This window comes from Pseudomonas sp. GW823-FHT02E01, from assembly GCF_058797535.1.
Genome location: NZ_JBXAJS010000003.1, coordinates 519,045 through 634,387, shown reverse-complemented (window position 1 = coordinate 634,387; position 115,343 = coordinate 519,045). Strand labels below are relative to the sequence as shown.

At 59.6% G+C, this 115,343-nt stretch carries 89 protein-coding genes, 1 tRNA gene and 4 pseudogenes (2 of these 94 cut by a window edge); 51 read left to right on the top strand and 43 right to left on the bottom strand.

Going from position 1 to position 115,343, the window contains the following annotated elements:
- Positions 1 to 875 carry the 5' portion of a LysR substrate-binding domain-containing protein gene (locus AC1RDQ_RS10085; RefSeq protein ID WP_492587126.1) on the bottom strand. The gene continues 34 nt to the left of window position 1, outside the view, so the window shows 875 of its 909 coding nt (coding positions 1-875); it begins with the start codon at positions 873 to 875; the stop codon falls past the left edge of the window.
- Between the two features lie 131 nt (positions 876 to 1,006).
- On the opposite strand from AC1RDQ_RS10085, the gene AC1RDQ_RS10080 reads away from it, so the two are divergent.
- Together AC1RDQ_RS10080 and AC1RDQ_RS10075 are read left to right on the top strand one after the other, a co-directional pair.
- Positions 1,007 to 1,618: an FMN-dependent NADH-azoreductase gene (locus AC1RDQ_RS10080; protein ID WP_492587125.1), complete on the top strand. Its 612-nt coding sequence runs from the start codon at positions 1,007 to 1,009 to the stop codon at positions 1,616 to 1,618.
- A gap of 167 nt (positions 1,619 to 1,785) precedes the next feature.
- The gene (locus AC1RDQ_RS10075; protein ID WP_090455340.1) at positions 1,786 to 2,823 is read left to right on the top strand and encodes an alpha/beta hydrolase family protein; all 1,038 of its coding nucleotides are present in this window, start codon (positions 1,786 to 1,788) and stop codon (positions 2,821 to 2,823) included.
- A gap of 120 nt (positions 2,824 to 2,943) precedes the next feature.
- Here the strand turns inward: AC1RDQ_RS10075 and AC1RDQ_RS10070 are convergent, their stop codons facing one another.
- The gene (locus tag AC1RDQ_RS10070) at positions 2,944 to 4,131 is read right to left on the bottom strand and encodes an MFS transporter (protein ID WP_349734300.1); all 1,188 of its coding nucleotides are present in this window, start codon (positions 4,129 to 4,131) and stop codon (positions 2,944 to 2,946) included.
- Positions 4,132 to 4,413: 282 nt separating this feature from the next.
- Positions 4,414 to 6,000 (bottom strand): ABC-F family ATPase, encoded by a 1,587-nt coding sequence (locus tag AC1RDQ_RS10065; RefSeq protein WP_033052720.1) that lies wholly within the window; start codon positions 5,998 to 6,000, stop codon positions 4,414 to 4,416.
- A gap of 488 nt (positions 6,001 to 6,488) precedes the next feature.
- Between AC1RDQ_RS10065 and lpxO the strand changes: the two genes are divergently transcribed.
- The gene (lpxO, locus tag AC1RDQ_RS10060; protein WP_492587124.1) at positions 6,489 to 7,388 is read left to right on the top strand and encodes a lipid A hydroxylase LpxO; all 900 of its coding nucleotides are present in this window, start codon (positions 6,489 to 6,491) and stop codon (positions 7,386 to 7,388) included.
- A 54-nt stretch (positions 7,389 to 7,442) separates the two neighbouring features.
- Here the strand turns inward: lpxO and ku are convergent, their stop codons facing one another.
- Entirely contained in the window at positions 7,443 to 8,294 is an 852-nt protein-coding gene (gene ku, locus AC1RDQ_RS10055) for a non-homologous end joining protein Ku (RefSeq protein WP_492587123.1), read from the bottom strand.
- A gap of 193 nt (positions 8,295 to 8,487) precedes the next feature.
- On the opposite strand from ku, the gene AC1RDQ_RS10050 reads away from it, so the two are divergent.
- Positions 8,488 to 8,835 (top strand): hypothetical protein, encoded by a 348-nt coding sequence (locus AC1RDQ_RS10050; RefSeq protein ID WP_090455332.1) that lies wholly within the window; start codon positions 8,488 to 8,490, stop codon positions 8,833 to 8,835.
- Positions 8,836 to 8,902: 67 nt separating this feature from the next.
- A complete protein-coding gene (locus tag AC1RDQ_RS10045) occupies positions 8,903 to 10,054 on the top strand; it encodes a PQQ-dependent sugar dehydrogenase (protein WP_057714755.1) in 1,152 nt (383 codons plus the stop codon).
- A gap of 140 nt (positions 10,055 to 10,194) precedes the next feature.
- On the opposite strand, the gene AC1RDQ_RS10040 is transcribed toward AC1RDQ_RS10045, so the two are convergent.
- Positions 10,195 to 10,530, bottom strand: a complete 336-nt coding sequence (locus AC1RDQ_RS10040; RefSeq protein WP_090455328.1) for a DUF2834 domain-containing protein — start codon at positions 10,528 to 10,530, stop codon at positions 10,195 to 10,197.
- 247 nt (positions 10,531 to 10,777) lie between these two features.
- Here AC1RDQ_RS10040 and ilvA point away from each other — a divergent pair, with 247 nt between their 5' ends.
- The gene (gene ilvA / locus AC1RDQ_RS10035) at positions 10,778 to 11,791 is read left to right on the top strand and encodes a threonine ammonia-lyase, biosynthetic (protein ID WP_340311986.1); all 1,014 of its coding nucleotides are present in this window, start codon (positions 10,778 to 10,780) and stop codon (positions 11,789 to 11,791) included.
- A 51-nt stretch (positions 11,792 to 11,842) separates the two neighbouring features.
- Here the strand turns inward: ilvA and eco are convergent, their stop codons facing one another.
- Entirely contained in the window at positions 11,843 to 12,325 is a 483-nt protein-coding gene (eco, locus tag AC1RDQ_RS10030) for a serine protease inhibitor ecotin (RefSeq protein ID WP_492587121.1), read from the bottom strand.
- Positions 12,326 to 12,602: 277 nt separating this feature from the next.
- On the opposite strand from eco, the gene AC1RDQ_RS10025 reads away from it, so the two are divergent.
- On the top strand, positions 12,603 to 12,869 hold the full coding sequence (locus AC1RDQ_RS10025) for a DUF1652 domain-containing protein (protein ID WP_057714758.1): 267 nt from the start codon (positions 12,603 to 12,605) through the stop codon (positions 12,867 to 12,869).
- On the opposite strand, the gene AC1RDQ_RS10020 is transcribed toward AC1RDQ_RS10025, so the two are convergent.
- The 13 genes from AC1RDQ_RS10020 to AC1RDQ_RS09960 form a co-directional block, all read right to left on the bottom strand.
- Positions 12,866 to 13,261 carry a hypothetical protein gene (locus AC1RDQ_RS10020; RefSeq protein ID WP_340311983.1) on the bottom strand — a complete coding sequence of 132 codons (396 nt, stop codon included), beginning with the start codon at positions 13,259 to 13,261 and terminating at the stop codon, positions 12,866 to 12,868. The two genes, AC1RDQ_RS10025 and AC1RDQ_RS10020, sit on opposite strands and share 4 nt — an antisense overlap.
- Positions 13,262 to 13,352: 91 nt before the next feature.
- Positions 13,353 to 13,619 carry a DUF2790 domain-containing protein gene (locus AC1RDQ_RS10015; RefSeq protein WP_492587120.1) on the bottom strand — a complete coding sequence of 89 codons (267 nt, stop codon included), beginning with the start codon at positions 13,617 to 13,619 and terminating at the stop codon, positions 13,353 to 13,355.
- 307 nt (positions 13,620 to 13,926) lie between these two features.
- A complete protein-coding gene (locus AC1RDQ_RS10010; protein ID WP_429521008.1) occupies positions 13,927 to 14,871 on the bottom strand; it encodes a carbohydrate kinase family protein in 945 nt (314 codons plus the stop codon).
- Between the two features lie 13 nt (positions 14,872 to 14,884).
- On the bottom strand, positions 14,885 to 16,381 hold the full coding sequence (gene xylB / locus AC1RDQ_RS10005; protein ID WP_492587118.1) for a xylulokinase: 1,497 nt from the start codon (positions 16,379 to 16,381) through the stop codon (positions 14,885 to 14,887).
- A gap of 167 nt (positions 16,382 to 16,548) precedes the next feature.
- Positions 16,549 to 18,021 (bottom strand): mannitol dehydrogenase family protein, encoded by a 1,473-nt coding sequence (locus AC1RDQ_RS10000; protein ID WP_340311977.1) that lies wholly within the window; start codon positions 18,019 to 18,021, stop codon positions 16,549 to 16,551.
- A gap of 16 nt (positions 18,022 to 18,037) precedes the next feature.
- On the bottom strand, positions 18,038 to 19,141 hold the full coding sequence (locus tag AC1RDQ_RS09995; protein ID WP_492587117.1) for an ABC transporter ATP-binding protein: 1,104 nt from the start codon (positions 19,139 to 19,141) through the stop codon (positions 18,038 to 18,040).
- A 164-nt stretch (positions 19,142 to 19,305) separates the two neighbouring features.
- Positions 19,306 to 20,136: a carbohydrate ABC transporter permease gene (locus tag AC1RDQ_RS09990; RefSeq protein ID WP_492587116.1), complete on the bottom strand. Its 831-nt coding sequence runs from the start codon at positions 20,134 to 20,136 to the stop codon at positions 19,306 to 19,308.
- 8 nt (positions 20,137 to 20,144) lie between these two features.
- On the bottom strand, positions 20,145 to 21,071 hold the full coding sequence (locus AC1RDQ_RS09985; RefSeq protein WP_492587114.1) for a carbohydrate ABC transporter permease: 927 nt from the start codon (positions 21,069 to 21,071) through the stop codon (positions 20,145 to 20,147).
- Positions 21,072 to 21,224: 153 nt separating this feature from the next.
- On the bottom strand, positions 21,225 to 22,535 hold the full coding sequence (locus AC1RDQ_RS09980) for an ABC transporter substrate-binding protein (protein WP_492587112.1): 1,311 nt from the start codon (positions 22,533 to 22,535) through the stop codon (positions 21,225 to 21,227).
- Between the two features lie 360 nt (positions 22,536 to 22,895).
- The gene (locus AC1RDQ_RS09975; RefSeq protein ID WP_090455307.1) at positions 22,896 to 23,801 is read right to left on the bottom strand and encodes an AraC family transcriptional regulator; all 906 of its coding nucleotides are present in this window, start codon (positions 23,799 to 23,801) and stop codon (positions 22,896 to 22,898) included.
- A gap of 61 nt (positions 23,802 to 23,862) precedes the next feature.
- Positions 23,863 to 24,753 carry a phosphatidylinositol-specific phospholipase C domain-containing protein gene (locus tag AC1RDQ_RS09970; RefSeq protein ID WP_057714768.1) on the bottom strand — a complete coding sequence of 297 codons (891 nt, stop codon included), beginning with the start codon at positions 24,751 to 24,753 and terminating at the stop codon, positions 23,863 to 23,865.
- Between the two features lie 105 nt (positions 24,754 to 24,858).
- On the bottom strand, positions 24,859 to 26,157 hold the full coding sequence (locus AC1RDQ_RS09965; RefSeq protein ID WP_492587110.1) for a glycosyltransferase: 1,299 nt from the start codon (positions 26,155 to 26,157) through the stop codon (positions 24,859 to 24,861).
- Between the two features lie 74 nt (positions 26,158 to 26,231).
- Positions 26,232 to 26,594 carry a response regulator gene (locus AC1RDQ_RS09960; RefSeq protein ID WP_492587108.1) on the bottom strand — a complete coding sequence of 121 codons (363 nt, stop codon included), beginning with the start codon at positions 26,592 to 26,594 and terminating at the stop codon, positions 26,232 to 26,234.
- 247 nt (positions 26,595 to 26,841) lie between these two features.
- Between AC1RDQ_RS09960 and AC1RDQ_RS09955 the strand changes: the two genes are divergently transcribed.
- The 5 genes and pseudogenes from AC1RDQ_RS09955 to AC1RDQ_RS09935 all read left to right on the top strand — a co-directional run bounded on the left by AC1RDQ_RS09955 (position 26,842) and on the right by AC1RDQ_RS09935 (position 32,968).
- Positions 26,842 to 30,333, top strand: coding sequence for a response regulator (locus AC1RDQ_RS09955; RefSeq protein WP_492587106.1), 3,492 nt, complete (start codon positions 26,842 to 26,844; stop codon positions 30,331 to 30,333).
- Positions 30,333 to 31,166 (top strand): CheR family methyltransferase, encoded by an 834-nt coding sequence (locus AC1RDQ_RS09950; RefSeq protein ID WP_057714771.1) that lies wholly within the window; start codon positions 30,333 to 30,335, stop codon positions 31,164 to 31,166. Before AC1RDQ_RS09955 ends, AC1RDQ_RS09950 begins: the two co-directional genes overlap by 1 nt.
- A pseudogene (locus tag AC1RDQ_RS09945) lies at positions 31,163 to 31,291 on the top strand (chemotaxis protein CheB); the annotation flags it as partial. The gene AC1RDQ_RS09950 and the pseudogene AC1RDQ_RS09945, both read left to right, overlap by 4 nt.
- Before the next feature lie 41 nt (positions 31,292 to 31,332).
- Entirely contained in the window at positions 31,333 to 32,514 is a 1,182-nt protein-coding gene (locus AC1RDQ_RS09940; protein WP_492587104.1) for a hybrid sensor histidine kinase/response regulator, read from the top strand.
- A 76-nt stretch (positions 32,515 to 32,590) separates the two neighbouring features.
- A complete protein-coding gene (locus AC1RDQ_RS09935; protein WP_057714773.1) occupies positions 32,591 to 32,968 on the top strand; it encodes a response regulator in 378 nt (125 codons plus the stop codon).
- Between the two features lie 4 nt (positions 32,969 to 32,972).
- On the opposite strand, the gene AC1RDQ_RS09930 is transcribed toward AC1RDQ_RS09935, so the two are convergent.
- The 3 genes from AC1RDQ_RS09930 to AC1RDQ_RS09920 form a co-directional block, all read right to left on the bottom strand.
- On the bottom strand, positions 32,973 to 34,643 hold the full coding sequence (locus AC1RDQ_RS09930; protein WP_218495745.1) for a response regulator: 1,671 nt from the start codon (positions 34,641 to 34,643) through the stop codon (positions 32,973 to 32,975).
- Positions 34,640 to 36,142, bottom strand: coding sequence for an ATPase domain-containing protein (locus tag AC1RDQ_RS09925; protein WP_218495747.1), 1,503 nt, complete (start codon positions 36,140 to 36,142; stop codon positions 34,640 to 34,642). The genes AC1RDQ_RS09930 and AC1RDQ_RS09925 overlap by 4 nt, the downstream gene beginning before the upstream one ends.
- A gap of 116 nt (positions 36,143 to 36,258) precedes the next feature.
- On the bottom strand, positions 36,259 to 37,314 hold the full coding sequence (locus tag AC1RDQ_RS09920) for a tetratricopeptide repeat protein (protein ID WP_090455294.1): 1,056 nt from the start codon (positions 37,312 to 37,314) through the stop codon (positions 36,259 to 36,261).
- A 215-nt stretch (positions 37,315 to 37,529) separates the two neighbouring features.
- Here AC1RDQ_RS09920 and AC1RDQ_RS09915 point away from each other — a divergent pair, with 215 nt between their 5' ends.
- From AC1RDQ_RS09915 to AC1RDQ_RS09905, 3 genes are read left to right on the top strand one after another with little or no spacing between them, the layout of a single operon-like run.
- The gene (locus AC1RDQ_RS09915; RefSeq protein ID WP_492587103.1) at positions 37,530 to 39,665 is read left to right on the top strand and encodes an FUSC family protein; all 2,136 of its coding nucleotides are present in this window, start codon (positions 37,530 to 37,532) and stop codon (positions 39,663 to 39,665) included.
- Positions 39,655 to 39,855, top strand: coding sequence for a DUF1656 domain-containing protein (locus tag AC1RDQ_RS09910; RefSeq protein WP_032829912.1), 201 nt, complete (start codon positions 39,655 to 39,657; stop codon positions 39,853 to 39,855). The genes AC1RDQ_RS09915 and AC1RDQ_RS09910 overlap by 11 nt, the downstream gene beginning before the upstream one ends.
- A 4-nt stretch (positions 39,856 to 39,859) precedes the next feature.
- Complete coding sequence (locus tag AC1RDQ_RS09905) at positions 39,860 to 40,807, top strand: HlyD family secretion protein (RefSeq protein WP_223502544.1); 948 nt, start codon at positions 39,860 to 39,862, stop codon at positions 40,805 to 40,807.
- Between the two features lie 214 nt (positions 40,808 to 41,021).
- On the opposite strand, the gene AC1RDQ_RS09900 is transcribed toward AC1RDQ_RS09905, so the two are convergent.
- From AC1RDQ_RS09900 to AC1RDQ_RS09885, 4 genes are all read right to left on the bottom strand, one after another.
- Entirely contained in the window at positions 41,022 to 42,443 is a 1,422-nt protein-coding gene (locus AC1RDQ_RS09900; RefSeq protein WP_492587101.1) for an efflux transporter outer membrane subunit, read from the bottom strand.
- Positions 42,443 to 45,622, bottom strand: a complete 3,180-nt coding sequence (locus AC1RDQ_RS09895) for an efflux RND transporter permease subunit (RefSeq protein WP_492587100.1) — start codon at positions 45,620 to 45,622, stop codon at positions 42,443 to 42,445. The genes AC1RDQ_RS09900 and AC1RDQ_RS09895 overlap by 1 nt, the downstream gene beginning before the upstream one ends.
- Before the next feature lie 12 nt (positions 45,623 to 45,634).
- On the bottom strand, positions 45,635 to 46,888 hold the full coding sequence (gene mexE, locus AC1RDQ_RS09890) for a multidrug efflux RND transporter periplasmic adaptor subunit MexE (RefSeq protein ID WP_057714781.1): 1,254 nt from the start codon (positions 46,886 to 46,888) through the stop codon (positions 45,635 to 45,637).
- A gap of 316 nt (positions 46,889 to 47,204) precedes the next feature.
- Positions 47,205 to 48,122: a LysR family transcriptional regulator gene (locus tag AC1RDQ_RS09885; RefSeq protein ID WP_090455287.1), complete on the bottom strand. Its 918-nt coding sequence runs from the start codon at positions 48,120 to 48,122 to the stop codon at positions 47,205 to 47,207.
- A 270-nt stretch (positions 48,123 to 48,392) separates the two neighbouring features.
- Between AC1RDQ_RS09885 and AC1RDQ_RS09880 the strand changes: the two genes are divergently transcribed.
- The 4 genes from AC1RDQ_RS09880 to pgm all read left to right on the top strand — a co-directional run bounded on the left by AC1RDQ_RS09880 (position 48,393) and on the right by pgm (position 54,655).
- A complete protein-coding gene (locus tag AC1RDQ_RS09880) occupies positions 48,393 to 49,415 on the top strand; it encodes a zinc-dependent alcohol dehydrogenase family protein (protein ID WP_090455285.1) in 1,023 nt (340 codons plus the stop codon).
- A gap of 549 nt (positions 49,416 to 49,964) precedes the next feature.
- Positions 49,965 to 51,455 carry a hypothetical protein gene (locus AC1RDQ_RS09875; protein WP_407515495.1) on the top strand — a complete coding sequence of 497 codons (1,491 nt, stop codon included), beginning with the start codon at positions 49,965 to 49,967 and terminating at the stop codon, positions 51,453 to 51,455.
- Positions 51,456 to 51,495: 40 nt separating this feature from the next.
- Positions 51,496 to 52,896 carry an aminotransferase-like domain-containing protein gene (locus AC1RDQ_RS09870; RefSeq protein ID WP_492587158.1) on the top strand — a complete coding sequence of 467 codons (1,401 nt, stop codon included), beginning with the start codon at positions 51,496 to 51,498 and terminating at the stop codon, positions 52,894 to 52,896.
- A 112-nt stretch (positions 52,897 to 53,008) separates the two neighbouring features.
- Positions 53,009 to 54,655, top strand: a complete 1,647-nt coding sequence (gene pgm, locus AC1RDQ_RS09865) for a phosphoglucomutase (alpha-D-glucose-1,6-bisphosphate-dependent) (protein WP_492587098.1) — start codon at positions 53,009 to 53,011, stop codon at positions 54,653 to 54,655.
- A 213-nt stretch (positions 54,656 to 54,868) separates the two neighbouring features.
- Here pgm and AC1RDQ_RS09860 read toward each other — a convergent pair whose 3' ends face one another.
- Positions 54,869 to 55,564: a pirin family protein gene (locus AC1RDQ_RS09860; RefSeq protein ID WP_102670283.1), complete on the bottom strand. Its 696-nt coding sequence runs from the start codon at positions 55,562 to 55,564 to the stop codon at positions 54,869 to 54,871.
- A gap of 279 nt (positions 55,565 to 55,843) precedes the next feature.
- On the opposite strand from AC1RDQ_RS09860, the gene AC1RDQ_RS09855 reads away from it, so the two are divergent.
- Positions 55,844 to 58,318 carry a UvrD-helicase domain-containing protein gene (locus AC1RDQ_RS09855; protein WP_492587097.1) on the top strand — a complete coding sequence of 825 codons (2,475 nt, stop codon included), beginning with the start codon at positions 55,844 to 55,846 and terminating at the stop codon, positions 58,316 to 58,318.
- Between the two features lie 123 nt (positions 58,319 to 58,441).
- Here the strand turns inward: AC1RDQ_RS09855 and AC1RDQ_RS09850 are convergent, their stop codons facing one another.
- Complete coding sequence (locus tag AC1RDQ_RS09850; RefSeq protein WP_057716601.1) at positions 58,442 to 58,714, bottom strand: DUF1652 domain-containing protein; 273 nt, start codon at positions 58,712 to 58,714, stop codon at positions 58,442 to 58,444.
- Positions 58,715 to 58,980: 266 nt separating this feature from the next.
- Between AC1RDQ_RS09850 and AC1RDQ_RS09845 the strand changes: the two genes are divergently transcribed.
- From AC1RDQ_RS09845 to AC1RDQ_RS09830, 4 genes are all read left to right on the top strand, one after another.
- Complete coding sequence (locus AC1RDQ_RS09845; RefSeq protein ID WP_492587095.1) at positions 58,981 to 59,796, top strand: helix-turn-helix transcriptional regulator; 816 nt, start codon at positions 58,981 to 58,983, stop codon at positions 59,794 to 59,796.
- Positions 59,797 to 59,846: 50 nt separating this feature from the next.
- Positions 59,847 to 61,253 carry an NAD(P)/FAD-dependent oxidoreductase gene (locus AC1RDQ_RS09840; RefSeq protein ID WP_492587093.1) on the top strand — a complete coding sequence of 469 codons (1,407 nt, stop codon included), beginning with the start codon at positions 59,847 to 59,849 and terminating at the stop codon, positions 61,251 to 61,253.
- 29 nt (positions 61,254 to 61,282) lie between these two features.
- Entirely contained in the window at positions 61,283 to 61,624 is a 342-nt protein-coding gene (locus tag AC1RDQ_RS09835) for a cupin domain-containing protein (protein ID WP_090455273.1), read from the top strand.
- Between the two features lie 71 nt (positions 61,625 to 61,695).
- Positions 61,696 to 62,781: a polyamine ABC transporter substrate-binding protein gene (locus AC1RDQ_RS09830; RefSeq protein ID WP_492587092.1), complete on the top strand. Its 1,086-nt coding sequence runs from the start codon at positions 61,696 to 61,698 to the stop codon at positions 62,779 to 62,781.
- Between the two features lie 43 nt (positions 62,782 to 62,824).
- Here AC1RDQ_RS09830 and AC1RDQ_RS09825 read toward each other — a convergent pair whose 3' ends face one another.
- Positions 62,825 to 63,481, bottom strand: a complete 657-nt coding sequence (locus AC1RDQ_RS09825) for a lysozyme inhibitor LprI family protein (RefSeq protein WP_057714793.1) — start codon at positions 63,479 to 63,481, stop codon at positions 62,825 to 62,827.
- A 573-nt stretch (positions 63,482 to 64,054) separates the two neighbouring features.
- Here AC1RDQ_RS09825 and AC1RDQ_RS09820 point away from each other — a divergent pair.
- The 8 genes from AC1RDQ_RS09820 (at position 64,055) to AC1RDQ_RS09785 (ending at position 77,542) form a co-directional block, all read left to right on the top strand.
- Entirely contained in the window at positions 64,055 to 65,512 is a 1,458-nt protein-coding gene (locus AC1RDQ_RS09820) for a serralysin family metalloprotease (RefSeq protein WP_057714794.1), read from the top strand.
- Between the two features lie 81 nt (positions 65,513 to 65,593).
- Positions 65,594 to 66,007, top strand: a complete 414-nt coding sequence (locus AC1RDQ_RS09815; protein ID WP_218495769.1) for an AprI/Inh family metalloprotease inhibitor — start codon at positions 65,594 to 65,596, stop codon at positions 66,005 to 66,007.
- 161 nt (positions 66,008 to 66,168) lie between these two features.
- Positions 66,169 to 67,944: a type I secretion system permease/ATPase gene (locus AC1RDQ_RS09810; RefSeq protein ID WP_492587090.1), complete on the top strand. Its 1,776-nt coding sequence runs from the start codon at positions 66,169 to 66,171 to the stop codon at positions 67,942 to 67,944.
- A 35-nt stretch (positions 67,945 to 67,979) separates the two neighbouring features.
- Positions 67,980 to 69,290 (top strand): HlyD family type I secretion periplasmic adaptor subunit, encoded by a 1,311-nt coding sequence (locus AC1RDQ_RS09805; protein ID WP_373423033.1) that lies wholly within the window; start codon positions 67,980 to 67,982, stop codon positions 69,288 to 69,290.
- Between the two features lie 2 nt (positions 69,291 to 69,292).
- A complete protein-coding gene (locus AC1RDQ_RS09800) occupies positions 69,293 to 70,660 on the top strand; it encodes a TolC family outer membrane protein (RefSeq protein WP_090455261.1) in 1,368 nt (455 codons plus the stop codon).
- 154 nt (positions 70,661 to 70,814) lie between these two features.
- Positions 70,815 to 73,862 (top strand): autotransporter domain-containing protein, encoded by a 3,048-nt coding sequence (locus AC1RDQ_RS09795; protein ID WP_492587088.1) that lies wholly within the window; start codon positions 70,815 to 70,817, stop codon positions 73,860 to 73,862.
- Positions 73,863 to 73,885: 23 nt separating this feature from the next.
- Positions 73,886 to 75,586: a polyurethane esterase gene (locus tag AC1RDQ_RS09790; protein ID WP_492587086.1), complete on the top strand. Its 1,701-nt coding sequence runs from the start codon at positions 73,886 to 73,888 to the stop codon at positions 75,584 to 75,586.
- Between the two features lie 102 nt (positions 75,587 to 75,688).
- Entirely contained in the window at positions 75,689 to 77,542 is a 1,854-nt protein-coding gene (locus tag AC1RDQ_RS09785) for a polyurethane esterase (RefSeq protein WP_492587084.1), read from the top strand.
- 122 nt (positions 77,543 to 77,664) lie between these two features.
- Here the strand turns inward: AC1RDQ_RS09785 and AC1RDQ_RS09780 are convergent, their stop codons facing one another.
- Complete coding sequence (locus AC1RDQ_RS09780; protein ID WP_218495789.1) at positions 77,665 to 77,889, bottom strand: YgdI/YgdR family lipoprotein; 225 nt, start codon at positions 77,887 to 77,889, stop codon at positions 77,665 to 77,667.
- Positions 77,890 to 78,084: 195 nt separating this feature from the next.
- On the opposite strand from AC1RDQ_RS09780, the gene AC1RDQ_RS09775 reads away from it, so the two are divergent.
- From AC1RDQ_RS09775 to AC1RDQ_RS09760, 4 genes are all read left to right on the top strand, one after another.
- Complete coding sequence (locus AC1RDQ_RS09775; RefSeq protein WP_492587082.1) at positions 78,085 to 79,752, top strand: VRR-NUC domain-containing protein; 1,668 nt, start codon at positions 78,085 to 78,087, stop codon at positions 79,750 to 79,752.
- The gene (locus AC1RDQ_RS09770) at positions 79,749 to 82,028 is read left to right on the top strand and encodes an ATP-dependent DNA helicase (protein WP_492587080.1); all 2,280 of its coding nucleotides are present in this window, start codon (positions 79,749 to 79,751) and stop codon (positions 82,026 to 82,028) included. The genes AC1RDQ_RS09775 and AC1RDQ_RS09770 overlap by 4 nt, the downstream gene beginning before the upstream one ends.
- 125 nt (positions 82,029 to 82,153) lie before the next feature.
- Positions 82,154 to 83,056 (top strand): zeta toxin family protein, encoded by a 903-nt coding sequence (locus AC1RDQ_RS09765; RefSeq protein ID WP_057714805.1) that lies wholly within the window; start codon positions 82,154 to 82,156, stop codon positions 83,054 to 83,056.
- A 100-nt stretch (positions 83,057 to 83,156) separates the two neighbouring features.
- Complete coding sequence (locus AC1RDQ_RS09760; RefSeq protein ID WP_492587078.1) at positions 83,157 to 85,073, top strand: hybrid sensor histidine kinase/response regulator; 1,917 nt, start codon at positions 83,157 to 83,159, stop codon at positions 85,071 to 85,073.
- On the opposite strand, the gene AC1RDQ_RS09755 is transcribed toward AC1RDQ_RS09760, so the two are convergent.
- Both AC1RDQ_RS09755 and AC1RDQ_RS09750 read right to left on the bottom strand, forming a co-directional pair.
- Positions 85,051 to 86,412, bottom strand: a complete 1,362-nt coding sequence (locus AC1RDQ_RS09755) for a cation:proton antiporter (RefSeq protein WP_218495806.1) — start codon at positions 86,410 to 86,412, stop codon at positions 85,051 to 85,053. The two genes, AC1RDQ_RS09760 and AC1RDQ_RS09755, sit on opposite strands and share 23 nt — an antisense overlap.
- Before the next feature lie 198 nt (positions 86,413 to 86,610).
- Positions 86,611 to 87,765: a MalY/PatB family protein gene (locus AC1RDQ_RS09750; RefSeq protein WP_492587076.1), complete on the bottom strand. Its 1,155-nt coding sequence runs from the start codon at positions 87,763 to 87,765 to the stop codon at positions 86,611 to 86,613.
- Between the two features lie 289 nt (positions 87,766 to 88,054).
- On the opposite strand from AC1RDQ_RS09750, the gene fdnG reads away from it, so the two are divergent.
- The 7 genes from fdnG to AC1RDQ_RS09715 all read left to right on the top strand — a co-directional run bounded on the left by fdnG (position 88,055) and on the right by AC1RDQ_RS09715 (position 97,149).
- The gene (gene fdnG / locus AC1RDQ_RS09745) at positions 88,055 to 91,120 is read left to right on the top strand and encodes a formate dehydrogenase-N subunit alpha (protein WP_492587075.1); all 3,066 of its coding nucleotides are present in this window, start codon (positions 88,055 to 88,057) and stop codon (positions 91,118 to 91,120) included.
- Positions 91,121 to 92,056, top strand: a complete 936-nt coding sequence (gene fdxH / locus AC1RDQ_RS09740) for a formate dehydrogenase subunit beta (RefSeq protein WP_057714811.1) — start codon at positions 91,121 to 91,123, stop codon at positions 92,054 to 92,056.
- The gene (locus tag AC1RDQ_RS09735) at positions 92,053 to 92,718 is read left to right on the top strand and encodes a formate dehydrogenase subunit gamma (RefSeq protein ID WP_057714812.1); all 666 of its coding nucleotides are present in this window, start codon (positions 92,053 to 92,055) and stop codon (positions 92,716 to 92,718) included. Before fdxH ends, AC1RDQ_RS09735 begins: the two co-directional genes overlap by 4 nt.
- Positions 92,719 to 92,721: 3 nt before the next feature.
- Complete coding sequence (fdhE, locus tag AC1RDQ_RS09730; RefSeq protein ID WP_492587074.1) at positions 92,722 to 93,648, top strand: formate dehydrogenase accessory protein FdhE; 927 nt, start codon at positions 92,722 to 92,724, stop codon at positions 93,646 to 93,648.
- A 51-nt stretch (positions 93,649 to 93,699) separates the two neighbouring features.
- Positions 93,700 to 95,130 (top strand): L-seryl-tRNA(Sec) selenium transferase, encoded by a 1,431-nt coding sequence (gene selA / locus AC1RDQ_RS09725; RefSeq protein WP_492587072.1) that lies wholly within the window; start codon positions 93,700 to 93,702, stop codon positions 95,128 to 95,130.
- The gene (gene selB, locus AC1RDQ_RS09720) at positions 95,127 to 97,034 is read left to right on the top strand and encodes a selenocysteine-specific translation elongation factor (RefSeq protein WP_492587070.1); all 1,908 of its coding nucleotides are present in this window, start codon (positions 95,127 to 95,129) and stop codon (positions 97,032 to 97,034) included. Before selA ends, selB begins: the two co-directional genes overlap by 4 nt.
- A 19-nt stretch (positions 97,035 to 97,053) precedes the next feature.
- Positions 97,054 to 97,149 (top strand) — tRNA-Sec (locus tag AC1RDQ_RS09715).
- Between the two features lie 8 nt (positions 97,150 to 97,157).
- On the opposite strand, the pseudogene AC1RDQ_RS09710 reads toward AC1RDQ_RS09715, so the two are convergent.
- Positions 97,158 to 98,482: pseudogene (locus AC1RDQ_RS09710) on the bottom strand (OprD family porin).
- Between the two features lie 249 nt (positions 98,483 to 98,731).
- On the opposite strand from AC1RDQ_RS09710, the gene AC1RDQ_RS09705 reads away from it, so the two are divergent.
- Positions 98,732 to 99,463: a hypothetical protein gene (locus AC1RDQ_RS09705; RefSeq protein ID WP_492587069.1), complete on the top strand. Its 732-nt coding sequence runs from the start codon at positions 98,732 to 98,734 to the stop codon at positions 99,461 to 99,463.
- A 485-nt stretch (positions 99,464 to 99,948) separates the two neighbouring features.
- Here the strand turns inward: AC1RDQ_RS09705 and AC1RDQ_RS09700 are convergent, their stop codons facing one another.
- Both AC1RDQ_RS09700 and AC1RDQ_RS09695 read right to left on the bottom strand, forming a co-directional pair.
- A complete protein-coding gene (locus tag AC1RDQ_RS09700; RefSeq protein WP_492587067.1) occupies positions 99,949 to 101,439 on the bottom strand; it encodes a DUF1254 domain-containing protein in 1,491 nt (496 codons plus the stop codon).
- A 110-nt stretch (positions 101,440 to 101,549) separates the two neighbouring features.
- Complete coding sequence (locus tag AC1RDQ_RS09695) at positions 101,550 to 102,617, bottom strand: alpha/beta fold hydrolase (RefSeq protein WP_090455232.1); 1,068 nt, start codon at positions 102,615 to 102,617, stop codon at positions 101,550 to 101,552.
- Between the two features lie 289 nt (positions 102,618 to 102,906).
- Between AC1RDQ_RS09695 and AC1RDQ_RS09690 the strand changes: the two genes are divergently transcribed.
- Positions 102,907 to 103,416, top strand: a complete 510-nt coding sequence (locus AC1RDQ_RS09690) for a cupin domain-containing protein (RefSeq protein WP_492587066.1) — start codon at positions 102,907 to 102,909, stop codon at positions 103,414 to 103,416.
- Positions 103,417 to 103,628: 212 nt separating this feature from the next.
- Positions 103,629 to 103,787 (top strand): annotated as a pseudogene (locus AC1RDQ_RS09685) (site-specific integrase); the annotation flags it as partial.
- 250 nt (positions 103,788 to 104,037) lie between these two features.
- Here AC1RDQ_RS09685 and AC1RDQ_RS09680 read toward each other — a convergent pair.
- The 3 genes from AC1RDQ_RS09680 to AC1RDQ_RS09670 all read right to left on the bottom strand — a co-directional run bounded on the left by AC1RDQ_RS09680 (position 104,038) and on the right by AC1RDQ_RS09670 (position 106,946).
- Positions 104,038 to 104,844, bottom strand: a complete 807-nt coding sequence (locus tag AC1RDQ_RS09680) for a creatininase (RefSeq protein WP_090455228.1) — start codon at positions 104,842 to 104,844, stop codon at positions 104,038 to 104,040.
- A gap of 75 nt (positions 104,845 to 104,919) precedes the next feature.
- Positions 104,920 to 105,471 (bottom strand): VOC family protein, encoded by a 552-nt coding sequence (locus AC1RDQ_RS09675; RefSeq protein WP_057714836.1) that lies wholly within the window; start codon positions 105,469 to 105,471, stop codon positions 104,920 to 104,922.
- Between the two features lie 44 nt (positions 105,472 to 105,515).
- A complete protein-coding gene (locus tag AC1RDQ_RS09670; RefSeq protein WP_057714837.1) occupies positions 105,516 to 106,946 on the bottom strand; it encodes a purine-cytosine permease family protein in 1,431 nt (476 codons plus the stop codon).
- 322 nt (positions 106,947 to 107,268) lie between these two features.
- On the opposite strand from AC1RDQ_RS09670, the gene AC1RDQ_RS09665 reads away from it, so the two are divergent.
- Both AC1RDQ_RS09665 and AC1RDQ_RS09660 read left to right on the top strand, forming a co-directional pair.
- Entirely contained in the window at positions 107,269 to 107,937 is a 669-nt protein-coding gene (locus AC1RDQ_RS09665) for an FMN-dependent NADH-azoreductase (protein WP_057714838.1), read from the top strand.
- A 33-nt stretch (positions 107,938 to 107,970) separates the two neighbouring features.
- Positions 107,971 to 109,311 (top strand): amidase family protein, encoded by a 1,341-nt coding sequence (locus AC1RDQ_RS09660; protein ID WP_057716602.1) that lies wholly within the window; start codon positions 107,971 to 107,973, stop codon positions 109,309 to 109,311.
- Positions 109,312 to 109,339: 28 nt separating this feature from the next.
- Here AC1RDQ_RS09660 and AC1RDQ_RS09655 read toward each other — a convergent pair whose 3' ends face one another.
- From AC1RDQ_RS09655 to AC1RDQ_RS09645, 3 genes and pseudogenes are all read right to left on the bottom strand, one after another.
- Positions 109,340 to 109,888, bottom strand: coding sequence for a LysR substrate-binding domain-containing protein (locus tag AC1RDQ_RS09655; protein WP_492587064.1), 549 nt, complete (start codon positions 109,886 to 109,888; stop codon positions 109,340 to 109,342).
- 257 nt (positions 109,889 to 110,145) lie between these two features.
- Positions 110,146 to 110,280: pseudogene (locus AC1RDQ_RS09650) on the bottom strand (LysR family transcriptional regulator); the annotation flags it as partial.
- 86 nt (positions 110,281 to 110,366) lie between these two features.
- A complete protein-coding gene (locus AC1RDQ_RS09645; RefSeq protein ID WP_079246752.1) occupies positions 110,367 to 110,981 on the bottom strand; it encodes a DUF1989 domain-containing protein in 615 nt (204 codons plus the stop codon).
- A 130-nt stretch (positions 110,982 to 111,111) separates the two neighbouring features.
- Between AC1RDQ_RS09645 and AC1RDQ_RS09640 the strand changes: the two genes are divergently transcribed.
- Positions 111,112 to 111,981, top strand: a complete 870-nt coding sequence (locus AC1RDQ_RS09640) for a LysR substrate-binding domain-containing protein (RefSeq protein WP_492587062.1) — start codon at positions 111,112 to 111,114, stop codon at positions 111,979 to 111,981.
- Here the strand turns inward: AC1RDQ_RS09640 and AC1RDQ_RS09635 are convergent.
- Positions 111,965 to 112,561, bottom strand: a complete 597-nt coding sequence (locus AC1RDQ_RS09635) for a flavin reductase family protein (protein ID WP_492587061.1) — start codon at positions 112,559 to 112,561, stop codon at positions 111,965 to 111,967. The genes AC1RDQ_RS09640 and AC1RDQ_RS09635 overlap by 17 nt on opposite strands.
- Positions 112,562 to 112,778: 217 nt before the next feature.
- Here AC1RDQ_RS09635 and AC1RDQ_RS09630 point away from each other — a divergent pair, with 217 nt between their 5' ends.
- Positions 112,779 to 113,066 carry a hypothetical protein gene (locus AC1RDQ_RS09630; RefSeq protein WP_131726867.1) on the top strand — a complete coding sequence of 96 codons (288 nt, stop codon included), beginning with the start codon at positions 112,779 to 112,781 and terminating at the stop codon, positions 113,064 to 113,066.
- 4 nt (positions 113,067 to 113,070) lie between these two features.
- On the opposite strand, the gene AC1RDQ_RS09625 is transcribed toward AC1RDQ_RS09630, so the two are convergent.
- Complete coding sequence (locus AC1RDQ_RS09625; RefSeq protein WP_492587060.1) at positions 113,071 to 114,624, bottom strand: MltF family protein; 1,554 nt, start codon at positions 114,622 to 114,624, stop codon at positions 113,071 to 113,073.
- Between the two features lie 344 nt (positions 114,625 to 114,968).
- Here AC1RDQ_RS09625 and AC1RDQ_RS09620 point away from each other — a divergent pair, with 344 nt between their 5' ends.
- On the top strand, positions 114,969 to 115,343 hold the beginning of the coding sequence (locus AC1RDQ_RS09620; protein WP_224795386.1) for a patatin-like phospholipase family protein. It continues 849 nt past the right edge of the window; the window shows 375 of its 1,224 coding nt (coding positions 1-375); the start codon lies at positions 114,969 to 114,971; its stop codon lies off the right edge, out of view.

The window sequence follows — 115,343 nt, the reverse complement described above, 5'->3', positions numbered from 1 at the left end:
TCGACCAGATGGTCAATCCAGGCGCGTACCGCCGGCATGACCCCGCGTCGATGAGGATAGACCGCTTGCAGCCAGCCACCGGGCAACGACCAGTCGGGCAACAACTGCACCAGTGCGCCGTTTTCCAGTTCCTGCTCGCAATACATCATGGGCAGCATCGTAAAGCCCAGGCCAGAGAGGGTGCTGGCCTTGCGCACGATAAAGTCATCGATGCCCAGCCGGGCCTCGAGCGCCAGTTCACAACTTTTGCCTTTTTGATCCAGCATGCGGATGTGCACCATGCGGTCGGCTTCCAGCGCGCCGAGCACCGGCAGGCTTTTCAGATCGTCGGGATGGTTGATCTCACGGCCAACGAGGAAGCCGGGACTGGCGACCATCAGCATCTGCGCCTGACGCAGGCGGCGTGTCACCAGCAGCGGGTCTTCGTCGCCCAGCTCCCGCACACGCAGGGCCACGTCAATGCCTTCGTTCACCAGGTCGACCCGGCGGTTGAGCAGCATGACCTCCAGCTGGACTTGTGGAAACCTTTCCAGAAAGTCGCTGATCACCCCCGGCAATATTTCATGGGCCAGCCCAACCGGGCAGGACACCCGCAAACGCCCGCGGGGCTCGCTGGACATGCTGGCCACGGCCTCGTCGGCCATTTCCGCCTCCAACAGCATCGCCTGACAGTGCCTGAGGTAACGCTCACCGACGGCAGTCAGTTTCAGTTGTCGGGTGGTGCGTTGCAGCAGTCTTGCGCCGAGGCGCTCTTCCAGTTCGGCGATGCGCCGTGACAATCGGGACTTGGGGATGCCCAGCAAACGCCCGGCCGCGGCGAACCCCCCGGCTTCCACGACTTTGGCGAAGTAATACAGGTCGTTGAGGTCTTGCATGATGTGAATTCAATTGTCCTATCTATGGGACGAACTATCGCATTGTTACCGTCTAATCAGCTATTGGTTTCGTGTGTAGGATTAGTCCCATCAGATCGCCCTTGTGGGCGATCCTCACTTGGAGATCCCACATGAAACTGCTGCATATCGATTCGAGCATCCTGGGCGACAACTCGGCTTCCCGTCAGTTGAGCGGTGAAGTCGTCAAAGCCTGGCAAGCCGCCGAGCCAACCGCCGTGGTGACTTACCGCGACCTGGCCGCCGACGCCATCAGCCATTTCTCCGCCACCACCCTGGTCGCCGCCGGCACCACCGCTGAACTGCGCAACGCCGCACAACAGCACGAAGCGGAGCTGAGCGCCTCGACCCTGGCCGATTTCCTGGCTGCCGATGCCGTGGTGATTGCCGCACCGATGTACAACTTCACCATCCCGACTCAACTCAAAGCCTGGATCGACCGCATCGCGGTGGCCGGCCAGACCTTCCGCTACACCGAAGCCGGCCCTGAAGGCCTGTGCGGCGGCAAGAAAGTCGTGATCGTTTCGACCTCCGGCGGCATGCACGCCGGTCAGGCAACCGGTGTTGCCCACGAAGAGTATTTGAAGTTGCTGTTCGGTTTCATCGGTATCACCGACATCGAAATCGTCCGTGCCGAAGGCCTGGCTTACGGTGACGACGTGCGCAACAAGGCCATGAGCGCCGCCCACTCACAAATCAGCGAGCAGTTGTTCGCCGCTGCGTAAGGCTTGGGTAAAAGTAAGCAACCGTTCAGGTAAAGCCCAAAAAACTCTGTATTCTGGCTACGCAAGTACCAGTTACGGAGTTTTTTGTTTCTGGTCGTTTCAGAATGTGGCCCGACTCATGCAGTCCAAGGCGTACGTCTCAAGTCCGGTAACAAGGCGGGGCATCCATGATGCGTCTTTGTGCAACTTTACTGATTTGCCTGCTCAGCAGCTTGAATACAGTGCACGCCGCGCCTGCACCGCATCCTCACTGGAGCGTCGGCTTCCACGAGATGACTTTTCTCGACCCGCTGGACTTGCAGCCGATGCGCGCCATTGCCTTCTATCCTTCCAGTGATCGGGAGCACACCAGCAAGCTCGAGGGTTACACCGTCGAAGCCGGGGAGGACACCAAGGTCGCCATCGGCCGGTTCCCGATGCTGATGCTGTCCCACGGAAATACCGGTACCCCGCTGGCCCTGCACGACCTTGCCACGTCGCTGGCGCGCAAAGGCTTTGTCGTGGTGGCGGTGATTCACCCCGGTGACAACTCCAGGGACCACAGCCGACTCGGTACTTTGAGTAACCTGTACGGCCGGCCGATCCAGATTTCCGAAGCCATTACCGCGACCTTGGGCGACCGTATGCTGTCGCCGTTCGTCAATGCCGATCAGGTGGGGGTCATTGGCTATTCGGCCGGTGGCGAGACCGCATTGATTCTGTCTGGCGCGACCCCGGACCTGGATCGCCTGCGCCGTTACTGCCAGGAGCGCCCGGATGACCGCGATGCCTGTAACACCCAGGGCGAATTGATTGTCGACCGCGACGACCTGCAACCGGTGGCCGATCCTCGCGTCCACGCCTTGATGCTGATGGCACCGTTGAGCCTGAAGTTCGGCCGCCACACCCTGGCCGATGTGCATGTGCCGGTGCTGCTTTACAGCGGCGATGGCGACAAGCTGGTGGCTGTCGACAAGAACGCCGCGGCGCTGGCGCGCAAACTGCCGACCGCGCCTGACTTCAAGTTACTGGCCGGGGCAGGGCACTTCGTCTTCATGGCACCGTGCAATGACGAGCAGATCGTAATCATGCCTGCGCTGTGCACCGATGCCGATGGCGTCGATCGGCAGGACATTCATCGCAATCTGATCTCCGAAGCCGGACGCTTCTTCACGCGTACCCTGGGCAGGCCGACCCGGGCGGGGATGCAGACCGCCGATCAGTAATGTGCACAAAACCCTGTGGGAGCGAGCTTGCTCGCGATAGCGGCGTGTCAGACGACATCAATCCTGGATGTGAGGGACCCATCGCGAGCAAGCTCGCTCCCACAGGGTCAGCGCCAAGGCTTACGTCATCGAACGACTCTTGAGCAGCAGCGTCAGCCCCAAACCCGTCACCGACAACAACGCAGCACTGAAGAAAATCCACGCATATCCCAGGTTCAACGCCACTGCGCCCATCAACGGGCCGGCAATCGCCAGCGCCAGATCGAAAAACACCGCATAAGCACTCAAGCCCGCCCCCCGGCTGGAGTTGGGCACCTGTTTGATGGCCTCGACACCCAGCGCCGGATACACCAGGGACAGGCCAAATCCAGTCAGGCCGGCGCCAATGAGCGCATACCCGGTCGAAGGGGCCAGCCACAACAGCACCAGGCCAACCGTCTCAATGCACATGCAGGCAATGGCCGACGTGAACCCGCCAAACCGACCGATGGCGGATATGAACAGCAGCCGCGACAGAATGAAACACACGCCGAACACGGTCAGACAGTAGGCCGCGCCGGTCCAGCCACGATTGACGTAGTAAAGAGTGATAAAGGTCGTCAGGGTGCCGTAGCCAATGGACGCCAGGCTCAAGCTCGCGCCGAACGGCGCAATGCGCCCGAACACCGCCCAAAACGGCAGGCGCTCGCCGCGCACCACGGGCACCGAGGGCTTGTTGCGAATCAGCAACAGTGCGGCCAGGGCCAGCAGCGACAGGGCGATACCCAGGCTGGCGAAGCCCAGTTGTTGCACCATGACCACACCCAGCGGTGCGCCAATGGCAATCGCTCCATAGGACGCGATGCCGTTCCAGGAAATCGACCGCGCGGTATGCTCGGCGCCCACCTGGCCCATGCACCAACTGATGGTGCCGACACCGATCAACCCTTGGGCGATCCCCAGTAGCAGGCGCCCGGCGATCAGGATCAGCAGGCTGAGCAAGGGAAAGCCTTGCAACAGGGTCGACAGCAAGGTCAGCACGCCGCTGAGCACAATCCCCGCCAAGCCATAGATGATTGCGCGCTTGGTACCAACGCTGTCCGACATCCGCCCGGCCATGGGCCGGCTGAGCAGGGTGGCGAGGTATTGCGAGCCGATGGTCAGCCCGGCCACGATGGCGCTGAACCCGAGTTGTTCGTGGACATAACCCGGCAATACCGCAATCGGCAAACCGATGCAGAGGAAGGCAATGAAGGTATAGAAAACGATGGAGACGATCTGCAGGGTGATCGCCAATGAGCTTTGCGGAGCAACTTGCTGCACAGACATGAGGGCTCGTTCGCGGGCGGCGGTGGGAGACCTGCATCATGGCGCGGCGTTGGGATAAAAGAAAGCAGGCTAACTATTTTTGCCGTGACATTATCGTTGTTCCTCATGGCCTCATCGCGAGCAAGCTCGCTCCCACATTTTGAAATGCATCCCCCTGTGGGAGCGAGCTTGCTCGCGATGATTCATGTACCAACAAGAAACCTTGGCCCGGAATGCAAAAAGCCCCGTCACCAGGACAGGGCTTTTCACTTGAAGCTTGTAGCTAAAGGCTTGTAGCTACCTTTAGAACACCACACCCTGGCTACGCAGGTAATCGTCGTAGGTGCCGCTGAAGTCGGTCACGCCGTTAGGGCTCAGCTCGATGATGCGGGTGGCCAGGGACGATACGAACTCACGGTCGTGGCTGACGAAGATCAGCGTGCCCGGGTAGTTCTCCAGCGCCAGGTTCAGCGCTTCGATCGATTCCATGTCCAGGTGGTTGGTCGGTTCGTCCATCACCAGTACGTTCGGCTTTTGCAGGATCAGCTTGCCGAACAGCATGCGGCCTTGCTCACCACCAGAGATGACCTTGACCGACTTGAGGATCTCGTCGTTGGAGAACAGCATGCGGCCCAAAGTGCCGCGAATGATCTGCTCGCCCTGAGTCCACTGGCCCATCCAGTCGAACAGGCTGACGTCGTCTTCGAAGTCGTGGGCGTGGTCCTGGGCGTAGTAGCCCAGCTCCGCGCTTTCGGTCCACTTCACGGAGCCGGCGTCCGGGGTCAGTTCGCCCATCAGGGTGCGCAGCAGGGTGGTTTTGCCGATACCGTTCGGGCCGATGATCGCCACGCGCTCGCCGGCTTCTACGGTGAAGCTGAAGTTCTTGAACAGGGTCTTGCCGTCGAAGCCCTTGGACATCTGCTCGATGGTCACGGCCTGGCGGTGCAGCTTCTTGGTCTGTTCGAAGCGGATGAACGGGCTCACGCGGCTCGATGGCTTGACTTCGGCCAACTGGATCTTGTCGATCTGCTTGGCGCGGGAAGTGGCCTGCTTGGCTTTCGAGGCGTTGGCCGAGAAGCGGCTGACGAACGTTTGCAGTTCGGCGATCTGGGCTTTCTTCTTGGCGTTGTCCGACAGCAGTTGCTCGCGAGACTGGGTCGCCGCAGTCATGTACTCGTCGTAGTTGCCCGGGAACAGGCGCAGCTCACCGTAGTCCAGGTCGGCCATGTGGGTGCAGACGCTGTTGAGGAAGTGACGGTCGTGGGAAATGATGATCATGGTGCTGTTACGCACGGTGAGAATCGATTCCAGCCAGCGAATGGTGTTGATGTCCAGGTGGTTGGTCGGTTCGTCGAGCAACAACACTTCCGGATCGGAGAACAATGCCTGGGCCAGCAATACCCGCAGTTTCCAGCCTGGAGCCACTTCGGACATCGGGCCGAAATGCTGTTCCAGGGGAATACCCAGGCCCAGCAGCAGTTCGCCGGCACGGGATTCGGCGGTGTAGCCATCCATTTCGGCGAATTCGGTTTCCAGCTCGGCCACGGCCATGCCGTCTGCTTCGCTCATTTCCGGCAGCGAATAGATGCGATCGCGCTCGGCCTTGACCTTCCACAGCTCTTCGTGACCCATGATCACGGTGTCGATCACGGTGAATTCTTCGTAGGCGAACTGGTCCTGGCGCAATTTACCCAGGCGCACGTTCGGTTCCAGCATGACCTGGCCGCCGGACGGCTCGAGGTCACCGCCGAGAATCTTCATGAAGGTCGACTTGCCGCAACCGTTGGCGCCGATCAAACCGTAACGGTTGCCACCGTTGAACTTGACCGAAACGTTTTCGAAGAGCGGCTTGGCGCCGAACTGCATCGTGATGTTAGCTGTAGAAATCAAAGGTTTTTCCTGCGAAGCATTCAGAGTAGCTAGGGTTGCGGCAGTACCGGTTCAGTACCTGTTTCCACTGTTGGGCCCCGGGACATTCATCCCGATCGGCAGTGGAAGATCCATCTGGCATCAAGTGGACAGCAGCATGTGGTGCGCCTGGCCCGAGACAACGTGCGCTGAAAGGGGATTTTCCCGCTCTCAACCTGGGGGCGCGTAAAGTTTGGCGGCGATTGTACTGGTCTGGCTCTTTAAACGATAGGGCGATGGAGGCCTCTGCAACGCTTTGGCGGTTTTTGCGGACACATTTTCACAGTTGCGGGTTAACTATTGGTTACAAACTGTGGCTAAAATGCCATCCATCAGCTGAAGGCCGACCATCGGCGTGGTTCGATGGCATTACGGGGCCGCTGTTTCGCATTCAGTCGCTGCACAAGACCCGGGGACCGGCATGCCGGTAAAGGGCGCAGTTTGTTTATTTCCAACCTGTGACGATTTCCGTGAAACTGATCATTGCCGTTATCTACGTTGTCTCTATTGCGTACGTTCACCTGCGTGGTCGAGTGCGCCACAAGCTGGGGCGCCAGTTGAGTGATCACTCGACGTTCCTGGCGCCGATCAATTGCTTTCTTTATCTGTTTTCGAAAATCTCCAACAAACCGTATCTCGATCCGGCTGATTTTCCCGACCTGAGCCCGCTGCAGGCGCATTGGGAAGAAATTCGTGCCGAAGGCCAGAATTTGCTTCACGCCGGCGAGATCAAACGTTCGAACCAATACGATGACGTCGGTTTCAACTCGTTTTTCAAGACCGGCTGGAAGCGCTTCTATCTCAAGTGGTATGGCGATAGCCACCCGTCGGCCATGAAGCTCTGCCCGCGTACCACCGAACTGGTACAGGGCATTGGCTCGATCAAGGCGGCGATGTTCGCCGAGTTGCCACCGGGCTCCAGACTGGTGCGCCACCGCGACCCGTATGCCGGTTCGTACCGTTATCACCTCGGACTGGACACACCCAACGCTGAAGGTTGCTACATCAATGTCGATGGCCAGAACTACCATTGGCGCGATGGCGAAGCGGTGATGTTCGATGAGACCTTCATTCATTACGCAGAGAACACCACGCCACGCAACCGCATCATCCTGTTCTGCGACGTCGAGCGGCCAATGAAGTATCGGTGGGCAGCGGCATTCAATCGCTGGTTCAGCCGCACTGTCATGTCGGCGGCGGGTGCACCGAACGAGGACGGAGACCGCACCGGCGGAATCAACCGGCTGTTCAGCAAGGTCTACAAGGTTCGCCTGCGCGCCAAGGAACTGAAAAAGCGCAACCGCAAGCTTTACTACCTCCAAAAATGGTCGATCTTTGCCGGGTTGCTGGCGGTCTTCATTCTGATCTGATTTTTTCGGTGTAGCGTACCAAGGCTTCGCGAGCAGTCCGGGACATCCAACGGATCACTTACTGACTTTCTTCCTGGCAACCGGTTTGCTGCCCGCCTTCGGCCTGGACGCTGCTTTACCGCTGCCGAGGCTGCGCTTGAGCAGTTCGGTCAGGTCAATGACATCCGCCGTTTTGCGCTCCTCTTCACCAGAAGCGGTTTCGACGTCTTCGATCTTGCCTTCACGGGCCTTCTTGTCCACCAGGGCCATGATCTTGTCTTCGAAGCCGTCCCGATAGTCGTCCGGCGTCCACTCGGCACTCATGTCCTCCACCAGGCGTTTGGCCATGTCCCGTTCGCCCTTGGCCAGTTCGGGGCTGGTCACTTCGCTGCCCAGCGCCAGTTCATCGAGACTTCGCACCTCGGCCGGCCAGCGCAGCATCACCAGGACCAGTGCCGATTCCAGCGGCATCAATGCGGCCAGGTGCTGGCGGGTATGCAAGACCACGCGAGCGAGGGCGACCTTGCCGGTTTTGCTCAGGGTTTCGCGCAGCAGTGCATAGACCTTTCCGCCGCGTTTGTCGGGAGCCAGGTAGTAAGGCGTGTCGATGTTCTGCAAGGGAATCTGCTTGCCATCGACAAAGGAGAAAATGTCGATGGTCTGGGTCGAGAGCGGATGAGCGGAACGGATCTCCTCTTCACTGAGCACCACGTACCGACCCTTTTCGTACTGCACGCCCTTGACGATATGCTCCTTGGTGACTTCCTTGCCCGTCACCTTGTTGACACGCCTGTAGCCCACCGGGTCCATGCTGCGGCTGTCGAGCCAATCGAAATCGACGCCTCGGGAGGACGTTGCGGAGACCAGCGCCACGGGGATGTGCACCAGTCCGAAGCTGATTGCGCCTTTCCAGATTGCCCGTGCCATGGTCGTCTACTCGCGAGTGATGTTCAGGTGACCTGCGGTCCAGGGCAAAAGTTTCTGTGGTCTGCGCGCCGGTTCTCCCGCCGGATCAACCGGGTGCCAGACCGTGCCGGGGAGTTTTTGGTTAACAAATCCGAACCTCGGGCGTAGCGTGGTATCGAAGTCCTTACCCACGCGGACGCAGAGAGGCACCCCCATGAACCGATACGTGTTTGGCGCCATTGCACTGGCCTTGAGTGGCGTACTTGGCTCCTTGGTCCAGGCCGACGTCTCTGCTTCGTTGCAGTTGGCCCAGAACCTGCCGGGCAGCACCAACAACAACCCTTACAACAGTCCGATTCGCCGGGCCAATCCCAACAGCATGCAAGGCACCCAACCCGGCACCCCGGCCATACGAGGACCCAATACCGTGCCGGTCCCACGCCCGCCGACGCTGGACAACGGTGGCATTGGCAATCGCTACCCCGACCGGACAGCGCCCGCCAGCCCACCGAAATTCATTCCCAATCCACCGCCTCGAGACACCGGTAGCAGCAACCGTTGAGTGGCGGGCATGACGTCTACCCGCTACTTTTCACCAAGCCTCATTTCCGTCAGAAAAGGAATCCTGCATGTTGCGTAAAAGCCTGTTGGCAACCCTCTGTGCCGGCGTATTGATCAGCGCCGCTGTCCCTGTGCTTGCCGCACCGGCCCAGACGATGAAAAGCGAAGATGGCACCCTTGAGGTCACCCCCATCGTGACGGGGCTGGAGCACCCCTGGGCCCTGGCATTCCTGCCGGATAGCAAAGGCATGCTGGTGACCGAACGGCCCGGCAACCTGCGACTGGTGACCGCCGAAGGCAAGTTGTCCGCACCGCTCAATGGCGTACCCACGGTCTGGGCCAAGGGGCAGGGTGGATTGCTCGACGTGGCGCTGTCGCCCGACTTCAAGCAGGACCGGATGGTCTATCTGTCCTATGCCGAAGGTGGCGGTCAGGGCGGCAAGGCCGGCACGGCGGTGGGCCGCGGCCGGCTCTCCGACGATATGACAGCGCTCAAGGATTTCCAGGTGATCCTGCGTCAGGAACCCAAGCTCTCGGTGGGCAACCATTTTGGCTCGCGGCTGGTGTTTGATCGCGACGGCTATCTGTTCGTGACCCTGGGGGAAAACAACGACCGCCCGACCGCCCAGGACCTCGACAAGCTGCAAGGCAAAGTGGTGCGAATCTACCCGGATGGCACTGTGCCCAAGGACAACCCCTTTGTCGGCCAGGCCAACGTGCGCCCGGAGATCTGGTCCTACGGGCAGCGTAACCCGCAAGGCGCCGCGCTCAACCCGTGGAACGGCACGCTGTGGGAAAACGAACACGGCCCTCAGGGCGGCGATGAAATCAACATCATCGAGCGCGGCAAGAATTACGGCTGGCCGCTGGCGACCCATGGCATCAACTACTCCGGTCAACCGATTCCCGAAGCCAAGGGTGAAATCGCCGAAGGCACCCTTGTCCCGAATCATGTCTGGGAAAAGTCCCCAGGCCTTAGTGGCATGGCGTTCTACGATGCCGATCGTTTCAAGGTCTGGCAGCGCAACGTGTTTGTCGGCGCGCTGATCAGCCAGGAACTGATCCGCCTGGAGTTCGATGGCGACAAGGTGATCCACGAGGAGCGCTTGCTCGGGGAGCTGAAAAAACGCATTCGCGACGTACGGCAGGGGCCGGACGGATACTTGTATGTTTTGACCGATGAGGAGAACGGCGGGTTGTACAAGGTGGGTTTGAAGTAACCAGCCGTGGGCTTGTCCTGCAGCCGCCATAGTGAGCGGCTGCAGAACGGGTATTGAGTTTCAGGGCATCGGTTTTTCAAATCTTGTGTAGGAGCGAGCCTGCTCGCGATTGCAATTTAAACCTCATTACGGGAGGTCGGTCAGATCTGTCGAGTCGCGGCAACTGAACTCTTTCGATTCTGAAACCCACGTACCACCAGATACAACAATGGCCCAATCGACACGAACACAGCGGTAATCAGTAGATATGGCACCACCGAAACCGCCGACTGCCCGCGCTTTCGCGCATCCTGGTACATCCAGATCGCTGCCAGCGTCGCCAGCAGGTAAAGATCGATCACCACTTGCGCAGTATCCGGGCGTGACATCAGGCTGATGCCGAAATCGATCAGCGATTGTTCGGCCTGGAGCATCACTGAAACCGTATAGCCGGCAAAAGCGATCAAGGCGATAAGGGGCAGGGTAATGGCCTTCATGTTTTCCTTCCTTGGGCAATGAATAGAACCGGTAGCCTATAGCGACCACCGCAAACTTGCCATTGACTTGCCATCAACGTCCGGCTAATTTCGAGCCATGACTTCCACCGTATTGCGCTGCCAGCCAAGCATTATTACCGCCATTCCTCATTTGGCGGGCTAGCTCACGACTGCAGCACCCAACCCGCCCTCGAGGCGGGTTTTTACTTTCTGTCTCCCGGGCCCCGATCAATGTCAGGAGACGACGATGAGTTTCACAACCGATCAACAGGCCTTGCTTGAAGGCTACGTGAAAAAAATCCTTGCCGCGCCGGTCTATGAGCTGGCCGTGCGCACGCCTTTGCAACCGGCACCGGCCTTGTCCGAAGCCTTGGGCAACCAGATCCTGCTCAAGCGCGAAGACTTGCAGCCGACCTTTTCTTTCAAGATCCGCGGTGCCTACAACAAGCTGGTGCAACTGAGCGAGGTGCAAAAGGCCCGCGGCGTGGTCACGGCTTCTGCGGGCAATCATGCGCAGGGCGTGGCACTGGCGGCGCGGGAGTTGGGGATCAACGCGACCATCGTCATGCCCTGCACGACGCCACAGTTGAAGGTCATCGGCGTGCGCAGTCGGGGCGCCGATGCGGTGTTGCACGGCGAAAGCTTTCCGTTCGCACTGGCCTTTGCGCTGGATTTGGCCCGGGAAACCGGTCGCACCTTTGTTTCGCCCTTCGACGACCCGGAGGTGATCGCTGGGCAAGGCACGGTAGCGATGGAAATCCTGCGCCAGCATCAGGGGCCTCTGGACGCGATCTTCGTGCCGGTGGGTGGCGGGGGGCTGATCGCGGGTATCGCCGCCTACGTCAAATACTTGCGGCCGGAAGTTCGCGTCATTGGCGTCGAGTCGGAACATTCCGCGTGTCTGCAAGCGGCGATGCATGCCGGCGAACGGGTCGTGTTGCCGAGCGTCGGCACCTTCGCCGATGGGGTGGCGGTGGCGCAGATCGGCGCTTACGGTTTTGAGGTCTGCCGGTTTTGCGTCGATGACGTGGTGACGGTCAGTAACGATGAACTTTGCGCCGCAATCAAGAATATCTACGATGATACCCGCTCGATCACCGAACCTTCCGGTGCGCTGGCCGTGGCCGGGATCAAGAGGTACGTCGCGCAGACCGGTGCCTTGGGGCAGACCCTGGTGGCGATCGACTCGGGTGCCAACATCAATTTCGATAGTCTGGGGCACGTGGCCGAGCGCGCCGCGTTGAGTGGCGCCCCGGCATGATGCCTGGGCAGGTCGACAGCGGGCGCCGCGAGGGGCCGCCGGATGGCCGGGTTATTCCTGAATGGCTTTCTCGACCTTGGTCGACGCCGACCAGATCCGATAGCGCACTTCGATGTCCTTGGGTACGTACAGCACGAGCGGCAGCTTGCTGTTGTAACGCAGCAGGAAGCCGTCACCGACCACCGGTACAAAACCCTGTTTGCTCGTGCCGCCCGGGCAGGCCATCAACGTGCTCATCGGTCCGATGACTTTTTCCAGGCGATAGAACGGATAGCCCCAACCCTCGAGGTTCTTCTCCTCGAGAATACCGCCCAGGCGCGGGTTGTTGCAGTCGACGGTCATCGTCTTGCCGGCCAGGATCTCGACCTGGAAGTCGCTTTCCCGGGTCTGTGGCGCGAGGTGAATCACCTGGCGGGTGAACCCGCTTTCGGCCTTCGGATAGGGTGCGGTGTCTTCGAGTTTGGCGGCGTGAGCAACGCTGGCAAGCCCCAGTGCGAACAGCGCTGTGCAAGCGTTAACGGTCAAAGAATTCATGATGCCTCCTTGCTTGAAGTGAAGGGCGGCATTTTCACTGTCGTGTGCAGTGAATGCAAACCCGGGATCCCCCGCGTGCAAATTGCAGGGTCGCCAGGGGCGTTCATTGCAAACCGCATGGCAGGTTTAAGGTGATTCGTCTAAATCCTTGAAGTGCCGATGAACTGCACCACGAAAATCAAGGTATGTTTTATGCTGTAGGTGCCCTTGAAGCTTGCCGGGATTTCAAATGAGCAAGCATTGATCGTCGGGCCGTTTCACAAAGGAGGGAGTTGCCATGTTTCTTTCTGCCTTGGAAATTCGCAATATCATCGAAAGCAGTTTTCTGCCCAAGCGCTGCCAGTGCACGCTGTCACCGGACCTGTCGATGACCGTCAAGGTCTATGCAGACGGGCAAACCGATCAGCTCGATCTATTGGTCACCGGCATCGATGCTTCCGGGCTCAATGGTTGTCGGGAAATCAACGAGCTGATTGCCCAACTGCGTTCCAGGCAGCATCACGTAGAGGTCGAACCGCACTCTATGCTGGGCAAAGCACTCTAGTCTGCTGTTTCGGGTTCCAGGGGCACGCGCCGGGTCTGGAAGAACGCCAGGCCCAGCGCCAGTTCAAACCCGACCGCCAGTAAAATGCCCGGCCCGACATGGCCGTTGAGCCATTCGGCAAAACCCAGCACGGCCAATCCCCAGCAGCCGACGACGAAGCCGAGGCTCAGCGCATTGCGGGTTGCGCAAGGAGGGGCGTTGCGAACCAGAAAAGAGAACACGCTTAACGCCCCAAACAGCACGGCGGTGCGTCGCGCGACCAACCCCACCGCGAATGAAAACTCGATATCCCAGAACGACAATAACCATTGCGGTGTCAGACCCCAGACCAGACTGAGCAAAAGACATAGGGCGGCGCAAAACAACGACAGCGTGCGAAACGACAACTGCATGGCGAATCCTTGCGGGCAGAGAGGGAGGCGCTAGAGCATAGCGCCGCAACCCTCAAAGGAATACTGCCAAGTACCAAATCAGATTTTTCGGTCAGCCCTGGTTCTCGCAAGCGTCGGAAAGTTTACGGTAGGAAATTTCTGCGGTTTTTCCCGTGTCATCGATGTACTTCATCTCGGCCTTCACCACCTTGCACTCCAGGGTGTCCGGCTCGGTCAGTGAAATCACTTTGCTGACATGCAATGGCATGCCGTAGTGATAGGGCACGGCTTGAGAGGTCGTGGTTTCATTGGCCTGAGCCAGGCCGGCAAACGCGGTGCAGGTGAGAGCGGCGGTAACCAGCAGGGTGCGAGTGTTCATCAGCGATCTCCGGTGCGGACGGAATGTCAGTTCGATGTGTCGCTTGTCGAACTTGCCGCACTGGGCGTCAGAACAGTCTGAGGGCGTGCGGTCCAGTGAAGTGTTGGATCGCACGGTTAAGCGAGGGTTAACCCGGCTGAACACCGCCTGTCGCGGATGCGCGATCCTGTATATCAGTTAAGACCATCGGGCGCCTGATAGAAAGTCATCGCGAGCAAGCTCCCACAATGCCCGAGCGTCGACACAAATGTTGTGAACGACCCGCAACACTGTAGGAGCGAGCCTGCTCGCGAAGAGGCCCTCGAATTCAGCGCAAATCCAGTTGCTTGCGATAAGGCAAATCCGGCCCGGTCTTGCTGCACGTCAGCGCCGCCGCCCGCACCGCGAACTTCAGCATGCGGTCGATCTGCTCGCGGCCCAGTTGCTTCACGCCCTCCACCGAATCCAGTTGCTGTTCGGTCAGCCAGGTAATCAGCGCGGCCTGAAAGGTATCGCCCGCGCCCACGGTGTCGGCGATTTTTACCGAACAGGCGGGGGCCGACCACGAACCATGTGCCCGACTGAATACGGTCGCGCCTTCGCCGCCCCGGGTCAGGAATACCAGCTGACAGCGGTGCTGCAACCAGCCCTGGATCACCTGGGCCGGGTCCTGGCCGGGGTACAGCAGATGCAGGTCCTCGTCGCTGACCTTGATCAGGTCGGCCAGTTCCACCAGCGTTGCGATCCGTTCACGCCACAGTTCAATGTCCGGCTCCGGATTCAGGCGCACGTTCGGATCGAGGCTGATCAGGCGCTTGCCGCTTTCCCGGCGCACCAATGCCAATAGCGTGTCGGCAATCGGCTGCACCACCAGGGAAAACGAGCCGATATGCAGGCCGCGTACCTCAGGCCCGAGTGTCGGCAGGTGCTCCGGTTGCAATTGTCGATCCGCGCAACCTTCGCCACGGAAGCTGTACTGCGGCGAGCCATTGGCGCCCACGGCGACCATTGCCAGGGTGGTCGGCGCGGCAAACTCCAGCAGGTAGTCCAGGCACACGCCCTCATCTTGCAGCACTTGCAGCAGGCGCCGGCCCAAATAGTCGGTGGACAACCCGGCCAACAGCGCCGCGTCCACGCCCAAGCGGCGTAAACCCACCGCCACGTTGAACGGCGAGCCACCGGCTATGGCCTTGAAGTTCACTTTGGACGCCAGCCCACTGGCGTCGTTTTCACTGAAAAAATCGAACAGCGCTTCGCCACACACCAGGTACATAGTTGTTCACTCTTCAAAGGGTTGCGACATGCTGTTGATAGCGTTCATACGCCTGCTGACAGGCTTGCACATTGTCGGCGACCGGCAGGGTTTCACTGGCCGGGTCGAGTTTTACGCAGCGCTCGCACAATTGCGCCAGGCTGTCTTCGTGCCCGTTCACCCGGGATACGCACCAGGCAGCCTGAATCGCCGCACCCAAGGCTGCGGCCTCGCTTTGTTCGGTGCAGATCACCGGTGTATTCATGGTGTCGGCGACGATTTGCCGCCAGACCGCACTTTTTGACCCACCCCCAATCAGCCGAATGCTGCGGCTTTGTAAGCCATTGCGGCGTAGCAGGTCCAGTCCGTAACGCAAACCGAATGTCGTGCCTTCGACCACCGCGCGGCACAGGTTGGCCCGGGTCAGGTTGGTCATGGTCAGGCCCGACAGGCTGGCGCTGGCATGGGGCAGGGCGGGCACACGTTCGCCATTGAAGAACGGCAGCATGCACACACCGTCGGCACCGATTGGCGCCTGGGCAACGAGGTCGTTGAATTGATCGATGTCGAGGTCCAGCAGCTCGCGAATCAGGCTGGTGGCATTGGTCAGGTTCATGGTGCAGATCAAAGGCAGCCAGCCGCCACTGGAAGAACAGAACGTGGCAACCGCGGCATCCGTGGCGACGTTCGGCTGATCGGCGTAGGCGTACACCGTGCCTGACGAGCCGAGGCTCATGGTGATTGCACCAGGCTGGATGTTGCCGGTGCCGATGGCGCCCATCATGTTGTCGCCACCGCCACTGGACACCAGTGCCCGAGGGTTGATGCCCAGGTGTTCGGCGATGCCTGGCAGAATCGTGCCGACCGCCTGATGGGGGGCGATCAGCTCCGGCAGCGCGGCTTGCAGGCGTCCGCTGGGGTCGATGTCACGCAACAATTGCCCATCCCACTGGCGCGTACGCACATTGAAATACCCGGTGCCCGAGGCATCGCCGTATTCGCTGCAACTGCGGCCAGTGAGCCAATGATTGAGGTAGTCGTGGGGCAGCAAGATGCGGGCGATCCGGGAGAACACTTCGGGATGCTGCTCTTTGGTCCATAACAGCTTGGACAGGGTGTAGCCCGGCGCGATGACGACGCCCAGGCGTTTCAGCGAACCCTTTTCGCCACCCAGGTGGGCCAGCAGTCGGTCATTCTCCGGGGTGGTTTCGGTGTCGCACCAGAGTTTAGCCGCACGCAACACCTTGCCCTGATCGTCGAGCAGCACCAGGCCGTGTTGCTGGCCGGACACGCCAATGCCGAGGATCGACTGGCCATTGGCTTTGGCCGCGAGCAATGCGCGGCGAGTGGCGGTGGCGAAGGCTTCCAGCCACTGCTGGGTGTCCTGTTCGCGGCGGCCATCGGGGCCGCTGATCAGGTTGTGGCTGGCGGCTCCCTGACCGAGCACCTCACCATTGGCCGAGTCGAGGATGATGGCTTTGGTGCCTTGGGTTCCGCAGTCGATGCCGAGGAAGAGTTGTCGGGTTGTCATGCAGTATTCCTGGTCGTCAGCTAGATACAAGTCTGGATTCACCATTCCCGGTGCCTGTCAGGCCGCCTTCGCGAGCAAGCTCGCTCCCACAGGGTTTGGTGTTGCTCACAAAACTCCTTGTGGGAGCGGGTTTGCTCGCGAAGGCGGCAGCAGGTCCACCGCAGGACTTACGCCAGCACCCGTTCCAACGTCCGCGACACCCCAACCTCGCGCAAACTGTTGCAGCACCACTCAAACGCCGCGACAAACTCCGGTGAGCGCGCAATGGCCGTACCAAAAATCTCCTCGACCGCCAGCAAGCGCTGGGTAATCAGTACATCATCGGCCACCAGCGCCTGGCAGAACGCTGCCCGCGGATCCGCAATCGTGTAGGTCTCGCCCTGTTCATCCACGCCTTTGAGATACAGCGCCCAGGCCGCCACCACCAACGCCGCGCGCCGGGTATCGCAGCCATCGGCGATCAAACGGTTGATGGTCGGTACGGTGAATTTCGGAAACTTCGACGAACCGTCCGAACACACCCGTTCAAGCTGATCGGCAATCGCCTGATTGGAGAACCGCGCCACCAGGGTGTTCTTGTACTCGGTCAGGTCGATTCCCGGCACCGCCGGCAGCTGTGGCGTCACGTCCAGGTCCATGTAGGCGCGCATGTAGCGCACGAACAGCGGGTCGTTCATGGTTTCGTGGACGAAGCGGTAACCCTTCAGGAATCCCAGGTACGTCAGCGCCAGATGACTGCCGTTGAGCAGCTTGATCTTCATTTCTTCGTAGGGCGTGACGTCGTCGGTGAATTGCACGCCGACTTTTTCCCACGCCGGGCGACCGTTGACGAACCTGTCTTCCAGTACCCATTGCGCGAAGGGTTCGCAGACCACCGGCCAGGCATCGTCCACGCCATGCCGGTCCGCCAGTTGCAGGCGATGGAGGGTGCTGGTCATCGGTGTAATGCGGTCGACCATGGCGTTGGGGAAACTGACGTTGGCGTCGATCCAGTCGCGCAACTGGCTGTCGTGCAAGGCGGCAAAGGCCAGCAGGGCCTTGCGGGTGACGGCGCCGTTGTGCGGCAGGTTATCGCAGGACATCAGGGTGAAGGCCGCTGTGCCAGCGGCGCGGCGCTTGGCCAGTGCGGCACACAGGAAGCCGAACACGGTTTTCGGTGCGCCAGGGTGCGCCAGGTCATGCTGGATCTGCGGCAAGTGCGCCATGAACTCGCCGGTGCTGTCGTCGATGCAGTACCCGCCTTCGGTGATGGTCAGCGAGACGATGCGGATCTCGGGGCTGGCCAGTTTGTCGATCAATGCCTGGGCACTGTCCTCGGCCAGCAGCATGTCACGAAGGGCGCCGATCACCCGCACTTCTGTGTCGTCGCTATCGCCGAGTTCGAACAGGGTGAACAGATAATCCTGATCCTTGAGATCGTCACGGGCGCGACGGTCCTCAGCGCGCAGGCCGACACCGCAGATGGCCCAGTCCAGGCCTTCACCGGTATTCATCAAGGCGTCGGTGTAGTACGCCTGATGGGCACGGTGGAAACCGCCGACCCCGATGTGCGCGATACCTTGGCGGGTCTCGCCCAGAGCGTAGGCGGGCAGGACCACTTCAGGGGCGAGGCGGTTGAGGTTGAGTTGGTTCAATTTCATCGCAGGCTCTCTGAAATCAGGCAGCGACGCGCAACGGGCGGGTCAACGCCACGCCGTCGGCATCGAATAAATGGCAGTGTTGCGCATCCAGATGCAGGCTCAGGGTTTCACCGTAGCGGCTGGCCAGATCGCCGCGAACGCGCATGGTCAGGGCTTCGCCGGATGCCGTCCGGACGTGGCAGAAGGTGTCGCTGCCCAGGCGCTCGCTGACATCGGCGGTGACCTGCAAGGCGCAGTCGCCGGGTTTGGCCAGTTCCAGGTGCTCTGGGCGAATACCCAGCGTCACCGCACTCCCGACGCTCAGATGCCTGCCGCCCAAGGGCAGGCTGACGCGGGTTCCGGCGTCGAGTTGCACTTCACAGCCCTGGCTGTCGACGCGGGTGACCTTGCCCTTGAGGAACCCCATTTTCGGTGTGCCAAGGAAACCGGCGACGAACAGGTTGGCCGGCTGGTGATAGAGATCCAGCGGCGAGCCGACCTGCTCGATCTTGCCGCCATTGAGTACGACCACTTTGTCGGCCATGGTCATCGCTTCGACCTGATCGTGAGTCACGTAGATCATCGTGGCTTGCAGTTCTTTGTGCAGGCGCAACAGTTCCAGGCGCATCTGCACCCGCAGGGCGGCATCGAGGTTGGACAACGGTTCGTCGAACAGGAAGATTTTCGGGTTACGCACGATGGCCCGGCCAATCGCCACGCGCTGGCGCTGGCCGCCGGACAGTTGCTTGGGTTTGCGCTCCAGCATCGGCCCCAGTTCGAGGATGCGCGCCGCTTCGCTGACCTTCTTCTCTACTTCGGCATTCGCCACGCCGGCCAGGTCTAGGGCGAACGACATGTTCTTGCGTACGCTCATGTGCGGGTACAGGGCGTAGGTCTGGAACACCATCGCCAGGTCGCGCTTGGCCGGGCTCACTTCGGTGATGTCGCGGCCGTCGAGTTCGATGGTGCCGCCGCTGACTTCCTCCAGCCCGGCGATCAGCCGCAGCAGCGTGGATTTACCGCAGCCCGACGGGCCGACGAATACCACGAACTCCTTGTCGTTCACTTCAAGGTCGATGCCCTTGATGATGGAAAAGCCTTCGAAGCCTTTTTGCAGATTCTTGATTTTCAGGTTGGCCATGGTGATGGGCCTCCGTTTGTTTTTATTCAGTTGAACCAGGTGGGCTTTTTTGTGGGAGCGAGCTTGCTCGCGATGAGGGTGTATCCGTCGGCATTGATGCTGACTGACCCACCGCTATCGCGAGCAAGCTCGCTCCCACAGGAGTCGCATTCGGTTAGCGGTATTCATTTCACGGCGCCGAACGACAGGCCGCGCACCAGTTGTTTCTGGCTGATCCAGCCGAAGATCAGGATCGGCGCACAGGCCAGGGTCGAGACGGCCGACAATTTGGCCCAGAACAGCCCTTCGGGGCTTGAGTACGAGGCGATCAATGCGGTCAGTGGCGCGGCTTTCGACGAGGTCAGGTTCAGCGACCAGAACGCCTCGTTCCAACACAGGATCAACGACAGCAGCACCGTGGATGCCAGGCCGCCCTTGGCGATGGGCAGCAACACCCGGAGCATCTCCTGTGCCAGCGTTGCGCCGTCCAGCCGCGCGGCTTCGAGGATGTCCTTGGGGATGTCCTTGAAGTAGGTGTAAATCATCCAGACCACGATCGGCAGGTTGATCAGCGTGTATATGACGATCAGCGCGATCCGTGTATCGAGCAGGCCGAAACTCTTGGCCAGCAGATAGATCGGCATCAGCACGCCCACCGGCGGCAGCATCTTGGTGGAGAGCATCCACAGCAGCGTGCCTCTGGTGCGCCGGGTTTCGTAGAACGCCATGGAGTAGGCCGCCGGCACCGCGATCAGCAGGCTCAGCGCGGTGGCGCTGAAGGAGATCACCACCGAGTTCCAGGCGAAACTGAAATAGTCGCTGCGCTCGTTGATGTGCAGGTAGTTCTCCAGCGTCGGCATGAAGATGAACTGCGGCGGCGTGGCGAAGGCATCGATTTCGGTTTTGAAACTGGTCAGTACCATCCAGAAGATCGGAAAGAAGATCAGGATCGCGATGGCCCAGGCCAACGTACCGAGCAGCAGGCTTTGCAGGCGACGGGATTGTTGAAGAGTCATGGCAGGCCTCAGGCTTTGTCGGTCAGGTTTTTGCCGATCATCCGCACCAGGATGATCGCGGCGATGTTGGCGATGACCACGGCGATCAGGCCGCCCGCCGAGGCCATGCCGACATCGAACTGCACCAGCGCCTGGTTGTAGATCAGGTAGGCGAGGTTGGTCGAGGCGTAGCCGGGACCGCCGTTGGTGGTGGTGAAAATTTCGGCGAACACCGAGAGCAGGAAGATGGTTTCGATCATCACCACCACCGCAATCGGCCGCGCCAGGTGTGGCAAGGTCAGGTGCCAGAAAATCGCGATGGGCCCGGCACCGTCCAGGCGCGCGGCTTCTTTCTGTTCCTGGTCGAGGGACTGCATGGCGGTCATCAGGATCAGGATCGCGAAGGGCAGCCATTGCCACGAGACAATGATGATGATCGACAGCAGCGGGTAGTGCGCCAGCCAGTCCACTGGTTGCGCGCCGAACAGCTTCCAGACGTAGGCGAGAATCCCCGACACCGGATGGAAAATCAGGTTCTTCCAGATCAGTGCGCCCACCGTGGGCATGATGAAAAACGGCGAGATCAGCATCACCCGTACGATGCCGCGACCGAAAAACTCACTGGCCTCCAGCAATGCACTGATCAGCACGCCGAATACCACACTGATCAGCAGCACGCTGCCCACCAGCAACAGCGTGTTGGTGGCGCCGGGCAGAAAGCCGGAGTCGGTGAGGAAGTAGGTGAAGTTTTCCAGGCCGACGAACTCGTTCTCGCCGGGGTTGAGCAAGTTGTAGCGAATCGTCGAGAAGTAGACGGTCATACCCAGCGGTACGATCATCCACAACAGCAGCAATGCCACCGAAGGGCTGACCAGAAACCAGCCGGGATTGGCCACGCTGCTTTTGCGCTGCGGCTGGGCAATGTCCATGTGAGCTTTTGCAGTTGATGTATTCATGGTGTTAAACCGAATGGGTACAGGCAATGAAGATCAACTGTGGGAGCGAGCTTGCTCGCGATAGCAATCTGTCAGCCGACATCACTGTTGAATGTCATGGACTCATCGCGAGCAAGCTCGCTCCCACAGGGAACAGGGGCAGGCTACTGCCGGTTACTTGGGATAACCCGCGCGCTTCATCTCGCGCTCGGTGGTTTGCTGGGCAGCCGCCAACGCCTGGTCGACCGTGGTCTGGCCGATCAGCGCCGCCGAGAAGGATTTGCCGACCTGGGTGCCGATGCCCTGGAACTCGGGAATGGTCACCAACTGGATGCCGATGTACGGCACAGGTCTGGCGCCCGGCTTGCTCGGGTCCGCGGCCTTGAGCGATTCCAGCGTGACCCTGGCGAACGGCGCGGCACTCATGTACGCCTCGCTGTAGGTCGAGGCCCGGGTGCCCGGCGGCACGTTGGCGATGCCGTCTTTTTCCGCGACCAGTGCGCCGTATTCTTTGGACGTGGCCCAGGCGCTGAAGGTTTTCGCTGCGTCCTTGGCCTTGGAACTGGTCGGAATGGCCAGCGCCCAGGAGTACAACCAGGCCGAGCCCTTGTCAGTGACCTGATGCGGCGCATAGGTGAAGCCGACGTGATCGGTGACCTTGCTCTGGGACTTGTCGGTGACGAACGAGCCGGCGACGCTGGCATCGACCCAGATCGCGCATTTGCCACTATTGAACAGCGCCAGGTTTTCGTTGAAACCGTTGCTCGATGCGCCCGGCGGGCCGGATTTCTTCATGGTGTCGACATAGAAGTTCAGCGCGTTTTTCCATTCGGGACCGTTGAATTCCGGCTGCCACTTTTCATCGAACCAGCGCGCGCCATAGGCGTTGGCCACGGTGCTGATCAGCGCGATGTTCTCGCCCCAGCCGGCCTTGCCCCGCAGGCAGATGCCGTACTGTTCCTGTTCGGGTTTGTTCAGTTTGGCGGCGAATTCACCGATCTGCTCCCAGGTCGGGCGCTCGGGCATGGTCAGGCCGGCGTCCTTGAACAGGTCGGTGCGGTAATAGGTGATCGAGCTTTCGGCGTAGAACGGCAGGGCGTACAGCTGGCCTTTGACAGACAGGCCTTCACGCACCGACGCAAACACGTCTTCGAGGGCATAACCAGCCGGCAAATCCTTCATTGGCTCCAGCCAGCCCTTGGCACCCCAGAGTGCGGCTTCGTACATGCCGATGGTCAGCACGTCGAATTGCCCGCCCTGGGTGGCGATGTCTGTGGTCAGGCGCTGGCGCAGGACGTTTTCTTCGAGGACCACCCAATTGAGCTTGATGTCCGGATGCTCGGCCTCGAAGGTTTTCGAGAGCTTTTGCATGCGGATCATGTCGCTGTTGTTGACGGTGGCGATGGTCAGGGTCTGTGCGCCAAGGCTGACGCTGCTCAGGGTCATGCAGGTGAGGGCAAGCAGGGCTTTTACCGAAGGTTGCATCGTGCACTCCTTTTCTGCACCCGGCGGGCTACAGAAGGACAGTTATTGTTTTTGTGTCTTCCGAAGGCAGGAAGAATGTGCGCTGATTACATCCTTCAATCGAGGGCGAGACAAATCATCCATCGCACTTCAATTGATACTTTTTTGCACTGAAGTTTTGAGGGGTAGACGCAGGGAAGGGCTTTTCAGCGAAGGAGGGGTATTGAATCCGTACAGGTTTCAGGGGGTAACGCTGTACCTGTGGGAGCGAGCTTGGTCCGGGCGGCGATCCGACGATGGCGGTGTATCAGGTTAATAAATGTCGACTGACACGGCCTCATCGCGAGCAAGCTCGCTCCCACAGGAATTTGAGGCGTGTCTTCAACCCAGGTTTTGCTCGGTCAACCGCTGCACCACCAGCCGCCGGTAATGCGAAGGCGTCATGCCCTTGAGCTGCTGGAAGCGCCGGTTGAAGTTGGAAATATTGTTGAAGCCCGATTCGAAGCAGACGTCAGTCACCGGCTTGTCGCCATCGGCCAGCAACTCGCAGGACTTGCTGATGCGCAGGCGATTGACGAATTCGATGAAATTGCGCCCGGTGGCCTGCTTGAATACCCGGCTGAAATACGTCGGCTTCATACCCAGGTGCTCGGCGACCTCTTCCAGCGTCAAGTCCCGGGCGTAGTGGGCAAAAATGTAATCCACCGCGCGGTTGGTGCGATCGATATTGTGCTCGTCCGCCAGTTGCGGGGTTGTGGCACCGGAGAGCAATTGGTAGTCGTCGGTGGCCGCGAGCAACTCCAGCAGAATGAAAAAGTGCCCGAGCCGGGTCATACCGGTGGTATCGGCGATGCGCTGCATCAGGTCCATCGCCTTGTCGATGGTGTGCTTGCAGCGAAACTCGATGCCGTACTGCGCGCGCTCCAGCAGCGGTGCCAGGGCCTTGAGTTCGGCGAACACCTGATAGCCGCTGTCGAACAACTCGTCTGTGAAATTGACCAGCATGTCACGCTTGGGCACCACTTCGTCCTCGGCCACCTGGCTGATCCAGTTGTGGGGCAGGTTGGGGCCGGTGAGAAACAGTGTCCGGGGATAGAAGTTGCCGATGTAGTCGCCGATGAACACCTTGCCGGAACTGGCGACGATCAGGTGCAGTTCGTATTCCTTGTGGAAATGCCAGCGCACCAGAGGGCAGGGGAAACCGTGCTGGCGATAGATGATGGACAAGCCGTTGTGGTCGTCCATCAACTCATAGGAAGGATCGGTGACTCTGGCGGTACGGGTCATGTCAGGGCGCTTGTGTAGTTATCCCGCCCCGATCATGCCTCTTGCCGGATGGATAGCGCTACTACCGCCGGTGCGTCTGTTCGTGCAAGGCACGGCCGTAAACCGCTTTCATGCTGGTGGCGCTCCAGCAATAACGAACGATGTCGGACTCGTCGAAAAAATCGGTGCTGATGATGCTGCAACGCGTGACCCAGTTTCTCGTGGTGTCGAACCAGTCGTTGATCTGCCGCTTGATATTTCCGGGCCCGCCGAGCAGCGAGTAGGTGGTCGCGGACAGTGACCAGAGGAAGGTTTCGTAGGGCGCATCTTCCAGGGTTTGCGCGATGTAGCGTTGCAGCTCGGCGGGGGCGGAGAACGCGTTGTCGCGCCATTTGTGCGGGATGCGAGGCCAGAAGTACTCGCCATCGAGCGCCGACAGGGCGGGTGCCGCCATGATCACCCGGCGATGTGGGCTCGCACTTTTGAGTTCTCCAACCGTTTTGAATCTGTCGCCTGGAAGGACGGCCCGCAGCCCTAGACGTCGCACGAGCCAGTCACTGAACCTTTCATGATCGAAAGGTTTATTGCCATCAGCCAGTTGATGGAAGTCCAGCACGATAAATTCGTCCGGGTTTCGATCAAGGAACAGCAGTACCGCGTCGATCAGATCGTCCAGGGCGCGGTGCGAGCGAAAGCCGTTGTGGTGAAAGTAGAAGCCCGATCGAGCCGCACCGGCGGTGTAGCCCAGACGGATATCAAAGGCGCGGGCGCCGTTGGCCAGTTGCCAGGAAAAAGTGTCGTTCTGACAAATCGTCCAATGGCCGAGCACCGCATCGTGGTTGGGCGCTTTTTTGTCCATTCCGGCGTTATGCACGCCAGGCCAGACGATATCGGTGAGTTTGAGTTGATTGATTTCGAGGGTGCTGCTCATCCAGGTTTGCTTGTCGAGCAAACCACGCGTATTGCTGGTCATGGCCATTCCTTGTGCGAATCACCCCATCCATTGGGTGTGAAGCGGTCAGATTAACCGGTCGGGCACAGCAATGGCGGTAACTATGTATTGCACAAGAAAAGTGGGCTACTCCTGATTCAGTCGGTTCTTCGCCTCAATCCATTGCGCCATGTATTGAGTGCTCTTGTGCTGGTGATGACGCAGCATGCTGCCGGTAAAGTTATCTCGTCTTATGTTTGCCAGATTCTGCTGGCAATCGACCAGCCGCTGGATCAGGGCCGGGCCATGAACGGATTTTCGGTAGCGACTGGCAAGCAGGGTTTTCCCGTGCGCCTGGGCGTCCAGCCAGCGCGTCTTGTCGTTGTGCAGTTGCACGGCATGATCGGCGAACTCGCGTGCCGAACGGGTCACTGCACCGGGCCATGCCTCTTGATCATGCATCGCCTCGGCACCCACTGGCGTCGTCACATTCGGCGTGCCACAGAGCATCGCATCGACAATCTTGCCTTTGATTCCCGCGCCAAAACGCAACGGTGCCATACAGACCCGCGCCGACGACATGACTTGCAGGGCGTCTTCTGCCCAGTTCATCACATGAAAACCCTGGGCCGGGTTATGCAGGGCAGTCGCCTTGGGTGGTGTGTAGGCACCATAGATATGCAATTGAGCGCCGGGTATCTGCTCGCGAATCAACGGCCAGATAGCGCTTTTCAACCAGAGCACCGCATCCCAGTTGGGCGCATGGCGAAAGTTACCGATATGAAGAAAGTGCGCCCGGTCTTCGAACGGTACCGGTGCACGGGACGGAACATCGACCATCAACGGGCACCAGTGCAGCAGGTTGCGGGGAAACCTGAACTGCTCGACCAGCAATTCGACTTCCACTTCGGAAACCATCAGCGTCAAATCACAACGATAAAATGAGGCGATCTCGCGCTTCGCCAGATCGGTATCAGCCATGTGTTCGAACTCTTCGCGCGCCGCCGGGGCGAACAGTTCGTTGAAGTCATTGTTGTCGTCACTGGCCTTCAAACGCTCCTTGAGGCGTTGATGCCGACCCAGCCTCAGGCTTTGCAGGTCGCAACTTTCGAGCACGCGCAAGGCATCGGGGCAATGCTTCTCGACCCGCCAGCCGAACTGTTCCTCCATCATGAATTGATCGAACAACACGATATCCGGCGCCAGTTCGCTGATGAATGCGTCGAAACTGCTGTTGTTCAGCTCGATGGGTACTTCGTCAATACCCAACGCTGTCAGGTCCGCACGTTGCTCGCCGAAGCCTGCCGGGCTGCTGAACGTGATGTCCCAGCCCTGGTCCAGGAAAACGTCGAGAATCTGCATGACATGCCCGCTGGCCGCGGAAGAGCGGGGCTCGGGCCAGACGTAACCAATGACCAGGACTTTGGTTGCGCGGGGCTCAATCATGTACGGGATTTCCTTGAAGCGAAGACAGGGCAGGGATGAAAAAGGCGCGCATTAAACCACAGCGCAGCACTGCGTCACTCGAGAATGCTTTTGACCTTGTCGCGCAACTGATCAATGGAGAAGGGTTTGCCGATCAGGTGCATGTCGACGGGCACTTCGATGTTTTCGGCATAACCGCTGGCGAACAATATCGGAAGGGTTGGACGTAAAGCTCTTGCTTCATTGGCCAGTTCGAGGCCGTCCATGACCGGCAGGCCAACATCAGTCATCATCAGGTCAATGTGTTGGTTCAAGTCCTTGAGCATCACCAGTGCCTGTTCGCTGCCATCGGCTTCCAGAACCTTGAATTCCAGTTCTTCCAGGACGTCGACGATCAGCATGCGCACGATGGCATCGTCTTCGACGACAAGGATGGTGGAGGCGTTGGCGGATGACATGGTCGAGTTCCCGAAAAAGATTGGCATTGCCGGTCGCTGGAAATCACCGGCCTCTTGCATGAGTAAGTGGCGGATCCCGACAAGTTCCCTGCGCGATGGAAAAAGGATTGGCGGTACAAGCCAGGCAAGGATAACGCGGGAGCAGCGCAATGTAGGACCTTGCGCGCAAACATGTCAGATAATTGGATCAATTTGCCAGTTTTGGGGCAAACTCCTTGCATTCTGACAGTTCGACAAGGCCTGCCCCATGACCTCAGCGTCCTCGGTTGATGAGCAACGATTTCGTAAACTCCTGAGCCGTAACATCAGCCTGCCGTTGGGTCTGGGTCTTATCAGCGCTGTGTTTTTCGTGTCGCTGATCAGCTATTTACTGTCGACCATCCAGTGGGTGGAGCACACCGACCGGGTGATCAATAACGCCAATGAAGCGGTCAAGCTGACCGTGGATCTGGAAACCGGGATGCGCGGTTTCCTGCTCAGTGGCGACGAGCATTTCCTCGATCGGTACGAAACCGCCAAGCCGCGCATCGCCGTGGCGCTCGACACCTTGCTTGAACTGACCGCCGACAACCCGGTGCAGACTGATCGCTTGCTACGGTTGCGAGCCTTGCAGCTGGAGTGGACCAACTACGCGCAATCGATGATCGATTTGCAGCGCAGCAGCGGCGATTATCGCGCCATCGTCAAGGCCGGACGCGGTAAACGCCTGACCGATGAAATTCGCAAGCAGTTCGAGGCGGTGATCGACACCGAACAACAGTTGCGCGCATCACGCAATGACGAAGTGCGCGGCACCACCATCATGAGCATCAGTCTCTACCTGTTGTTCATAGCCGGGGTCAGCGGGTTGCTGGCGTACGTCGGGCGCCGCGATTTGTTGACCCTGTCGCAGAACTACAGCGTCAACCTTGCCGCCCAACAGGCCAGCGCCCATCACCTGGAGCAACAGGCCTGGCTGCGTAACGGCCAGACCGAGCTGGCCGAGCAGGTGCTGGGACAATTGAGCTTGAGCATGCTGGGTCGCAATATCCTGCAATTCTGCGCGCAGTACCTGGGCACCGCCGTGGCGGCTATTTATGTGCGCGAAGACCATGGCGGCCTCAAGCGCATCGCCACTTATGGTTTTTCCCGTGAACAGGAAGGGCGTGAACAGCAGATCTACAGCGAAGAAGGCATTGTCGGCCAAGTGGCGCAACAGGCACGGCTGATTCGCCTGGACGAGGTGCCGGGAGATTACTTCAAGGTCAGCTCCGGCCTCGGTGACGGTTTGCCGTGCAGTGTGCTGGTGGTGCCAACCAGCGACGACGAGCGGGTCAATGGCGTGATCGAGTTGGGCTTTCTGCGTCCACTGACCGACCGTGACGTTGAATTGCTTGAGCTGATTGCCGGCAACATCGGCACCTCGATCGAGGCGGCACGTTATCGCCAGCGTTTGCAGGAGGTGTTGGCCGAAACCCAGCAACTCAACGAAGAACTGCAGGTTCAGCAGGAAGAACTCAAGACCGCCAACGAAGAGCTCGAAGAGCAGTCGCGGATTCTCAAGGAGTCCCAGGCGCACCTGGAAACCCAGCAGGTGGAGCTGGAGCAGACCAACGAACAACTCGCCGAGCAGGCAGAAGTACTGGCCGAGCAGCGCGACGCCATGGACCTGAAGAATACCGAACTCAATCAGGCCCAGATCCAGCTCGAAGAACGCGCGGTAGAATTGCAGCGCTCGAGCAAGTACAAGTCCGAATTCCTCGCCAACATGTCCCATGAGCTGCGCACGCCGCTGAACAGCTCGTTGATCCTGGCCAAGCTGCTGGCGGAAAACCCGGAAGAGAACCTCACTGCCGAGCAAGTCCAATTCGCCGAGTCGATCTACTCCGCCGGCAACGACTTGCTCAACCTGATCAACGACATTCTGGATATTTCCAAAGTCGAGGCCGGCAAGCTGGAAATCCGTCCGGAGAACACCAGCGTGGCGCGCCTGGTGGATGGCCTGCGCGGCCTGTTCCAGCCATTGGCAACGGACAAGCAACTGGATTTCCGGGTGGATATGCAGGACGGTGCACCGTTGATGCTGTTCACCGATCGCCAGCGTCTGGAGCAAGTGCTCAAGAACCTGCTGTCCAACGCGGTGAAATTCACGCAAAACGGCAGCGTCAGCCTGTCCGTCGCCACGGCGCCGAATGACGGCATCGCGTTCAGCATCCGCGATTCCGGAATCGGCATCGAGGTGGATCAGCACGAAAGCATCTTCGAAGCGTTCCGTCAGGCCGACGGCACCACCAATCGGCGTTACGGCGGCACCGGGCTGGGGTTGTCGATCTCCCGTGACCTGGCGGCCTTGCTCGGCGGCTCCATCAGCGTAACCAGCACGCCGGGGCAGGGCAGTGTGTTTACCCTGGTCTTGCCACAGCAGTACGTGGAACCGGGCGAAGTGCCTGTCGAACCGATGCGAGCCGTTCCTGTGGCGGCTGTGTCGAGTGTATTGCCGCCCACGTTGTCGCCATTGGTGGCCGAAGTCGACATTCCGCGCTTCGACGACGACCGCAACAAAGGGCCGTTCACCAAACGCTGCATTCTGGTGGTGGAGGATGAGCCGAACTTTGCGCACATCCTCTACGACCTGGCCCATGAACTGGGTTATCAGTGCCTGGTGGCTCACGGCGCCGACGAAGGCTACGACCTGGCCAAGGCGTTCATCCCCGATGCGATCCTGCTGGACATGCGCCTGCCGGATCATTCCGGCCTGAGCGTGCTGCAACGTTTGAAGGAACACGCCGAAACCCGGCACATCCCGGTACATGTGATTTCGGTCGAAGACCGGGTCGAGGCGGCGATGCACATGGGCGCCATCGGCTACGTGGTCAAGCCGACCACCCGCGAGGAACTCAAGGACGTGTTTGCACGCCTTGAGGCCAAGCTGACCCAGAAGGTCAAGCGCGTGCTGCTGGTCGAGGACGACGACGTGCAGCGCGACAGCATTGCCCGCCTGATCGGCGACGATGACATCGAGATCACCGCCGTTGGCCTGGCACAGGAGGCGCTGGACCTGCTGCGCTCATCCGTCTTCGATTGCATGATCATCGACCTCAAGCTGCCCGACATGCTCGGCAATGACCTGCTCAAGCGCATGTCCACCGAAGACATCTGTTCCTTTCCGCCCGTCATCGTCTATACCGGGCGCAACCTGACCCGGGATGAAGAGGCCGAACTGCGCAAGTATTCGCGTTCGATCATCATCAAGGGCGCACGCTCGCCGGAGCGGTTGCTGGATGAGGTGACGCTTTTTCTGCACAAAGTCGAATCACGGTTGTCCCATGAGCGGCAGAAGATGCTCAAGGTCGCCCGCAGCCGCGACAAGGTCTTCGAAGGCCGCAAGGTGCTGCTGGTGGATGACGATGTGCGCAACATTTTCGCCCTCACCAGCGCGCTGGAGCAAAAGGGCGCAGTCGTGGTCATTGGCCGCAACGGCCGCGAAGCGATTGAACGATTGAATGAGGTGCAAGACATCGATCTGGTGTTGATGGACGTGATGATGCCGCAAATGGATGGTTTTGAAGCCACCGTTGAAATCCGCAAGAATCTGCGCTGGCGCAAGCTGCCAATCATCGCCGTGACGGCCAAGGCCATGAAGGATGATCAGGAGCGCTGCCTGCAGGCCGGCGCCAACGATTACCTGGCCAAGCCCATCGACCTCGATCGCCTGTTTTCGCTGATTCGTGTGTGGTTACCGAAGATGGAACGTATCTAGTGGAGCGCAATTTTTCAGTGGATCGAAACAGCGAAATCGAACTGCGGTTGTTGATCGAGGCGATCTATCTCAAGTACAGCTACGATTTTCGCGATTACTCCGGCGCTTCGATCAAACGCCGGGTCGACCATGCGCTGAGTCAGTTCGAGTGCAACACCATCTCGGCGTTGCAGGAAAAGGTCCTGCACGATCCCGCCGCGTTCATGCAACTGCTGCAGTTGCTGACCATTCCGGTCAGCGAAATGTTTCGCGATCCCTCGCACTTCCTGGCCATCCGCAAGGAAGTGGTGCCGCTGCTGCGAACCTACCCTTCGATCAAGATCTGGATCGCCGGATGCAGCACCGGTGAAGAGGTGTATTCGATGGCCATTGTGCTGCGCGAAGAAGGCCTGCTGGACCGTACCATCATCTACGCCACCGACATCAATCCGCGCTCGCTGGAAAAGGCCAGGCAAGGGATTTTCTCGATGGAGAACGTCCGCGCCTACACTGCTAATTACCAGCAGGCCGGTGGCCAGAGTTCGTTTGCCGACTACTATACGGCGGCCTATGGGTACGCGATTTTCGACAAGACCCTGCGCGAGAACGTGACCTTTGCCGATCACAGCCTGGCGACGGACAGCGTATTCTCCGAAACTCAATTAATTTCATGCCGTAACGTACTGATTTATTTTAATAAAAGTCTTCAGGGTCGAGCGTTCGGGCTGTTTCATGAGTCCCTCTGCCATCGCGGTTTCCTGGTGCTGGGCAGTAAGGAAACCCCGGATTTCTCAGCCTTCGGCGATCAGTTCGAGCCGCTGGTCAAACAAGAACGGATCTATCGAAAATCATGAAAAGTGCAACGAAAATGCCGGCTATCGAAGCGATCGTGATCGGTGCCTGCGCCGGTGGCGTCGAGACGCTGTTGAACATCCCCGGCCCGCTGCGCGAAGGCTTCGCACTTTCGATCATTCCTGTACGCGGCATCGGCCGTCTGCTTGTCGAGCTGGAACGAATCGCATGCTGAGTAATATCCATGCCAAACTGCTGATCGTGGACGATCTGCCGGAGAATCTGCTGGCACTTGAAGCGCTGATCAAGCGTGAGGACCGCATTGTGTACAAGGCGCTGTCCGCCGACGAGGCCTTGTCCCTGCTGTTGCAACACGAATTCGCCTTGGCCATCCTCGATGTGCAGATGCCCGGCATGAATGGCTTCGAGCTGGCCGAGTTGATGCGCGGCACGGAAAAAACCAGGAACATCCCGATCGTTTTCGTCAGCGCCGCCGGGCGTGAACTCAATTACGCCTTCAAGGGCTATGAAAGCGGTGCCGTGGACTTCCTGTACAAACCGCTGGACCTCCAGGCGGTCAAGAGCAAGGTCAATGTGTTCGTCGACCTCTATCGCCAGAGCAAGGCGATGAAGGAACAAGTGCTGGCCCTTGAGCAAAGTCGCCGCGAACAGGAGACCCTGCTCAAGCGATTGCAAAGCACTCAACTGGAACTGGAACAGGCGGTACGCATGCGCGATGACTTCATGTCCATCGTCGCCCACGAAGTGCGCACGCCGCTCAACGGCCTGATCCTTGAAACCCAGTTGCGCAAGATGCACCTGGCCCGGGACAACTCCGCCGCCTTCACCCTGGACAAGATGCACGCGATGGTCGACCGCGACGAGCGGCAGATCAAAAGCCTGATTCGATTGATTGAAGACATGCTCGATGTCTCGCGCATTCGCACCGGAAAGTTGTCGATCCGGCCCAAGCGCTTTGACCTTTCAACGCTGGTTCGCGAGCTGTTGCACAACTTTTCCCAGCAGATCGACGCCGCCGAAGCGTCGGTCTCGCTCGATGCCACGCAACCGGTGATCGGAAACTGGGACGAGTTTCGAATTGAACAGGTCATTTCCAACCTGCTGACCAACGCCTTGCGCTACGGGGCCAAGAGCCCGATCTCGGTGAAGGTCTACTGTGAAGGTGGCCAGGCGCTGGTGGACGTGCAGGATCGAGGGATTGGCATCAGCGAGGAAAACCAGAAGCGGATCTTCCAGCAGTTCGAGCGGGTATCGGCCAGGCACGCCGTCGCCGGGCTGGGCCTGGGATTGTTTATTTCAGAGCAGATTGTGGCCGCCCATGGCGGTACTATTACCGTCCAGAGCAGGATCGGCGAAGGCGCCTTGTTTCGCGTTTGTCTGCCGCTGTAGGAAAACAACCGGATAAACGCAACCTCTGGTCGACCCCACGGTCTATCAGCAGCAATTGACCGAGCAAAGGCTTCCCATGAGCGAAGATGCACAAGATGTAGTACTCGTCGTCGAGGACGATCCCTCGATTCTGATGGTGCTGTCCGCTTATCTGTCGGGCGAGGGTTACCGCGTATTGCAGGCCGAAAACGGCGAGCAGGCTTTCGAAATCCTGGCGAGCAAACCGCACCTGGACATGATGATCACCGACTTCCGCCTGCCCGGAGGAATCTCCGGCGTGCAGATCGCCGAGCCCGCCGTGAAACTGCGACCGGAACTCAAGGTGATCTTCATCAGCGGCTATGCCCAGGAAATCCGCGAGACCGACAGCCCGATTACGCACAAGGCACCGATCCTGGAAAAACCTTTCGATCTGGATAAATTGCAGGAATTGATGCAGGACATGCTTTCGTAAGCCTTCAGGCCCTGATCATCTCCCTGACCTTCGCCGTCAACAGGTCGAAGGTAAACGGCTTGGTGATCATCTGCATGCCCGGATCGAGGAACCCGCCACGCACCGCGGCGTGCTCGGCGTAGCCGGTGATGAACAGCACCCTCAGCTCGGGACGCAACTGCCGGCCGATTTCCGCCAGTTGCCGGCCATTCATACCGGGCAAGCCGACATCGCTGATCAGCAGGTCGATGCGCTGGGCCGAATCGAGTATCGGCACCGCGCTATCGCCATCACAAGCCTCGACGTAGGCATAACCCAGGTCGCTCAACACCGTGCTGACCAGCACCCGCACCGCCGGATCGTCCTCGACAATCAACACCGTCTCGCCACTCCTGGCCAAAGGTGAATGTTCGACGTCCGATGGATGGTCCCGAGGCAGGTCTCCACCGAAGCGTGGCAGGAACAGGCTCACCGTGGTGCCTTCGCCCACGACGCTTTGGATGGCGACGTGACCTCCCGATTGTTTGCTGAAACCATAGATCATTGATAACCCCAGCCCGGTGCCCTGGCCGATAGGCTTGGTGGTGAAGAAGGGGTCGAAGGCGCGGTTGATGGTGCTTTGCGGCATGCCACAGCCGGTGTCCGTCACGCTGAGCACCACATAGTCACCCGCATCGAGATTGCTCTGGCCTTGGGTGAAATCCTCGTCAAAGTGCTGGTTCGAAGTCGAGACCACCAGACTGCCGCCATTGGGCATGGCATCGCGGGCATTGATCACCAGGTTGAGCAGGGCGCTTTCCAGTTGATTGGGGTCGGCTTCGGCCACCCACAGGTGCTCGTCCAGTTGCATGTCCAGACGAATGGTTTCGTTGATGCTGCGTTGCAGCAGTTCATCCATGGAGATCACCAGGGTGTTCATCTCCACGGGTTTCGAATCCAGCGACTGGCGCCGGGAAAACGCCAGCAGGCGGTGGGTCAGTCCCGCTGCGCGGTTGGCCGAAGTCACCCCCAGATCGATCAGGCTGTCCAGGTCTTCGGTTCGCCCCCGGGCCAGGCGTCGACGCAACAACTCCAGGCTGCCGATGATACCGGTCAGCATGTTGTTGAAATCATGGGCGATGCCGCCGGTGAGTTGGCCGACGGCTTCCATTTTCTGCGACTGGCGCAACGCTTCCTCGTTGTGACGCAGTTGCGCGGTGCGCTCTTGCACCTGCTGTTCAAGGGTTTCGAGGGTGTTCTGCAGGCGCAACTCACTCTGGCTCAGGTCGATCAACCGATCCCTGGCTTCGTACTGTCGTCGCCGTCCGCGCAGGGCCGTGGTGACCAGGCTGATCAGTGTGACCGGGTGAAATGGCCGTTCGAGGAAGGTCACGTTGCCCAATTGCGGGCCGAAGCGCGATGCCGGGTTCTGTTGCGGGCCGCCATGGTGTGTCATCAACACGATCGGCAGATCCGACCACGCGGGCTGCTGTTCGATCAGGCGGATCAGCGGTTCCAGATCAGCGCCCAACAGCGCCTCGCAAGAGATCAGCAGCAGGCCGGCACCCTGTTCAAGTTCGGCGCACAATTCGGGCAGGTCGGGGCTGATCACCCCGTGAAACCCGGCCTCGTTGAGCATCATCAGGGCTATCTGGCCGTCGCGCCCTCGCGGCGCAAGGATGATTGCGCGCTCGGACGTCGCTTGCATGTCCGTCACGGGATTTCGTCCGCGAGCAATGGATTGCTGGCGCCGAGATACGTGGGTACGCCGCGCAATACGCCCTGAAAGGCTTCCAGGGGCTCACCGATGGTCATGCCCTGGGCGCTGATGCGGTATTCACGGATGGTCGACTCATGGCTGCCGGTACGTTTCTTGATGATCGAAATGGCCCGGCGCACCTTGCCCAGGGCTTCGAAGTAACGCAGCAGAATGACTGTGTCGGCCAGGTAGGTGATGTCGACCGGCGCCTGCATGTCGCCGACCAGGCCGTGTTGGGCGACCGTCATGAAGGTTGCGGCGCCCTGGCGATTGAGGTACAGCAGTAGCTCGTGCATGTGCAGCACCAAGGCGTTTTCTTCCGGCATCGCCGCCTGATAGCCGTTGATGCTGTCGATCACCACGGTCTTTATATTGCCTTCGTCCACGCAGCGCCGGACCCGGTGGGAGAACTCGCCGGGGGACAGCTCGGCCGCGTCCACTTGTTCGACCAGCAAATTGCCGCTGTCTTGCATTGCCTGCAAATCGATGCCGATGTTCTTCATGCGCTCGAACAACAACCCCAACTCTTCATCGAAAATGAATAACGCGGCTTTTTCGCCCCGGGCCACGGCCGCGGCGGCGAACACCATGGCGATCAGCGATTTGCCGGTCCCCGCCGGGCCGAGAATCAAGGTGCTGGAACCCGTCTCGATACCGCCGCCCAGCAGCGCATCCATTTCCCGGATGCCGCTGGTCAATTGCTGACGCAGGTATTGACCGCGATGTTCGGCGGCCACCAGGCGCGGGAATACACGTACGCCATCGCCCGTGATGGTGAAGTCATGGAAGCCGCCGCGGTACTTCTGGCCGCGGTACTTGACCACGCGGATGCGACGTCGCTCGGCGCCGTAGTTCGGGGTCAATTCTTCCAGGCGAATCACGCCGTGGGCCACGCTGTGCACGGTTTTGTCCAGGGACTCGGCGGTCAGGTCATCGAGCAGCAACACCGTGGCGTCGTAACGCACGAAATAATGCTTGATGGCCAGAATCTGCCGACGGTAGCGCAGCGAGCTTTGCGCCAGCAGGCGAATCTCGGAAAGGCTGTCCAGGACAACGCGGGTCGGCTTGACCCGCTCGACCACCTCGAAGATCTGGCGGGTGGCTTCGCCCAGTTCCAGGTCGGAGGAATAGAGCAGTGTCTGCTGCTGTTCGACATTGAGCAGGCTTTCCGGGGGCGTCAGTTCGAAGATATGGACGTTTTCGTCCATCTCCCAGCCATGGGACAAGGCGCCCTGGCGCAGCTCGCGTTCGGTTTCAGAGAGGGTGATGTACAAGGAGCGTTCGCCGGCTTGCGCGCCTGCCAACAGGAAGTGCAGCGCCACGGTGGTCTTGCCGGTGCCCGGCTCGCCTTCGAGCAAAAACACATGTCCGCGGGACAGTCCGCCATCGAGGATATCGTCCAGACCTTCGATACCGGTGGCGGCCTTGTCTCGGTTCAAATCGTTGGATAGAGACAAACAAGCGTCCTCATATGGCCAGGGTCAACGAGGCAGCCGCTGCGAAGCGCCATAACGGGCTGCCTGTTCACTTGACCCCTGGCCAGGACGACGGTTCAACGAAATTTCAGTCGGGGTCAAAGCCCTTGTTGCAACGCCGGATCATCGGGGTTCATCTGTTCGAGTTGGGCCAACAGGATCTGCACATTTTGCAGCTGTCCGCTTTCCTTCCAGTAGTTGATCAGCAGCACCCGGGCCTTGCGATCGTTCGGGTGGCGTTGAACGATTTCCTGCAACTGTTTCTGCGCCGCTTCGAGCTCCTGCTCACCGTGCAACGTGGTGGCCAGGTCGTAGCGGTAGTCCCGGTTATTGGGCTCAAGCTCTACGGCCTTGGACAGGCCGAGCAGGGCGAATTCGCTTTGCTCGTGATGCAGCAGCCAGAGCCCCAACGCGTGTTGCAGGTAGGCCGAGTTGGGTTGTGCCTGCAGTTGCCTGGCCAACAGTTGCCGGGCAGCGTCGTTCTGGCCCTGTTTATCCAGCACCTCGATTTGCAGTACCAGCGCCGGCAGGTTGTCCGGCGCCAGGCGCAGGGTGTTGTCCAGCGCCTGTTGCGCTTGCTTGAGCTCGGCGTTGTGCAAGTGCAGTCGGGCCAGTTGGTATTGGTTTTCGGCACTTTGCGGCGCGCTCTTGAGCACTTGCTCCCAGGCATCGATGGCTTGCTCCAGCGGCCCGAAATACAAACCCAGTTCATCCGGGGACAATCCCAGCAGCGCGTTGATCGCCGCCAGCCGCACGCTTTGTTCGCTGTCATCGAGCAATGGACCCAGCAGCAGACTGCGCTGGCCGTTCGGTACCAGGCCGCTGATGCTTCTGATCGCCGCGATACGTACCTCGGGCGACTCGTTCTGCAGGTCGGCATCCGCCAGCTTCAGGGCCACCGAGCTTGGATAGTTGGGCAGCTCGGCATGCAACCCGATACGACGTTTGGGGGACAGGTCCGGACGGGCCAATTGCTGATAGAGCACCCGCGCCGCACCCGGTTGGCCGGCCCGGGCAGCCGCCAGCGCTTCGCTGTAGCCGTGCAGGATGGCTTCGGGAACCACCGGGGTGGTATCGCGCAGGGAAAACCAGACACCGCCGATGACGAGCAGGGCGAAGAGGCTGATAAACAGAAGGCGGCGGGACTTGGGCATGCAGGAATCCGGAAGCTGGCAAGCTTTTGCAAAGGCGCAAGCTTCGGTCAGGCCAGGCTTTGAGTCAAACCTTGACGCCGTTCTCACTCGATTCAAACCGTTGAACAGCCCTTCAGCCGACAATCCACGGGCCGGCAAGCTGCGTCGATGGCAAAACCTCTCGAGGCACCGCAGCAGTGACTACGCTTGCTGGAGGTGTCTCGACGAGTGTTCCCATGCAAGCGTTGTTGCAATACTTCAAGGCGATTTTCAACCCCGGCCCCGGGGTGTTGCTGTTTGCCTTGCGAACCATCGCGGCCGGGTTGTTGACCCTGTACCTGGCGTTTTTGTTCGATCTGGACCAGCCCAAGTGGTCGATCATGGCCGTGGTCATCATCAGCCAGCCACTGGCTGGCATGGTGCTGGCCCGCAGTTTTGGCCAGGTGATCGGCACCACGCTGGGGGCGGCCGTGGCGGTGTTGATCATGGCGATCTTTCCCCAGGCACCACTGCCGTTCATCACCACCCTGGCGTTGTGGCTGGCGCTGTGCACCGCCGGTGGCACGCTGTTGCGCTACACCAGTTCCGGGGCATTCGTGCTCAGTGGCTACACCGCCGTGGTCATCGCGTTGCTGGCGATTCCCGATCAGGACGGCACCTTTTTGCTGGCAGTGACCCGCCTCACCGAAACCTTGCTGGCGGTTGCCTGCGTGTGCGTGGTCAGCTTGCTCACCGCCAGGCCGGAAGCCGTGGCCCGGGATTACTTCGCCAAAATCGATCAGATCACCCGGTTGCTGGCCACCCATGCCAGCGCCGTCATCCGCACCGAAGAGAGCGAAGCCGAATTCCAGCAGCGGCAAATGCAGCTGCTGGGCCAGATCAGCGGCCTGGAGGGCGTGCGTCGGCACATGTACTACGATGCGCCCCGGTTACGCAGCGCCAACGGCCTGGTGCAACTGTTGGGCAACCAATTGGTGTTGTTGACCGCGCGGCTGACCGCCCTGCGCCACCAGCGGCTGCTGTTGACTGAGCGCTGGGAGGGCGAGCTGCCTGAAGAGATTCAACGGCTGCGTGCCGAAGAGCTGGACTTTCTCGATGAACTGGCGCGGGAGGGGCGTTCGCTGTCCAGTGAAAAGCGCCATCATTTCACATCGCTGCAACAACGCTTTGATGAGCTGGCCTACAGGGCCGAACAATTGACCGAGCCGCTGCCGGCCACCTTGCGTTCGCTGGCCTGGTCGCTGCGCTGGGAGCAGGCGCGTCTGTTGCAGCAGCTTGAGCAGATTCTGGAGCTGAGCGATGCCATCCAGAGCGGGCGACCCGCCAGCAGCGTGTTTCGCGGGCGGGAAAATCCGCTGCATCTGGACTTCACCCTGGCGACGATGAATGCCGTCCGGGCCTTTTGCGCGCTGTTGATCGCCGGCCTGATCTGGATCGAAACCGGCTGGGACGGTGCGCGAGCCGGGATGGTGCTGGTGGGCATCCTTTGCTCGCTGATGTCGACGTTTCCCCGACCGCTACTGGCTGTTCAAAGCTATGCCAGGGGGTTCGGGCTGGCACTGGTGGTCTCGGCGCTCCTTCAGTTCATGTTTGTGCCGATGATCAGCAATTTCGAGATGCTTGCCTTGCTGCTGGCGCCCTTGCTCTACGCCGTAGCGGTGGGGCTGGCCAGTCCACCCACCACAGGTACCGGGATTGGCCTGGGGCTCACGACGTTTTTGTTGCTTGGCCCGTTGAACGTGGGGATTGGTCAAAACACCGCCAGCCAGTGGTTCGAGTTTGCCGGAGCCTATACCTGTGCGACCGTGCTGGCTTTGAGTGTCTATGCGCTGATCTTTCCGTTCAGGCCGGATTTTCGCATGCGCCGGCTCTACAAAGAGAACTGCGAGCAGGTGTACGCCTTGCTGAAAACGTCGGCGAGCGATGAACAGCAGTTTGCGTTCGAGAGCCGTATGGTTGACCGCCTGACCATGATGTTGGGGCTACTGCCGGCGACCCGGGAGCCACAATCACGCGAGCTGTTTCAAGTCAGCCTGGCCTGCATGGCATTGGGTATCGCCTTGAATCAGCTCCGGCAGCAAGGGCAGAACAACGCACTGCTGAGTCCGGATCTGCAACGTCGCCTGTTCTCGACAGTCCGGGAAACGGGCAGGCTGGTTGCCGCTCGGCCCGGGGTCGAAGTGGTGCAGGTGCTTGATAGCCTCCACACCTTGGGCGACGACCTGGATGCCCTGCACACCGATGTTCACGAGCACCTGTGGTCGGTGTTCCGCATGCGTGTGGCGCTGCTGATCGTGGTGTCGTTCGTGGAACGCTATCGCGACCACTTTCAACCCTCAGGCCTTGAAGGAGAACCTGTCCTTGCCCATTGATCTGGAAGTGGGTGGTGCCTATCTGCCCCCGATTGCCCAGGCGCTGCTGCTGGGCTTGCCGATTTTCCTGTTGCTGGACTGGACATTGCGGCGCCTTGGCGTGCTGCAGTTTGTCTGGCACGAGGCGTTGTTCGAAGGCGCGTTGTACGCCTGCGTCTGCGCCACGTTGATTCTGGTCATGGGAGCCTGAAGCCTTGAAGAACATCCTTTCCCGACTCACGACGGTGGCGGTGGTATTGCTGGCCTTCATCCTGGGCTGGTTCGCCTGGGAGCATTACACCCGCGCACCCTGGACCCGGGATGCCCGGGTGCGTGCCGATGTGGTGACCTTGTCCGCCGACGTTTCGGGGCGAATCGTCAGCCTGGCCGTGCAGGACAACCAACATGTGAGCAAGGGCCAGGCGCTGCTGGAGATCGATCCGGCGCGCTACACCCTGGCGGTGGAGCATGCCAGGCGCGCGGTGGAGGTGGCGAAAGCCTCGCTCGGGCAGGCCCAGGCGGCGATTATCTCCAGCGAAGCATTGCTCAAACAACGTCAGAGCGAGGAGCAACGCCGGCGCACGCTCAAGGATCGTTCAGCGATTTCCGGCGAAGAGTGGGAGAAAGCCAGCACCGACGTGTCGGTGGCCCAGGCCGACTTGATGCGTAATCAGGCCAGTCTGGTGTTGGCCCAGGCCAACGTGCAACTGGCCATCGCGGCATTGACCCAGTCCGAGCTCGACTTGCAGCGTACCCATGTCGTCTCCCCGGTGACCGGTTATGTCACCAATCTGCTGACCCGGGAGGGTGATTACGCCTCGGCAGGTGGCCCATTGTTGGCGCTGGTGGACAGCGAGTCGTTCTATGTCAGCGGTTACTTCGAAGAAACCAAGTTGCCGCGGATCGGGGAGGGTGACCGGGTCAAGATCGAGTTGATGAGTGGCGAAACGTTCGGCGGCAAAGTGCAGAGTATTGCCTTCGCCATTGCCGACCGGGAAAACCTGCCGGGCGGCCGTCTGCTGGCCAGCATTAACCCCAGCTACACCTGGATCAAATTGGCGCAACGGGTGCCGGTGCGGATCGAGATCGATGCCGACTATGCCGGTAAAGACAAATTGCGCGCCGGGACCACCGCGACGGTGACCGTCCAGGAACACCCCTGATCCCTGTAGGAGCGAGCCCGCTCGCGAGGGTGGTCAACGATGACGCGGGCAGTCTGAATTAACGCGGTGTTCTCTGGTTCTTCGCGAGCAAGCTCGCTCCTACAAGGGATTTACGTTGCCTGGAAAAGGCAAAAAAAGCCCCGCGACCGAATGAGACGCAGGGCAAGGAAATTGGTTGGTTGCGGCCAACCAAAGGAGCGCTTTAAAAACCGTATTACTTGCTCGCGACCGTCTCCGGCTGCCAGCCACCACCGAGGGCCTTGTAGATCGCGACGATACCGCGATACAGGTCAACCTCGGCCTGGGCCTGGGTGTCTTCGGCCGCCAGGCGTTCACGCTGGGCGTCAAGCAGTACGAGGAAATCGGACGTGCCTTCGCGGTAGCGGATTTGCGCCAGGTCGGCGGCCGAGCGGCTGGACTCGCTCTGGCGAATCAGCGAGATCAGGCGCTGTTGGCGTTTGCCATAGTCGCTGAAAGCGTTTTCCGATTCTTCCAGGGCCAGCAACACTTGCTGCTCGTAGGTCGCCAGGGCGCCTTCGGCATCGGCGTCGGCGCCACGTATGCGGGCTTTTACGCTACCCAGGTCAAACGCGGCCCAGGTGATGCTCGGGCCCAGCGCCCAGGCGTTGGCCGCCGAAGAACCGATCTGCGAACCACGTCCGGCAGTCCAGCCGAGGAAGCCGCTGAGGCTGACCCGCGGGAACAGATCCGCCTTGGCCACGCCGATACGCGCGGTGGCCGAGGCCAGTTGGCGTTCGGCACTGCGAATGTCCGGACGGCGTTGCAGCAGTTCACCCGGATCGCCGATCGGCAAGGCCTTGGTAATCGCCGGCAGGTCTTTCGGGCTCAGGTCCACGGTCAGCTTGTCTGGACGTTCACCCAGCAGGGTGGCGATGCGGTTTTTCTGCCGAACCTGTTCGGCCTGCAGCTGCGGCACGCTGGCCTCAACCGACGCCAGTCGCGCATCGGCGCGCTCCACATCGAGCTGGTCGCCGACGCCGGCATCACGCAGGCTGATGGTGATCTTGCGCGACTCCTGCTGGTTCTCCAGGTTGGCCAGGGCGATTTTCTCCCGCAACTGCGCACCGCGCAGTTGCCCGTAGGAGTCCACCAGTTCGGCAATCATGGTGACTTGCAGTTGGTAAAGATCGGCCTCGAATGCCTGTTGCTCGGCGTTGGCCGACTCCAGGTTGCGCTGGATGCGACCGAACAAGTCGATTTCCCAGGCCATGTCCAGGCCCAGATCATAGCGTTCGCTGTTGACCCGGTCGGTGGTCTGGCCCGGAATCTGGCCTTTGCCCAGGTCACTGCTGACGCGGCTGGTGATGGTCGGCATGGCGTCGTTGCTGACATCATCGCGGATCGCCCGCGCCGCTTTCCAGCGGGCGAAGGTGACGCGCAGATCACGGTTGCCTTGCAGGGATTGCGTCACCAACTGGTTGAGGGTCGGGTCTTCGAACTGCTGCCACCAGATGCCTTCGAAACGCGAACGGTCAAAGTTCTTCTGGCCGGCGGCGCCATCGGTGGCGGCCGTGATGTTGGCCGCCTCGGTGGTTGGCGTCTTGTAGTCCGGGCCCACGGCACAGGCACTCAGGGCCAGTACCAGCAGGCTCGGCAGGAAGGCTTTCAAACTCATCAGTGCGACTCCAGCTTCAGGGTGGCCTTGGCAGCTTTGCGTGCCTGGCCGCGCTCGACAAAGTTACGGATCAGTACGTAGAACACCGGCGTCAGCAACAGACCGAAGAAGGTCACCCCAAGCATCCCGGAGAACACCGCGACACCCATGGCGTGGCGCATTTCGGCACCGGCGCCGCTGGAGAACACCAGGGGCACCACACCCATGATGAACGCGAAGGAGGTCATCAGGATCGGCCGCAGACGCAGACGGCACGCTTCCAGGACCGCTGCCAGCGGGCTCAAGCCTTCCTCCTGTTTGTCCTTGGCGAACTCGACGATCAGGATCGCGTTCTTGCAGGCAAGCCCCACCAAGACGATCAAACCGATCTGGGTAAAGATGTTGTTGTCACCGCCGGAGGCGATCACACCGGTGATGGCCGACAGCAGGGTCATCGGTACGATCAGGATCACCGCCAGTGGCAGGCTCCAGCTTTCGTATTGAGCCGCCAGTACCAGGAACGCCAGCAGCACACAGAGCGGGAACACGAACAGTGCGGTGTTACCGGACAGGATCTGCTGGTAGGTCAGGTCGGTCCATTCGTAGGTCATGCCGTTGGGCAGTTCTTCCTTGAGCAGTTTCTCGATGGCTTTTTCGGCCTGGCCGGAGCTGTAGCCGGGGGCTGCCGCACCATTGATTTCAGCGGTGATGAAGCCGTTGTAGTGCATCACGCGGTCCGGGCCCGAGGTATCGCTGACCTTGATGAAGGTCGCCAGCGGGATCATCTCGCCCTTGTTGTTACGCACTTTCAGCTGGCCGATCTGGTCGGATTCGAGGCGGAACTGTTGTTCGGCCTGAACGTTGACCTGATAGGTGCGACCAAAGCGGTTGAAGTCGTTGGCATACAGCGAACCCAGATAGATCTGCAGGGTGTCGAAGATGTCGCTGACGGCGACGCCGTGGGTCTTGGCTTTTTCCCGGTCGATGGCGGCATCGACCTGGGGCACGTTCACGGTGTAGCTGGTGAACAGGCCGGCCAGTTCCGGCACGTTGTGGCTCTTGTTGATGATGTTCATGGTTTCCTTGTACAGCTCTTCGTAGCCCAGGTTGCCCCGGTCTTCGATCTGCAGGCGGAAACCACCGATGGTGCCCAGGCCTTGTACCGGCGGCGGCGGGAAGATCGCCATGTAGGCTTCCTGGATATTCGCGTACTGGCCGTTCAAGGCGCCGGCAATCGCACCGGCGGACATGCTCGGGTCTTTACGTTCGTCGAACGGTTTGAGGGTCACGAACACGATGCCGGCGTTCGGACTGTTGGTGAATCCGTTGATCGACAGGCCCGGGAAGGCCACGGCGCTTTCCACACCGGGCTGTTTCAGCGCCAGCTCGGACATGCGCTTGATCACGTCTTCGGTACGGTCCAGGCTCGAGGCATCCGGCAGTTGCGCGAAGGCCACCAGGTATTGCTTGTCCTGGCCGGGGACGAAACCGGTCGGGGTGCTGGAGAAACCGAAGAAGGTCAGGACCATCAGGCCGGCGTACAGCAGCAGGGCGATACCGCTTGAGCGGATCACGCGGGCAACGGTGCCGACATAACCATGGCTGGCCTTTTCAAAGAAGCGGTTGAACGGACGGAACAACCAGCCACCGAAAATCTTGTCCAGCACCTTGGAGAATCGGTCCTTCGGCGTGTCATGGCCCTTGAGCAATACCGCGGCCAGCGCCGGCGACAGGGTCAGGGAGTTGAAGGCCGAGATCACCGTGGAAATCGCGATGGTCAGGGCGAACTGTTTGTAGAACTGGCCGGTCAGGCCGGAAATGAACGCCGCCGGAACGAATACCGCACACAGCACCAGCGCCGTGGCGATGATCGGGCCGGTTACCTCGCCCATGGCTTTTTTGGTCGCTTCAACCGGGGTCAATCCGAGTTCGATGTTCCGCTCGACGTTCTCCACCACCACGATGGCGTCGTCCACCACGATACCGATCGCCAATACCAGGCCGAACAGTGACAAGGCGTTGAGCGAGAAGCCAAACAGATGCATCACGGCAAAGGTACCGATCAGCGATACCGGCACAGCGACCAGCGGAATGATCGAGGCGCGCCAGGTTTGCAGGAACAGGATCACCACGAGTACCACGAGGATCAGTGCTTCGAAGAGGGTGTGAACCACCGCCTCGATGGAGCCGCGCACGAAGATCGTCGGGTCATAGACGATGCTGAAGTCCATGCCTTCGGGGAAGTTCTTCTTCAGTTCGGCCATTTTCGACCGCACTTCGTTGGAGATTTCGATGGCGTTGGAACCCGGACGCTGGAAGATCGGGATCGCCACCGCCGGCTGGTTGTTCAACAACGAACGCAGGGCGTACTGGCTGGAGCCCAGCTCGACGCGAGCGATGTCTTTGAGGCGAGTGATTTCACCGTTGTCGCCAGAGCGAATGATGATGTTCTCGAACTCTTCCTCGGAAACCAGACGGCCCTGGGTGTTGACCGACAGCTGGAAGGCCGTGGCATTCGGTGCAGGAGGCGCACCCAAGGCACCGGCCGCCACTTGACGGTTCTGCTCACGAATCGCCGTGACCACATCGGTGGCGGTCAGGTTGCGCGAAGCGGTCTTGTTCGGGTCGAGCCAGACACGCAGGGAGTAATCGCCCATGCCAAACAACTGCACATCACCGACACCACCCAGACGCGCCAGCTCATCCTTGATGTTGAGCAAGGCGTAGTTGGACAGGTAGAGCATGTCGTAGCGTTTGTCCGGTGAGGTCAAGTGCACAACCATGGTCAGGTCGGGCGAAGCCTTGTCCACGGTGATACCGATGCGCGTCACTTCCTCGGGAAGTTTTGGCTCGGTCCGCGTCACACGGTTCTGCACCTGCACCTGTGCGTTGTCCAGGTCAGTGCCCAGCGCAAAGGTGATGGTCAGGGTGATCTTGCCGTCAGCGGTGGACTGCGAGGACATGTACAGCATGTTCTCGACACCGGTGATGGCTTGCTCCAGTGGAGCGGCCACGGTTTCACCGATGACTTTTGGGTTGGCACCCGGGAAGTTGGCACGAACCACAACGGTCGGCGGTACCACTTCCGGGTATTCGCTGATCGGCAGCTGGAACAGCGAGATGGCGCCGGCGATCAGGATCAGCAGCGAAAGCACCGCTGCAAAGATCGGCCGTGAAATGAAGAATTGGGAAAAATTCATCGTAAAAATCCCTTAACCGCGTGGGGTCGTGGCGGCCAGTTTCACAGCCGTGCCCGGCGCAACCCTGGCAGGCGCGACTTGGGGCAGGTTGCTGGCTTCCAGCGCTTGGCGTTGTTGTGCGAGTGCCGCTAGGGTTTGTTCGCTGGCCATCGGAATCACTTCAGGGGTGACCGGTGAGCCAGGACGCACCCGTTGCAGGCCCTTGACGATGATGGTGTCGTCCTTGTTCAGGCCATTGCGCACAATGCGCAGACCTTCGATCTTCGGACCCAGCTCCACCGCGCGGTAGGCGGTCTTGTTGTCGGCATCCATCACCAGCACGAACTTCTTGCCCAGGTCGGTGCCGACCGCTTCGTCATTGATCAGCATGGCGCTGTAAGTGCCGCTGCCCACCAGTTTCAGGCGTGCATACAGGCCCGGGGTGTAGCTGCCATCGCTGTTGTCGAACACCGCGCGCCCACGAATGGTGCCGGTCTTCGGGTTGACCTGGTTGTCGACGAAGTTCATCACGCCCTGGTGCGGGTTGCCGTCCTCGTTGGACAGGCCCATGTAGACCGGGGTGGTGGCGCCGCGCTTGCCCTGGCGAGCGAGCTCGGTGTACTTGAGGAACACACGCTCGTCCGCGTCGAAGTAGGCGTACACCTTGTCAGTAGAGACCACGCTGGTCAGCGGGGTGGTGTCGGCAGTCACCAGGTTGCCGGCGGTGATTTCCGCACGGCTGACGCGGCCGCTGATTGGAGCAGTCACACGAGTAAAGCTCAGGTTCAGCCTGGCCAGATCCAGCTGCGCTTGCAGGGCGCCGACCGCGGCGCGGGCTTCCTGGGCGGCGCTGGTCCGCGAGTCGGCCAGTTCGGCGGAAATCGCGTTGCTGGTGCGCAGGCGCTCACCGCGTTGGGCTTCGTTTTCGCTGCGGGTGGCATTGGCGCGCGATTGTGCAACCAGTGCTTCGAGGCGGCGGACCTCAGCCTGGAACGGACGCGGGTCGATCTGGAACAGCAGGTCGCCTTTCTTGACCAGGGCGCCTTCCGTGAACGCCACTTCATCGATCTGGCCGGAGACCCGTGGACGAATCTCGACGGTTTCCGGCGCTTCAAGACGGCCGGTGAACTCGTCCCATTCGTTGACCGGCTGTTCCAGCACCTTGGCCACGCTGACCTTGGCCGCTGGCATGCTGGCGGCGGTTTCCGGGGCCTTGCCGCAAGCGCTGATCACCACTACGGCCAACAAAGCCAACGGGAAGCGCAAATGTTTGAGTGACTGTTCCATGGATGCATCCGCCAATGTGTTGAGATTGGCGAATGATGCGCGGCGGGTTTGTATCTCACGAATCGAATGGGGCGAAGGTAACTATCATCCGGAATGATATAAGACCCAAGCCAGCCCTCTAGCCTGCACCTTGTGTTCGGTCGTCATCAACTGGATTGATGACAATTGTGTGTTGCATTGGATGCAATAGTCAGATCTGGAACCGTGTCGCGGCCATCGCGAGCAAGCTCGCTCCCACATTGGATCTTCGCTGTTCCCAAATCCCTGTGGGAGCGAGCCTGCTCGCGATAGGGCCAGAAGCCCTGCAAAATCAGGATCAGGCCAGACTGTCCGGATCCCCAAAAAACATCTGAATCCGCGACCGCAACCAACGCTCCCCCGGATCATTATCCTGGGATCCGCGCCACGCCATGTGCAACTCGAAACTGCGCACCGGCAACGGCGGATCTTCGGCCCGCACTCCGCCAGCGGCAGTCAGTGCATCGGCTGTGTAGTCCGGCACCGTCGCCACGATGTCGGTGCCCGCGAGAAGGGTGCTCAACCCGTTGAACTGCGGAACGGCGAGCACCACATGCCGTTTGCGACCGAGCTTTTCCAGCTCTTCATCGATGAAGCCGCTGAGGTCGCCAGCGAACGACACCAGTGCATGGGGGCGAGCGCAGTAATCATCCAGGCTCAACGGCCCCGGCACGGTGTCGGCGCGCAACAGCTTCGGTTGGCTGCGGCGCAGTACCTTGCGTTTGGCGTTGGCCGGCAGGTCGGTGGTGTAACTGACACCGATGGATATCTCACCGGATGCCAGCAACCCCGGCATCAGGATGTAGTTGACCCGACGTACCACCAGCACAATCCCCGGCGATTCGGCACGCAGGCGCTTGAGCAGCATTGGCAGCAAGGCGAACTCGACGTCGTCCGAAAGGCCGATGCGGAACACGGCGGTACTTGTGGCAGGATCGAACTCGGCCGCACGGCTGACGGCGGTGGAAATCGAATCCAGTGCCGGGGAGAGCAGGGCGAAGATCTCGACCGCCCTGGCGGACGGCTCCATGCTGCGGCCGGTACGCACAAACAAAGGATCATCGAACAGGCCGCGCAGGCGCGAGAGCGCCGCACTGATGGCTGGCTGGCCGAGGAACAGTTTTTCCGCAGCACGGGTCACGCTGCGTTCGTGCATCAATGTTTCGAAAACGATCAACAGGTTCAGGTCGACACGACGCAGGTCATTACGATTCATCTGGAGTCCTGGCAGAGTCAGCAAGCTTGACGTGGGCGGCCATATGAGAACAATGGCCAGCAGGAATATTACGGGGAAAGACTGGTACTCTGCACCGGGTAATTCAGTTTTTCCTACATAGGCTGCTTCGGTTTCTTACGACATTTGACGATGTTGCCGCCGCTGCGGAATCAATGACAGGCATGTCGACTATTAATAGCCACAGATAGTGTTGGGTTGAAAGCCCGGCTAGAGTTCATGGCATTAGAGGTTTATTTGGCGAGGTTTGCGATGTCCCGCACGATACGTTTTCACAAGTTTGGTCCAGCCGAGGTGCTCAAATGCGAAGAGCATGCGACGGCTCTGCCTGCACCGGGCGAAGTGCAGGTGCGCGTCGAGGCGATCGGCATCAGTTGGTATGACACTCTCTGGCGTCAGAACCTGGCCCCGTCCCATGCCCGACTGCCTTCAGGCCTTGGCCAGGAGATGGCCGGTATCGTCACCGCTGTCGGTGATGGCGTCGATGACCTGGAGGTCGGTGACAAGGTCGCCAGCTTTCCGGCCCAAAGCCCGAACGACTATCCGGTCTACGGCGAGCAGATCGTTCTGCCGCGCTCGGCAGTCACCCGTTATCCGGATGTGCTTACCCCGATTGAAGCGAGCGTGCACTACACGCCGTTGTTGATCGCCTATTTCGCCTATGCCGATCTGGCACGGGTCAAGCCCGGGCAATTTGTTCTGGTGACTGACGCGAGTCATTGCGCCGGACCTTCGTTCGTACAACTGGGCAAGGCCTTGGGTGTTCGAGTGATCGCCGCGACCAAGACCGAGGAGGAACGTGAATACCTGCTGTCGCTGGGTGCCGAGAAAGTGATCGTCACCGAGGAAGAAGATCTGCTGATGCGGATCAACAAAATCACCGATAACCGTGGCGTAGATGTGGTGTTCGATGGTTTGGGCGGTCCGCAGATGTCGTTGCTGGGCGATGTGCTGGCGCCTCGCGGCAGCCTGGTGCTGTACGGCCTGCAAGGTGGCAACCAGACACCTTTCCCGGCCTGCGCAGCGTTCCAGAAGAACATTCAGTTCTTCGTGCACTGCATCGGCAACTTCACGGGCAAGCCGGAACTGGGCATCACCCAGGACCAGGCCGCACTGCAACGTGCCTTGCGCGACATCAATCAGCTGACCGCCGACCGCGTTCTGCTGCCGCTCAAGACTCGGGTCTTCCCGTTTGCCGAGTTTGTCGAAGCACACCGCTACATGGACGAATGCCCGTGTCGCGAACGGGTCGCGCTGCAGGTCGAGCCGGCGTAGCACTTACAGTCCTCCCAAGAGTCCGTGCCCACACGGACTCTTTCGTTTGAGCCCTCCCGAAAGCCGTCGATCCGCAGGCCGGTCCAGCAACTGAACTGGTTTTTGCCCGTAATCTGTAGCTTCTAATCAGCCACTAAGCCCTGATAATTGAATGATTACTTTCATCTCAAGGAATGAGTCATGGCCGGGTGTCAGGCTGAAACTTTTCAATGTGCGCCATCGGTGCAAATCTCCAAATTAGTTGGCCGTTGGCTAGTTGCCAAAAAGACAGCTGCAACTTCCTTCCTTGTTTCTTGTATTAAGTGTCTGTGGGACTTTGTCGGATATTTCCTAGGACTTCGGTTTCTAATCAGCAAACCCTTGCCAGTAGGGCGTTCCAGCCCCACCTTTGTCGTTAAGTCGAGGGGGTGCTGCGATCGTTTCAAATGATTTCAAGAAAATTCAAGTGTTAGCATTTGGCAATAAAGTCCATGACTCCATTCGCGCCGGCAGTCCAACGGGATTTGCTGTCTGCACGATATTGAACTTACGAGTATCAGGTAAATAAAGATGACCAGCATCCATGACCAAGCGATGAACTATGTCTATCAACAAGTGCTGCAGCGATTGCTGGGTTTTTTCTCCCGTGCCGAACGCACTGCATTGCAATTGTTGATTCAGCGCCTGGCAGTAGCGGCCGGGGGCATGGAGCACATTGGCGATTACAAGGTGTTGGCGATCCAGTCCGGGGCCCGAGACAACTGCTACACCCTGGCTTTGTTGCGTGCTGCACAGTTGACCATCGCCACGCGGACGCCGGCGACATTCCAGTTGCGCATCGCCTCGTTACGGTTGAACGGCACAAGCGGCGCGGCCGTGGAAAACATGCACCGGACCAACAGCGCATTGTTTGTCTATGACGATCCTCGGGTCGAGGTACTGATGGTCGATGATCGGGAAGTCTTGCCGTTCAACCACCTGGCGCCGATCTCCGACGCCGGCCGCGAGTCCAGCCGCCTGAACCTGCTGCTGATCGGCCATCGCCGGGAGTGGCGCGGCGGGTTCGACCTTTGGGATGACGGTTATCTGGCCACGGGAGAGTTCTACGGACAAATCGCTCGCTGGGACGGCGGTGTCGACGCCTTGCTCATCAGTGACACGCCGCGTCAGCAAAAGCAGTTCATCGACGGCTTGAGGCGCGCCGCCACCAAGGCAGGGCTCAAGCCTTCGCCTGCGGGCGAGCCGGGTTATGCGGGGTTGTTTGCATTGCTCGATGAACTGGGCAGCGACTGTTATCACGGGTTCTACGCCGATTACGGCCAGGCCCGGTGGCGTCCGCAAGAGCGCTTCGAAACCTGCCGTCGTACGGCCTGCATCGACATTCACGACCTGCTGGTCAGCAACCTGGAAGAGCGTTGGCCATTGTTGACTGAATTTCTCGGGTTCCAGCCTGACGAACTGTCCGCGCAGATCAGCGACAACGAATTCGTCAGCCCGTCGATCACGGCGCACGTCCGAGGGTTGCATGCGTGCTTCGTACAGAATCGCAATTACGAATCCGGTGTTGCGCAATACCTGCAACGGGCCTTGGTGATGATGCGCCGCAAGCACTTGCCCGAGCGATTGTGCGAGCAGGCCATCGAGGTCTTCGGCAATCCGGCGACACTGGTCGAACTGCGCGCCCGAGCGGCGGCCGAGGCACAAAAGAACCTGGGCCTGAGCGAAGCACAACTGGTGTGCCTGCTGTTTGCGCCCTTTACCGAAAAAGGTGCGGGGCTCGAGCGTTTTCTGCGTCAGTGCCATCCGGGCATGCTGGTGGCCATGCCTGAGTTGCACAAGGCCATGCAGGGGCATCCGGTCGCCGAACAGATCATGCAATGGATGATTGATGTCAGCGGATTGCCCGTCAGCCTGATTGGCCGGCTTTACCGCATGGAGTGGACGCCCGCAGACGCTGGCGGGGCGGCTGAAGCAATCATCCCGAGGGCCGTGTCGCAAAATGCGCTGGACGATCCTGATGCTGACAGCACGTTGGTGGATGAATGGTCAGCGGGTCACTGAACGTGGGCGGATTTTCAGTCAATGCAAATGGCCTTCGGCGATGAAAGGTCCACGAGAAACGGATTTCGCCTATCAAGCGGTTTATCGATACCTGGTCAGCCTGATCAACGAGTCTGAAGGGGATTCGCGCATCCGCCTGCCGTCGCTGCGGCACCTGGCTGAGCGTCTGAATGTGTCGATCTCGACCATTCAGTACGCCTATTCGCTGCTGGAGAAAGAAGGGCGGGTGTATTCGGTGGCCAAGTCCGGTTACTACGCATTGCCAGTGTCCGCAATCAACCTGCAGGACAGCGGCAGCGACCTGCTGGAAGCGGTCTACGTCAATGCCAGGCGCCCGGGGATGCTGGTCATGAGCGCCGATGAACCGGCGTTATTGCAGCCACTGGACAGCCCGTTGTTGCTGCTGGAGCGGGAGTTGCTGCGCCAGTATCCCCGCCAGCCGCAGTCGCCTTCGCAACCCTGCGGCGAACTCGAACTGCGTGCCGCCCTGGCAGCACGCTACACCACGTCTCCCATGCGTTACTGGCACGCCGATGATGTCTACATCGGCGCCGACCTGCGCGGTGTACTGGAAATCCTGATCGCCGTGCTGGGATTGAAAGACGCTACGGTGGTGGTCGAATCGCCGTGCGACTGGACGATCCTGCGTTTGTTTCAAGCCGCCTGCGTGCGGGTGATCGAGTTGCCCGTGCAAGCCGATGCCTGTCTGGATCCGGAACGTCTTGAAATGCTGCTCGATACCGAACCGGTAAGGCTGGTGATGCTGTCATCGGCTCTGAACATGCCCCGTGGCAGCCTGGCGCCTGACCACAACAGGCAGGCCATTGCCCGGCTGTTGGCCGCGCATGACAGTTGGGTGCTGGAAAACGACTGTTATGGCGAACTCGGATTCGACCTGGGCACCCTGCGCTTTCGAGACTTGCTGGACCCTGAACGGTTGATGGTGTTTTCCACGTTCGAGAAAGTCATCGGACCTGAAGCGCCCTACGGTTTTCTGCTTTCAAGGCATTTGAGCGCCGAGTTGCAACGGCACTTTCTGCTGCGGTCCTTCCGACTCTCGCCGATACGCCAGAAAGCCATTGCCCGTTTGTATAGCAGCGGTCGCATTGACCAACACCTGCTGGTGCTGCGGCGGCTGCTCAATGACCGCAAGAATCAAATGACCCTGTTGTTACAGGAGCGATTGGGTGATGCCTTGCATTTCGTCGAGCCGCACGGTGGTGCAACGATCTGGATGCGCTCGTTGCGTCGGGTCAATGTCCGTCGTGTGTTCCAGCGCCTGCTGGCGCATCAGGTGGTCATCGCACCAGGGGAGTTGTTCAGCCTCCACGGTCTGCACGGACAGCATCTGCGCCTGAGCCATACCTTCGGTGGCGATCACAATCTGGCGGCCGCGCTGGGATTGCTGGGAGATGCGCTGCGCCTGGAATCAATCGAGTGAGTGAGACAAAAAATAACAACCTCCACTGTGCGGATCGATCCCATCGCCTTGCGGTCAAACTGCCAGTAAACTGCGACCCAATTCCTGAACCACTCTATTCCAGAGGTTTTGCATGACACTCAGTCCTTTTGCGGGTAAACCGGCACCGGCACAATTGTTGGTCGACATCCCGCGACTGGTAACGGCCTATTACACCGGCCAGCCTGATGCCGCGATTTCCACCCAGCGCGTTGCCTTCGGCACGTCGGGGCACCGTGGCAGCTCGTTCGACTTGAGTTTCAATGAATGGCACGTGCTGGCGATCAGCCAGGCGATCTGCCTGTATCGCGAAGCTCAAGGCATCGATGGCCCGCTGTTTGTCGGTATCGACACCCACGCGCTGTCCACGCCGGCCGGCGCCAGTGCCCTCGAGGTACTTGCAGCCAACGGCGTGACCGTGATGATCGCCGAAGGTGACGAGTACACGCCGACACCGGCCATTTCCCATGCGATTCTCTGCTACAACCGTGGACGCACCACTGGCCTGGCGGACGGCATTGTCATCACGCCGTCCCACAACCCGCCGCAAAGCGGTGGCTACAAGTACAACCCAACCAACGGTGGCCCGGCCGATACCCACATCACCAAGTGGATCGAAGCCAAGGCCAACGAATTGCTGGCCAACAAGCTCGCTGGCGTCAAGCGCATCAGCTACGAGCAGGCACTGAAGGCCAGCACTACCCATCGTCACGATTACCTCAACACCTATGTCGCCGACCTGATCAACGTGATCGACTTCGACGCGATCCGCGATGCCAAGCTGCGCCTGGGTGTCGATCCACTGGGTGGAGCAGGGGTGCGCTACTGGTCGGCGATTGCCGAGCATTACCGCCTGGACCTGGACGTGGTGAACAAAGAGGTCGACCCGACCTTCCGCTTCATGACCGTCGACTGGGACGGCCAGATCCGCATGGACCCATCGTCCAGCCACGCCATGCAAGGCCTGATCGGCCTGAAAGAGCGCTTCGACGTGGCGTTTGCCTGCGATCCGGACCACGACCGCCATGGCATCGTCACGCCGTCCGGTGGCTTGCTGGCACCGAACAACTACCTCGCCGTTGCCATCGACTACCTGTTCCGGAATCGTCCGCAATGGCGCGCCGATGCCGCCGTGGGTAAAACCGTGGTCAGTAGCGGCTTGATCGATCGCGTGGCCAAACGCCTGGATCGTCGCCTGTACGAAGTGCCGGTGGGTTTCAAATGGTTTGCCGACGGCCTGTTCGATGGCTCCCTGGGTTTCGGCGGCGAAGAAAGCGCCGGTGCCTCGTTCCTGCGCAAGGACGGCGGTGTCTGGAGCACCGACAAGGACGGTTTGATTCCGGCCCTGCTGGCCGCCGAGATGACGGCCCGGACTGGTCGCGACCCGAGTCAGGCGTATCGCGCCTTGACCGATGAACTGGGTGAGCCGTTCTCGGTACGGGTCGACGCCAAGGCCAATCCGGAGCAGAAAGCGCTGCTGAGCAAGCTGTCGCCGCAACAGGTCACCTCGACTCAACTGGCCGGTGAGCCGATCCAGAGCATCCTCAGCCACGCACCGGGCAATGACCAGGCCATTGGCGGTCTCAAGGTCATGACCGAGAACGGCTGGTTTGCGGCGCGTCCGTCGGGCACGGAAGACATCTACAAGATCTACGCCGAAAGCTTTGTCAGCGACGACCACCTCAAGCAACTGGTGGCCGAGGCGCAAACGCTGGTGGATGGTGCCATTTCCGGAAAGTGATCGCTGGCACTGTGGCGAGGGGGCTTGCCCCCGTTGGGTTGCGAAGCGACCCTAAAACCGGCAACCGCGGTTTTTCTGAAGCACCGCATAGACTGGATTCACGACTGCTTTGCAGCCGAACGGGGGCAAGCCCCCTCGCCACAAGGAATTTCGCTGCATCGAAAAAAGGGGTGACCAATACGGTCACCCTTTTTTTGGATTGCGCTCAGCGAATCAAGCCAGATCCACCAGAACAATCTCGCTGTCCTCGATGGCCGTCACCCGCAGCACCTGCTCATCGGCAACGGCTACGCCGTCTCGAGCTTGTGCACGTAAGCCATTGACCTCAATGACACCCGTGGCCGGTACCAGGTAGGCGCGACGACCGTTGTCCAGGTGATACTCGGCGGATTCGCCGGCCTTGAGGTTCGCGGCTACCAGCCGGGCATCGGCGCGGATGCGCAGGCTCTGATCGTCGCCTTCCTTGCCGCTGGCCAGGGTGACAAAACCTTCGCGGTTACCTTTCGGGAACGGCTTGGCGCCCCAGGACGGCGCCAGGCCGGACTCGTTCGGGATGATCCAGATCTGGAAAATCCTGGTCGGCGTCGCTTCCAGGTTGTACTCGCTGTGGGCGATCCCGGTACCGGCGCTCATGACCTGGACGTCACCCGCTTCGGTGCGTCCCTTGTTGCCAAGGTTGTCCTGGTGAGTAATGGCGCCTTCGCGGACATAGGTGATGATTTCCATGTCGCGGTGCGGGTGTTGCGGGAAACCGGTGCCGGGCGCGATCACGTCGTCATTCCAGACCCGCAGGTTGCCCCAGTTCATACGCTTGGGATCGTAGTATTCGGCGAACGAAAAATGATGGTGGGCATCCAACCAGCCGTGGTGAGCACCGCCGAGCGAGTTGAAAGGTCTGAGTTCAAGCATGATCGTCTCCAGAAAAGGTTCGTCATGGGGCCAGGTGCCTGAGCCACGAAGCGAGACCGGTGGGTGATGACGGCCATCATCCAACAGGCAACAATCGATAAAAAGCGTAAAAAATGCTGCATTCCCATCGAATGGATTGATATATAACGAACTTGAAAGTTTCTCATCCAACCTTCACTTCATCGCATAAGCCAATGAGTCATAAGCAATTGACTAGAACTCAACGGCAAATGCAGACACCATAGCGCTCAACAGCCTCACACCCTGGAGTCAGTCCGCGTGCCGCAACACACCCCCGATCTCCCTCCCGAACTTCGCCCCCTGGCCGAGATGCCGCTGATCAAGCGATTGCTTGCCCGATTCTTCGGCTACAGCCTGACCCGCCTGCACGCACAACATCGGGCGTCGTGGTTGCATGGCCAGGCTGACGGTTTTCGCAGTGGTCACAGCGCCGGGGTCGATTACGGCTACAGGGAAGGCAAGCTCGAGGGGCTGGAAGAGGGCCGGCAGGTCCTGCTGATCCGCGACTCGCGCTGCACTGAGCACCGACCACCGAATGTCGATGATCTGTTGTTCGACGATTGGCGCCTGCCATTGAGCGCCGAGTTGAAAAAGCGCATGAAGGCTGACGTCGCCCGGTTGTTGCCAGCCCATGCCCAACCCAGCGCCGCCCAGTGGAAAATGATCTTCAGCGACACCCCGTCCACCTCGGTGATCGCGGGCGCCGGTGCAGGCAAATCGACCACGCTGGTGCTGCGTATCCTGCTTCTGACCCATTACCTGGGCTTCGAGTTGAGTTCGATGACGGTGGTGACCTTCACCCGCGAGTCGCGCAAGGACTTCATCAACAAGCTGATCGAACTGTTTGCGCTCTGGGGACGTGCGATCAGTTTCAAGGAGGCGCGGGATCTGGTGCGCACCTTCCACTCTCGGATCCTGCCAATGGTGCGCAGTCTTCCGGGTTTCGAGCGTTTGCAGGCTTTCGAGAACCTCAGCCTGCGGGCTGCACAGGGGGACGAGGAGGTCGACAGCAATCCGTTCGATCTGCGCATCAACGACGCCCAACGCCAACAGCTCAACGCCTGCTATCACCGTCTGCACCGTGACGATGAGCGTTTTCGCGAGTTGATCAAGCCATTGTCCCGGCATGCGCTGCAACTCAAGGAGCTGGAGCGCGATCACCCGGATGTGCAAAAACGCATGGGCGTTACCGAACTGGCGGCCAAACGCGACGAGGAGCTGTGCGACGCCATCGAGGACCTGTGGTTTCGCGCCGGTGCCTGGCCCATCAAGGGCATCGAACCGAATCGCCAGTCGTTCGATATCAACGGTTCGACATTCCATTGTCACGGCTACATCCCGTCCCTGGATGCCTGGGTGGTGCTGGGGTTCGATCCTCGGGAGAACCCGCAGGTCACGCGACCAAATGCCAAGCTGACGGTGCGCGCAGAGTGGGCAGTAAAGCGCACCCTGTTTCAAGCTTTCTGTCGTAAGCCATTGATATGGCTAGATAGTTACGAGTCATCAAGACGTGTTCTGGCCTCGCTCGCCGGTGATGCCAGCGCCGGGCCGGGTTTCGATTACAAGGTCAAGGGCGAGCTCGCTTCAGCGCCACTGCTCGATTGTTTTGTCGCCGCCGCCGGGTTCATCGAAAACCTCGGGCTGGACGTGCCGGGCGCCGTGGCCCGGATGAGTTTCGCCAAGGACGATCCCGACCGGTTCTTCTTCGAAGCCTTGAGTCTGTACTGGCGGGCGCTGGAAGATCATTTGCTGGATCAGAAGCCGCCGATCATGACCTACAACCGAATGTTCGCCCTGTTCAGCGAACATTCGCCGGAGAATCTCAAACTGCTCGGCGATGAGCTGCTGCGGCCGCTGTCACACCTGATGATCGACGAATTCCAGGATGTCTCGCCGCAGATCGTCTCCTGGATCAGGGCCAGCCTGGCAGAGATCCGCAGTCGCGGACCGGCCATGCACGTCGGGCGCGCAGCCCAGCGTTCCTCGTTGCTCTGTGTGGGAGATGACTGGCAGTCCATCTATGGGTGGCGCGGCAGTTCGCCGACCTACTTCATGGATTTCAACAAGGAGTTCCCGTCGCCGAGCACCACCAAGGTCATGCTCAGCGACAACTACCGCAGCCACCAGCATATCATCGATGCCGCCGAGCACATCGTGCGCGCAGCACCGGCGATTGCCGGGAAGAAAGCCAAGGCCAGCGGTGAACCCAAGGCATTGCTGCCGGTGAACGTCCTTGATCGAGATGACCAGGGCATGGCCCAACGCCTGATGGAGCATTATCGAAAGGGCGATTCGATCTTGATGCTTTATCGAAAAAGCAGCGATAAGTTATTGATAGAAGAGCATATTCAATCAGTACTTAATGTTGATTCCAGCTTGCCGTATGAGGCTCGCAGGCTCAAGCAGTTGACGTATCACAGCGCCAAGGGCCTCCAGGCCGATGCGGTGTTTTTGCTGGGCGACTGCCAGCACCTGACCAGTTCACCTTTCAAGAATCAGGTTTACCGGATGGCGGGCCTGGGCAAGGCCGGCGACAGCGAGCCCTATGACAATGCCCAGAAGGACGAGATCCTGCGGCTGGCCTACGTGGGTATTACCCGCGCTGTCAGCCATTGCTACTGGTACGTCGACGCACAAGACACCCAGGCCGCGAACATGCCCAAGGCCTCCGACCGGATCGGCAAGGGCAAAGCGTTTTTTGTCGACCATCGTAAAAGCCAAATCACCGCCTGACTTCTGTAGGTGTAGGAGCGAGCTTGCTCGCGATGGATTCAAGAGCGCCGTGGTTAGCCAGTAAATACGCGTTATCGTTAACGACCATCGCGAGCAAGCTCGCTCCTACAAGCAACTGAGCCTTCAGGCGTAACTCTTGAAGGCCTCCGGTGGGATGAAGGCTTCAAGCTCGTCCTCCACCGCTTCGATTATTCGTTCTACATCCGCGGCATTCATGACGGTGGCGCACGGAATACCGGCAATGGCGATCATGGTCTCGCCAGTGGCACGATCAAAAAGACGGGCAATCATGCTGCCCGGCGCGTCCATGCTCGCCTCGAAACCCATGGGATGAAAATGCCAGCGCATCAGCTGGCAGGCGTTTGGAAACGTAACCTTACTGAACCCTTTATTCATGTGTTGCCCGCCTTCATTATCGAGCGCGTCCGTTAGCTCATGGTAGGAGGGAAGAACCTTCATTGGTTCAACCAGTGACAGTTTTTAAAAGTAGCATCCGGATGTGAAAACAATGTGGAGTTTTCAGGTCGTTTGGCGATTGCCGGCGCTTTTTTTGATTCAGGTCACGCTTATCGGCCATTTGCGGGCACAAGCCATCATCGGTTTAGTCGTTGAAGACAAAACGGAAGTTGGGCAAGCTCGGCCTTTTCCCGTCGAGATGTTCAATGCACGCCGATGATGATGGCCCGCTGCAAACCCAGGCCACGGGTGAGACGGTCATGCGCTATCACTTGCGCTGGAAGCACCGGGATCTGGATGGCGTCATGGCGCTTTATCACCCTGAAGTCCAGTACAACGACTTTTTCCAGAACCGGGTCATGGGCCTGGCCGAATTGCGCGAATATGTGCGCAGCAGCATGCCCCGGGATCCGGATGAAGCGCTGGAGCACTCCGACCGCATTCGACTGGACGGCAACACTGCGTTCATTCAGTACCGCATCACCTTGCGCGGTGGTGAAGGTTTGGTGTCGTTCCGCGCCAGCGAAGCGATCACCGTCAAGGACGGGCTGATCTGGCGGGTCAATGAATATGCTTCATTGGTGCACGAACAACCCGGCAGCAAAACGTCCGGCAACCAGCGCCCGGCGGTCAGCCGGCTCGGTCTGTCGCCTCGCCAACTGAGCTTCATGGCCGATGACCTACAGCAGTATTTCCAGCGCCAACAGCCTTATCTGGACCCGGAGCTCGATCTGCAACGAGTGGCGAAGGAGTGTGGCTACAGCCGCAACCAGATTTCCTACCTGTTGAATCAGGTGCTGGGCCAGAGCTTCTACCGCTACGTCAACCAGGCGCGCCTGCAACATTTGCTTGCGGCGCTGGATGCCGCCATGCCGCCAGTGCGCATCGACGAACTGGCCTTCGCCGCCGGATTCAATTCGCTGTCGGCGTTCTACAGCTGTTTCCGCCAGCACACCGGCCAGTCCCCCAAGGCCTACGTCAAACAAATTTCTTTGCGTGCACGCGCGCAAGACAACGCCTGAGCCCACGCACTAGGATCGACGCCATCGAAGTTTGAGTGGCGGAGTCTTGCATGCCGGCGTGGCGCACTATCAGTTTGTGGATGGACCAGCTCGACGAGCCGCTATTGGCACGTCCGGCGCTGGAGCGGGACCTGGATGTCGACGTGGCGATCATCGGCGCGGGTTATACCGGACTCTGGACCGCGTACTACCTCAAGCGGCACAAACCTGACCTGAACATCGCCATCGTCGAAGCGCAAACCGCCGGTTTCGGCGCGTCGGGGCGCAATGGTGGCTGGCTGATGGGCAATTTGCTGGGAGAAGACCGCCTGCTGGCCAAACTGTCGGCCGAAGCGCGCCGCGCCTCCTACGATTTGTTGCACAGCATTCCGGATGAAGTGGAGATTGTCCTCGAACGTGAGGGAATCGACTGCGATTACCGCAAAGGCGGGGTGCTGTATTGCGCCGCACGCTATCCGGAGCAGGAGGCCAGCTTGCGTCGCTACCTGGACGATCTCCACCGCCAGGGCCTCAACGACATCCACTATCGCTGGCTGACCCCGGAACAACTGGCGCAACAGATCCGCGTCGCCAAACCCTACGGCGGTATCTACGCGCCGCACGTGGCGACCATTCACCCGGCCAGGCTGGTACGGGGGCTGGCCCGGGCGGTGGAGCGCCTGGGCGTCAGAATCTACGAAAACAGCCCGGTCACCCATTGGCAGTCCGGCAGTCTGCGCACGGCCAAAGCTTCGGTGCGCAGTCGCTGGGTGGTGCCGGCGGTAGAAGGCTACTCCGTGACGCTGCCGCCATTGGGGCGTTATCAGTTGCCGGTGCAGAGCCTGATCGTCGCGACCGAGCCCTTGTCGGCGGCCATCTGGGACGAAATCGGCCTGAGTCACGGCCAGGCATTCAGCGAGGCCAGTCGCCAGGTCACCTACGGTCAACGCACCGCTGACAACCGATTGATCTTTGGCGCCCGTGGCGGGTACCAGTTCGCTGGCAAGCTGCGCCACGACTTCGACCTGAGCGCTGACGAAATACACCTGCGGCGTTATCTGTTCGGCGAACTGTTCCCGCAGTTGAAGAACGTGCAGATCACCCATTCCTGGGGCGGCAACCTGGGCATGTCCCGGCATTTCCAGCCACACATGCTTTGCGACCGGGCCAACGGCATTGCCCTGTCGGGCGGTTATGGCGGGGAGGGCGTTGGCGCCAGCAACCTGGGAGGCCGCACGCTGGCCGACCTGATACTGGGGCGCGACACCGATCTGGTACGCCAACCGTGGGTCATCCCCCAGCGCGGCCTCGACGCACTGCGGGCCTGGGAGCCGGAGCCGATCCGCTGGCTCGGCTACAACGCGATCATCCGCAGCTTTGTCCACGAGGACCAGACCCTGGCCAACCCGGCCACAGCGCCCTGGCGGCGCAGGCTGGCCAGCGGGGTGGCCGGTTTCATGGAAGCTTTCATGCACTAAACAGCGTCTCTACATCGACAGGTATCCCCATGAGCATCACGCAATTCAAGAACACCGCAACCCTGAAACTGGACGAGTCCAATCCGGTCGTCGTACCCCTGGGAACTCCCGTGGCCGTGGCTTCGACCACCAGCGTCGAACGCGACGACGGCGTCGAGACCGGTGTCTGGGAATGTACCCCCGGGCGCTGGCGGCGGCAGATCGTCGCCCAGGAATTCTGTCACTTCATACAGGGCCGTTGCACCTTCACGCCCGACGGCGGCGAACCGCTGCACATCGAGGCCGGCGACGCGCTGATGCTGCCAGCCAATAGCCTCGGTATCTGGGACATCCAGGAAACCGTGCGCAAGACCTACGTTTTGATTTTTTGAATGCTTTTGAAATTTGAAAGCTGATCTTTTGATTGCCTGCCAATAACAACAACCTCTACAGGAATCGACTCATGATCCGAAAGACCCTGACTCTGGCTCCGCTGATGCTGGTTGCATCCATCAGCCAGGCCGCCGAAACCGTCAAAATCTATAACTGGTCGGATTACATCGCGCCAGACACCACGAAAAACTTCCAGAAAGAAACCGGCATCGGCTTCACCTACGACGTCTACGACAGCAACGAAACCCTCGATGGCAAGCTGATGACCGGAAAATCCGGTTACGACGTGGTGTTTCCGTCCAACCACTTCATGGCCCGGCAGATTGAAGGCGGCGCACTGAAGAAGCTCGACAAGAGTCAGTTGCCGAACTGGAAAAACCTCAACCCGGTATTGCTCAAGGCATTGCAGACCAACGACCCGGGCAACGAGCACGGCTTCCCTTACCTGTGGGGCAGCACCGGCATCGGCTACAACATTGCCAAGGTCAAGGCGGTGCTGGGCGACAACGCCCCGGTGGATTCCTGGGACCTGATCTTCAAGCCCGAGAACATGCAGAAGTTGCACAAGTGCGGCGTGGCCATCCTCGACAACGGCCCCGAACTGCTGCCGGCCGCGTTGAACTACCTCGGTTTGCCGCATCACAGCAAGAACCCGGAAGACTACAAAAAGGCCGAAGCCCTGCTGATGAAGGTGCGGCCGTATGTCAGCTATTTCCACTCGTCCAAGTACACCAGTGATCTGGCCAATGGCGACATCTGCGTCGCGGTCGGTTTCTCCGGCGACATCCTGCAAGCGGAAAACCGCGCCAGGGAAGCCAACAATGGCATCAACATCGGCTACTCGATTCCCAAGGAAGGCGCAGCGATCTGGTTCGATATGGTCGCGATGCCGGTCGACGCCCCGGACGACAAGGCCGGCTACGCCTTCATGGACTACCTGCTGCGCCCGGACGTCATGGCCAGCGTCAGCAACTACGTGCATTACGCCAATGGCAACGAGCAGGCCGACAGCCTGATCGACCCTGCGATCAAGAACGACACCAAGGTTTACCCAAGTCCTGAAATGATGGGCAAGCTGTTTGCGCTGGAAGCCATGCCACTGAACATCGACCGGGTGCGTACCCGGGTCTGGAACAAGATCCGCACCGGCAGCTGACAAGCTGCATCAGGCCACCGGGAAAGGATGTCCCGATGCGCCATCAGCCAACTGGCTCGAGCGTACAACGCATTTGCCCCGAGCCCGGGATCTGTAACAGGGCCTCGTCACCGGTTTGCCAAAAGCCGTAGCTACCCCGCAAATCCTTGCCGTTGTATTGGCTTGCATAATCGTTCGGTACCTGGATAAGGGTGGCAGAGGTATTCGCCCATTTCAGGTACACCACACGCGGCTCGACATTGAAGAAAGTAGCGGCAATCAACGCGTTCAATCCTGCGCAACGAAAGGCTACGGGGCCATCGGTGAGCCTGCTTGGATCCTTGGTCCTCGCAATGGCCGAACCCTGGCGAAGCTGGTGTGCGCGTTCGGCATAACTGCGGATCGTGCAGGCCTTGGGCTCTGCCTTGGTGGCACATTGATTTCGCGCGTCGACCCAGAAGCGCTGTTCGATCTCGACCTTGTCGGGGCGCGGTACCGAATGATCGTCCGTGAGCGCCAGGCGATAAAGGCGTGTCAGTTCAATCTCCATCCGCTTCAGCTGTGGGTCGCGACAGATCAGCTTCTCGACGGATGCGCTGGCCCTGGCGCAGTCGAAGCTGGTTGCCAGGACCGTAGTCGTCCCGGCATTCGCACAAATGCTCATTACCGCACACGCGCTGGCGGCGATGAGAGCGGCCAAAAGAGGCGTGACCATTTTCATGTCGGCTTCACCCGGATCATTTCGTGAGGCCCGTGGTGTAAGGCAATCCATCGAACCCTTGCACCGTCATTCGTTCATGGGCTGTATCGCAGTTTAAGGCAGTGTGCAAAACCTGCCACACCGGGGAGGGTTCCAGTGGGGCGACAACGCCGGTTGTGCAGCCTTTGCGGAGCTGAAATGGTTATTGCCTGATGGTCATTCGTTGCCTGCTCGCGAAGAGCGATAACCCGGTATTCAGAGGTGATCACTTCATTGAAATGTTTAACAGATTAAACATAAATAGTCGGACGATTCGAGTGCCCGGAAATTTACCTATATTTAATAATTAAATTGTCGATTGTCCGACAATAACTCCCGTCTAATATTTTTTTAACTCAATACTTTCTCAGTACGCCCACTGTTTACGGGCACATTCCTGAATGCGCAAATTTGACGTCAAAAAAGTAGTGGACGTTTGATTTCTAATTGTGTCAGTTTTCCTACGCCTTCATTGGGCGAGTGATAGGACGATCTCGCCAGGGATCGTCTTTATCTGACAAAAACTGTTCCATAGCTAAACAAGGAAGTGTGTTTATGTCGAAAGTAAAAGATCACGCTATTGATTCCGCTGAACAGGTGCTGCTGCCACTGTCAGCATTGGCGGCAAGCAGTTCTGCATTCAATCAGATCAATAGTTTCAGCCATCAGTATGATCGGGGCGGCAACCTCACGGTCAATGGCAAACCGTCGTTCTCCGTCGATCAGGCAGCCAACCAATTGCTGCGCGACGGCGCTGCTTACCAGGACAAGGATGGTAGCGGCAAAATAGAGCTGACCTATACCTTCCTGACTTCGGCATCGTCCAGCACGATGTACAAGCACGGGATTACCGGGTTCAGTCAGTTCAGCGCGCAGCAGAAAGCCCAGGCCGTGCTCGCCATGCAATCCTGGGCCGACGTGGCCAATGTTACCTTCACTGACAAGGCCAGCGGCGGCGATGGCCACATGACCTTCGGCAACTACAGCGGCGGTCAGGACGGTGCGGCTGCGTTTGCCTACCTGCCTGGTACCGGGGCCGGTTACGACGGGACTTCCTGGTACCTGATCAACAGCAGTTACACGCCCAACAAGACCCCGGACCTGAACAACTATGGCCGGCAAACCCTGACCCACGAAATCGGCCACTCCCTGGGCCTGGCCCACCCCGGCGACTACAACGCCGGCGAGGGTGCACCGACCTACAATGACGCGTCCTATGGGCAAGACACCCGCGGCTACAGCGTCATGAGCTACTGGAGTGAAAGCAATACCAGTCAGAACTTCAGCAAGGGCGGCGTCGAAGCCTACGCGTCCGGCCCGCTGATTGACGATATCGCTGCCATTCAGCAGCTCTACGGTGCCAACACCACCACTCGCACCGGCGACACTACCTACGGTTTCAACTCCAACGCCGGTCGCGACTTCCTTGGCGCGTCTTCTTCGGCGGACAAGGTGGTGTTTTCGGTCTGGGATGCAGGCGGCAAGGACACCCTGGACTTTTCCGGGTTTACCCAGAACCAGAAGATCAACCTCAATGAAACGTCGTTCTCGGACGTCGGCGGCCTGGTGGGTAACGTCTCCATCGCCAAGGGTGTCACCGTCGAGAACGCCATTGGCGGTTCTGGCAACGACTTGCTGATCGGTAACAACGTGTCCAACGAGCTCAAAGGCGGTGCCGGCAACGACATCCTTTACGGCGCTGGCGGCGCGGACAAACTGTGGGGCGGCGCAGGTTCGGACACCTTCGTGTTTGCGGCCAGCAGTGACTCCAGGCCAGGTACGGTCGACCAGATCCTCGACTTTGTCAGCGGTCTGGACAAGATCGACCTGACCGGCATCACCAACGGCGCGGGCCTGCACTTTGTCAGCGCCTTCACCGGGGCGGTGGGCGATGCGGTGCTCAGCACCTCGGGCGGCAACAGTTTGTTGTCGATCGACTTCTCGGGGCATGGCGCGGCTGATTTCCTGGTCAGTACCGTGGGCCAGGCGGCGTACTCGGACATCGTGGCTTGATGTGAGGTGAACAAGGAGGGCGGCGCCCGATGCGCTGCTCTCTTACCGTAAGCAGGGTTGCGGCCCGGAGTACAAGAACCTATGACGCACAGCGTCTTTTCCCGCAAGACAAGCGCGTGGCTACTGGCAGCGTTGATGATGTTTTTTGGAGAGGAAACCATGGCAAGCAGTCTGAAACTGGCGGATCCGTCAGAGTTGGCTGGCAATTGGCTGGCTACGCTAAGAGCCGCGCAAGACACGGACAAATCACCGCTCGTTGCTTCGAATGAATGCTTGATCGACTTTCAGCCAAATCAAACCCTGGGTGCTGGCGCGGACTGTTTCACCGCCTGGCTTGGGGAGCAGGCGATCGGCTGGTTTCCCGAACCGGACGGCATTGCAATCACCGGCAAGGAAGGCTCAAAAATCCTGTTTTTCAACCGTCAGTTCGAAGGGCTTTATCAAGGTACTTTGCAGTCGGGTCGGATCATTACCCTCAAGCGGCCGACGCGTTAGCCGCAAAAGCAGTCAAGCGCAATCCCCCGGCACTTTATCGATCACAAAACATTGTTCGTTATTTGTAAACGATAACGGGCAAACAATGTCTCGACCGTGTGCGGACAGTTAACTGGAACCTCGCCCGCGCGTGGCGATAAATATCAGCTCAGGAATAACCAATGAAGATGGCGAAGGCCCCAGCCACCGCACCATTAATAAAGGCACTGGGGGACTATAAGAGCATCTTGATCAGCGTCGGTTGTTTTACCGCCCTGATCAACATTCTGATGTTGGCGCCCTCTATCTACATGCTGCAAGTCTATGACCGGGTACTGTCTTCGCAGAATGAAACAACACTGGTCATGTTGTCGCTGATGATTGTCGGGTTCTTTGCCTTTATCGGTTTGCTGGAAGCTGTCCGCAGTTTCATCGTTATCCGTATTGGCAGTCAGTTGGAGCGACGGTTCAATCTGCGGGTCTATCGGGCGGCGTTCGAGCGCAACCTGTTCAAAGGCGAAGGCAATGCGGGACAGGCGCTGGGGGATCTGACACATATTCGCCAGTTCGTCACCGGCCCGGCGTTGTTCGCGTTTTTCGATGCGCCGTGGTTCCCGGTGTACCTGTTGGTGATTTATCTGTTCAACATCTGGCTCGGTGTTTTTGCCACGGCGGGGGCTCTGTTGCTGATTGCGCTGGCCTGGCTTAATGAGTCCATGACCAAAAAACCGCTGGGTGAAGCCGCCGCGTGTTCCCAGCGATCCAGCCAATTGGCCACCAGCCATTTGCATAACGCCGAAACCATTCAGGCCATGGGCATGCTGGGGGCGTTGCGCAATCGCTGGTTCCAGGTGCATTCACGGTTCCTCGGCCTGCAAAACCAGGCCAGCGACACGGGCGCCGTCATCAGTTCCTTGAGCAAAACCCTGCGCCTGTGCCTGCAATCGTTGGTGCTGGGCCTTGGCGCATTGCTGGTGATCAAGGGTGACATGACCGCCGGAATGATGATCGCCGGTTCGATCCTGATGGGCCGTGTGCTGAGTCCAATCGATCAGTTGATCGCCGTATGGAAGCAGTGGAGCGGCGCCAAGCTGGCTTACCGCCGTCTCGACGCCTTGCTGCAAGCCTTCCCGTCGGGCGACGAGGCCATGGCGCTGCCGGCGCCGAAGGGCCAGATCACCTTTGAGCAGGTTAGCGCGGCGCCTCCGGGGCAACGGGCGGCGACCCTGCACCTGGTCAGTTTCAGCCTCGCAGCGGGTGAGGTGATGGGCGTGCTCGGTGCTTCCGGTTCCGGTAAATCGACACTGGCACGGGTACTGGTGGGTGTCTGGCCGACGCTCGGTGGTACGGTGCGGCTCGACGGTGCGGACATCCATCGCTGGAACCGCGACGACCTCGGGCCTTACATCGGTTACCTGCCGCAGGACATCGAGTTGTTCAGCGGCAGCATCGCGCAAAACATCGCGCGTTTCCGCGAGGCCGATCCACAGAGCGTCGTGGCCGCCGCACAGCAGGCCGGGGTGCATGAACTGATCCTGCGCCTGCCGCAAGGGTACGACACCGTGCTCGGCGAAGACGGTAGTGGCCTTTCCGGCGGGCAGAAACAACGGGTGGCCCTGGCCCGTGCGCTGTACGGCCAGCCGCGCCTGGTGGTGCTGGATGAGCCGAACTCCAACCTCGACACCGTGGGTGAAGCGGCGTTGGCCAGCGCGATTGCGCAAATGAAGGCCCAGGGCACCAGCGTGATTCTGGTGACCCATCGTTCTTGCGCATTGGCCCAGGCCGACAAGTTGCTGGTGCTCAACGACGGGCGCTTGCAGGCGTTCGGTTCGAGCCAGGACGTGCTCAAGGCACTCTCGGGCGCTCAGCAAGCACAACATGAAAAAACCGCACAAGCGCCGGGCGGGTTCAGCATGAGCTGGCAGTCTCAGCCCGCGACAAGGAGTTCGGGCGTATGAGCCGCAGCCAAGTAAAGCCTCAAAACGAAGCGACGATGGAGCAGGACTACCTGGCTGGACAGCCTGAACGCGACGCGCGTTACTTCGCTCGCCTGGGCTGGATACTGGCGATTGTCGGCGCTGGCAGTTTCTTCACCTGGGCCAGCCTGGCCCCCCTCGATCAGGGCATACCGGTACAGGGCACAGTGGTGGTTTCGGGCAAGCGCAAGGCCGTGCAGTCGATGAGCAACGGCGTGGTCAGCCAGATTCTGGTGAGCGAAGGCCAGCGTGTGAAACAGGGCCAGCCGTTGTTCCGGCTCGACCAGACCCAGGTCGCCGCGGACGTGCAATCGTTGCAAGCGCAGTACCGCATGGCCTGGGCCAGCCTTGCCCGTTGGCAAAGCGAGCGGGACAACCTCAAGCAGGTGAATTTCCCCGCCGAGCTAAGCAATGATCCCGACCCGCGTCTGGCGTTGGTACTCGAAGGCCAGCGCCAGTTGTTCAGCAGTCGTCGCGATGCCTTCGCCCGCGAGCAGGCCGCGTTGCGCGCCAGCATCGAAGGCGCCGGCGCGCAACTGGCCGGCATGCGCCGTGCCCGTACCGACTTGAGCGCTCAGGCCGATTCCCTGCAACAACAGCTAAGCAATCTGACGCCACTGGCGGAAAACGGCTACATCCCGCGCAATCGGTTGATGGAGTACCAGCGGCAACTGTCGCAAGTGCAACAGCAGTTGGCCGAAAACCTCGGCGAAAGCGGTCGGGTGGAGCAGGGCATTGTCGAGTCCCGCTTGAAGTTGCAACAGCATATCGAGGAGTACCAGAAAGAAGTACGCACCCAACTGGCCGAAGCGCAGCTCAAAAGCGTGACGCTGGAGGAACAGTTGACCTCCGCCGGGTTCGATCTGCAGCACAGCGAGATCATCGCCACGGCTGACGGCATTGCGGTCAATCTGGGTGTACACACGGTAGGCGCGGTGGTGCGCCAGGGCGACAACCTGCTGGAGATCGTGCCTCAGGACACGCGCCTGGAAGTGGAAGGGCACCTGCCGGTCAACCTGATCGACAAGGTCGGTCCGCACCTGCCGGTGGATATCCTGTTCACCGCCTTCAACCAGAGCCGCACCCCGCGAGTACCAGGTGAAGTCAGCCTGGTCTCCGCCGACCAGTTGCTCGATGAGAAAACCGGCGCACCGTACTACGTGCTGCGCAGCAGCGTCAGTGACCAGGCCATGGAGAAACTCAATGGCCTGGTGATCAAGCCCGGTATGCCGGCGGAAATGTTCGTGCGTACCGGTGAGCGTTCGCTCCTCAATTATTTGTTCAAACCGCTGCTCGACCGGGCAGGCTCCGCGTTGACCGAGGAATAAGGATGTTCGGCTGTATGAAAAAGCTTTCGATGCTCGGGGCGGCGTTGATGTTGTTCGCGGGCAACCAGGCCGTGGCGGCCATGGGACCGTTCGAGATCTATGAACAGGCACTGCACAATGATCCGGTATTCCTCGGCGCCATCAAGGAACGCGATGCAGGCCTTGAGAACCGTGCCATCGGCCGCGCCGGGTTGTTGCCAAGACTGGGTTACAACTACAACAAGGGCAGGAACAGCTCCAAGGCTACCTACCTCAACGAGCGCGGGCAAAACCAGAGCGATGACCGCAACTACAGCAGTTACGGTTCCAGCCTCACCTTGCAACAGCCGTTGCTCGACTACGAGGCCTACGCGGCTTATCGCAAGGGCGTCGCGCAATCGCTGTTTTCCGACGAAAATTTTCGTGGCAAGAGCCAGCAATTGCTGGTGCGGGTGCTGGAAAACTACACCAAGGCGTTGTTCGCCCAGGACCAGATCGATATCGCCCTGGCCAAGAAGAAAGCTTTCGAGCAGCAGTTCCAGCAGAACGAGCAGATGTTTCGCCAGGGCGAAGGTACTCGCACGGACATTCTCGAAGCCGAATCGCGCTATGAGCTGGCCACCGCCGAAGAAATCGAAGCACGTAATGAACAGGATGCATCTCTGCGCGAACTCGGCGCGCTGATCGGTGTGCCGGCGATCGACATTGCCGACCTTGCACCACTGGATCAAAACTTCCAGACCTTCACCCTGCAGCCGGCCAATTACGACACCTGGCATGAGATGGCCGTGGCCAACAACCCCAACCTGGCTTCCCAGCGCCAGGCGCTTGAAGTGGCGCGCTACGAGGTCGAGCGCAACCGGGCCGGGCACCTGCCCAAGGTCAGCGCCTACGCCACGGTGCGTCAGAATGAATCGGAAAGCGGCAACACCTACAACCAGCGCTACGACACCAACACCATCGGCATCGAAATCAATGTGCCGCTGTACGCCGGCGGTGGTGTTTCTGCATCGACCCGCCAGGCAAGCCGTGCGATGGAACAGGCCGAGTACGAACTGGACGGCAAGACCCGGGAAACCCTGATCGAATTGCGACGGCAGTTCAGCGCCTGCCTGACAGGGGTAAGCAAGCTGCGTGCCTATCAGAAGGCCCTGGTCTCCGCCGAAGCGCTGGTGGTCTCGACCAGGCAAAGCATTCTGGGCGGTGAGCGGGTCAACCTCGATGCGCTCAATGCCGAGCAACAACTGTTTACCACCCGCCGGGATCTGGCCCAGGCCCGCTACGACTATCTGATGGCCTGGACCCGGTTGCATTTCTACGCCGGGACCTTGAGCGAGCAGGACCTGGCCAAGGTGGATGAGGCCTTCGGCCAGGGACCGAGGGTGCAGTAGCTATTAAAAACAGTATGGAGAGGACTCAAAAAATGCCTGTCTGTTGAGGAACTGAACACCGCAGCCCCTGTAGTGGCGCGTTTTAACCAAGAGGAATTGAGGCAAGGCTTCTAACAACAAGGATTTTGGCAACACAACTAAGGAAGGTAGCTCGATGAATAACAAGTACAACAATCTAGCCGTGCTCTGCGCGTTGGCCACACTGGGCACCGCACACGCGGCACCCTACGTGGAAAACGGCAGGACAGGCGATCCCGAAAGCTGGCGCAGCACAGAGTTCAGCGCTGACTGGGGCCTGGGGGCGATCAACGCGCAGGATGCCTATGCGGCCGGTTACACCGGCAAAGGCGTGAAGCTGGGGATCTTCGACCAACCGGTGTACGCCTTGCACCCGGAGTTTTCCGGAGCCAATAAGGTCATCACGCTGGTGACCAGCGGCATCCGCGAGTACACCGACCCGTACATTCCGGTCAAGGTCGGGGACGCCTTTCTCTATGACGGTTCGCCCTCGGTGGGCTCCAACGGCAAACTCGGTGCCCACGGCACCCACGTTGGCGGGATCGCCGCCGGCAGCCGCGATGGCGGACCGATGCACGGCGTCGCCTTTGGTGCACAGATCATCAGCGCCGACAACGGCGACCCGGGCCCGGAAGACGGTATCGTACGCGGCAACGACGGCGCGGTGTACAAGGCCGGTTGGGACGCCCTGATCGCCAGCGGCGCGCGGATCATCAACAATAGCTGGGGCATCGGCATCACCGACCGCTTCGACCTCGGCGGTCGGGACCCGGCGTATCCGCACTTCACCGTGCAGGATGCACAACTGCAGTTCAACGAGATCCGGACCTTGCTGGGGACCAAACCCGGCGGTGCCTACGACGGCGCCATCGCGGCGGCCCGCAGCGGCATCGTGACGATTTTCGCCGCCGGTAACGACTACAACCTCAACAACCCGGACGCCATCGCCGGCCTCGGTTATTTCGTCCCCGAGATCGCGCCGAACTGGATGACCGTCGCGGCCTTGCAGAAGAACCCGGACACCAACAGTCCCGACCCCTACAACATCAGCACCTTCTCGTCGCGCTGCGGCTACACTGCGAGTTTCTGCGTGTCGGCGCCAGGCAGCCGGATCTACAGTTCGATCATCAGCGGCACCGATGCCGCTGACCTGACTACCGGCTACGCCAATTACAACGGCACCTCCATGGCGGCACCGCACGTTGCCGGCTCGGTGGCGGTGTTGATGGAACGCTTCCCGTACATGACCGGCGCACAAGTCGCCAGCGTGCTGCGTACCACCGCCACCGACCTCGGCGCACCCGGCGTCGATTCGCTGTATGGCTGGGGCATGATCAACCTGCGCAAAGGCATCGACGGCCCGGCGATGCTCGTCACCGAGCAGGACATTCCCGAAGAGTTCCGCATCGACGGCGCCTACGGCTCCAGTCAGTTTGTCGCGGACTTGCCGGGTATCGGCGCGATCATCGACGCCGGCAAACCTACCGAGCGTGTGTGCAACGACGTGCACTGCGGGCTCGACGTCTGGCGCAACGACATATCCGGCCACGGCGGCCTGACCAAGCAGGGCATCGGCACGCTGGTGCTGACCGGAGCCAACACCTACACCGGCCAGACCCTGGTCAATCAGGGCCGATTGGCCGTCAACGGTTCGCTGCTATCGGCCGTCACCGTCAATGACAATGGCATCCTCGGTGGTAACGGCAGTATCGCGGCACTGACTGCGAAAAGCGGCGGTACCGTGGCGCCCGGCAACTCCATCGGCACCTTGCAGGTGACGGGCGACATGACCTTCGAGCCCGGCTCGACCTACGCCGTAGAGGTGTCGCCCACCCGCAGCGACCAGATCATTGCCGGCGGCACAGCCACCATCGAAGGCGCAACGGTCAGCCTGACCCTGGAAAACAGTCCAACGCTGCTGACCACCGGCGAGGCGAAAACCCTGCTGGGCAATCAGTACAACATCCTGCAAACCGCTGGCGGGATCGAAGGGCGTTTCGGGGCGGTGTTGCCGGACTACCTGTTTATCGGTGGCACCCTCGGTTACACGACGGACAGCATTCAACTGGCGGTGGAGCGCAATGCGACATCTTTCACCAGTGTAGGCCTGACCCCGAATCAACGGGCCGTGGCCGCTGCCGCCGAGCAACTGGGCGCAGGCAATCGGCTCTACGAAACCCTGCTGTTGTCGCCGACCGCCGCTGTCGCGCAACAAGCGTTCCAGCAACTGTCCGGTGAGATTCATCCGGCGATCGGCACGCTGCTGATCAACGACAGCCGCTACCTGCGCGATGCGGTCGGCGAACGTCTGCGCGAGCGTGATCTGTTCGACGCCAGCGCACCGACCGATGACCGCAGCAATGCCTGGCTCAAAGTGCTCGGCGCCTGGGGCAAGAGCGATGGCGGGAATGACAACGCCAGTTCCAACAGCTCCATCGGCGGGCTGCTGGCCGGCGTCGATGGCTTGATCACTGAAGACACACGACTGGGTTTCGTTACCGGTTATAGCGACAGCTCATTGAGCATGGGCGATGGCACGCACTCGTCGGCATCGGTCGACAGCTACCACTTGGGCGCCTACCTGGGCCACAAAATCGACGCGCTGCGCCTGAGCGTCGGCGGTGCTTACAGCTGGCATCGCATCGACGTCAAACGCGACCTGCAATTCGGTGACGTCAGCGGCAAGCAGAAATCCAAACGCGATGCGACCACCGCGCAACTGTTCACCGAAGCGGCGTATCGCCTGGACCTGCAACCGCTGGCACTGGAGCCGTTCGTCAACCTGGCTTACGTGCACCTGAACAGCGACAGCTTCAGCGAAAAAGGTGACGCCGCCGCACTCAAGGGCGGTGAAAACAACCGCGACGCGGTGCTCTCGACCCTTGGCCTGCGGGCGAGCAAAGCCATTGCGCTGTCCGATCAGCAACAACTGGAACTGTCCGGCACGCTCGGCTGGCAGCACAACCTGGGCAACACCCGTTCCGAAGACCACCTGGCCTTCGTCAATGGCAACACCGCGTTCAGCGTGCAAAGCGTGTCCATGGACCGCAATGCCGCGGTGGTCGGTGCCCGGGCCGGCTGGGCGCTGGGACGCGATACCCGTTTGAACCTGGACTACAACGGACTGCTCGGCTCCCGGGAAAAAGACCATGGTGTGGGCCTGACCCTGGACTGGCAGTTCTGATTTGACGCAAAGGAAGCAAGAAAATGGGACTGTTTGATTACAAAAATGCCGGCAGTGAGGCCGGCAAGGCGTTCTACTCCGACGCGATCGCGCTGGCGCTGTACGCGTATACGCCTACCGGCCAGCCACTCCCGGCGACCGCCTGGGCGCCAATTGGTGCCTCGGCCTTGGGCTATCAGGGCAAGGTTGGCACCCAAGGTACCTTCTATGGCGAGAAGGACGGCTTCACCAGCGCCGAAGCCGAAATCCTCGGTAAATACGACGGGGCCGGGAACCTGATCGGCCTGGGCATCGCCTTCCGTGGCACCGGTGGCCTGGGGTACAGCGACACCTTCGGCGACATGAAAAACAACCTGTTGGCCGCAGTCGGCCCGGTGGATTATGCGAGCAACTACGCGAAAAACGCTTTCGACAGCCTGCTCAAGAGCGTCGCTGCATTCGCCATCGCCCACGGCCTGAGTGCCAGGGACGTTGTGGTCAGCGGGCATAGTCTTGGCGGTTTGGGGGTCAACAGCCTGGCGGAGTTGAGTGGCAATGACTGGGGCGGTTTCTTCAAGGACGCCAACTACATCGCCTTCGCTTCGCCAACCCAAAGCGCCACCGGCAACAATGTGCTCAACATCGGTTATGAGAACGACCCGGTGTTTCGGGTGCTCGACGGCACTACCTTCAGCAGTGGCTCACTGGGCAAGCACGATGGTCATCAGGATTCAGCGACCAACAACGTCGTCAACTTCAATGACCAGTACGCCTCCACCGCGCAGAACCTGGTGCCCTTCAGCATTCTCAACCCGCTGAACTGGTCGGCCCATGGATCGCCGGGTTACGCCGACGGACTGAACCGGGTGATCGACTCTGCCTTCTATGACCTGACCGGGAAGGATTCGACCCTGATCGTCTCCAACCTGTCGGCGTCGTCTCGCGGCGCCACCTGGGTCGAGGACCTCGGGCGCAGTGGCGAGCCGCACACGGGCAGCACGTTTATCATCGGCACCGACAGCGCCGATTGGCTCAGGGGCGGCGCCGGCAATGACTTCATCGAAGGCCGGGACGGCAACGACCGTTTCCGCGACGACGGCGGCTTCAACATACTTTTGGGCGGCAAGGGCAACAACACGTTCGAACTGCTCAAGCCACTGCAGAACTTCAGCTTCGCCAACGATGGCGATGGCACGCTGTTCGTGCGTGACGCCTATGGCGGCATCAGCATGACCCGGGACATCGGCGCGCTGGTGAGCCAGGAGTCCGGATCATGGTGGAGCACCAGGGACATCACCTGGACCGTCACCGGCAACGGCCTGCTCAACGGCAACGAACTGACCCGCTACAGTCATTCGCTCAACGGCGATGCCCTCGGTAATACGCTGTTGGCCGACGCCCAGGGCGACTGGCTGTTCGGCAACGGCGGCGATGACGTATTGCGCAGCGACAAGGGCCACGTGACCTTCGTCGGCGGCAACGGCAACGACGTGATGCATTCCACCGGGGACGGCAGCAATACCTTCCTGTTCAGCGGCGCTTTCGGATTTGATGCGATCAATGGCTACCAGGGCAGTGACACCCTGGTGTTCATGGGCGTTGAAGACGCGGGGCAGGGCTATGACTACCGACAGCATGTCTCCCAGGCCGGTCAAGACACGGTGCTGAAGGTTGGCGACTTTTCCGTGACCCTGGTCGGGGTGGGGCTGGATAACCTGTCGACTTCCGGTTTTGTGTTTGCCTGACAGATTTTTGTAACAGCACTGGAGGCTCCGGGCATCTCGCGATCGAGGTGTCCCGGCTGTGAGCTATCTCTGACAATTCCAACAAAGAGAGAGGCAATACCCATGGGTGTGTACGACTACAAGAACCTTGGTACAGAAGACGCCAAAGCGTTGTTCACCGACGCGATGGCAATCACGCTGTACTCCTATCACAACCTCGACAACGGCTTTGCCACCGGTTACCAGCACAACGGTTTCGGCGTGGGCCTGCCGGCAACGTTGGTGACCGCGCTGATTGGCGGCACCGACTCCCAAGGGGTGATTCCCGGTATCCCCTGGAACCCCGATTCGGAAAAGGCCGCACTGGACGCGGTACAGAAAGCCGGTTGGACACCCATCACCGCCGCGCAGCTGGGTTATGACGGCAAAGTCGATGCACGGGGAACCTTCTTCGGTGAAAAGGCCGGCTATACCAGCGCCCAGGTGGAAATCCTCGGTAAATACGACGCCCAAGGGCACCTCACGGAAATCGGCATCGCCTTTCGCGGCACCAGTGGCCCTCGTGAAAGCCAGATCAGTGACTCCATCGGCGATGTCATCAATGACCTGTTGGCGGCATTGGGTCCACAGGATTACGCGAAAAACTATGTGGGTGAAGCGTTCGGCAAGCTGCTCGCCGACGTCGCGGCGTTTGCCCGGTCCAACGGGTTGTCCGGTAATGACGTGCTGGTCAGTGGTCACAGTCTCGGCGGGCTGGCAGTCAATAGCCTGGCGGATTTGAGCCGCGAAAAATGGGGCGGTTTCTTCCAGGATTCCAACTACATTGCCTACGCCTCGCCAACTCAAGGCAGCAGCGACAAAGTGCTGAACGTCGGCTATGAAAACGATCCAGTGTTCCGCGCGCTGGACGGTTCGGCGTTCAACCTGGCATCGGTTGGTGTGCACGATGCCGATCAAGCCTCGGCCACCAACAACATTGTCAGCTTCAATGACCACTACGCGTCGACCGCATGGAATCTGCTGCCGTTTTCCATCCTCAACATTCCGACCTGGATTTCCCACTTGCCGACCGGTTATGGCGACGGCATGACCCGGGTGCTGGAGTCACGGTTCTACGACCTCACCAGCAAAGACTCGACCATTGTTGTTGCCAACCTCTCGGACCCGGCGCGGGCCAACACCTGGGTCCAGGACCTGAACCGCAATGCCGACTTCCACAAAGGCAGCACTTTCATTATCGGCAGTGACGGCAACGACCTGATCCAGGGCGGCAAGGGCAACGACTATCTGGAAGGCCGCGACGGCAACGACACCTTCCGTGATGCCGGTGGCTACAACGTCCTTTTGGGCGGCAACGGGCACAACGTGCTCGACTTGCAGCAGTCGGTGAAAAACTTCGACTTTGCCAACGACGGCGCCGGCAACCTGTACATCCGCGATGCCAATGGCGGCATCAGTATCACCCGTGACATCGGCAGCATCATGAGCAAGGAGCCGGGCTTTTTATGGGGGCTGGTCAAGGATGACGTGACCCACAGCGTCACCGCAAACGGGCTGGCGGACGGCAACCAGCTGACCCGGTACGAGTCGTCTATAAAGGGGGGCATGGGGAACGATACGCTCAAGGCGCAGGCGGTCGGCGATTGGTTGTTCGGTCTCGACGGCAACGATCATTTGATCGCAGGCAAGGGCAACGACGTCTTGATCGGCGGGGCCGGCAACGACCTGCTGGAATCGGGGGGCGGGATCGATACGTTCCTGTTCAACGGCGCGTTTGGTCACGACCGGGTGTTGGGCTATCAGTCGAACGACAAACTGGTGTTTCTCGGGGTACAGGGTGTTACGCCGGCCGACGACTTCCGGGACCATGCCACCGTGGTGGGGCAGGATACCGTGCTGACGTTTGGCAATGATTCAGTGACATTGGTCGGGGTCGGGCTGGACAGTTTGTCGGGTGCGGGGTTTGTGATCGCCTGATGGTGAGTTGGCGCCGGTAAGGGCCTCTTCGTCGGAGCGCCGCCCGGACCAGGCCCGCTCCCGCAAGGTTGGCGCATACCCTGTGGGAGCGGGCTTTCCCGCGATGAACGATAACGCGAAATTCAGTCTTCCCTGCGAATCGTGGCCACTTCATCAGCCTTGACTTTCACTTTCGCCCCGGAAATATCTTCGAACTCGAAGAAGCCATCCTTTGTCTTGGTTTCCGGCATGTCCTTGGTCAAATACTGGGTGCCGTTCTGCAGCGTCACCACCGTTGGCGTCGAGCAACCGGCCAGCGCCAGCAGGGCCGCTGCAGCCAGGGGCAAGCCCAATGTCTTGATGTCCATAATCACCTCCCGTTCGTTTAAAGCAGCGCCATCAGCCCGAGGCTGTCACTGCACCCGTATGGCGGTTGGTGCCGCCAGGGGGCAGAAAGTTCTACTGCCCGGGAAAAATTCCGTACCGCGCCGCCATTTATCCTTTTCCGATTGCGCCACGCGGGCTAGAACTGGTATCTGTATGCATAACCAGTATCTCTCGCCATGGCCCATTTTCCAGTGACCGCAAATCCCCTCGACGATCCGTTCTACTACTTGAACAACTTCATGCAAGTGCTTGATTGGCTTGAGCAGCGCTTTGCCGATGTGCTGAGCGTCGACGAGCAGCGTTTCATTCATGAGTTTAAGCGCTTACCCCGTGAGTCGCAGGCACTGCTGGTCAGAATGGTCATGCGCAAGGGTGTTCATTTCAGGGCGAGCAAACTGCACTATGACGAAATCGGCGATACCGGCTGCGCCGTCGGGCCGCTGTTAGCGCTCGGCTGGGTCGATGAGCGAATGCCGTTGGCGGTCGAAGCGCTGTTCGAGGTGCTGCTCAAGGGGGAAATCCTCCAGGCCTTTGGCCCGGTCATCGATCAACCCAAAGGCAAGAAATCCGATTGGTTGCCAGCGTTATGCGAGCAGTTTCCCCAGGTGCAAAGCTTCAACGACTGGTGTCCGACCCTGGACGAGCGCCTGTTCAGCCTGACCATCATGCAATTGTGCGATCGCCTGCGCCTGATGTTTTTCGGCAACCTGTATCAGGACTGGTCGGAGTTCGTATTGGCCGACCTCGGTATCTACACCTACGAAAAAGTCGAACTCTGTGCCGATTCCCGTGGCTTGCGCAGTCGCGAAGACGTGGATGCCTGCGTCCTCCTGCACGCATACCAGCAACAGTTCGAGGCCGGTGAAGCGCTGGAAGAGGTGGCCGAGCGGATCAAGGGCCTGGCGCTGGACAATCCGTGGTTGCAACGCCGGCGCGGCAAGCTGCTGTTCCAGATGGCCCAGTACTGCGAACGCATCGCCGATTTCTCCATGGCCCTGAACCTGTACCGCGAATGCGCTTTTCCCGGCGCGCGTGCGCGGCTCATTCGCGTGCTGGAACGCAGCGGCCAGTTTGAACAGGCGATGGACCTGGCCGTGCAGGCCGAACAGGCACCGCAAAGCGCCGCGGAACACCAACAGTTGCTCCGCGTCCTGCCACGTCTGCGGCGCAAGCTCGGCGGGCCGCCCATCAAGCGGGCAGCGCCTCGGGAAATGCAGCGCCTGGACCTGCAATTGCCCAGGACAGACCCGGCATTATCGGTCGAGTTCTACGTTCAGGCACATCTGGCGCAAGATTCGGCGCCGGTGCACTACGTGGAAAACAGTCTGGTCAATTCATTGTTTGGCCTGCTGTGTTGGCCAGCGATCTTCGCGCCTTTGCCGGGGGCGTTTTTTCACCCGTTCCAGCGGGGGCCGGTGGATTTGCTCAGCGAAGACTTCCATGTCCGCCGGGCCGAACTGTTTCAGGCTTGCCTGGCCGAACTCGACGACGGGCGCTACCGGCAGACCATCCGCGAACGTTATGCCGCCAAGTGGGGCGTGCAGTCGCCGTTCGTGTTCTGGAGCGTGCTCAGCGAAGAGTTGCTGGAGCAAGCCCTCGATTGCCTCCCGGCCGAGCACCTCAAGCACTGGTTCAACCGCCTCTTGCTGGACATCAAGGCCAATCGCGCCGGCATGCCGGACCTGATCCAGTTCTGGCCGCAGCAAAAGACCTACCGCATGATCGAGGTCAAGGGCCCGGGCGATCGCCTGCAGGACAACCAGTTGCGCTGGCTGGAGTTCTGTCATGAGCACCAGATGCCCATCGCCGTGTGCTACGTGCAATGGGCGGAGCAGGGCGATTGAGCTACAGCATTGCGGTGCGGGCGCTGTGCGAGTTCACCGCCAAGACCGGCGACCTCGACCTGCGCTTCACACCGTCACCGACCGCGCTGGAAGGTATCGTCGGGCACCGTACGGTGGCCTCGCGGCGCAGCGAGGGTTACCAAAGCGAAATTGCCCTTGAGGGCCAGTATCAAACCTTGACGGTCAAGGGCAGGGCGGATGGCTATGACCCCGGGCAAAACTGCCTGGAGGAGGTCAAGACCTACCGCGGCGACTTGAGCAAACAACCGGCCAACCACCGCCAATTGCATTGGGCCCAGGCCAGGATCTACGGCTGGTTGATGTGTCGGAAACTGGACCTCTCGCGGATCAGTCTGGCACTGGTGTATTTCGACATCGTCAGTGAAAAGGAGACCCGCCTGGTCGAGTCTTTCGACGCCATCGAGCTGCAACAGTTCTTCGAACGGCATTGCGCGCGGTTCCTGCAATGGGCCGAACAGGAAGTCGCCCATCGAGAAGGGCGCAATCTGGCTGCGCAGGGCCTGGCCTTTCCCCATGCCGGTTTTCGACCGGGGCAGCGTCATCTGGCCGAGTCGGTGTTCAAGGCCGTCAGCACGGGGCGCTGCCTGATGGCCCAGGCGCCCACGGGCATCGGCAAGACCCTGGGCACCTTGTTCCCCATGCTCAAGGCGCTGGCGCCGCAGCAACTGGACAAGGTGTTCTTCCTTACGGCGAAAACCCCGGGACGGCAACTGGCCCTGGACGCCGCGCACGTGATGCTTGCCAGCGCCGATGCGCCGCCGTTACGGGTGCTGGAGATGATCGCCCGGGACAAGGCCTGCGAACATCCGGACAAAGCCTGCCACGGCGAGTCCTGCCCACTGGCCCGGGGGTTCTACGATCGCCTGCCCGCCGCACGGCAGGCGGCCAGTCAACTGAGCCTGCTGAACCAGAGCGCCTTGCGCGAGGTCGCCCTGGCGCACGATGTCTGCCCGTATTACCTGAGCCAGGAAATGGCGCGTTGGGCCGACGTGGTGGTTGCCGACTACAACTATTACTTCGATTTCAGCGCGTTGCTGTTCGGTCTGGCCCAGGCCAACAACTGGAAAGTCGCGGTGCTGGTCGACGAAGCCCACAACCTGGTGGAGCGCGGCCGCCAGATGTACAGCGCCAGCCTCGACCAGGCGACCTTCAACGGCGTGCGCAAAACCGCGCCCGAAGCGCTGAAAAAACCGATGCAACGGGTCAACCGCGAGTGGAATGCCCTGCATAACGCGCAAACCGGCGCCTATCAGGCCTATGACAAGGCGCCGGAAAAGCTCCTGCAGGCGCTGTCATCGTGCAGTGCCAACATCGGTGACTACCTCAACGATCACCCTCAAGGCCTGGACAGCGCACTGCAGGGATTTTACTTCGACATGCTGCACTTTTGCCGGGTCGCCGAACTGTTCGATGAGCAGTTCCTGTTCGACATCAGCAAGCGCGACCTCGAGCGCCAGCGCAACCTCTCGCAACTGTGCCTGCGCAATGTAGTCCCCGCCGGCTTCATCCGCCCGCGCCTGACCGCCGCGCGTAGCACGGTGCTGTTTTCCGCGACCCTCAGCCCCCGGCACTATTACGCCGATTTACTGGGAGCGCCGCAGGACACGGTGTGCATCGACGTCGAGTCGCCGTTTCACGCCGATCAACTGCAAGTGCACATCGTCGACCAGATCTCCACGCGGTTCGTACATCGCCAGTCCTCTCTCGAACCGATCGTGGACTTGATCGCCAGACAGTTCTGCAAACGCCCCGGCAACTACCTGGCGTTTTTCAGCAGTTTCGATTATTTGCAGCAGGTGGCGCAGTTGCTGGCCGAGCGGCACCCGCGGATCAAACTGTGGTCGCAATCCCGTGGCATGGGCGAGGCACAACGCCAGGACTTTCTCGACCGGTTCACCGAAGACGGCGAGGGCGTCGGCTTTGCAGTGCTCGGCGGTGCGTTCGGCGAAGGCATCGATTTGCCCGGCGCACGGTTGATCGGTGCGTTCATCGCCACCCTGGGGCTGGCACAACTGAACCCGGTCAACGAGCAGTTGAAACAGCGCATGGCTGCGATTTTCGGCGCTGGCTACGATTACACCTACCTGTTTCCCGGCGTACAGAAAGTGGTTCAGGCCGCTGGACGGGTCATCCGCACGCAACAGGATCAAGGAGTGGTGATGTTGATCGACGATCGTTTTGGCGAGCACAAGGTCAGGCAACTACTGCCGCGCTGGTGGTCGATTGCGCCAACGATTTTTCGCTCTGCGCCGTAGGAGTCTTTACCTTTAAAAACAAATACATACCTTGATTAAAACAAAGAATTGAACAATCAGCGCCAGCACGCTTTATTGGAAAGGCTAGATGTCACAACCCAATTCTTTGATAAGGAAATCAAGGTATGTCAGAAGCACCGAAATACAACTATTCCTCAGACGACGTGATCAAGGCGTTCGACGAGATCTTCCCTGCACTCTTCGTCGGCAAAACTGCTGAAGCCATCCCAAAGTTGCTGATCACCGCCGGAGTGGAGGGCTCGGGCAAGACTTACTTGTTGGAAAAGAGCTTGCTGCCATCCGGGAATTACGGGAACTACATTCGACTGTACCTGCCTGAATATCGAAAAAAACACCCGCATTACGCCGACATGATCAAGCTCGGCGTTTTGCACGCCTACGAACATACGGAAGCGTTTGCCAGGGAGCTCGGTGAGAAAATCTTCGCCAACGCGCTTTCTCAAAGATGCAACATCATTATGGAGTGCGCGTTCGATGACATCGGTTTTGCCGGATTGGCAAAATTTGTTCCCGGTTATCAACTCGAAGTCCATGTCGTGGGCTGCAATCACGCGTTCGCCCATCTGTCCAGCATCAAAAGAGCATTCTCCAGCCTGGAAAAGCAGGAGATGGAACGGTTTGTCAGCTATTCGAGACTCGAATCGAGCATCAGTAACGCCCCTGCGGTTCTCGTTGCGTTCGAGTTCATCGCAAAGACAGTGAGTGGCTCGCAAATCTTCCTGTACGAGCGCGGTCTGGGCACGCTGAGCGAACGGGTACTGCGTGCTCACAGCACCTATACCCTGGACCCAAATGGGAATCTGAACGAAGTTTCAACGTTGCTGCCATATGCGTACAGGGCCTATGACACTATCCTCAGAAGGTCCGTCTATTCGATGGAGGAGCGTGACGAGATGGTCAGGGAATGTCATCTGCAGCTGCTTAAAACCAGCAAATATGACAAACAGGTTCCCGATTTTGTCTACAACGACCTTTACTCCTATATCACCAAATACGTGTATCGCTAAGCCGGGATTGCAGGATATGAAGCAAACTGCCGCAGTCATGGCTTTCCAAATTGGCAGTTTGTCTCATACTCCAGAAAAACAATCATGACGCGAGAACTCAATGAGCGAGGATCGAAACAGGCCGAGTACCGTTGAGGACAAGCGCTTTCGCCTGTTGATCGATGCAGTGATCGACTATGCGATCTACATGATTGATCCCGACGGCATCATTACCAGCTGGAACGCCGGCGCCAGGCGTTTCAAGGGCTACGAGGAAGCCGAGATCCTCGGTCAGCATTTCTCGCGCTTCTACACCGATGACGATCGCCGTGCCGGCTTGCCCCAGCGGGCACTGGACACGGCGATTCGTGAAGGGCGTTTCGAGGGCGAAGGCTGGCGGGTACGCAAGGACGGCACACATTTCTGGTGCCATGTGGTCATTGATCCGATCTTCGACCCGTCGGGTACGTTGCTCGGTTTCGCCAAGATCACCCGGGACCTGACCGATCGCAAAATGGCCGAGGAAGTCCTCAAGCAAAGCGAGCAGCAGTTTCGCCTGCTGGTGCAGAGCGTTACCGACTATGCGATCTACATGCTTTCCCCGGACGGCCGGGTGAGCAACTGGAACCCCGGCGCCCAGCGCATCAAGGGTTACTTGCCGGAAGAGGTCATTGGCCAGCATTTTTCGATGTTCTACACCCCGGAGGACCGCGATGCCCGCGAGCCACAACGGACGCTGGATATCGCCGTTCGTGAAGGGCGCTTTGAAAACAAGGGCTGGAGGATGCGCAAGGATGGTACGCGGTTCCTCGCCCATGTCATCGTCGACCCGATCTGGGGCGACACCGGCACATTGCTCGGTTTTGCCAAGATCACCCGGGACATCACTGAAGTCACCCAGGCGCAGCAGGCGCTGGAGCAAACCCGTGAGGCCTTGTTCCAGGCGCAGAAAATGCAGGCCATCGGCCAGCTCAGCGGCGGGATCGCCCACGACTTCAACAACTTGCTGACGGTGATCCTCGGCAATCTGGAAATCGTGCGCAAACGGGTGACGGATGACCCCAAAATAACCCGCCTGATCGACAACGCCACCCAAGGTGCCTTGCGCGGTGTATCCCTGACCCAGCGCATGCTGGCGTTTGCCCGACGCCAGGAGCTCAAGTCGGTACCTGTGCGGATACCGGCGTTGGTGGAAGGCATTTCCGGGCTATTGCGCAGCTCCCTGGGGCCTTCGGTGAAAGTCGAAACACGCTTTCCCGGGGATCTTGAACCGGTGATGGCGGACATCAATCAACTGGAACTGGCCGTACTGAACCTGGCGACCAACGCCCGCGACGCCATGCCCCACGGCGGGACCATCATCTTCAGTGCCAGGACCGAGGAGGTCACCGGCGGCGCCTCATCCCTGGCCGCGGGGCGTTATGTCTGCCTGAACATTGCCGATACCGGCGAGGGCATGGATGAAACCACGCTGGCCTCGGCGATGGACCCCTTTTTTACCACCAAGGGCGTCGGTAAAGGTACGGGCCTGGGGTTATCGATGGTCCACGGTTTTATCGAGCAATTGGGTGGGCGCTTCATCCTCAAAAGCAACAAGGATCAGGGTACGACGGCCGAGTTGTGGTTGCCGGTTGCCACCCGGGGTTCGGTGGCTGAGCCTGTAGCGCAAACGCAGACCGTGGAAGTGCCCCGCCTGTGCGTACTGGTGGTGGACGATGACAGTCTGGTGTTGACCAGCACCAGTCTGCTGCTCGAGGACCTCGGGCACCGGGTCATCAGTGCGCCTTCCGGAGCCAGGGCGCTGGAGCTGTTCGGCAGTGAACCGGGTATCGATCTGGTGATCACCGACATGGCCATGCCACAGATGAGTGGCGCGCAACTGGCCAACGCCATCAGGCTCATGCGACCGAGCGTGCCGATCATCCTCGCCACCGGTTTTGCCGAACGCCTGGAAGGCATTGCCGCGCGTCTACCTCGTTTGTCGAAACCCTTTACCCAGCTCAACCTGGTGGAAGTCATTGCCTTGGCGATGAAGTGACGCGGCGGTTATGCCGTTCATAGCGGGCAAGCATCGGCTGGGTGCTGATGCCGTGGACCAGAATGCTCAGGGCGACCACCGAGAGCGTCAGGTCGGCACACACCGTTGCCACTGAGGGCAGCAGACCGTGGTTCAAGGCATAGAAAAGGTAGTAGAAACTCCCGATGCCGCGAATTCCGAACCAGCCAATCAACCAGCGTTGCGGGCCATTGAGCAGCGAACCCCATGGCATCAGCCAGACCGTCAGCGGGCGAATCATCCCGAACAGCACCAACGCGACCAGCAACGCCCGCCAGTCCCAGTGCGCGATCAGCACAATACCGAGCAAGGTGACCAGAAAAACTTCCATGGCCCGTTCCACCAGACTGCCGAACGACAGCATGTCGCCCATCATGATCCCGGCGGCGACTTGCGTGTCTTCCAGGTGCTCCACATTGCCGAGCACGGCCGCCTCGGGTTCGACATGCTGATGACCGACCACCGCTTGAACCAGGTGTTCGGCCGGTGTGTGGGCGTCACTGCTTGTCCTGACCTCGGCCCGGCGCAAGCCCAGGCCGGCGGCAAACACCGAGAGGAACCCGTAACCGCCGATGGTTTCGGCCACGACGTAAGCCAGTGCGATCAAGGCCAGGGCAAGGTAGTCATTGGGGGAAAACGTGCTATCGGCATTCTTGATGCGCATGAATAATGTCAGGTGACCAATACCGCGCCCCATCCAGTAACCGGTCAGCAGTCCGGCGGGCACGCCCCACAACAGGCGCTTGAAAAACCAGTCATCCAGACCGCTGCCAAAGCTGCCGTTTTGCTGCAAAAACAACAGTCCCAGAATCACGAACGGGAAAGCGATTCCGTCGTTCAGTCCTGCCTCGCCCGAGAGCCCGAACCGCACCGGATCATCATCCTTGGCGTCATTGACCTGAACCAGCGAGGCCAGGACCGGATCGGTCGGAGCCAGTATCGCCCCGATCAGCAGCGACGGCCCCCACGCCAGTCCGAAAGCGAAATGCAGCAGCAGGCAGACGCCGACAATGGTCAGCACCATCACCGGTCCCGCCAGGACGAACGCCACTCGCCATCGGCGATCACGAAGAGGAGGTCGCAGCTTGAGCCCGCAGACAAACAATGAAAACAGCACCGCGACTTCCGTCAGGTGCTCGATCCAGAACGCCGCCTCCTTGATATCCAGCCTGAGCATACCCAGGCCCGCCGGCCCGATGGCGATGCCCAGGGCCAGGCACACCGCCGAAGTGGTGACCGGCATCCAGCGCAGGTACGACGAAGTCAGTGCCAGGGTCAGCAACACCGCGCCCAACACCGCCACCCAGGCAACGAAACTCATGGCTCAGATCCCGAAACAACCGTCAGTGCAGGGCTATAGGCTGTTGAGCATTGAAGGGCTGCATCGGTTCAATTATTACCTGCAGGAGTGAGCCTGCTCGCGATAGCGCCGTGTCTGGCAACACATTGCCGACTGACAGGACGCCATCGCGAGCAGGCTCACGCCCACAAGGGGATAGGCTATGGCTAGAGGGGCGGGTCAGGCCTTGAGATGGCGCAAACTGCGCTCCATCCGCGCAATGCCTTCTTCCAGCAGCGACCTTGGGCAGCCGAAGTTCAGGCGCACGAACTGCTTGCAGCCATCGCCGAAGTCCAGACCGGCGCTCAAACCCACCTTGGCCTGTTCGAGGAAAAACTGCTGCGGGTCGTCCAGCCCCAGTGCCGTGCAGTCGAGCCACGCCAGGTAGGTGCTTTGCGGCAGGTTCATGGTGATGCCCGGCAGGCGGGTGTGTACGGCCTCGGCCAGGTAATCCCGGTTGCCTTGCAGGTAGACCTTCAGCTCGGCAAGCCATGGTGCGGCTTCGCTGTAGGCGACGCGGGTGGCTTCCATGCCCAGCGGATTGACGCTGTCGACCATGCCGCAACGGGCGTGGTTGACCTTCTCGCGCAGGTTGCGGTCCTGGATGATCATAAACGAGGTCTTCAGGCCGGCGATGTTGTAGGCCTTGCTCGCCGACATCAAGGTGATGGTGCGCTGGGCGACCTGCGGGCTCAGGGTTGCCATCGGAATGTGCTGGCGGCCGTCGAAGCACAACTCGGCGTGGATCTCGTCGGAAATGATCCAGGCATCATGCTCAAGGCAAATGTCGGCAATGGCTTGCAGCTCTGCGCGGGGGAAGGCCTTGCCCAGCGGGTTATGCGGGTTGCTCAGCAGCAGTGCGCCACCACCTTGCAGCGACTGGCTCAGGGTATCCAGCGGCGTTGTGTAGGTGCCGTCGGCTTGCGCATCGAAATTCAGTTCGACCTTGTTCAGCCCCCAATGCCCGGGCGCATGACGCAGCGGTGGGTAGTTCGGCACCTGCACAACGACATTCTGTGGCGCCTGAACCAGTGCCTTCAGTGCCATGTTGAAGCCGGACTCGACGCCCGGCAGGAAAATCAGCTCCTGGGGCTCGACGCGCCAGGCGTACTTGTTCCAGAGGTCGGCAACGATTGCCTCGCGCAGGTCATCCTGGGCCACGCTGTAGCCGACCATCGGGTGTTCCAGTCGTTTTTGCAGGGCCTGGATGATCATCGGCGGCGCGGCGAAATCCATGTCGGCGACCCACATCGGCAACACATCGGCGGGGTAGCGGCTCCACTTGGTGCTGCCGGTGTTGTGGCGGTCGAACACCTGATCAAAATCGAAAGTCATGCGGGGTCTCGTAACGGCAGGTTGGTTATGGCGCCATGATAAGCGCCAACCCCCTGTAGGAGCGAGCTTGCTCGCGATGGAGTGTCAGTCGACACTCACTCAGCTGATACACCATCGCGAGCAAGCTCGCTCCTACAGTGGGTAGTGTCTGGAGGGCCGACGGTCGGCTGTCATGGTGAATTCGACAGCATTGACTACAGTTTGTAGTGTCGGCAGCCAGACTGCCCCGACCGTGGTTGTTCGAAAAAACCCGGCCATGTACCGGGTTCCACCTGATCAGGAGTGCACGATGGATCTCAGCCGTCGTCAGTTCTTCAAGGTCGCCGGCATCGGCCTTGCAGGCTCTAGCCTGGGTGCGTTGGGCATGGCCCCGACGCTTGCCTTTGCCGAACAGGTGCGTCACTTCAAGCTCGCCCACACCCATGAAACCCGCAACACCTGCCCGTATTGCTCGGTCGGTTGCGGCTTGATCATGTACAGCCAGGGCGATACGGCGAAGAATGTCGCGCAAAACATCATCCACATCGAAGGTGACGCCGACCACCCGGTCAACCGCGGCACCCTTTGCCCTAAAGGCGCAGGCCTGCTGGACTTCATTCACAGCCCCGGCCGCCTGCAATACCCGCAGGTGCGCAAACCCGGCAGCACCGAATGGACCCGCATCTCCTGGGATGAAGCCCTCGATCGCGTCGCCGACCTGATGAAGGCCGACCGCGACGCCAACTTCATCGAGAAGAACGCCCAGGGCCAAACGGTGAACCGCTGGCTGACCACCGGTTTCCTCGCGGCATCGGCGGCGTCCAACGAAGCCGGCTACATCACCCACAAGGTGGTGCGCAGTCTCGGCATGCTGGGGTTCGATAACCAGGCGCGTGTCTGACACGGCCCGACGGTGGCAAGTCTTGCCCCGACGTACGGCCGTGGTGCCATGACCAATACCTGGACCGATATCGCCAACGCGAATCTGGTCCTGGTGATGGGCGGCAACGCAGCAGAAGCGCACCCGTGCGGCTTCAAATGGGTGACCGAAGCCAAGGCGCACAACAAGGCGCGGCTGATCGTGGTCGACCCGCGTTTTACCCGGACCGCCTCGGTGGCCGACTATTACGCGCCGATTCGCACCGGCACCGACATTGCCTTTATGGGCGGGCTGATCAATTACCTGCTGACCGAAGACAAGATCCAGCACGAATACGTGCGCAACTACACCGACGTGTCGTTCATCGTCAAAGCCGGCTATGGCTTTGAGGACGGGATCTTCAGCGGCTACGACGCGGCCAAGCGCCTTTACACCGACAAGTCCGGCTGGGGCTATGAACTCGGTGAAGACGGCTTTGCCAAGGTCGACCCGACCCTGCAGGACCCACGCTGCGTCTATCAACTGATGAAGCAGCATTACAGCCGCTACAGCAAAGAACTGGCGAGCCAGATCTGTGGCATGCCGGTCGATGCCATGCAAAAAATCTGGGAGGAAATCGCCACTTGCTCGACACCGGGCAAGACCATGACCATCCTCTATGCGCTGGGCTGGACCCAGCACTCGATTGGCGCGCAGATGATTCGCAGCGCGGCGATGGTGCAACTGCTGCTGGGCAACGTCGGCATGCCGGGCGGCGGCGTGAACGCCTTGCGCGGGCACTCCAACATCCAGGGGTTGACTGACCTGGGGCTGCTATCTAACTCACTGCCGGGCTACCTCACGCTACCCGGCGATGCCGAACAGGACTACAACGCCTACATCGTCAAGCGCACGCAAAAGCCTTTGCGTCCGGGGCAACTGTCCTACTGGCAGAACTACGGCAAATTCCACGTCAGCCTGATGAAAGCCTGGTACGGCGCCAACGCCACAGCCGAGAACAACTGGGCCTACGACTACCTGCCGAAACTGGACATTCCCCAATACGACATCCTCAAGGTGTTCGACCTGATGGGGCAGGGCAAGGTCAACGGCTACATGTGCCAGGGCTTCAACCCCATTGCCGCATTGCCCGACAAGAACCGGGTGATGGCGGCGCTGGCCAAGCTGAAATGGCTGGTGGTGATGGATCCGCTGGCCACCGAGACCTCGGAGTTCTGGCAAAAGGTCGGGCCGTATAACGACGTGAACAGCGCCGACATCCAGACCGAAGTCATTCGCCTGCCCACCACCTGCTTTGCCGAGGAGGACGGTTCGCTGGTCAACAGCAGCCGCTGGCTGCAATGGCACTGGAAGGGCGCCGACGGACCGGGTGAAGCGCAGACCGATATCCGCATCATGAGCGAGCTGTTCATACGTCTGCGTCAGCGTTATCAGGCCAATGGCGGCAAATACCCCGACCCGATGCTCAAACTGTCGTGGCCGTACAAGATCCCCGAGGAACCTTCGCCGGAAGAACTGGCCAAGGAAATCAACGGCTCCGCCACCACGGACTTCACCGACGCGACGGGCGCGGCGATCAAGGCCAATGCGCAACTGGCCGGGTTCGGCCAGCTCAAGGATGACGGCAGCACGGCGTCCGGTTGCTGGATTTTCTGTGGCAGCTGGACTGAACTCGGCAACCAGATGGCGCGGCGCGACAACAACGACCCGTACGGCATGCACCAGCATCAAGGCTGGGCCTGGGCCTGGCCGGCCAACCGGCGGATTCTCTACAACCGCGCTTCGGCGGACCTGCAAGGCAAGCCGTGGGATCCGAAAAAACGCCTGGTGTGGTGGAACGGCAAAGCCTGGGCCGGCACCGATGTGCCGGACTACAAGGCCGATGTGGCGCCGGAAGCGGGGATGAATCCGTTCATCATGAACCCCGAGGGCGTGGCGCGATTCTTCGCCGTCGACAAGATGAACGAAGGCCCGTTCCCCGAGCACTACGAGCCGTTCGAGACGCCGATCGGCATCAACCCGCTGCACCCGCAAAACAAGAAAGCCACCAGCAACCCGGCGGCGCGGATCTTCGATTCGGTGTGGGATTCCCTCGGCGTGGCCAAGGATTACCCGTACGCCGCGACCAGTTACCGGCTGACCGAGCATTTCCACTTCTGGAGCAAGCATTGCAAGCTCAACTCGATTACCCAACCGGAGCAGTTCGTCGAGATCGGCGAAGTGCTGGCCAAGGAAAAAGGCATCGTCGCCGGCGACCGGGTGCGGGTCAGCAGCAAGCGTGGCTTCATCGAAGCGGTGGCGGTGGTGACCAAGCGGATTCGTCCGCTGCAGGTCAATAATCAGGTGGTGCACCAGATCGGCATTCCGTTGCACTGGGGGTTCACCGGCCTTACGCGCCACGGTTACCTGACCAACACCCTGGTGCCGTTCCTCGGCGATGGCAACACCCAGACCCCGGAATCCAAGTCATTCCTGGTCAACGTGGAGAAAGTCTAAATGGCCAGCCAAGACATCATTGCCCGCTCGGCCACCACCACACCTGCGCCCTCGGTGCGCGGCATGGAGGAAGTCGCCAAGCTGATCGACACCACCAAATGCATCGGCTGCAAGGCCTGCCAGGTCGCCTGCTCGGAATGGAACGAGTTGCGTGACGAGGTCGGCCATAACCATGGCACCTACGACAATCCTCAGGATCTCACCGCAGAAACCTGGACATTGATGCGCTTCACCGAGCACGAGACCGACGCCGGTAACCTGGAATGGCTGATCCGCAAGGATGGCTGCATGCACTGCGCCGAGCCCGGTTGCCTGGCGGCATGCCCCAGCCCGGGGGCAATCATCAAGCACGCCAATGGCATCGTCGATTTCGATCAGGATCATTGCATCGGTTGCGGCTATTGCATCACCGGGTGTCCGTTCAACATTCCACGGATCTCGCAAAAGGATCACAAGGCCTACAAATGCACCTTGTGCTCTGACCGGGTGGCGGTAGGGCTGGAGCCGGCCTGCGTGAAAACCTGCCCGACCGGTGCCATCGTGTTCGGCTCCAAGGACGACATGAAGGAACATGCGGCCGAGCGTATCGTCGACCTCAAGAGCCGGGGTTTTGAAAACGCCGGCCTGTACGACCCCGAGGGCGTTGGCGGTACCCACGTGATGTACGTATTGCACCACGCCGATACGCCAAGACTGTACGCCGGCTTGCCCGATCACCCGGCGATCAGTCCGTTGGTAGGGCTGTGGAAGGGCATCAGCAAACCCCTGGCACTGTTGGCCATGGGCGCGGCGGTGCTGGCCGGGTTCTTCCACTACGTGCGCGTCGGTCCGCAAATCGTCGAAGAGGATGAACATCCGGAGCCGCCGGACAACGCCGTGCACGAAGTCGATCCATCGGTGCACACCTTCGATCCCCGAGGGGAGGGCAGGCCATGAGCGACAAGACGATCCTGCGCTACACCAGCAACCAGCGCACCAATCACTGGCTGGTGGCGATTCTGTTCCTCATGGCCGGATTGTCCGGGCTGGCGCTGTTCCACCCGGCGCTGTTCTGGCTGAGCAACCTGTTCGGCGGCGGACCATGGACGCGCATCCTGCACCCGTTCATGGGCGTGCTGATGTTCGTACTGTTCCTCGGCCTGGTGTTTCGCTTCTGGCGCGCCAACTACTTCATCGCCAATGATCGCCTGTGGCTAAGGCGCATCGACCGGGTGATGAAAAATGAAGAGGAGGGCGTCCCGCCCATCGGCAAATACAACCCCGGGCAGAAGCTGCTGTTCTGGACTTTACTGCTGTGCATGCTGGTGCTGTTGTTCAGCGGGCTGGTGATCTGGCGTGCGTACTTCAGCGAGTATTTCGGCATCACCACGATACGCTGGGCGATGTTGCTGCATGCGCTGGCCGGTTTCGTGCTGATCCTGAGCATCATCGTGCACATCTATGCCGGCATCTGGATCAAGGGCTCGGTCAGCGCCATGTTGCACGGCAGGGTCAGCCGCGGCTGGGCCAGGAAACACCACGAACTCTGGTATCGCCAAGTGACTCAAGATGAGACCCGCGGCGAAGCGCCCAAACGACCGATCACCAAAAAGGGCTGACATTTGCCAACCATCCTTGAACCCGGAGAAATCGAAGCGGCGGCCAGTTCGCCGCCGTTTCTGTGCATGCCACCGCATAACCTGTTCAGCCTGCGTGCCCAGCGCCTGGAAACGCTGGCCGAAGGGCACCCGATGGCCGATTACCTGCGCCTGATCGCCGGGTTGTGCCGGGTGCAGCAACAGGTGCTGGACGACCCGCCGCCAAGCGACCCCCTTGACCGACAACGCATCGAGTTGTGCCAGCAACACGGCTTGCCGCCGTTCGCGGCCGACAGCCTGGCGCGCGAAGACGATTGGCAGCCTTACCTCGATGCCTTGCTGCAGTGCTATAGCGCACCGTCACAATCCGCCGTGGCCGATGCCGTGGACACCTTGCGCCTGGCCGGTGCCGGGCAACGGCGTGCCTGGGCGGTGGCGCTGGTCAGTGGCCAGTATTCGCTGGTGCCGGCGGCGCTGGTGCCGTTTCTCGGTGCGGCGCTTCAAACAGCCTGGAGCCACTGGCTGTTGAGTACGCCGAACCTCGCACTAACTCCCGGCGACAGCCTCAGCCAGTGCCCGGCCTGCGGCTCGCCGGCCATGGCCGGGGTGATCCGTCATCGCGGCAAACACAACGGCTTGCGTTATCTGGTCTGCTCGCTGTGTGCCTGCGAGTGGCATGTGGTGCGGGTCAAATGCGTGTATTGCGAACAGAGCAAGGGCCTGGAATACCTCAGCCTTGAAGATGATCGCCATGCCGCCAACCAGGCGCCGTTGCGCGCCGAAGTCTGCCCCGGTTGCAACAGTTATCTGAAGTTGCTCTATCTGGAGAACGATGCGGACGCCGAAGCGTTGTCGGCAGACCTGTCCAGCCTGATGCTCGACATGCGCCTGACCCAGGACGGTTATCAGCGTCTGGCACCCAATCTGTTGCTGGCGCCGGGAGACGAATGACCGCAGCGTCTACACTCTGGCGCGAGGGCCATTCGTTTTCAGGAGCGCCAGATGTCTGCACGCAGTGCCAGCCAACCCCTGCGTCTACCTTCCATCGACAGTTTGTTGCGTCACCCCGCGTGCCGGCCGTTGGCCGAGCGCTATGGACGCGACGCCTTGCTGGGTGCCTTGCGGCTATTGCTGGAGGAACTGCGCGAAGGCGTACGGCAGGGTTTGCTCGAACCTGTGGAAGTCAGCGCCGACGTGCTGGCGGGCAGGGTCGGCGAGCGATTGGCAACCGAGCATCGCAGCCATGTGCGTCGGGTGTTCAACCTCACCGGCACGGTCTTGCATACCAATCTCGGCCGGGCGTTGTTGCCCAAGGAAGCGATTGAAGCGGTGCAAATGGCCGCGCGCTATCCACTCAACCTCGAGTTCGACCTGCGCAGCGGCAAGCGCGGAGATCGCGACGACCTGATCGAAGGCTTGATCCGCGAATTGACCGGCGCCGAAGCGGTGACCGTGGTCAACAACAATGCCGCAGCGGTGCTCTTGACCCTCAACAGCCTGGGCGCGCGCAAGGAAGGGATTATCTCCCGGGGCGAACTCATTGAAATCGGCGGTGCCTTCCGCATTCCCGACATCATGGCCCGCGCCGGGGTGAAGCTGGTTGAAGTCGGCACCACCAACCGCACCCATGCCCGCGACTACGAGACTGCCATCGGCCCGCGCAGCGGCTTGATCATGCGCGTGCATGCAAGCAACTACAGCATTCAAGGCTTCACCACGAGTGTGGCGACGGCTGAACTGGCGCAAATTGCCCACCAACATGGACTGCCATTGCTCGAAGATCTCGGCAGCGGCAGTCTGCTGGACTTGACCCGCTGGGGTTTGCCGGCAGAGCCGACGGTGCGTCAGGCCCTGCTCGATGGCGCGGATGTCGTCACTTTCAGTGGCGACAAACTGCTCGGCGGACCACAGGCCGGGTTGATTGTCGGCCGCAAGGAACTGATCGCCAGGATCAAGAAAAATCCGCTCAAGCGAGCACTGCGGGTCGACAAAATGACCCTGGCGGCCCTGGAAGCGGTGCTGGGTTTGTACCGAAACCCGGACCGACTGGCCGAGCGTTTGCCGAGCCTGCGCCTGTTGACCCGGCCACAGGCCGAGATTCTCGCCCAGGCCGAGCGTTTGCGGCCGGCGCTTGCCCAAGTGCTGGGTGACGGCTGGAGCGTCAGTGCCATGCCGGCACTGGGCATGATCGGCAGCGGCAGCCAACCGGTGGCGAGGCTGGCCAGCGCGGCGCTGTGTCTGCGCCCGCTGACGTCCAAGCGCTTTCGCGGGCGCTCGCTGTTGACGCTGGAAGAAGCCTTTCGCGACTTGCCGATTGCGGTCCTGGGGCGCATCGACGATGACGCCCTGTGGCTGGACCTGAGGCAACTGGACGACGAGCCGGCATGGCTGGCACAACTCGAACAATTACAGGTGGAGGGCCGGGCAGGGTGATTGTCGGCACCGCAGGGCATATCGACCATGGCAAGACAGCGCTGCTCCAGGCGCTGACCGGTCAGGCGGGTGACCGGCGCCGCGAAGAGCGTGAGCGCGGCATGACCATCGACCTTGGCTATCTGTATGCCGAGCTGGAGGCGGATGCGCAGCTGACCGGATTCATCGACGTTCCCGGCCATGAGCGCTTCACCCACAACATGCTGGCCGGAGCGCAGGGCATCGATCTGGTGTTGCTGGTGGTGGCCGCCGATGACGGGGTGATGCCGCAGACCCGCGAGCACCTGGCGATTGTCCAGTTGCTGGGCATCCCCCGGGCACTGGTGGCGATCAGTAAGTGCGACCGGGTCGACAGCGCCCGGGTGCAGATCGTGCGTGAGCAGGTCCATACCTTGCTGGCGCCCGGAGCGTATGCCGATGCGCCGCTGATTGCGCTGTCGAGCGTGACCGGCGAGGGCATCGAAACCCTGCGCCAACAATTGCTGCAAGCCCAGCGTGAAGTACAGCAGCGCAGCACCGAAGGCGGTTTTCGCCTGGCGATCGATCGGGCTTTCAGCGTGGCCGGGGCCGGTATCGTGGTGACCGGCACGGCGCTGTCCGGCCAGGTCGCGGTGGGCGATACCCTGCTGTTGGGGCCACAGGGCAAACCGGTGCGCATTCGCGGCCTGCACGCACAAAACCGGGCCGCCGACCACGCTCTCGCCGGCCAGCGCGTGGCCTTGAACCTGAGTGCCGAACGGCTGACCCTGGAACACATCCATCGCGGCCACTGGTTGCTCGCCGAAGGCCTGTACGCGCCCACCCGGCGCCTGGACATCGACATGCAACTGCTGGCCGGCGAACCCCGGGCTTTCGAACACTTTCAACCGGTGCATGTGCACCTCGGCACCCAGGACGTGACCGGGCGTGTCGCCTTGCTGGAAGGCACCAGCCTGGCACCCGGTGGCCGGATGTTTGCGCAACTGCTGCTCAACACAGCGGTGCATGCAGTGAAGGGTGATCCGCTGATCCTGCGTGACCAGAGTGCCCAACGAACCCTGGGTGGCGGCCGGGTGCTCGATCCGTTTGCCCCGGATCGGCAACGCCGCAGCCCCGAACGTCTGGCGCAACTGAGTGCGCTGGCGAACAGTGCCGGGCTGGAAGATGTTTTGCCGGCGTTGCTGGCCCACAGCGACACCGGACTCGATCCGCAGCGCCTGGAGCGGCAGTTCAACCTACCGCGCAGCAGTTGGGTGTTGCCCGCAGACGTGCGCCTGATCGATACCCGTCAAGGCCCATTGCTGTTCAGTGCAAGTCGCTGGGAATCCTTGAAAGCGCCCTTAGTGGATCAGCTCGCGCATTTCCATCAACTCGAACCGGATCAAATGGGGCCGGACCGGGATCGCTTGCGTCGATTCATCGGCAGCACACTGGAACGCCCAACGTTTATCAGACTGCTCGACGAGTTGTTGGCCAGCGGCGATATCGCCAGCAGCGGCCCGTGGTTGCACCTGCCCGAACATCAGGTGCGTTTAAGCGAAGAGGACGAAACCCTGTGGCTACAATTGCAGCCGCTATTCGAACAGGCCGGATTCGACCCGCCCTGGGTGCGCAACCTGGGACATGACGAAGCAACCGTCCGTGCATTGCTACGCAAAATGGCGCGCCTGGGCTTGTTGCACCAGGTGGTACGCGACCTGTTTTACACCGACAGCATGATTCGCCGATTGGCGGCTATGCTGTTGCAACTGGCGGACGCCAACCCGGTGATTCAGGTGACGGCGTTTCGTGATGCGGTGGGCCTGGGGCGCAAGCGCAGCATTCAGATACTGGAGTATTTTGACCGTGTCGGCCTGACCCGGCGCTTTGGCGATCGTCGGCAGATTCGCCTGGACAGTGCGCTGGCCCAGCGAAATGAGCTTTGATTCAGAGGCAATCATTCAAGGAAGGCAATCGCGCCCGGTGGCGCGGCCGGGCTTCAAACCCGGTTGGGGACGGCATCCGTTCCCGGGCAGGTTCGACTCCGGCTGCCTTCCGCCACTTTCCGCTCAGAACGGCCCGAAGTTCAACGGGTACTGGATGACCACGTACACCCGCTCGATGTCATCGCCGGCCTGGGCCGCGTTCGCCCGGTGCGACACATGGGACAGTTGCAGCGACAAACCCTTGGCCGTCCCGGCACGACGTAGTGCAGGTCGATGTCACGCTCCCAGTGTCTGCCCCCGGCACCTTGTTGTGGCACGTAGGTGCCGGTCGCCGGGTCGAACGGGTTGTAGGCCCCGCCTTGTGGTGCATGGGTGCCGTCGATCTGGTCGCCGGTGACGTAGCGGGTCATGAACTTCAGGCCGGGTATCCCGAAGGCAGTCAGGTCCAGGTCATAACGAACCTGCCAGGAGCGTTCGTGGGCGCCGTTGAAGTCGGCGTACTTGATCGAGTTGGCCAGGTAGATGGAATCGCCACCGACGAAATCGAATGGCGTATCACCGTCGACTTTCTGATACGCCAGGGTGAAACCATGGGCGCCCAGCGCGTATTTACCGGACAGGCTGTACGCCGTGTTGTCGATGGCACCGGCCAGCGCCTGACCACTGTCCCTGGTGTGATAGAGGTTGGCGTCGAGGAACACCCCGGACTGCTTGAAGTGCAGGTTGCCGTAGTACTGATGCCAGGTGTCGGTCAGATCCGAGGCATACAGGGCGCCGCCAACCGGGCTTTGGGTAAACAGATCGGCGCCGACAAACGAAATGCCGCCGGCCTCGGTATTGGCGCCATAACCGAAAAAGTTGCCCTTGCCTGAAGCACTGTCCTGATTCTTGAATGCCGTGAAGTGACCGGCTTGCAGGTTCATGCCGTCGATTTCGCGGCTGTTGAGCAGAAAACCTGTGGCGTACTCCGGCTGCAGGCGTTTGTCCGCGGTATCGAACACCGGGGATTCGACCTCCATTTCGCCAAACGCCAGGGTGGTGTTCGTTGCCTTGAGCTTGATCGCGCCGCCACCGCTGGAGTAATTGCTTTCGCTACGACCGTCACTGCCCACGGGCAGCAGACCGGTTCCGGAATGGCCTTTGCCACCGTCAAGTTTCAATCCAGCAAAGGCATGGGCATCGAGACCGAAACCAACTGTGCCCGGTGTGAAACCGGATTCAAAAGCGCTGATAAAACCTTGAGCCCATTCGGCTTTGTAGTTTTTTCCGGTCGGTGAGGGGGATCGATAGTCGCTGTTCAGATAAAAGTTTCGACTGAGCACGCCAAGGGTTGAGCCCTCGAAAAATCCTTCTGCGCCTTGCACCGATTCCTCGGCCGGTGCGTGGTTGGCCAGCAGGCAGAAAAACAGGGCAACAGGCGCCCTGAAGTCTTGCAGGGAAAGGATCATCAATGGGTCACCACAGGGGAGGTTCTGCCTTTGCAATGGTCATGACACTGTTCTTACGGGGGGCGTGAGGTGGTCATGGTTACGTAGATCGGGTCGGGAATATTGAATCGGTGTGCTGTCTTTGATGCCTGGTGCGCAAAGTGGCTAGAACCCCAATAGGGCTGTCCATCGGCACGGTCCTGCAAGCGGCCGGCTATCGATTATTCTGGTAATGAGGCCAGCGCTGCCGGCCGAGGAGGGGACGCAATCATGTCTGCACAGGATCGAGAACTGCTGGACCAGGTGCTTGCCGCCCATGGCGGCCTGGTGCGCTGGAACAGTTTCAATAAGGTCTGCGCCACGATCGTCACCGGCGGCTCGCTCTGGGGCATGAAAGGGTTGACCCAGGACAGCGCGCCACGCCAGATGACCGCGTGGTTGCATGAACAAAGAGCCTCGGTGAAACCCTTCGGCGCACCGGAGCAATTCACGGCCTATACGCCGAACCGAATCGCCATCGAGAATACCGCGGGCAAGGTGATTGCCGAGCGCCATGCGCCCCGGGCATCCTTCAAGGGCCATGGGGAACACACGGCGTGGGACCCGTTGCACCGGGCCTACTTCAACGGCTATGCGATGTGGTCCTACCTGACCATGCCCTTCCTGTTCACCTTGCCGGGCGTAACCTGCGAGGAAATCGAGCCACTGCAAGAGGGGGCCGAACTCTGGCGGCATTTGCGGGTGCACTTTCCCGACAGCATCGCAACCCACAGCGCCATCCAGGACTTCTATTTCGGCGATGCCTTTTTGCTGTGCCGCCACGACTACAACGTCGATGTGAGCGGCGGCATGCCCGCTACGCAACTGGTTGGTGACTACGTCGAAGCCGACGGATTGCGCATGCCGGGCAAGCGGCGAGCCTATCGACGCAAGATCGATGGGCAGGTCAACATGGAGGCGTTGCTGGTGTCGATCGACTTGAGTGAAATCCATTACTCGTAGCAAAAGTTGTGTCTTGGCGTAAACCGGCGGAGCGCGAAGCCAGCCGTCGTGTCTCCTGTGGGAGCGAGCTTGCTCGCGATAAGGCCGGCACATCCAGCATTGGTGCCGGCTGACACTCCGCCATCGCGATCAAGCTCGCTCCCACCCTTGTTTTGTGGTGTGACAAGCATTTGTGGGCGCCACTGAAACCTGTGGGAGCGAGCTTGATCGCGATAAGGTCGGCACGTCCAGCATTGATACCGGCTGACACTCCGCCATCGCGAGCAAGCTCGCTCCCACCCTTGTTTTGTGGTGTGACAAGCATTTGTGGGCGCCACTGAAACCTGTGGGAGCGAGCTTGCTCGCGATGAGGCCGGCACGTCCAACATTGATATCGGCTGACACTCCGCCATCGTGAGCAGTCTCGCTCCAACAGGGTTTAGGGGGTTTCCATGCCGCCAAAATGAAATGAGCGCCACCCGGGCGCTCATTTTTTCAGATCCTGTTCATTTGGTTTTCACCACCGCCGGTGGGGTCCAGTCGCCGTCGAGGACATCGGCCTGCGGCCAGTAGGCGCGGATGTACAGCGAGAATTCGGCACCTTTGGGCGAGGGCAGCCAGTTGCTTTCCTTGTCCTTGCCCGGTGATTCACTTTGCACGTAAATGGTCAGCGAGCCGTCAGGATTGGTTTGCAGGGATTTGTTCTTGGTGCCGATGGAGTAACGCTTGAGCTCGTTCGGCGAGAAGAAGTGCTGTTCGTTGTACAGCGTCAGCGACCAGAACCCCCTGACTGGCGGCAGCTTGCCTTTGGCGAACGTGACGCTGTAGCCGTACCGGCCGTTGAGGCGCAGGCCGTTCTCATCCAGGTCCTGGTAGAAGTACTTGGTCTCTTTCTGCTGGTTCACGAATATGTTCGAACGCGCGACGGCGGTACGGGTGAAATAGTCGGTGCCGAACGCTGCACCGTTGCTCACGGTGCTCCAGTGATTGGGCAATTGCAGACCGTAGTTGCGGAACTGCAACAGCGGGTCAATCACTTCGCTGTCGGCCTTTTTCGCCTCGTCGATCATCGCAGCGCGAAGTTGCGGGTCGGCCTTGGCGATGGCCGCAAGGGTGGCCATTTGCGCGTAGCGGGCTTCTTCCCCCGGCAATGGCTTGGCGTCCTTGAGCAGGGCCGGCAGCTCATCGAAGAACTTCTCCGGCACCACCCACTTGGTTTCGGCATTGCCTTCGGTAGCCTGGGCCGGGAATTTCGGCAGCCTGGCCCAGTTGCGCTTCTTCATTTTGCCGTCGTATTGCGACAGCGGGTACATGTCGATGCCCGACAAAGCCGGCTGCACGGCCTGGCGGTCGGCGGCGGTGTCGTCCTGGAATACCCGTGGGATCACGAACCCGGTGTTCGTACGCGCCCGGTACACCCGCTTGATGCCGGGCGGCACCTTGCCGTTCCAGTCCGGGCCGACCAACAGGTAGAAACCCGGTTGGGTGTTATACATTTTGCCCATCTCGACGAAGCTGTCCGAACGCAGGTCCACCACCTGATATACCCAGAATCGGCCGTCGAAGTCCGGCACTTGCAGCACCACCGGCTCAATGTCCAGGGCGATGCTGCCGGCGCCGTACACCACGTCCTGGTTCGGACAGGCCACCAGCCGCTCGGCCGGGTCGATGTAGTCGCTGAGCATCGACAGCCGATTGATCGGGGCCACGGGTACGATGCCGCCCATCAAGCCGGGTTCCGGCAAGTTCTTGAAGGCCTGGCGACGATTGAAGATGTTGGCCATCGGCCAGGCCCAGAAATACGCCTCGCGCGCCATCATGCGCACATACGGTTCGGTTACTTTGGTGCCGGCGACAGGGCCTGAGACAGGGCTGGCGACCGGAGCGGCAACAGTGGCTTGCGCTGCGTAACCCGGTGTACTCAACAGGCCTGCGGCTGTGACCGTACTGGCGAAAGTCATGGCGAGGAGGGCATGACACCGGGGTAAACGATTCATGAAGCGTCCTTACTTGTCGGCAGTCACCGAATGCAGGTGATTCGCTCTCAAGATAGCTCATCCTTTACCCCAGTGCTGTTCAGCGCAGGCGCGAGGGCCTCAGATCGACCTCAAAGATGATCGGCATCAATCACCGCCTTGGCGAACGCCTGCGGATCTTCCTGCGGCAGATTGTGGCCGATGCCACCATTGATCAACCGGAACTCGTATTTGCCGGTGAAGCGCTTGGCATAGTCTTCAGGCGCCGGGTGCGGTGCGCCGTTGGCATCGCCTTCAAGGGTGATGGTCGGCACGCTGATGGACGGCGCCGTGGCCAGTTTCTGCTCCAACGCTTCGTACCGACTTTCGCCCTGGACCAGGCCCAGGCGCCAGCGGTAGTTGAACACGGTGATGTCGACATGGTCGGGGTTGTCCAGCGCCTTGGCACTGCGGTCGAAGGTGGCGTCATCGAACGCCCATTTCGGCGAGGCCAGTTGCCAGATCAGCTTGGCGAAGTCATGGGTGTTCTTCTCGTAACCGGCGCGACCACGGTCAGTGGCGAAGTAGAACTGATACCACCACTGCAATTCCGCCTTGGGCGGCAGCGGGTTCTTGCCGGCCGCCTGGTTGCCGATCAGATAACCGCTGACCGAAACCAGCGCCTTGACCCGTTCCGGCCACAGTGCCGAGACAATGCCGGCCGAACGCGCACCCCAGTCGTAGCCACCGAGCACCGCTTGCTTGATCTTCAGGGCATCCATGAAGTCGATGACATCACTGGCCAGTGCAGCCGGTTGGCCATTGCGCAGGGTTTTGTCGGACAGGAAATGCGTATCGCCATAACCCCGGGCATAGGGCATCAGCACCCGATAACCCTTGGCGGCCAGCAACGGCGCAACCTCATCATAGCTATGAATGTCGTACGGCCAGCCGTGCAGCAGGATCACTACCGGCCCGTTGGCCGGGCCTGTTTCTGCGTACGCCACGTCCAGCAGCCCGGCGTTGACATGCTTGAGCGGGCCGAAGGGCGAGGGCGCCGCCTGGGTGGTACCGGCAGGGGCCACGGCTGGCTGCGCGGTGGCGGCCGTTTGCGCGTGGGCCGCACCGAGCACGCCGAACAACGTCAGCGCGAGGATTGAAGGGCCGACCAGGTGGCGGCGAGTCTTGCCGGATTTGCTGTTGCGCAGTGCCATCTTCATGGGATGTCTCCATTACCAGCCGTGGGTCAGGGGTTCCGTCCGAACCCCTTCAAACCTTGCGTGCATTCAAGCGCGGCAACGTATCTGGCCTGTGTCCAATTGCAGGACGGATGAAAGTCTGTGTATCGAGGTGTCACGCCGATACACTGTGATACACAACAGGTCAGACACTGGAGGGGGGCAGGATCAGTATGAAGACTAACTCGACTAAAGCACTATTTAGTCGAGTTATGTTGGTAAATGCTTCGATTATGCCAATAAAGTTGCGATTTAAAGGCAGGGAGACAAAATGAGTCCAAGCACCACAAAAATTGCAAAGCTGATCAAAACCCTGGCCCTTGAGCCCCATATCGAAGGTGGTTTCTTTCGCAGAACCTACCAGTCGGACGACCAGAACATGATTCTGACGTCCACTGGCCAACGGCATTGCATGACGTCGATTTTCTATCTGCTGACCCAGGACGCTCCAATAGGTCATTTCCATCTGAACCGGTCAGACATCGTTCATTACTATCATCTGGGCGATCCGATTCAGTACACGCTGATTTTTCCGGACGGCACATTGAAAACCATTGTGATGGGTCACGACGTTCTCGCCGGACAATGCTTGCAACTGCATGTGCCCGGTGGCATCTGGAAAGCTTCGCAGGTGATGCACGGCGCAGCAGGATTTGGCTTGATCAGTGAAGCGGTTACGCCAGGCTTTGATTTCGCAGATATGGAAATGGGTGACCGGCAAAAGCTCGGTCAGCAGTTTCCTGAGCATTGGGCGTTGATCGAAAGGCTGACGCGAGGATGAGGGGATTCCTTGCTTCAAGATCTGTGTGAGTCTGTGCCAATCTGGCCATATCGTATTACGTGTAATGTATATTATGTTAAACGACAGGTCATGTCATAGATGTTCATGAGCTGCCTAAGCCACTGATTCGACAAACCTGCTTCTGACGTCCACGCTCTCAACGGGCCATGTACTTCGTGTTCATGGTGAGACATTGAATGAGGTGGCTGCCGATGAAGCTGATTCAGTGCCGTTACTCTTCCGGTCAGCGTGTACCGCTGCTCGTGCAGACCGGAGATGCGGCGCCATTGCCCATGCTTGTCCCGTTCATCTACGTTCAACTCAAGCTCAGATACCGCGCTTACAACACTGCGGCGGCACATCTGCGATCGAGGCTGTATTTGCAGACGTTGCCGAATAGCGGCTGCATTCGCGAGCACCTTCATCACTTATCAGCTATTTGAGGTTCCTTGGTCCTGCCTACGTGGCCTTATCGGCGTTGAAACCGTGGAAGTATTCCAAGCCGTCCATAAGCCAGAATAGGCCGACTCTCGCGACCAGTCGCGCTGGAGCCTTTCCAAAAACCTGGCTCTTGAACAATCAATTGCAAGGCCGTACCCGTCAGTTGATTTCTCGATTGCATCAAGGTGTCGCGACATTGAAAGTCGCCTGGCCCTGAATCGAATCAAGCCCGAACTCGAATCGTACCGCCTTGGCGATTCCACTGATCACATCATCCACCAGCCACCGTCCTTTGTCCGCGCTTGAGTCCAGCGCAGACGACAGTACCCCACTGGCTGGCACCCATTCAGTCCGCGCGGGGTACATGTCGTAAACCGGGAACTGCGCCGGTCCGTGATCAGGAATTTGGTCAAGGAATACCAACTGCGGGTAGTAATGCAGCATCATCGATGTTTCGATGACCGCTGCATGTTCCAGCGCAATCCCCGGAAAACCGTCCGGAAAGATTCTGTCGAGCGTCTGTGATTTCACGAACTCCCAGTGTTCGAGGCGCATGACCTCCAGTCCGGCATTCGGACCGATATCGCGCATGGCCAGTTCAATACCCTCAGTGACAAACCACTGGTTTTCGTAATGACCGATCACCAGCACCAGGCGCGTCACGCCATGACGATGAAACTCGCGTACGGCATCCCTTACCATGGCGATCAGCGTGGCCCCATCCACGCTGGTTGTTCCGCAGAAGTGCTGCCCTCCTCCACATTTCGGCTGAGATTTATAGCCGTAGGAAAGCGCTGGGGCGACGATGCCGTCGATTTCCCTGGCGACATCTTCACTGATCGCACTGGCCAGCAAAGCATCGGTGCCCAAAGGCAAATGAGGCCCGTGCTGTTCGGTCGCACCGATAGGCAGGAAGACCACCGAGCCCGATTGCACGCGGTGCTCATAGTCGACCCAACTGATGTTATCCATCCTTACGTTGTTCATGGCTGCACTCCCATTTCGATTGGTCATAGCGAACGCCCCGGCACCAGATCGGCGCCAAGACGTTTGCGCGTTGTCTTACGCTTGCGCCGGGTACCACGCTTCGGGCTCCGGGTAGTCCCAGTCCGAAGGAAATGCATAGGTTTCAAATACGGTGGTGGTATCGGCCTCGGTGCCGAAGAACGCGAAATGATTCACTCCCATCCATGACCCGGACTGCACGCATTTGAAGCCGCGTCGCGTCAGCTCCGTAATGCGATCCTCAAACGGAATGTTGTTGCAGTCGTAGGCAACGTGCTGGATGCCTTCGCCATGTTTCTCCAGGAAGTCGGCAAAGATGGTCGGACCGGAGACCGGCTCCATCAACTCCCAGACCATGTTGCCGGACTGTGCGAAGCAGACTTTAAGAACAAACTCGGCCGGTTCGCCATGGTAAGTCTGGTTTTCAGTGTTTTCCGGGCTGAAGGTGTACACCCGCCACGGGCCGATCCCCAGCTTGAGCAAGCCATCCATTGTGCGCTTGTGATCACGCGTAACGATCGCAATCTCCACAACATTACCCAGGAATGCATCGACCTCGGTTCCAGCATTCAATGCTTTCAGCACATTAGTTTGTTCAAGATGGGACATACGCAGTTTCCTTTTTAATCGTTTAATGATTGAACACACTGAGTTTACTTAGCCAGCACCGAAGAGCTGACAACTTCCGTACGCCGTGAACGATGCAATAAATAGTAGATCCCCCCTCCCACACCAAACCCTGCCAGCCAGGACAAATCAATTCCGCCCAACGCCATTGCGAGCGGGCCTTGCAGTGATTTAATTGTCCCGACCTGAAATAACCAGGCTGCAAGTATTCCCACTGCAAGTGCAAATATGCCTCTCCAGTTCACATCAGCACATGCACTTTGGGAGTGGTGGCAATACAGCGATTTCAAATCGACCTGACCACGGCGAATCAGGAAAAAATCAACCAGCGTGATACCAGCCCAAGGACTGATCCACACCACGAAGAACACCATCAGGTTTTCAAAGGCATGTACAAACTCGCCCGATTGCAGAAACAGGTAGAGCATGAACAGCGCAACCACGCCCGAGACCATCGAAACCGCCCAGCGTGGAACACGCAGATCCAGAGACAACGTCGCCAGCGCTGCGGAATAAATGACCACGATGTTGGTGGCTACCGGGCCATGCAACAGCACAAGCAGAACCGGCAGCGCCATTGTGCCGAACACCGCGATGATCAATTGTGCAGGATCCGAACCTCCGCCCGCGGAAGCAATGGTAGCGCCCAGAAAGGCCAGCCATACAGTGGGCAGGAACATGCCCAGGAACGTCGACCGAAACACCTGGCCGTCAGACAGTTTGCTCTGGGTGAAGCGGGTGTAATCAGAGGCGTATACCAGCCATGAAATGCCCCAACCGATCCCGATCGCCGTCATCAGGCTGCTCATGGCCGACAGCTTGCCGAAGCCCTCGGTGGTGGATGCCTGCCACTGGATATCCACATGGGTGAAGGCCAGCACGGTCATTACTACCATGATCAACAGAATCACCGGCATGGTGTAGCGCTCGAAGCACTTGATGGCGTTAAAGCCCCATGCCGCAATGCCGACCTGAAGAATCATGACCGCCAAAGCGATCCCGTACTTGAGTTCCATGCCACCGCTGATACCGATTTTTTCCAGGGCTGCCACTGCAAGATCAAGAACGATCCAGGTGTTGGTGGCCACCCAGCCCATAGGCATCAGCACTTGCATGATGGTGGGGAGGTAGGCACCGCGCCGGCCAAACGCCAACCGGGAAAGCACCATTTGCGGTACGCCCGTGCGGTGTCCCATGATGCAGATGCCGCCGAACAGAGCCGCGCCCAACAGGTTGCCGACGACAATCACCAGCAGGGTTTCCCACAGGCTCAAACCCAGCTGGATACCGATTGCACCGAGCACCCAGTTGATAGGCGCGACATTAGCCCCGGCCCAGATCCAGAACTGGTCCAGCGGCGTTGAAGTGCGATGGCTATCGGGCACGGGCTCAATGCCCAGCGCATCATAATTGGCCTCGTTGATTACGCTTTTTTCAGAATTGCGACGGGTTGACATTATTATTTTCCTCGCTGACCGGCGACCACGTGAATCGCCCCGAGCCATTAAAGCGAGGTCTGTTCTTTTACGTAATTGATAATAACTAAAAGACCCTTTAGCAAAATTACCGCATTAAGTTTTACTCAATTGCCCCCGCGAACAGTCAGTCCATCCTCCTTTTAAAAATCGAAGTTGACATCCACGCCCACAAATAAAACTCGCTTATTGAGTTTTATTTAACGCACCTAAAATTAATGTCAATAGCCTCACCCTCGATGGTCGTGGCCAACTTGTTGCAGCCATTGAGGTAATTCCGCCTCAGGTTCAAAGGAAGTTTCACATGACCACCCTTCTTCATATCGATGCTAGCGCACGATCCGATCGTTCCCTGAGCCGCAAACTGTCCCAGGCATTTGTCGAGGCTTGGGTTGATCGCGATGACAAGACGCAAGTCATTGTCCGTGACGTTGGGCACAACCCTCCACCGTTCGTGACGGAGGCATGGATTGCCGCAGTTTTTACTCCCGAAGAGCACATGACGCCGGAAAAACGCGAAGAGATCCGCCTCTCGGATGAGTTGATCGATGAGATCGATCGCGCCGACGTCATCATCATGGGTACGCCGATGTACAACTACGGAATGCCGGCAGCCCTCAAGTCCTGGTTCGACAAAGTCATTCGCATTGGCAAGACCTTCACCTTTGATCTTGACCGCGGCGACTACCCACTGGAGCCGATCATGAACGGCAAGAAGCTGGTCATTTTATCTTCCCGGGGTGAATTCGGATTTGGCCCGGGAGGTGTGCGCGAAGCGATGAACCACCTCGACACTCACATCCAGACCTGTGCTCACTACCTGGGCGTGAACGAAACCCACGTCATCTCCATCGACTATCAGGAATTTGGCGACGCCCGCCACGAAGCCTCCATCGCCGATGCGTTCGATGCAATTCCGGTGCTGGTCAGGCAGTTGGTTGAAGATCGCCAACGTCAGCTTTTGCCGGCCTGATTGCCAGGTACCGCCGTCAAAATGGGAGAAACCATGATCACGATGATGCAAACCGCTGAACGATTGAGACAAGGCCTGACGACACCCGATAAGTTGATCGAGTCGGCCTTGGCGGCGATCAAAAACTCGGCGTACGTGTTCATTGATGTGCTTGAACAGCGCGCTTTCAATGATGCGGAAGCGTCGACCAGGCGTTGGCGTCAAGGGGCTCCCTTGAGCCCTTTTGACGGGATTCCCTATGCGGTCAAGGATCTGCTGGATGTCGTCGGTAGTCGAACAACCGCCGGCTCCATCACCCGGATCGACGCTCCGATGGCGGTCGAGGATGCGGAGGTGATCGCAGCCCTCGCCGCACTCGGTATGATCCCGCTGGGTAAAACCAACCTCACGGAATTTGCTTACTCCGGGCTTGGCCTGAATCCGCATTTCGGAACACCGACCTGCGATGTCGCGGTCAGCGAGAGCCGCGTTCCTGGCGGGTCTTCTTCGGGCTCGGCCATCGCTGTTCAACGAGGTATCGTCACCTGCGCCATCGGAACCGACACTGCCGGTTCGATCCGCATTCCAGCGGCGTTCAATGGATTGGTCGGGTACAAGGCTTCTACGAGTCGTTACAGCATGAAAGGCCTTCACCCACTCGCCATTACGCTGGATAGCCTAGGCCCTTTCGCCCATACCGTGGCGGATTGCGTTGCACTGGATGCGGCGATGCGAGGTTTCAAAAACGTGGCCATCGAGGCTGTCAACCTTTCAAGCCTTCGCTTTGTGGTCGACGACGGTGTGATGTCTGACCCGGCGTTACAGCCAGTGGTCCAGCACAACCTTGTTTCGATGATGGAGCGGCTTCGTGCAGCCGGTGCACAGGTTGAGCGTCGGCCGGTTCTCGCGGTTGCCCGCACCAGAGAACTCATTGTCCGCGAGGGCTGGCTGGGTGCGATAGAAGCCTGGCGCCTGCTGGGAGCGATAGTCGAAGGTCCGCAGGGGCATCAGATGGACAGGCGCGTGCGCCATCGTCTGCGCGCGGCCAAGGAGGTCGATCCAGCGAGCGAAGCCAGGATCCGCCATCTGCGCACGGAGCTGATGGCGGCCATGGAGCGTGAGCTCGATGGCGCTATTCTGGTCATGCCGACGGTCAAGCACGTCGCCCCGCCGATGGCGCCACTTTCGAATGACGACGAACTGTTTGCAAGCGTCAATCTCGAGACCTTGTCACTCACCATGATTGGCAGCCTGCTGGATATGCCGGGTGTGGCAATCCCGTCCGGCAAGGACAGCATTGGCCTTGCAACGTCGACTTTATTCTCGACGACCCAAGGCCGCGACGATCAACTGCTCAGTGCGTGCCTGGCTATAGAAACGCGCCTTTGTGACTAATGCCTATCAGTCACACCATGGCGCTAACTCAGGAAGTGACAGCCAACGGTTGTCCTGCCAGATCATTCAGGGCATTTTCCCTGAATGATTTGGCTTCGCTCAGGAGCCAGTCTCTGAACAACGAAAGGCTGCGGCGCGCACTGCAGTGGTGGTCTTCTATAAGGTGGTAGGTGAAACCAGGCAAACTCGGACCTTGCACTCGATGCATCTGTCCAGAACGAAGCTCATGGTCGATCAATACATTGCTGCACAACAGCGGCCCAATCCCGCGCTCAACCGCATGTAGCGCTAGGGTTTCCTCGCTGTACCAGGAGATACGAAATTCCCACGATGAATCGTGCTCCACCTGAGCCAGCCAAGCTGACCACGAGGGCGCTTCGAGCGATTGATTCTTCCATTTGAACGCCAGCAGCGAGCGATTATGAAAGTCGTTGATCGTTGCAGTACGGTTGGCCGGACAGATACTTTTGTCCGCGACCGCGATGTATCGATCCTCGAACAGCACCGGCCCCATCGCATGGGCATCGAATGGGCCATAACGAATCGCCAGATCGACAGTCTCGGAACGCAGGTCCACGACTTTCTCCGAGGCATGGATGACACTACTATGTTTGGATAGATCGAGTTGAACTTCGTCAGTCGCGGCATCAACCATCGCTCCGCGAACGCGCGCGTGGTGGACAACTGAATGGCATCCCCCTCCTTTGGCGAACCGATCAAGGCAAACGCTTGGGCAATTTGGTCAAAACCGTCTCGTAACAGCGGGTAGATCGCTTTTCCGGCGGACGTGAGGGTGACCGTACGGCCCCTTTCCAGAAGCTTTTGCCCCAGCCCGTCTTCCAGTTGTCGGACCTGATGGCTTACCGCCGCGACCGTGACGGAAAGCTCATTGGCAGCCGCGGAAAAACTCTGGTGACGTGCTACCGCCTCAAACACTCGCACAGAATTGAGTGGGGGGATTTTGCGCATGGTTTTCTCCGTACACCTGACTGTGTGCTGGCAACGGGTTCAGTGTCCCGCCGGCAGACATCGCCCGCCAGCATGTTTTTTTGAGATCAGTTGACGCTGTAGTGAACATCCTGAGGCTGCATGCCATTAACCGCCGTAATGTCCTGAGGACAGGCAGAGAGGACCACAATAGCGTCCATTTCAGCTTTAAGGCAGACGTACTGCCCAGGTTCACTAACTGGCGCGGCGAATTCGATGCATCCGTCCTGATGAACCGGAACGTTCATAAAGAGATTCAAGGGGCTAGGTGTTTCGTGGACCTTGAGGCCGAGGTTTTCCAAGGCTAGAAAAAGGTTTTCATTGCAACTGTCGTGATGGCCGACAACCCCCAGTTGCACGTAACGGGTCGGGTCACACGCGGCGACCAGCGTGTCGTGCACACCGGGAGTGGTGTCCTCGGTGAGCGTGAGGATTTTCTGTCGTTTGTTGGTGAGGAAGCTGTCACCCTCGCTTGGGTTAAGCTTCAACCAGAACGCACGGCTGTGCTCCATCGACATGGCTTCGGCGAGGTCTGCCGGGTTAAAGGCCCAAGTGTCCACAACCTGCTTGCCATGGGTGTTTATGAGTTTGATGGATTGCCCCTGTTTCAACCGGATCGCTACGCCCCGTCGTGCAGGCAGACGGGTCAGTTTACCGGGTTGGATCGACATCACTGCGTTCATGCCTTTGTTCTCCTCTTTTCAGGCTGATGGCCGGCGTACCGGGTATCTGAATTCAAGGAAAACACAGCACAACTCTTCAAACCAATAATATAAAGTGGCCTCGGTATAAGCTAAATCTATAGGGTATCCCATGCGAATCCGGCAGCTCGAGTGCTTCAGAACTTTGATGATCCACGGCACGATGACCCGAGCGGCAGAGCTGTTGAGTATTTCCCAGCCCGCCATTAGCAGCACCATCGCCAATCTGGAGCATGAGACGGGCTTGAAGCTGTTCGTGCGCAAAGGTGGTCGGCTGCAACCTACGCCGGAAGCACGGCTGTTTTTCGTTGAAGCTGAACGGGCGCTGGAGGCGGTGGAAAAAACCAATCGGGTCGCCAAGGAAATCCGAACGGGAAAACGAGGCCATCTGGCGATCGCCGCCTACGCCAGTATCTCGATCAACCTGTTGCCACGGGTGATGGCCGGGTTCGCGAAAGAGCGTCCGGGGCTTGAGCTGAAAATCATTACCCGAAACTCTCAGTCTGTCCGTGAGCTAATGAACACGCAGCAATTCGACCTGGCCATTGCCGAGTTGCCCCTCGACTACCCCACCTCCAGCATGGAAGTGATCTCGTATGAATGTCAGTGCATGGTGCCGCTCGGCCATCCCCTCGCTCAACTGGAGGTGATCACCCCGTCGGATCTGGATGGCGTACCCTTCGTTTCACTGTTCAAGGGCGACCCTATCTACCAACAGTTGGCCATGGCTTTTTCGGCGCACGGGTCAGCCTGGAACGTGGTGGCCGAGACTGAATTCCTCTCGACGGCATGCGAATTGGTTTACGCTGGCATGGGTGTCGGGATCGTCGACCCGGTGGTCAGCCGGCCCTTCACCAAAAATTTGGTTCTCAAGCCCTTCTCGCCAGCGATCAGATACGAAATTGCACTGTTGCTTCCCACGCAGGAAGAGCCCTCGCAACTGGCACGAGAATTTGCCCATTTCCTCAAGCAACACCTTTAACGATGCTGCCGATGGTTGAAAATTGACCATAACCGAGCCGGGCGAGTGGCCGGATTCTGAAGAGGTCGATACGTCCGTCAGTGAGGCAGGCATCATTGATATGAACGCCGACCACCCGCCCGATGATCAGCAGATTTTCCTCTAGCTCCGATGGAAGCTCGACGGCTTCTAACAACACGCACTCAATGTGTATTGGCGATGCTTTGACTCGTGGAGGCTTCACCAATGAGGACGCTTCGAACTCCAGTCCCGCCCGTTCAAACTCATTGATTTCGGGCCGCTCCACATCACTGGTCGTCCGGACCTGAACATGCAGATCAAAGCTGGCCATGTTGCAGACGAATTCTCCGGTTTCAAGGACGTTTCTGGCTGTGTCTTTAGCACCGTGTGCATGACGGCCATTGGAGCCGAACACCACAATCGGCGGGTTCTCCGACAGCGCATTGAAGAAGCTGTAAGGCGCGAGATTCGGTACCCCGTTTTTACCGAGTGTGGAAATCCATCCGACAGGTCTGGGGACCACACAACTCATCCAATGCTGGTTGATCTCTTCATCATTACGGCCAACTACAAGAAACATGAAATACCCTCCCGAGTTCAGTGATAGCGGGAGTGGAACACCATTGCCGGTCAATAAATAATATTGAATCTTGCACTGACTATAAGTGAATCTTATACAACCATAGATGGATGGGCGTTGCCTGTTAATCTGGCGCTGGAAACGCTCGGTACCAATCGATACTCCTCCGCTGTAAGCATCCGGTGACACATCACCTCATTTCCCAAGGCCGGAAGGTTTGCTTACCATCATCTTACATCCATGGCACAGACCTCGAAGCGAATGGGCCGACGGTAACTTCCTGTTCCGGGTGCTGCCGAAAGCAGACCTTGACGAACGTCCGCTTTGGGTTGTGGATTCAACCGGTCACGACAGGCAGCAATCGGCCAAAAGCTGTCTGTCGATTCCGCCGAATAAAACACAGGCGATCTGCTTCTTATTGCCGCTCAATGCGGTCCACAGAAACGTGGGTGATACAGATATCCAGTTCGAAGCCTGTATCGAGCGCTTTTTTGGAGCACTTTGATAAGTCAAAGCGCCTCTTTACTCTGGTCTTTCAGCTTCTGCGTAGCCTCCTCTTTCTCCTTCTTAGCTTCCATGATCAATTGGTAGGCAATGTAGTACTTGTAGATATTGCTAACGTAGGTAACCGTCTCCGCACCGATCTTCTCGGCGGCAACATACTCAACGTTGTGAAACCAGACGTTCGGATCGAGTCCACGCAGGGCGGCTTCTTTACGAAGTTTGGAAATCCTGCCCGCACCTGCATTGTAGGAAGCGAAGGCGAACAGGGCCTTGTCCAAGTTGGTCATGGGCTCCTTGCCATAGTACTGGTCGATCATCCAACGCATATACTTGATCCCGGCATTAATGTTTGGTTCGACTTCAGCAATGTTGCCGACGCCAAGTTCCTTGCCGGTGGCGGGCATGACCTGCATGACACCAATGGCGCCCACCTTGCTCTTGGCTGCCTGATTCAGTTGAGACTCCTGGTATCCCTGGGCTGCCATCAGTAACCAGTCCACAGAGTATTTGTCCCCGTACCGCTGGAAGTACTGAATCAATGCGATAAATTTCTTGCGTTCGGACTCGGCGGTGGAGGCCTTCACATATTTTTCGTTGATCAAATAACGGGTCAGAAGCATGTTCCCGGTGGTAGTCCCTTGGCCGTGGCGAGCAATGAAACCATTGACAGCAGCCTGGAGCTGCGGACTGCCCTTGCGGATCGCCCAGGCGATTTCGCCGCCGGTGCGTAAGGTGATCTCATCATGCACCGTGATATTCGGGAAGACCTTCTTCCAGAAAACCGCCTTGTGCTTATCCACGACGATCAAAGGAATCATGCCGGCGCTCAGCATCTCTATCAGGTCCTCATCCTCCAAAGCTTCCGGTGCCTCCTTGAGGATTACCGCAGGTTTGTTCTCGCTGACGAAGCGCTGATTGAGGGCTATCAGGCTCTCGTAATAACTGGAGGACTTGCGAACGAAGACTACCTGTCCCGCTAACTCGTCCACGTTGGCCACTGCGGGCGAGTCGGGACCGGATACCACTACCTCGCTGACGTTGCGATAAACAGGCGAGGAAAAATCGACTAGGTTCTTGCGCGCCTCGATCACAGTTAGGTTAGACGCCGCAATATCGCCCTTGCCGGCAATCAACGCCGGCAGCAGTTCATCCCGAGCGACAGGAATGAACACCACACGCACTTTCAGAGCCTTGTGTTTCAGTTTTTTATCCTTGGCCAGTTCCTTGTTCAGATCCTCCTCGAATACGCGAAAAGCGTCGTAAGTCAGACCGCGCTGGACACCCCTATCGACAAAATAGAAAGTTTTGCTGTAGACCGACAAGACGCGAATGACCCGTCGTTCGATCATCCCGTCGAGATCACCAGTCCACGGCTTCGCGATCTCGATCGAGATGGTGAGTTGCTCGCGTTGCGGTGTCTGAGGGGACGACTTTGCCTCGACTGCGGCATAGATCTGGCCAGCGAAAAACGTGAGCGCCGCAACGGTGTAGATGATCGGAGCTAAGCGTGCAAAAAGACGACCTGAACGGTGTATTACCAGATCGCGCGCGCCCAACATGGTCAGTGCTCCACAAGTTGTTTTCGCCTAACTTGTTCCAACTGCTCCGTCCCTAAGTTCAGCCGTGCCAAGATGGCCAAGACCATTCATCCAGAAGAACACAGCAAAGCTTAGTTCAGTGATGACAGCCGTTCCATGCCTGGTTGCCGGATGCTTGATCTGGAGGTCGCGCCATAGCAGAACGATTCAGAGATGCTATCGTTCCAACAATCGCAAGCGATCAGAATGCATAGAGAGTGACTGATCGACGTCAAAAAACCAGTCGCTTCGAAGCAGCCGACACCTGTAGACGATCGTTGAATCGACGCCACGGGCAATCGGATCGAACACTTTTCGAGTGATGCATGACTATGAAAATCACCAGTCTGGTTGTCGCGCTGCTTGTACTGATACAAGGCTTACAAGGCTGCACCATGACGCCGCCTCGCCTACCCGCGGTGCCGTCCGAATTGACGGCGAGAGCGCAGATTCCGGGAATGACCGGGGTGCGTTATGTCGGTGGCGGAGACATGACAGAGCTGAACCGAGTTGCGCTAGAAGCGCTGCAGCGGGAACAGGCTTACCTCGTGAAGCTGGGGCACAAGGGCCCCATGCCGCCAGTGACATATCTGGCAATTTCGGGCGGTGGAGACAATGGCGCGTTCACCGCGGGGTTGTTGAATGGCTGGACGGTTACAGGAAAGCGCCCTGAATTCAAACTCGTTACTGGAATCAGCACG

Bases quoted from the DNA above. Each gene is read 5' to 3' on its own strand.
- fdxH (WP_057714811.1), top strand. From the start codon at position 91,121: ATGGCCAGCCAAGACATCATTGCCCGCTCGGCCACCACCACACCTGCG.
- AC1RDQ_RS09965 (WP_492587110.1), bottom strand. From the start codon at position 26,157: ATGATTGAGCCCCGCGCAACCAAAGTCCTGGTCATTGGTTACGTCTGG.
- AC1RDQ_RS10070 (WP_349734300.1), bottom strand. From the start codon at position 4,131: ATGTCTGTGCAGCAAGTTGCTCCGCAAAGCTCATTGGCGATCACCCTG.
- AC1RDQ_RS09850 (WP_057716601.1), bottom strand. From the start codon at position 58,714: ATGAATAAAGGGTTCAGTAAGGTTACGTTTCCAAACGCCTGCCAGCTG.
- AC1RDQ_RS09820 (WP_057714794.1), top strand. From the start codon at position 64,055: ATGTCGAAAGTAAAAGATCACGCTATTGATTCCGCTGAACAGGTGCTG.
- AC1RDQ_RS09750 (WP_492587076.1), bottom strand. From the start codon at position 87,765: ATGACTTTCGATTTTGATCAGGTGTTCGACCGCCACAACACCGGCAGC.
- AC1RDQ_RS09670 (WP_057714837.1), bottom strand. From the start codon at position 106,946: ATGTCAACCCGTCGCAATTCTGAAAAAAGCGTAATCAACGAGGCCAAT.
- AC1RDQ_RS10000 (WP_340311977.1), bottom strand. From the start codon at position 18,021: ATGAAATTGAACCAACTCAACCTCAACCGCCTCGCCCCTGAAGTGGTC.
- AC1RDQ_RS09920 (WP_090455294.1), bottom strand. From the start codon at position 37,314: ATGCCCAAGTCCCGCCGCCTTCTGTTTATCAGCCTCTTCGCCCTGCTC.
- AC1RDQ_RS10020 (WP_340311983.1), bottom strand. From the start codon at position 13,261: ATGCAGTTGTCGTTTCGCACGCTGTCGTTGTTTTGCGCCGCCCTATGT.
- AC1RDQ_RS09665 (WP_057714838.1), top strand. From the start codon at position 107,269: ATGACCACCCTTCTTCATATCGATGCTAGCGCACGATCCGATCGTTCC.
- AC1RDQ_RS10080 (WP_492587125.1), top strand. From the start codon at position 1,007: ATGAAACTGCTGCATATCGATTCGAGCATCCTGGGCGACAACTCGGCT.
- AC1RDQ_RS09660 (WP_057716602.1), top strand. From the start codon at position 107,971: ATGATCACGATGATGCAAACCGCTGAACGATTGAGACAAGGCCTGACG.
- AC1RDQ_RS09645 (WP_079246752.1), bottom strand. From the start codon at position 110,981: ATGAACGCAGTGATGTCGATCCAACCCGGTAAACTGACCCGTCTGCCT.
- AC1RDQ_RS10015 (WP_492587120.1), bottom strand. From the start codon at position 13,619: ATGAACACTCGCACCCTGCTGGTTACCGCCGCTCTCACCTGCACCGCG.
- xylB (WP_492587118.1), bottom strand. From the start codon at position 16,381: ATGACAACCCGACAACTCTTCCTCGGCATCGACTGCGGAACCCAAGGC.
- AC1RDQ_RS09975 (WP_090455307.1), bottom strand. From the start codon at position 23,801: ATGACCCGTACCGCCAGAGTCACCGATCCTTCCTATGAGTTGATGGAC.
- AC1RDQ_RS09640 (WP_492587062.1), top strand. From the start codon at position 111,112: ATGCGAATCCGGCAGCTCGAGTGCTTCAGAACTTTGATGATCCACGGC.
- ku (WP_492587123.1), bottom strand. From the start codon at position 8,294: ATGGCACGGGCAATCTGGAAAGGCGCAATCAGCTTCGGACTGGTGCAC.
- AC1RDQ_RS09675 (WP_057714836.1), bottom strand. From the start codon at position 105,471: ATGTCCCATCTTGAACAAACTAATGTGCTGAAAGCATTGAATGCTGGA.
- AC1RDQ_RS09690 (WP_492587066.1), top strand. From the start codon at position 102,907: ATGAGTCCAAGCACCACAAAAATTGCAAAGCTGATCAAAACCCTGGCC.
- ilvA (WP_340311986.1), top strand. From the start codon at position 10,778: ATGAGTTTCACAACCGATCAACAGGCCTTGCTTGAAGGCTACGTGAAA.
- AC1RDQ_RS09700 (WP_492587067.1), bottom strand. From the start codon at position 101,439: ATGAATCGTTTACCCCGGTGTCATGCCCTCCTCGCCATGACTTTCGCC.
- AC1RDQ_RS09870 (WP_492587158.1), top strand. From the start codon at position 51,496: ATGAAAGGTCCACGAGAAACGGATTTCGCCTATCAAGCGGTTTATCGA.
- AC1RDQ_RS09780 (WP_218495789.1), bottom strand. From the start codon at position 77,889: ATGGACATCAAGACATTGGGCTTGCCCCTGGCTGCAGCGGCCCTGCTG.
- AC1RDQ_RS09885 (WP_090455287.1), bottom strand. From the start codon at position 48,122: ATGAATCGTAATGACCTGCGTCGTGTCGACCTGAACCTGTTGATCGTT.
- AC1RDQ_RS09955 (WP_492587106.1), top strand. From the start codon at position 26,842: ATGACCTCAGCGTCCTCGGTTGATGAGCAACGATTTCGTAAACTCCTG.
- AC1RDQ_RS09775 (WP_492587082.1), top strand. From the start codon at position 78,085: ATGGCCCATTTTCCAGTGACCGCAAATCCCCTCGACGATCCGTTCTAC.
- AC1RDQ_RS09880 (WP_090455285.1), top strand. From the start codon at position 48,393: ATGTCCCGCACGATACGTTTTCACAAGTTTGGTCCAGCCGAGGTGCTC.
- AC1RDQ_RS09915 (WP_492587103.1), top strand. From the start codon at position 37,530: ATGCAAGCGTTGTTGCAATACTTCAAGGCGATTTTCAACCCCGGCCCC.
- AC1RDQ_RS09960 (WP_492587108.1), bottom strand. From the start codon at position 26,594: ATGTCATCCGCCAACGCCTCCACCATCCTTGTCGTCGAAGACGATGCC.
- AC1RDQ_RS09995 (WP_492587117.1), bottom strand. From the start codon at position 19,141: ATGGCCAACCTGAAAATCAAGAATCTGCAAAAAGGCTTCGAAGGCTTT.
- AC1RDQ_RS09970 (WP_057714768.1), bottom strand. From the start codon at position 24,753: ATGACCAGCAATACGCGTGGTTTGCTCGACAAGCAAACCTGGATGAGC.
- selA (WP_492587072.1), top strand. From the start codon at position 93,700: ATGTCTGCACGCAGTGCCAGCCAACCCCTGCGTCTACCTTCCATCGAC.
- AC1RDQ_RS10075 (WP_090455340.1), top strand. From the start codon at position 1,786: ATGATGCGTCTTTGTGCAACTTTACTGATTTGCCTGCTCAGCAGCTTG.
- AC1RDQ_RS09900 (WP_492587101.1), bottom strand. From the start codon at position 42,443: ATGAGTTTGAAAGCCTTCCTGCCGAGCCTGCTGGTACTGGCCCTGAGT.
- AC1RDQ_RS09755 (WP_218495806.1), bottom strand. From the start codon at position 86,412: ATGAGTTTCGTTGCCTGGGTGGCGGTGTTGGGCGCGGTGTTGCTGACC.
- AC1RDQ_RS10025 (WP_057714758.1), top strand. From the start codon at position 12,603: ATGTTTCTTTCTGCCTTGGAAATTCGCAATATCATCGAAAGCAGTTTT.
- AC1RDQ_RS09895 (WP_492587100.1), bottom strand. From the start codon at position 45,622: ATGAATTTTTCCCAATTCTTCATTTCACGGCCGATCTTTGCAGCGGTG.
- AC1RDQ_RS10050 (WP_090455332.1), top strand. From the start codon at position 8,488: ATGAACCGATACGTGTTTGGCGCCATTGCACTGGCCTTGAGTGGCGTA.
- AC1RDQ_RS09800 (WP_090455261.1), top strand. From the start codon at position 69,293: ATGTTCGGCTGTATGAAAAAGCTTTCGATGCTCGGGGCGGCGTTGATG.
- AC1RDQ_RS09940 (WP_492587104.1), top strand. From the start codon at position 31,333: ATGCTGAGTAATATCCATGCCAAACTGCTGATCGTGGACGATCTGCCG.
- AC1RDQ_RS09980 (WP_492587112.1), bottom strand. From the start codon at position 22,535: ATGCAACCTTCGGTAAAAGCCCTGCTTGCCCTCACCTGCATGACCCTG.
- AC1RDQ_RS09990 (WP_492587116.1), bottom strand. From the start codon at position 20,136: ATGACTCTTCAACAATCCCGTCGCCTGCAAAGCCTGCTGCTCGGTACG.
- AC1RDQ_RS09860 (WP_102670283.1), bottom strand. From the start codon at position 55,564: ATGCTTGAACTCAGACCTTTCAACTCGCTCGGCGGTGCTCACCACGGC.
- AC1RDQ_RS10010 (WP_429521008.1), bottom strand. From the start codon at position 14,871: ATGTACCTGGTGTGTGGCGAAGCGCTGTTCGATTTTTTCAGTGAAAAC.
- AC1RDQ_RS09695 (WP_090455232.1), bottom strand. From the start codon at position 102,617: ATGAAGATGGCACTGCGCAACAGCAAATCCGGCAAGACTCGCCGCCAC.
- AC1RDQ_RS09875 (WP_407515495.1), top strand. From the start codon at position 49,965: ATGACCAGCATCCATGACCAAGCGATGAACTATGTCTATCAACAAGTG.
- AC1RDQ_RS09815 (WP_218495769.1), top strand. From the start codon at position 65,594: ATGACGCACAGCGTCTTTTCCCGCAAGACAAGCGCGTGGCTACTGGCA.
- AC1RDQ_RS09765 (WP_057714805.1), top strand. From the start codon at position 82,154: ATGTCAGAAGCACCGAAATACAACTATTCCTCAGACGACGTGATCAAG.
- AC1RDQ_RS09835 (WP_090455273.1), top strand. From the start codon at position 61,283: ATGAGCATCACGCAATTCAAGAACACCGCAACCCTGAAACTGGACGAG.
- mexE (WP_057714781.1), bottom strand. From the start codon at position 46,888: ATGGAACAGTCACTCAAACATTTGCGCTTCCCGTTGGCTTTGTTGGCC.
- pgm (WP_492587098.1), top strand. From the start codon at position 53,009: ATGACACTCAGTCCTTTTGCGGGTAAACCGGCACCGGCACAATTGTTG.
- AC1RDQ_RS09680 (WP_090455228.1), bottom strand. From the start codon at position 104,844: ATGAACAACGTAAGGATGGATAACATCAGTTGGGTCGACTATGAGCAC.
- AC1RDQ_RS09810 (WP_492587090.1), top strand. From the start codon at position 66,169: ATGAAGATGGCGAAGGCCCCAGCCACCGCACCATTAATAAAGGCACTG.
- AC1RDQ_RS09760 (WP_492587078.1), top strand. From the start codon at position 83,157: ATGAGCGAGGATCGAAACAGGCCGAGTACCGTTGAGGACAAGCGCTTT.
- AC1RDQ_RS09795 (WP_492587088.1), top strand. From the start codon at position 70,815: ATGAATAACAAGTACAACAATCTAGCCGTGCTCTGCGCGTTGGCCACA.
- AC1RDQ_RS10045 (WP_057714755.1), top strand. From the start codon at position 8,903: ATGTTGCGTAAAAGCCTGTTGGCAACCCTCTGTGCCGGCGTATTGATC.
- AC1RDQ_RS10040 (WP_090455328.1), bottom strand. From the start codon at position 10,530: ATGAAGGCCATTACCCTGCCCCTTATCGCCTTGATCGCTTTTGCCGGC.
- AC1RDQ_RS09705 (WP_492587069.1), top strand. From the start codon at position 98,732: ATGTCTGCACAGGATCGAGAACTGCTGGACCAGGTGCTTGCCGCCCAT.
- AC1RDQ_RS09840 (WP_492587093.1), top strand. From the start codon at position 59,847: ATGCCGGCGTGGCGCACTATCAGTTTGTGGATGGACCAGCTCGACGAG.
- AC1RDQ_RS09825 (WP_057714793.1), bottom strand. From the start codon at position 63,481: ATGAAAATGGTCACGCCTCTTTTGGCCGCTCTCATCGCCGCCAGCGCG.
- AC1RDQ_RS09830 (WP_492587092.1), top strand. From the start codon at position 61,696: ATGATCCGAAAGACCCTGACTCTGGCTCCGCTGATGCTGGTTGCATCC.
- AC1RDQ_RS09790 (WP_492587086.1), top strand. From the start codon at position 73,886: ATGGGACTGTTTGATTACAAAAATGCCGGCAGTGAGGCCGGCAAGGCG.
- AC1RDQ_RS09985 (WP_492587114.1), bottom strand. From the start codon at position 21,071: ATGAATACATCAACTGCAAAAGCTCACATGGACATTGCCCAGCCGCAG.
- AC1RDQ_RS09735 (WP_057714812.1), top strand. From the start codon at position 92,053: ATGAGCGACAAGACGATCCTGCGCTACACCAGCAACCAGCGCACCAAT.
- AC1RDQ_RS09805 (WP_373423033.1), top strand. From the start codon at position 67,980: ATGGAGCAGGACTACCTGGCTGGACAGCCTGAACGCGACGCGCGTTAC.
- AC1RDQ_RS09635 (WP_492587061.1), bottom strand. From the start codon at position 112,561: ATGTTTCTTGTAGTTGGCCGTAATGATGAAGAGATCAACCAGCATTGG.
- AC1RDQ_RS09625 (WP_492587060.1), bottom strand. From the start codon at position 114,624: ATGTTGGGCGCGCGCGATCTGGTAATACACCGTTCAGGTCGTCTTTTT.
- AC1RDQ_RS09935 (WP_057714773.1), top strand. From the start codon at position 32,591: ATGAGCGAAGATGCACAAGATGTAGTACTCGTCGTCGAGGACGATCCC.
- AC1RDQ_RS09845 (WP_492587095.1), top strand. From the start codon at position 58,981: ATGCACGCCGATGATGATGGCCCGCTGCAAACCCAGGCCACGGGTGAG.
- eco (WP_492587121.1), bottom strand. From the start codon at position 12,325: ATGAATTCTTTGACCGTTAACGCTTGCACAGCGCTGTTCGCACTGGGG.
- AC1RDQ_RS09785 (WP_492587084.1), top strand. From the start codon at position 75,689: ATGGGTGTGTACGACTACAAGAACCTTGGTACAGAAGACGCCAAAGCG.